The organism is Arthrobacter sp. UC242_113 (assembly GCF_044054585.1).
GTDB lineage: Bacteria > Actinomycetota > Actinomycetes > Actinomycetales > Micrococcaceae > Arthrobacter.
Genome location: NZ_CP171968.1, coordinates 4,410,196 through 4,521,483 on the forward strand (window position 1 = coordinate 4,410,196; position 111,288 = coordinate 4,521,483).

Here is a 111,288-nt window from a genome sequence, read left to right on the forward strand (position 1 = left end):
GTCAGCCCGGCGTCGATGATTGCCTTGTATTCCTCCCGCATGGCGTCGGCGCAGGCGTAGACCAGTTCCTCTTCGGTCTTGTAGTAGTCGTTGGCAACGCGTGCGCAGGAGCCCGGGGACAGTGACGCGACGAAGCCCTCGGTGAGGCCGGCTGCCTGCAGGCCGGTTTTCAGGTTGGTGACGTCCGACGCCACGAGATCCTGCCCGGTGTAGGTCAGCGGACCGGCGATCTTGGGCTGTGCCACGCTCTTGCGGTGGGCGAGGATCCCGGAGGAGGGGTCGTTGTAGGCGTCATTGAAATTCTGCCTGTCCCGGCGGTCCGGGAAGGAGGTCAGGACGATGTTGCCCGGCGTGGAACGGTGCACCTCGGCATCCGCCCAGCGGTCCACGTCGGTGGGCTCAAGGCCTCCGAGCCGCGCGAATGAGTAGTTCCACCAGGCGCCGTAGTCAACGCTGCTGGACATCGTGTGCCCGTATTCTCCGTCGTTGGGGATGTCGATGCCCAGGTCCTTTTGGCGCTGGACGATGTCCACCACCGAGGTTTCCAGCAGGTCCAGGAACTCGGGCGTGATTCCGTCGGCTTCCTTGGCGGCGTTGGCGGCGTTGGCGGCGATGAGCTCCGGGGTGCGGGGCAGGGATCCGGCGTGGGTGACACGGATGTGGTCGGTGTTCAGTGACAAGGCAGGGTTTTCCTTTCCATCGGCCGCCCGGGATGGTTCACTCTCACTTAAGTCTCCGGTTGGAGACGGTGGCAAATCGCAGACGGAATGTGTCGCCGGAATCTGCTGTCCGGGCGAAAGACCAAAAGCCATACTTTTGCCCCTCATCCGCTAAACTTGGGTGGTAAGAGCCCCGGAACTCTTGCGTCCCTTCCCCGGTCAGCGCCGCGGGTTCGGGCGGCGAATTCGGGGCATTCTCATGAACGGCGCCTACCTCCGGTTGAAGCACCTCGGTGATCCAGCCGGGCTAGGCCCGAACGAATGGGGGAGGATCCCATGCCAGCAATCGTGATCGTCGGAGCCCAGTGGGGCGACGAAGGAAAAGGTAAGGCCACCGACCTGCTTGGCGGCCGCGTCGACTACGTGGTGAAGCCGAACGGCGGAAACAACGCCGGGCACACCGTCGTCGTAGGCGGTGAGAAGTATGAGCTCAAGCTCCTTCCGGCCGGCATCCTCAGCCCCAACGCCGTCCCGATCATCGGCAACGGCTGCGTCGTTAACCTCGAGGCACTTTTCCAGGAGATTGAGGGCCTCGAAGCGCGCGGCGCGGACACCTCCAAGCTGCGGGTCTCCGCCAACGCCCACCTGGTGGCCCCGTACCACCAGGTGCTGGACAAGGTCACCGAACGCTTCCTCGGCAGCCGCGCCATCGGCACCACCGGCCGCGGCATCGGGCCAACGTACATGGACAAGGTTGCCCGCCTCGGGATCCGCGTCCAGGACGTGTTCGACGAGTCCATCCTGCGCCAGAAGGTCGAAGGGTCGCTGCGCCAGAAGAACGAACTCCTGGTCAAGGTATACAACCGCCGCAGCATCGAGGTGGATGAAGTGGTCAACTACTTCCTCTCCTTCGCCGACCGGCTACGCCCCCTGGTCATCGACAGCACCCTCGTGCTGAACACCGCCCTGGACGAGGGCAAGGTGGTGCTCATGGAGGGCGGCCAGGCCACGTTCCTCGACGTCGACCACGGCACCTACCCGTTCGTCACCTCCTCGAACCCGACGGCGGGCGGCGCCTCGGTGGGTTCGGGCATCGGCCCCACCCGCATCTCGCGGTCCATCGGCATCATCAAGGCGTACACCACCCGCGTCGGTGCGGGCCCGTTCCCCACGGAGCTGTTCGACGAGATGGGCATGTACCTGCAGAAGACCGGCGGCGAATTCGGCGTCAACACCGGACGCCCGCGCCGCTGCGGCTGGTACGACGCCGTCCTGGCCCGCCACGCCTCCCGCGTGAACGGCTTCACCGACTACTTCGTCACCAAGCTGGACGTCCTCACCGGAATCGAACAGATCCCGGTGTGCGTGGCCTACGACGTCGACGGCGTCCGGCACGACGAAATGCCCATGACCCAGACGGAATTCCACCACGCCAAGCCCATCTTCGAATACTTCGAAGGCTGGACCGAGGACATTACCGGCGCCCGGACGCTGGCTGACCTGCCCGAGAACGCCCGCAACTACGTGCTGGCCCTCGAGAAGCTGTCCGGCACGCGCTTCTCCGCGATCGGCGTCGGACCGGACCGCGACCAGACCATCGTGGTCAACGACCTGATCAACGACTGACGCCGGAAGCGTCCGGCAGCAACAGCTCAAACAAGCAGTTCCCGACGGCGGCGGGTCACCTTACGGTGGCCCGCCGCCGTCGTGCGTTCAGGGCAGAAAACATCACGTCAGAAAAAAGTTTCCGGGACCGCGTAACCTGCCGGCCCCCTGCTGCGATTACGTATATGTAAGCGCCGGGCAGGAGGCCGTCCCCCATCGGCCTCCGGCCCGGCCTTCAATCAACCAAAGGATTTTTTTCTGATGAAGAGTGTTAGCAAGACCACCAAGATTGCTGTCGCAGCCGCCATCGTCGCTGTTGGAGGTTTCTCCAGCATCGGACTGGCCAACGCTGCCCAGGTTTCCAGCTCGCAGCACGCAGAGGTGACCCCCGCTACGCCCGCCACTCCGGCTGTTCCTGCCACCCCCGAGGTTCCGGCAGTGCCCGCCGTCCCGGCCACCCCGGAAACCCCGGCGGTTCCCGCCGCCCCGGCCGCCAAGGCCAAGGCTGCCGGCGAAGCTGCTGACGCAGCCGACGCCGCAGTGGAAGCTAACAAGGACAACGCTGCCGCCAACGCCAACGCCAACGCCAACGCCAACGTCGCCGCCGGAGACAAGGCTGCAGGCGCCAACGTGAGCGCCGCCATCCCCGCCACCCCTGCTGTTCCCGGTGGCGCCGGCGTTCCGGCCGCCCCGGCCCTTCCCGCCACCCCGGCTGTGCCGAACGTTGCGGACCACGTGGCCAAGCCGGCCGCACCGTCCGTCGCTGCAGACGCTGACGTCAAGGCTGATGCTGCTGCAGATCTGCCCTCCGGCAAGTAGTTCACAGCACGCGAAACAGGGCGTTCCCCGAATAGGGGCGTGAGGTGTGCGGCGGCTAGGCTTACTACCGCCGCACACCTGCAGTAAAGGGAAGGACCGCTCCTTGGCAGCTCAGCTGACCGACGACGAATTGTCAGCAGCCCTGTCTGGCGACCCTTCCGGCTTCAGCGCCGTCTACAGTGTCATTTCCCCTGCCGTACTGGGTTATTTCCGGGCCCGCGGGGTGGACGACGCCGAAGCCCTCACACAGGACGTCTTCGTGGATGTCCTGCCCAAGCTCAGCAATGTCAGGGGCGGCCATTCCGGGCTGCGGACCTTCATTTTCTCCGTGGCGCACGCCCGGCTCGTGGACCATCACCGCAGGTCCGCGAGAACGCCGCAGCTTACCGAATTTGACCCGCTGCTGGATGAGCGCCGGTCGAGTTCCGCCGAGGACGAGGTGCTCGGTTCGCTGGGCGGAATCACCTCTTCACTTGCCATGCTCAACGACGACCAGCGGGAAGTGCTGGTCCTGCGAATCGTCGCGGACCTTTCGGTGGAACAGGTGGCCGGCATCATGGACAAGACCCCGGGGGCCATCAAACAGCTCCAGCGCCGTGGGCTCATCGCCCTGCGCGAACTCGTCAAGGAAAAGGACCACGCAGCATCATGAGTGTCACGCCGGCAGGCCGCGAAGAGGGAGAGATCCAGGCGATCCTCCTGGATTCCGGGCTCGAAGACGACGCCGATCTCCGCAGGTCCCTCGAAGAACTGCGCGGGCTCGCCCAGGACTCAGCACCGCAACCGCGCGCTGATCTCGCCGCCCTGCTCGCCCACGGGACATTCGCTCCAGACGTACCCGCTCAGGAATTGGCCATGCGGCGCGCCGCCGCCAACGTGGCGAGCCTTGAACTGCACCGCCGCAACCGGCAACGGCGGATGGGCTTTGTGGTGGGCGCCGCGGTGGTCGGTGCCATGGGGCTTGGGGCCGGCGCTGTCGCTGCCTCCAGCGAGGACTTCCGCAACAGCGTGGGCCACACTGTGGTCCGGATCTTCCAGCCCACCAGCGAGACGACCGCGCCGACGCCGGTGCCCACGTCGCCCGCCGACATTCCGGCGGCTCCGGCGCCGACTGTTGCGGCACCCAAGCCATCGGTTACCGGACCGGCTGCTTCGCCGTCGGAACCCGTGACGCCCGCCCAGACGGATCCGGCTCCCTCGAAGGGTTCATCGAACTCCTCGGCGGCAAACGGTTCCTCCCGCGACGCAGCGAAAAGCCAGGCCCCGACTCCGGGCCGGCCCAGCCAGCTGCCCACGGTCCCCGGAACCGGCGTGGCGCCCAAGCTTCCGGCCAAGCCGCTGCCGGCAGTGCCCACGCTGCCGGGCGGCGTGCCGACCGTTCCGGCCAAGCCGGTCCCCGGCACGCCCTAGAGGGAGGCGCCCCTAAGCTGGGCCGCCCCCATGCGGGGCCGCCGGAGCCCGGCCTTACAAAGTTTTTGAAAAAGTTTTGGAATCCGCGTAACCCTTTCGGGTTCCCTGTCGATTACCAAAGTGAGAGTGCCGGGCTGGAAGTTGTCCCCCATCAAATTCCAGCCCGGCATTTTTATGCCAGGACCTGGCGCTTCGAGGAGATCACTCCCGTATCGAACCCGGCCAGGTGGAGCCCGCCGTGGAAGCGGGCGTGCTCGATCTTCACGCACCGGTCCATCACCACGTTCAGTCCCGCGGCCTCGGCATCCTTCGCCACGCCCTCATGCCACGAGCCGAGCTGCAGCCACAGCGTTTTGGCGCCAGCGGCGACGGACTCGTCCAGGACGCCCGGCAGGTCGTCGTGCTTGCGGAACACGTCCACGATGTCCGGGCTCTCCGGCAGGTCCGCCAGTGAGGCGTAGGTCGGCTGGCCGAGGATCTCCTTGACCACGGGGTTCACGAAGTACACCTTGTACCGCGTCGAGGACTGCAGATAGGTGGCCACGAAATAGCTCGCCCGGGACGGCTTGTCCGAGGCACCCACGATGGCAATCGACTTCGCCTCACGCAGCAGGTTCAAACGCTCCGGCGCGGAGGGACCGGCCCAGGTTCTCTCAGTGGCGCTCATGCCCGTGCTCCAATCGTGCAGGAATCAGCAGGTTCTTCGAGGACGACGGCGTCCTCCGCCGTCGCGCTCTGCGCTTCGGTAAGCGCCTGGTCCAGATCCCAGAGGATGTCCTCGAGGTCCTCCAGGCCAACGGAGATGCGGACCAGGTCCTCCGGAACGCCGGCGGATTTCAGCTGCTCATCGCTGAGCTGCTGGTGGGTCGTCGAGCCGGGGTGAATCACCAGGGTGCGGGCGTCGCCCACGTTGGCCAGGTGCGAGGCCAGTTCAAGGGACTCAATGAACTTCTGGCCGGCTGCCCGGCCGCCCTTCACGCCGAAGGAGAACACGGAGCCCGGCCCGAGAGGCAAGTACTTCCGGGCCCGCTCGAAGTGCGGGTGGGAGGGGAGTCCGGAGAAGTTCACGTACGCCACGCGTTCGTCGGCCTCGAGCCATTCGGCCACGGCCTGGGCGTTTTTCAGGTGCTCGTCCAGGCGCTGGGGGAGGGTTTCCACGCCCTGCAGCAGCTGGAATGCGGACTGCGGGGAGAGGGCGGGCCCGATGTCGCGCAGCTGTTCACAGCGCAGCTTGGTGAGGAACCCGTATTCGCCGAAGTTGCCCCACCAGGAAACGTTGCCGTAGGAGGCCACGGGCTCGGTCATGGTGGGGAACTTGCCGTTGCCCCAGTTGAACCGGCCGCTCTCCACGATGACGCCGCCCAGGGTGGTGCCGTGGCCGCCGAGGAACTTCGTGGCGGAGTGGATCACGATGTCCGCGCCGTGCTCAATCGGCCGCACGAGGTACGGCGTGCTCAAGGTGGCGTCGACGACGAGGGGGATGCCGGCGTCGTGCGCCACCTTTGCCAGGGCCGCCAGGTCCTGGACCTCCGACGACGGGTTGGCCACCACCTCGACGAAGATCGCCTTGGTGTTCTCCCTTACGGCCGCCGCGTAGCCGGCGGGGTCGGTGCCGGGGACGAACGTGGTGTCCACGCCGAAACGGCGCAGGGTCACGTCAAGCTGGGTCACCGTGCCGCCATAGAGCTGGGACGCCGCCACGATGTGGTCGCCGGCCTGGGTGAGGGCGGCGAAAGTGATGAACTCCGCGGCCATGCCCGACGACGTCGCAACAGCGCCGATGCCGCCCTCCAGCGAGGCGATCCGTTCCTCGAACGCCGCCACCGTGGGGTTGCCGATGCGGGAGTAGATGTTGCCGTACTTCTGCAGCGCGAAAAGGTTGGCGGCATCCTGGGTGTCCTTGAATACAAAGGACGTGGTCTGGTAAATCGGAACGGCGCGGGCGCCGTGCTCGGCGTCGGGAGTGCCGCCGGCGTGCAGTGCGCGGGTGCGGAACCCGAATTTGCGGTCAGCCATCAGACAGTCACCAGCCCGGTAGTTGAGCCTGTCGAAACCGACGGAACCCCGGACAAGTCCAGCTCCGTGCCGTTCTTGAGGGCCAAGTCGGCCTCAAGTTCACGGACGATCGGCAGGACGTCGCGGCCGAACGCGGCGACTTCCTCCTGGAAGTGCAGGTAGCCGGTCAGGAACAGGTTCACGCCGATCTTCTTGTACTCAACGATGCGCTCGGCGATCTGCTCCGGGGTGCCGATCAGCTGGGTCTTGAAGCCGTCGTTGTACTGAACCAGGTCCTCGAACGTGGAGTCCGCCCACATGCCCTTGCCGTCCTTGGTGGACGCTCCGGCTTCCTGCACGGCGTCGCGGAAGCCCTGGACCGCCGGCTTGTGCGCCTTCTCCACGACTTCACGGAGGGTGTCGCGCGCTTCCTTCTCGGAGTCGCGGGCGATGACGAAGCCGTTGAGGCCGAACCGGGGTGCGGCCAGCGCGCCATCGGTGCCCCGCTTGGTCTCACCGGACGCAGCCACGACGCCGGCGATGTTCTCCTTGAAGCCATCAAGGTCCTTGCCGTTGGAGAAGTACCAGTCGGCGACGCGGCCCGCGGTGGCCTGGGCCGCCGTCGAGTTTCCGCCGAAAAAGATCTCCGGGTGCGCTCGTCCCGGAACCTCTACGGGGGCGGGGTTCAGGGTGAAGTCGGTGATGTTGTAGTACTTGCCGGCCTGGCTGTAGTCCTTCTCGGTCCACAGTCCGCGCAGCACCCTGATGAATTCCTCAGTGCGGACGTAGCGTTCGTCGTGCTCCAGCCATTCGAGGCCGAAGTTGGTGAACTCGTTCTTGAGCCAGCCGGAGACGATGTTGACGGCAGCGCGTCCGTTGGAGATGTGGTCCGCGGTGATGATGTACTTGGCCAGCACGCCGGGGTGCCACATGCCCGGGTGGACGGCGGCGATCACCTTGAGGCGTTCGGTGGCGGCGAGCAGGGCGAGGCTGAAGGACGTCGCTTCGTGCTGCTTGTCGGCGCCGTAGGATGCGGCATAGCGGGTCTGCGTCAGGGCGTACTCGAAGCCGGATTCCTCGGCGATGCGGGCCAGCTTCTTGTTGTAGTCGAAGTCCCAGCTGGTGCGCTGCTCGATGGTGGAGACCACCAGGCCGCCGGACACGTTCGGCACCCAGTAGGCGAACTTCAGCGGTTCGGAAAGACGGGCTACGTTGCTGATGTCGTTCATGATCGTTCCTTTACTTCTGCCCGGAGTTGGGGTTTCCGGGGACGGCGGTAGCGCGGCGGTGCAGCGCATCCTGGATACCGGCAATGGCCGGCTCGTTCTGGAGTGAGGTAGTGTCGCCCAGCGCGGTGCCCTCGAATAGCTGGGTCAGCAGGCGGCGCATGATTTTGCCGCTGCGGGTCTTGGGTACGTCAGGGACAACGACGACGTCGCGTGGCTTGGCGATCGGGCCGATCTCCTTCGCGACGTGGTTGCGGAGTTCATCGGCGGTTGCGCCCGCAGAAACACCGCCCTTCAGAACCACAAAGGCGACGACGGCGTGTCCCGTCTTGGGGTCCGCGACGGGACAGACGCCCGCTTCCACCACGTCCGGGTGGGTGACGAGGGCGGACTCGATCTCGATCGTGGAGAGCAGGTGGCCTGAGACGTTGAGCGTGTCGTCAACCCGCCCCAGGATCCAGATGTCGCCGTCGTCGTCGTACTTCGCGCCGTCGCCGGCAACGAACCAGCCCTGCTCCGCGTACTGGCTCCAGTAGGAGTCAAAGTAGCGGCGCGGGTTGCCCCAGACTGTCCGGGCGATGGCCGGGCCCGGCTGGTCCACGACAATGAAGCCCTGCACACCGGGGGCGGTGCGGTTTCCGGCCTCGTCCACCACGCGGGTGCTGACGCCCGGGAGCGGCCGGGCAGCGCAGCCCGGCTTGAACTGGGTGTCCGTGGGCGCAGGGGACATGATGGTGGCACCGGTTTCAGACTGCCACCAGGTATCCACCATGGGTGCGGTGCCTGCGCCGAGGTTGTTGCGGAGCCAGCGCCACGCCTCCGGGTTCACGGCCTCGCCCACGGTGCCCAGCAGGCGGATGGAGGAGAAGTCGTAGCTGTCCGGTACGCCGTCCGGGAACCAGCCCATGAGCGAGCGGACCAGGGTGGGCGCCGTGTAGTACTGCGTGACACCGTAGCGTTCGATGATCTCGAAGTGCCTGCCGGGATGCGGCGTGTTGGGCGTACCCTCGAAAATCACCTGCGTGACGCCGTTGGAGAGCGGGCCGTAAATCTCGTAGGTGTGCGCCGTGACCCAGGCGAGGTCGGCGGTGCACCAGTGCACGTCCTGGTCCCGGAGCGCCGGATCCGGGTTGCTGAACAGGTGCTCGAAGCTCCACGATGCCTGGGTCAGGTACCCGCCGGAGGTATGCACCAGGCCCTTGGGCTTACCCGTGGTGCCGGAGGTGTACATGATGAAGAGGGGAGTCTCGGCGTCGAACGCCTCCGGTTCGTGGATGTCGGAGGCGGGTTCGACGACGTCGTGCCACCAGACGTCGCGGCCTGCGGTCATGGGAACCGTTGCGAGATTTTCGGGGGCCGTGGTGCGGTTGATGACCAGGACGCGCTCAATGGCGTTGTCCCCGGCGACGGCGGCGTCTGCGTTGTCCTTGACCGGCACCGCAACGCCGCGGCGGAACTGGCCGTCCGTGGTCACCAGCAGCTTCGCGCCGGTGTCCTCGACGCGGAACCGCAGTGCCTCGGCGGAGAACCCGCCGAACACCAGGGAGTGGATGGCGCCGATCCGGGCCACGGCGAGGGTGATGATGACCGTTTCCGGAATCACGGGCAGGTAGATGACCACGCGGTCGCCCTTGGTGATGCCGAGGGACAGCAGCGCGTTGGCGGCCTTGGACACTTCACGCTGCAGTTCGGCGTAGGTGATGGCGCGGCGGTCGCCCGGTTCGCCCTCGAAGAACAGCGCTACTTTGTCCCCGCGGCCGGCTACGACGTGGCGGTCCACGCAGTTGTATGCGACGTTCAACCTGCCGCCGTCGAACCACTTGATCTCGGGTCCGCGGCCGGCTTCGACGTCGGCGGGCAGCCAGCTGTGCGCCGTGTGCCAGGGCTTGTGGGCGCCGTGGTTGTGGTTGCCAGGATCCTGCGTGCCCGGTTCCTGGCCGCCGGGGCGCTGGCCGCCAGGGCGCTCGGCCCAGTCCAGCCGGAGGGCCTGTTCCTCCCAGAAGGCCACGTTGCCGGCGTCGACAACTTTGTTCGGGCCGACAATGGGGGTGGTGCCGCTGTGACGCGCCGGCCCGTCGGTGGGGACGCCGTGCACTGCGCCGTCCGTAGGCTCGGTCGAGGACCATCCCGAAGAGCCGCTGGAGGAGCCGGGCGCGTCACGCAGCCCTGCTTCGTTCGCCGTCGCGTCCGAAGTGGTTTGTGGGGTTGCCTCGGACGGAATCCGGGCAAGGGTGGGCAGGGCAGAAGTATTCTCTGGGGTCATTGCAGCACTCCATCGGTCCTGGCAGTAGCACCCTAGTCCTCCGCCGGAACGGAAAAACAGTGACATGGGAATGGTCGTCTCACGTCACCGGGGTTGCTGCGGCTTCATCGATCCAGGTCTCTCGGCCGCTCGGGATGGTCACTACCTACTAGAGCCGAGTTGCAGGATTTCTCAAAATTGGCGCCCTCAGAGCTGTAATATTCGTTCATCACGGCCGCAGCAGCTGCCTGCCATCCATATATTCGGAAAAGACCGCTGATTAGCTCAGGAGTAGAGTTGATACATGGCTCACGAAAACGATCCGGCGGTTGTCGACCGACTCATGCGAACGAAGGGCACTTGGGCCATCGTCGGCCTGACCCGGAATGAGTGGCGCTCGGCGTACGACGTCTCGCTGTTTGTCCGCGACCGCATGGGCATGGAGATCATCCCGGTGAACCTGCCGGGCGACGAGGTGCACGGGGAGAAGGGCTACCGTTCCCTCTCCGAGATTCCGGCGGAAAAGCACCCGATCGACGTCGTGGACTGTTTCGTCAATTCGCAGAAGGTAGGGGCCGTGATCGACCAGGCCATCGCCGTCGGGGCCAAGGCAGTGTGGCTGCAGCTCGGCGTGTTCGACGATGCCGCCGTGGAGCGCGCGAAGGCCGCCGGGCTGGACGTCGTCGTGAATTCCTGCCCTGCCCGCGAAGGGTGGCGCGTGGGCATCTAGCCCGTGTAAGGCTCCGGTTCAGGGCCTCATCAGCCGGGGGTAGTGACGCTCGGTCACGTCCGGGTGGGCACGCATCCGGCCTTTGAGCATGTTCAGGCCGAACGAGGCGAGCAACGGGTTGGTGGGGTCGTCTGAGATGCCGCGCGCCTGGGCCTTGAGTTCCGCCGGGAGGGGCACCGGATCGATCACCGCGTCAAGGCGGGGCGACCAGAAGAACGGCACGGAGTAACGGTCCACCCCGGGCGGCGGAGCTTTGACCCGGTGGATGGTGGCGGCCAAATAACCCTCGGTGGCCACTTCGAGCATTTCGCCCAGGTTCACCACCAGCGCTTCGGGGATGGGTTCCACCGGTGCCCATTCGCTTGCGCCGGGAGGCAGTACTTCGAGGCCGCCCACGTCATCCTGGAGCAAGAGGGTCACAAATCCGTAGTCCGCATGGGAGCCCACGCCCTGGTCGCCGGCCGCTTCCACCACACCGCCGACATAATGGACCAGCTTGCCCATCCAAGCGGGGGTATCCCGGAAGGGCTCGTCGAAATAGTTCTCCGGCTGCTTGAGGGACACGGAAATGGCCCGCATGAGCTCCGCCCCCACCATGGACATGAGCTCGGCCCAGGCCATCGCCGCCTGCTTCAGCTCCGGCATGGACTCCTCGGGCCACAGGTTGTGGCCTTGCAAGAGCCAGTACGGCTGCTCGGGCGGATAGTCCTGCACGGGCTCCCGGTCGGGTGAGTAGTCAATCTGCTCGCGTGCATCCGCTCTTCCCTGCGTGACCTCTGTGCCCATCCTGGTGTAGCCGCGGAAATGCGGGGACAGCCGGTTGTCCAGCTGCATCCGTTCCTCGAGGGGCAGGTCGAAAAAGCGCCTGATCGTCGCCAGCAGCTCCTTGGCCTGGCCGGGCGCACCGCCGTAGCCGATGACCTGGAAGAAACCGACGCGGTGCGCCGCATCGCGGAGTTCTTCAATGAACTCCGGGTTGAACGAACCGTCCGCCCGGCGGGCGGAGCCGAGATCCAGTACAGGTATGGTCTCCCGGGCAGCTGCCATAGTCGCAGACTAGCACCGCCGGGAAAGGGTTTGTAGGCTCGCAGCATGGATCAAGCCGCCCTGAGAAAAATCTGCCTGTCGTTTCCGGGCGCCTTCGAGGACTTCCCGTTCGGGCCCGAAACGTCGGTATTCAAGGTCAGGGCGGCGGTGTCCGGTGGGGCGCGTCAGGAGGCCAAGATGTTCGCCGCCTCCGCCATGGATCCTGATGACTGGTCGGTGAGCCTCAAGTGCGAGCCTGCCCTGGCCGAACAGCTCCGTGCCGTGCATCCGGAGATTACCGGGGCGTGGCACATGAACAAGACGCACTGGAACGGCGTCCGGCTGGACGGTGCACTGCCGGACGACATGGTCCGGGACATGGTGGAGGACTCCTACGACCTCGTGGTTGCCTCACTGAGCCGGAAACAGCGGGAGCAGCTCGGCTGGGCCGGGCAGGTGCGCAATGGCTGAAAAGCGGCTGGCACGCGGTGCCCTCAACTACGCGGAGATCGGCGCCACCGAGCGCGGGGGGTCGCCGGCAGGCTACCGCCGGGTGGCGTCCCGCACCTATCTCGGAGAGGGCACGGACGTGTACCGCCGGGTGGCCCAGGGGATCTTGGCCTGGGAACTGCAGCGGCGGTCCGGGCTGCGCGTCCGGACCGAGTCCGACGTCGCCGTTCCCGGCACGCGTGTGGTGAGCGGATTCGGCGTCGGGCCCTTCCGCCTCAACGCGCCCTGTGAGGTGGTGTGGGTGCACCGTCCCGCGCCGGGCGGCGGACCGCAGACGGCCGGCTTCGGCTACGGCTCCCTGCCGGGTCACCCGGTGCGCGGTGAGGAGTCATTCGTGGCCGAAATCGACGCCCAGGGCAGGGTCTACCTCAGCATCACTGCATTCAGCCGGCCGTCCAACTGGTTCTATGCTGCCGGCGGCGCGCTGGCCCGCCGCGCACAGCGCCTCATGACTTCCCGATACATTGAAGGTGCACGCCGACTCGCCGCAGGTGAAAGCTGATCAGGAGAGGTACATGCTGGACCAAAAGAGCCTTGACCTTTTGTGGAACTTTGAGGATCCGAAGCTGTCCGAGCAGCGTTTCCGGGACGCGCTGGCCGACCCCCGGTACGACGCCGACGAACGGGCCGAACTCTCCACGCAGCTGGGGCGGGCCATCGGGCTTCAGGGCCGCTACGAAGAGGCCGATGCCCTGCTCGACGCAATTGACGGTGACGAGCCGACCGTGGGTGTCCGCGTCCTGCTGGAGCGCGGGAGGGTCCTGAACTCGAGCGGGCACGCGGCCATGGCGGTGCCCCTGTTCGAGCAGGCCGCCGAGCTCGGCGACCATCTTGGCGAGGAGTTCCTGGCCGTGGACGCACTGCACATGCTGGCCATCGCCGACTCCGCCCACGCGGAGCTCTGGACCCGCAGCGCCCTGGAGTACGCCTCGACGGTCCACGACGAGCGGACCAAGCGCTGGATGGTGGCGCTGCACAACAACCTGGGCTGGACCCTGCACGGAGCAGGCCGGCTCACCGAAGCCCTCGTGGAGTTCCAGCTGGCCGAGCAGTGGGCCGAACGCGTCGGAACCCCGGCCCAGCAGAAGTATGCCCGCGAGGCCATCGAGGAGTGCGAGCAGGCGCTGGCCTCCGGCTCTTCCGTGCAGAACGCACAAACCCAAGGAAAGGCATAAATCCCATGATATTCATCGTCGTCAAGTTCAAGGTCAAGCCAGACTGGTCCGATAAATGGCTCGGCCTCGTGGCTGACTTCACCGAGGCCACCCGCCAGGAGCCGGGCAACCTGTGGTTCGACTGGTCCCGCAGCGTGGACGACCCCAACGAGTTCGTCCTGGTCGAAGCGTTCATGGACGATGCCGCCGGGGACCATGTCAACAGCGCCCACTTCAAGAAGGCCATGGCGGACATGCCGCAGGCCCTCGCGGAGACCCCGCGCATCATCAGCCGCCAGCTCGACGGCGACGGGTGGGACGCGATGGGCGAACTCACCATCTAAACCCTGTCGGCTGCACCGTAACCGCCCTTTTGAGCCCTCAAAACGGCACTTACGGAACAATCGCTAGCATTAACGCCATGTGGATCGGCTGGATCGAATTCGACATCCTCCTCGGCGACGTGCATAGCCTTAAGGAGAAGCGGTCCGTGGTGCGCCCGCTGCTGGCCGAGGTCAAACGGCGCTACGAGGTCTCCGTGGCTGAAGTGGGGGACCACGACCAGTACCGGCGCACGAGGATCGGCGCCGGTCTGGTTGCCGCGGACCGGGCGCACCTCGTGGAGGTGCTCACCGCCGTCGAACGCTTTGTGGCCTACCGCCCCGAGCTGGAACTGCTAAGCGCCCGGCAGCGGGAGATCCACAGCGAGGACTAACGCCCACGTCTGAACACCATCGAGTGTTCCGTAACCGCCCTTTTGACGCGCCATAAGGGCGTCTGCGGAGCACTCGATTGGGGCTGTGGATAACTTCTGCGCGGCCGGAAGCCTTTCTGTTCTTATGTAGCCATGAAAACCGCACGCCCATTGCCGAACAAATTCCAGGACCGGCCGTTCACCGTTGGTGAGGCCGGCCGCGCCGGCATTACCTCGAAGCGGCTCCGGCACCGTTCGCTCATCGCGTTGGGCAGGGGTATCCGTGCAGCAAGCCCGACGGCGGAGCTCCCCTTGAGTATCCGGGTGCGGCCCTTCATCGAGGTCAATGAGCGATGCGCCGCATCGCACCTCACCGCGGCGGAGCTCCTCAACCTGCCGCGCCGACGGCGGAAAGAGGTATCCCAAATGTACGACGTCATTAGGCCCGAAGGAGCGGCCCACCTGAACCGGCCGCACGTCATCGTGCACCGGATGAAGCTCTACGACGACGAAGTCACGGTTCTCGACGGCATCCCCGTCACCACGCCGGAACGCACCTGGCTGGACATGGCCGAAATGCTGACCGTGGACGAACTCGTGGCCATGGGCGACAGTTGTGTCCGCGTCCCGCGTCCGGAACTGGAGGGCCGGGACCAGCCGCTGTGTACCCTGGCGGACCTCCAGCGCATGATCGATAGGCACAAGGGTAAACGGGGGCTCCGCAAGGCGAAGGAGGCCCTCAGGCTGATCCGGGTGGGCGCGGACTCACCGCAGGAGACCCAGCTCCGGCTGGCGATCGTGCGTTCGGGGCTTCCGGAGCCGGAGCTGAACGTGCCGATCCTGTCCGACGACGGCGGACGGCACCATGAGCCGGACCTGTCCTACAAGCAGTACCGCGTCGGCATTGAGTATGAGGGGGAGCACCACGGTGACGAGCTGCAGATTGAGCGGGACATCGCGCGTTCAGAGCGGTACTCAGCACTGGGCTGGACGGAAGTCCGCATCTCAAAACGTCACATGCTCAACGACGGCAAAGCGGCGGTAGCCAAAGTCCGCAGTGCGCTGGTTCAGGCCGGCTGGCGGCCCGGCCGTTAAACAACGAGTGCTCCGTAACTGCCCTTCTGAGGGTTCATAAGGGCAGTTACGGAGCAACCGACGCACGGGCCCACGCCGCCCGGGTTCCCTGGCCGAGCCTGCGAGGGTAGGGCGGCGGTGGGGACTAGCCGAAGTACTTCGGCAGCGTGGCCTCGTGGGCTTCGCGGAGGGCGTCGAGGGCCAGGGTGTCCACGCCGTTGATCTCCAGCTGTCCGCTGGCTGCGTCCACCACGCCGATGCGCAGGTGCTCGAAGCCGCGGGCGGTGCACATGTCCTTGAAGCGGACTTCCTCGGAGCGCGGAACGCTCACGACGGCGCGGCCCTGGGTCTCGGAGAACAGCGCGGTGAAGAGGTCCACGCCGTCGCGGTCCAGGACGTCCTGCAGTGCGATCCGGGCGCCCACGCCGTAGCGCAGCGACGCTTCCACGAGGGCCGCGGCAAGGCCGCCTTCGGAGAGGTCGTGCGCGGAGTCCACCATTCCGTCGCGGGACGCGTTGATCAGGATCTCGCCCAGCGCACGCTCGGCCTCGAGGTCGACCTTGGGCGGCAGGCCGCCGAGGTGGCCGCGCAGGTTGGACCATTCGGAGCCGTCCAGCTCGGCAGCCGTGGTGCCCAGCAGGTAGATGGCTGCGCCGTCTTCCCGCCAGCCCGACGGCGTGCGGCGGGCGACGTCGTCGAGCTTGCCCAGCACTGCCACCACGGGGGAGGGGTGGATCGGCGTGGTGCCGGTCTGGTTGTACAGGGAGACGTTGCCGCCGGTGACCGGGATGCCCAGCACCATGCAGGCGTCGGAAAGGCCGCGGATGGCTTCGGCCAGCTGCCACATGACGTCCGGGTCCTCGGGGGAACCGAAGTTCAGGCAGTCGCTGACAGCCATCGGCACGGCGCCGGACGTGGCCACGTTGCGGTAGGCCTCGGCCAGTGCCAGCTGGGCGCCGTGGTACGGGTCCAGGTAGGTGTAGCGGCCGTTGGCGTCGGTGGCCAAGGCAACGCCCAGGCCGGATTCCTCGTCCACGCGGACCACGCCGGCGTCGTCCGGGAACGCCAGGGCGGTGTTGCCGCCGACGTACCGGTCGTACTGGTTGGTGATCCAGGACTTGTCGCACATGTTCGGGGAGGCAACGAGCTCGGTGACAGCCGCGGCCAGTTCCGCCGGGGCGGAGGGACGGCCGGCGTCCTGGTCGGACCCGGTGAAGGAGTCGGCCTGGAGGGCGTCCTGCCACTCGGGGCGGGCGAACGGTCGGTCGTAGACCGGGCCGTCGTGGGCCACGGTGCGCGGGTCGACGTCGACAATGACTTCGCCTTCCCACGTGATGATCAGGCGGCCGCTGTCGGTCACCTCACCCAGCCAGGCGTACTCCACGGCCCACTTGTCCATGACGGCTTCGAAGGCCTCGACGTTCTCCGGCGTCACCACGGCCATCATGCGTTCCTGCGACTCGGACATCAGGATCTCGCCCGGGGTCAGCGTGGGGTCGCGCAACAGGACAGAGGTCAGCTCGACGTTCATGCCGCCGTCGCCGTTGGAGGCGAGCTCGGACGTGGCGCAGGAGATGCCAGCAGCGCCGAGGTCCTGGATGCCCTCAACCAGCGAACCCTTGAACAGTTCAAGGCAGCACTCGATCAGGACCTTTTCGGCGAACGGGTCGCCCACCTGGACCGCGGGCCGCTTGGACGGCTTGGTGTCGTCGAAGGACTCGGAGGCGAGCACCGAGGCGCCGCCGATGCCGTCGCCGCCGGTGCGTGCACCGAACAGGACCACCTTGTTGCCCTTGCCGGAGGCGTTGGCCAGCCGGATGTCCTCGTGGCGCATGACGCCCACGGCCAGGGCGTTGACCAGCGGGTTGCCCTGGTACACGGAGTCGAAGACCATCTCGCCGCCGATGTTCGGCAGGCCGAGGGAGTTGCCGTAGCCGCCGATGCCGGCGACCGCGCCGTGCATGACGCGGGCGGTGTCCGGGTGGTCGATGGCGCCAAAGCGCAGCGGATCCATCACCGCAACCGGGCGGGCGCCCATGGAGATGATGTCGCGGACGATGCCGCCGATGCCGGTGGCGGCACCCTGGTAAGGCTCAACGAACGACGGCGAGTTGTGCGACTCGATCTTGAACGTCACGGCCCAGCCGTCGCCCAGGTTGGTGACGCCGGCGTTCTCGCCGATGCCCACCAGCATGTCCTTCTTCATCTCGTCGGTCACCTTGTCGCCGAACTGGCGAAGGTGGTTCTTCGAGGACTTGTAGGAGCAGTGCTCGCTCCACATCACGGAGTACATGGCCAGCTCGGCGCCGGTGGGCCGGCGGCCCAGGACCTTGACGATCTCGTCGAACTCGTTCTGCTTCAGGCCGAGTTCGGCCCACGGCAGTTCGGTGTCCGGCGTCTTGGCCGCGTGCTCGACGGTGTCGATGTTGAACTTCTTGGTCTCGGTGATCGAGCTTGTTGAGATCTCGGTCATTAGTTCGCTCCCACAATCTTGTTCAGTACCGAGGTGAAGAGACCGAGGCCTTCGGTGTCGGACCCGCCGATACCGTCCAGCGACTCGGGGCCGAAGCCCACCTCCACGGCGTGCTCCGGGTGCGGCATGAGGCCCACCACGTTGCCGGCGGCGTTCGAGATGCCGGCAATGTCGCGGCGCGAGCCGTTCGGGTTGAAGCCCACGTAGCGGAACACCACGCGGCCCTCGGCCTCGAGGGCGTCGAGGGTCTTTTCGTCCGCAATGTACTGGCCGTCCTGGTTCTTCAGCGGCACCGTGATTTCCTGGCCCGCGGCGTAGTCCCCGGTCCAGTAGGTGCTGTTGTTCTCGACCCGCAGCACCTGGTCGCGGCAGATGAACTTCAGGTGGTCGTTCTTGATCATGGACCCGGGCAGCAGGTGCGACTCGGTCAGCAGCTGGAAGCCGTTGCAGATGCCGAGCACCGGCAGCTTGGCGTCTGAGTTGGCGGCGTCGATGATCTTGGACATCAGCGGGGCGAAGCGCGCGATGGCGCCGGCGCGCAGGTAGTCGCCGTAGGAGAATCCGCCCGGCAGGATGACGGCGTCGACGTCGCCCAGTTCGGAGTCTCCGTGCCAGAGCTCCACGGGCGTGCCGCCCGCAAGCCGGACCGCACGGGAAGCGTCCCGGTCATCCAGGGTTCCGGGGAAAGTGACGACGCCGATCCGCGCACCTGCGAGCCTGCGAGCACCAGGAGCGTCGGCGGCGACGGCGATTGCCTCGCCGATCAGGGGAAGTTCAGTCATCTCAGGCCTCGACGACCTCGACGTTCACGACGTCCTCGATCACCGGGTTGGACAGCAGGGTTTCGGCGGCATCGCGGGCCTGGGCCAGGATTTCCTCGGTCACCTCGCCGTCAACGGTCAGTTCGAAACGCTTGCCCTGGCGTACAGAGCTAAAGCTGGTGAAGCCCAGGCGGGGGAGTGCTCCCACGATGGCCTTCCCCTGCGGGTCCAGAATCTCGGGCTTGGGCATGACGTCGACAACGATCCGGGGCATCCGGTAACTCCTGTGCGTGTGCATTGGGTAAGGGCGCAGCGGAGTGGTGCCGTCTCACGCCATTCCTGAAATTGCCTGGCCGGTTCAAATGGCAGGGCATTCAAAGGGCATGGTGTGGACGGGCGCTCCGCGAGCTTGCATGCCTATTCTACCGGCCGCGGCGCACCACTCCGTATTCGGTGCGGCGGACGCCGCATCGAGGGAAGAACGACGCCGGCTCTGGTCCGCCGGGGGCACGCTCAGTAGGATTGCGGAATGGCTGAGAATTCGAAATCCGTCCTGTTGCCTGTGATGGCCGTCGCCGTGTTCGCCGGCCTCGGAAGGATGGTGTTCCAGAAGATCAAAGCCGACCGCGCGGCCCGCCAGAACCCTGCCGGGCAGACCCGCACCGGGTCGGGCAGTGCCGGCCAGGCCCGCGTTGGGCGCCGGGTTGGCCGAGGCGCTGCCGGGCGTGACCGGGTGGCCGGCCCGGTCGACGAGAAGACGCGCCAGTGGATCAGTGAGGTGGTCCGCACGCCCCGGCAGTAGCTCCCGGCGAGGCGGCAGAACAGACTTCAACTCCCAGCGGCGGGCGCCCTTTCCGGGCGCCCGCCGCTGCTTCTTGATGCCCGTGTCAAAAGCGTGACAAAAAAGTAAATTTTGATGATTGTGCCCTATGTCATATACGGCTCTCAGTAGGTACTGTGGTGATCGGTCGACGATTGCTGGGATCGACAGGACCTGTCATCTTCACGTGTCGTTGCCGCCTGCGCCCGGCAATGTTGCCGGGGCTGTTTCTTAGGAAAGGTTCCAACCACTCGTGAAATCAGCAGGAAAAAGCTTATTCCGAAGCCGGGCGGCCGGGAAAGCAGTGGCACTGGTTGTCGGCGTGCCTTTGCTTCTTTCGTCAGTCGGCGCGCTGCCGGCAACCGCGGCGCCGTCGCAGGTTGCGGCTACCGCCCAGCAAAAGAACGTCAACCCCAACGACTACTCGGCCGGCCGCTACATTGTGGTCCTGACCGAGAAGCCCGCAGCCACCTACGAGGGCGGCATTCCGGGCCTGCAGGCCACCAAGCCGCGGTCCGGGCACAAACTCGACGCCGACCGTGCAGAGGTGCGCAAGTACCAGGCCCACCTGGAGGCGAAGCAGGCCGCGCTGGCTGAGAAGGAAAACGTGCAGATCCGCCGCAACTACACGGCCGCACTCAATGGATTCACCGCCAGGCTTACCGCCGACCAGGCCGTGAACCTCGCCAAGAGCCCTGACGTCCTCGCGGTGGCACCCGACACCCAGCAGGCCCCGGACTACTCCACCACTGACTTCCTCAAGCTCAGCGGAACCTATGGCACGTGGAACAGGCAGTTCGGCGGCAAGGCCGGCGCCGGCAAGGGCGTTGTGGTGGGCGTCATCGACTCCGGCTACACGCCGGGCAGCCAGTTCTTCGCCGGCACTGAGGTTGCACAGCTCAAGGGCAATCCGCAGGTAGGAGTTCCCTACCGCACCGCCGGCGGCAACATCGCGATGCTGAAGGCAGACGGCAGCACCTTCGAGGGCGAGTGCCAGAAGGGTGAAGAGTTCAACGGAACGGCCTGCAATTCCAAGGTCCTCAGCGCCAGGTACTTCTCCGACGCCTTCGAGGATTCCGTGGCCAAGCAGGACCGGGCGCCGGAGGAACTCATCTCGCCGGTGGACGTGGGAAGCCACGGAACGCACACTGCAAGCACCGCGGCCGGTAACGCCGACGTGGAAACCTTCGTCGATGGCCGCAGCTTCGGCCTGACCGGCGGCATCGCACCGGCCGCCAAGCTTTCCACCTACAAGATCTGCTGGGAGGACAACGATCCCAACACCGGAGGCTGCTACACCTCGGCCGCCGTCGACGCCATCAACCAGGCCGTACTCGACGGCGTGGATGTCCTGAACTATTCAATCTCGGGCACCACCTCCACCACCACGGACCCCGTGTCCATGGCGTTCCTGTCCGCAGCCTCCGCCGGCATTTTCGTGGCCACCTCCGCGGGCAACTCCGGCCCCGAAGCCAGCACCGTGAACCACGGCGAACCGTGGGTTACAACAGTTGCGGCCAGCAGCTTCTCCCAGGAGCTGCAGGGCACCGTGGAGTTCTCCGACGGCAGCAAGTTCCGCGGTGCCAGCATCATGAACCGTGAAGTTGCCGGCGCAGGCGTTGTGCTCGCGGCCAATGCAGCATCCGGACAGGCCGCCGATCCTGCACTCTGCGCCCCCGGCTCCCTCGACCCTGCCAAGATCGCCGGCAAGGTGGTGGTCTGCGACCGCGGCGTCTATGACCGGGTAGCCAAGAGTGCTGAGGTTGCGCGGGGCGGCGGGGTGGGCATGATCCTCGTCAACCTGGCCGCATCATCACTCGACGCCGACAAGCACTCCGTCCCCACGGTGCACGTGAATCCGCCTGCCACGGAGACCATCAAGGCCAAGGTGACGGCCAACCCGGCCATCACGGTCTCCCTGGTCAACAAGGACACCACGGGACTGCCCGCCGAGGTGCAGCCGCAGATCGCCGGCTTCTCTTCCCGCGGACCGCTCCTCGCCACCGACTCTGACCTGCTGAAGCCCGACGTCGCCGCACCCGGTGTGGCTGTCCTTGCCGGTGTATCGCCGATCGGTGCCGGCGGCGACGATTTCGGGTTCATGTCCGGCACCTCCATGGCGTCGCCCCACGTGGCCGGTTTCGGTGCCCTCATCCTGGGCAAGAACCCCACCTGGTCCCCGGCCGTTGTGAAGTCGGCCATGATGACAACTGCCAGCGACGTCAAGCTCGCAGACGGCAGCAAGAACACGGACGTCCTCGCCACGGGCGCAGGGCAGGTCGATCCGGCCCGCGTCCTGGATCCCGGCCTCGTGTACGACGCCACCACCGACGATTACCTGCGGTTCATCCAGGGAACCGGCATGGACTTGGGCATGCCGGGGCTCGGCAGCACGCGGCCACGCGACATGAACGTCCCGTCCTTCTCGCTCGGAAACCTGGCCGGCAGGATCGAGGTCACCCGGACGGTGACTGCGCTGACACCCGGTGTGTACAGCGCAAAGGCCGGCGTGCCCGGAGTGAAGGTGACGGTGACGCCGTCGGTCCTGTCCTTTAGCGCGGCCGGCGAGAAGCGTACGTTCAAGGTGGCCTTTGAAAACCAGAGCGCCAAGCTGGGCGAATTCGCCGCGGGTTCGCTCACATGGCGGGGTGTCAACAAGACCGTGACCTCGCCGATTGCGGTGCGGCCGCAGTCGGTGGTTGCTCCCAAGAACATTGCCTTTACCTCCCAGGGGGCCAACGGTTCCGGGAACATCGGCATCGTCTCGGGCTCGAACTCGCGCACGAACGTGACGCTCGACGGCCTGTCGAAGGCGGACTCCTCCGCCATCGAGCTCGTACCCGGTCCCTTCCGGTACGAGGCCGACGCCTCGAACTTCATCAAGACGGTGGAAGTTCCGGCCGGCGTGCCCCTGGCCAAGCTGTCCGTGATCTCCGCGGATGAGAACGCCGACTTCGACATGGTGGTGGTCACGCCGGACGGCCAGGGAATTGTGGTCGCCACGGCCTCCGCGAGCGAGTCGGTTTCCATTCCGAACCCTGCTGCCGGTACGTACCGGATGTTCGTGAACCTCTACGACAGTCCCAACCAACAGGCAACCAAGGCCTCGGTGGATGCTGCGGTCCTGGGAGCAAATGAGGGCAACGCCACCGTGACTCCTGATCCTGTCCGCCTTGCGAACGGGCTCAGCGGGAAGCTCGCCCTCACCTGGAAAAACCTGGCACCCGGTTCCTACATCGGGCGGATCACTTTCGACGGGTCCAGCGCCCCGACGTTCGTGAGCGTCGTGGTGACGGAGGGCGGCGCCGTCGCGGTTGCACCGGCTTCGGAAGATCCGAAGAAAAAGAAGGAACGGGGGAAGGTCCAGAACCAGGACCTGACGCGGTCACCGGATAACTCCATCTAGGAAGGTCCCGGAACCGGGCTCCCGAGGGGGACCCACAGCGAAGGCCGGCGGGCGTGGCGCAAATTGCCAAGGTCCCGCCGGCCTTCGCCGTGCCATGCTTCTGTTCCGGCAACCGACCCGCGCGATTGGTTGGAGTTCTTGTCCAGATAATGGGCGCTAAACGCCTTGTAAGTCGCGATATGTGGACAAAAACTCTTCCTGAACCGCGGCCAAGGATGCACCGGCAGTTCAGATCGCGCAGGGGTTCAGATCGCGCAGGGTTCAGATGGCGCCCGTGGACCCGGGCACCCCGCCCAGCAGCGGGGACAGCGCCCGCCAGCGGGCAATTTCGCAGCCGTCCGTCATGGAAAACTGGGAGTTGACAGTGCGGCCGTTGAAGGTGCCGGTGACCACGGCCACCTGGGGGCCGCCGTACTGCTGGGTGCACAGCATGGGCGGGCCCGGTTCGGGGAAAAAGATCCGTTCACCGAAGCGTCCGACGGCGGCAATCGCCGCCGCTGGATCCGGCAGCGTTGATTCCACCAGTTCACCGGAACGGCTGACCAGGACAAAGACGTGCTCCGGGCCGCCCGGGGAGTGGGTGAGGGCGACGGTCAGTTCAAGGTCCGCGCCCCTAGGCAGGTCCACGTCCGGGCCTGCGCCAGGGAACGGCGGTGCGCCGCTCATCATTCAGTCTCCGTTCCAAGGCTGCCGAGGAGCGGCGCGAGGGCGGCCATGAGCCTGCCGCGCAGCTGCTGGGCTTCGGCCGAGAAGGCTCGCTGCTGCTCCACATAAGCAGCCTTGCCGTCGGGGGTCTCAATCGGAATGGCCGGGTAGCCCCAGTCCGTGAGGTCGTAGGGCGAGGCCTGCATGTCCATGGCCCGTACCCGCCAGGACAGCTCGAAGCAGTCCATGACGAGTTCGCTGGGCAGGGCAGGGGAGAGCTTGTACGCCCACTTGTAGAGGTCCATGTTGGCGTGCAGGCAGCCGGGCTGCTCCATGGTCCGCTGGTTCTCCCGGCTGGGGGAAAGCTCGTTCAGGGGCACGGCGTCTGGCGTGTAGAACCGGAACGCGTCGAAGTGCGAGCAGCGGATCCTGTTGTCCTCGACCACCCTGTCCGTGCCCGCGCCGCCCAGCCGCAGCTTAAGGTACTCGTGGCGCAGCTCGAACTTTTCCTGTCGGTAGACCATGGCCCACTCGTGCAGGCCGAAGCAGCCGAACTGCGCCGGCCGCGCGGCCGTCCCGGCCAGGATGATCCGGGCAAACAGGAGAGCCTCGCGCCGGTCGGCCAGGAACGACTGACGGTCGAACGCCACCGCCGTGCTGCCGGGCGGGAGGCCCGCACTGGCCAGCTCTCCGCCGTCGAGCGCTTTGTAATATTTCCAGTCCTTGCGGGCAGCCGCCTCCGTTCCGGAGAGGACCACACTGTCACCGGGATGCCAGCGCAGCAGCTGGCCTGGCTTTTGCGTGTAGTACGTGAAAAGGAAGTCCTCCACGGGATGCTTCCGCCCCGCGGAGCGGCGGGCAAGGTAGGGATCGGCGTAACGGCGCACCCTGCGCACGTGAGCGGCTTCGCGTTCCCTCCAGTCGGCAGGGGCGAGAACCTGGGCGGCGGGGATCGTCAATGCAGTGCCTGCCACGGTCCTAGAGGGCCCCGCCTGCAGCACCGAGGATGTCCTTGGCGGCGTTCCAGGCTCCGATCTGGCAGCCGTCCCGCAGGGCGAAGGAGGTCTCCACAGGCGTGCCATTGACTTCGCCCGTCACAGTGGCCACCTGCGGCCCGCCATACTGCTGCGTGCAGGAGATGCCCTTGGGCGGCGCGGCGGGGTTCACGATGGCTGCGTTGTCCTTCAATGAGGTGCAGGCTGCTGCGGCGTTGGGGTGCTGGCTCTCTGCCATGGCCGCCCCGCCCTTGCAGACCAGCGTGTAATTGGCGGCCTTGCCGTCCTTGGACGCCTTGACCGTGATGGACAGTTCGGCATCGCCGGCGCCGGGCCCGGACGGCAGGGGAGAAGCGGCAGGGGGTGCGGGCGCCGGGACGGTCGTTTCGGCGTCGGGCGGTGTGGAGCCTGGCGCCGGACTGCTGGGAGTGCCCGGGGTTTCAGTGGCCGGAGTCTCGGTGCCCGGCGAAGAAGCGCCCGGGGAAGAAGTCCCGGGCGACGAGGTCCCAGGGGAGCCGGTGGCGGTCCCGGGAGTGGCCGAAGGCTGGCCGGTTCCGGTGTTCGGGGTGCAGGCCGCGAGACCGCCCGTCGCTGCGAGGGCGAGCAGCACAGAAATCAGTTGCTTGCGCATGCCGGGTCTCCTCAAGTTTTTCCCATTCTACCGTCGGGGCCCCGGGCCGTCCGGTACAGCCGGATAACGGTACCCGGCAATTGCTAACGGAAGGGTATCGATTCTTGGGGGCGTCCGCGGTATCTTTCTGACATCAACGGGTGCGCGGCATAACCAAATAGTGATGACGCCCATGGGGGGGCAGAGCGTCCAGTTCGTGGGACCGAAGGTCTACAGGTCCTGAACCAAGGAAGGCATCCCCCATGATCCCTCAGCAATCCACTACCCGCCCCGGACACGGCAGCAGGTTGCCGGCCATATTCGCCGTAGCCCTTGCCATGGTCATTGGCCAGGGCCTCGCCGGACCAACGGCGGCGGCTCCCGCACCCGCATCAGCACAGCCGGCCGCTCTCCAGCCAACCGCTGCCCAGCTGGCGGCATCGCCGCTCAACGACGGCCACTACATCGTGATGCTCAAGGACAAGCCGCTGGCCACCTACTCCGGCGGGGTCCCGGGCATCCCGGGCACGGCGGTGCCGAAGGGTAAGAAGCTGAACCCCTCCGGCCCCAACTCCCGCAAGTACGATACTCACCTCAAAGCCAAGCAGCGGCAGGCGGCGGCATCCAAGGGCGTGACCATCAACAGGAGCTACACCCTGGCCCTCAACGGCTTCAGCGCTGTACTCTCCGCGGCACAGGCCAAGGCGCTCGCCGGTGACAGCAGCGTGCTGGCCGTGGTCCCGGACACCATGCGCAAGCCCGACTACTCGAGCACCGACTTCCTTGGACTTCCGGGCGGCGACGGCGTGTGGAACCAGCAGTTCGGCGGCAAGGATGAGGCGGGCAAGGGCGTCGTCGTGGGCGTGGTGGACACCGGCTACACGCCCGACAACCCGTTCTTCACCGGCGACACCGTCGATCCGCTGTCCGGCACCCCGGACGTGGGTGTGCCGTACCGCCTCCAGGGAAACGTGATCGCGATGCGCAAGGCCAACGGCGGAACCTTTGTAGGTGACTGCGTGGCCGGCGACGGTTTCGACGGCACGGAATGCAACAGCAAGGTCATCGGCGCCAGGTTCTATGACAAGGCCTACAAGGCGGCGGTCCCCCCGGAATTCAGGTCCCCGAACGAGAAGTTCTCGCCGCTGGACGTGAACGGCCACGGATCCCACACGGGCAGCACCGCAGCCGGAAACAGTGACGTCACCCAGACGGCGGGCGGCCGGGACTTCGGCAAGAGCTCAGGCGTTGCGCCGGCGGCCAAGATCGCCGTCTACAAGGTCTGCTGGGAAGGCGCCATTCCGGAGGCCACCGGGTGCGTTGAGTCGGACATTCTTAACGCCATCCAGGATGCCGTGCTCGACGGCGTGGACGTGCTGAACTTCTCCATCTCGGGAAACAACAACTCCACTGTCGACGCCGTTTCGCTCGCGTTCCTGAACGCCGCGGCCGCAGGGATCTTTGTGGCCGCCTCCGCCGGCAATTCCGGCCCGGTGGCCTCGACCGTCAACCATGCCGGACCCTGGATCACCAGCGTGGCAGCCTCGACGTTCGACAACACGCTGCGCGGAACCGTCGAACTGTCGGACGGCAGCAAGTTCGCTGGCGCAAGTGTCATGGGCAGCGAGGTGGACTCCAAACCGATCGTGCTGGCCGTCGACGTGAAAACAGCGGCCGCCCCGGCTGCAGATGCGGCGCTATGCGCACCGAACTCCCTGGACCCGGCCAAGGTTGCGGACAAGATCGTCGTTTGCGATCGCGGCGTTGTGGCACGCGTTGACAAGAGCGCCGAGGTCAAGCGCGCCGGCGGTGTAGGCATGGTCCTGGTCAACCTGACGCCCAGCTCCCTCGACGCCGATCTGCACAGTGTCCCCACGGTTCATATAGACGACCCGAAGATCAAGGACCTGGTGGCGGCAACTCCGGGCATGACGGCAAGCCTCAAGGCGACTGACACCACCGGAGCCGAACCCCCGGCCGTGCCACAGATTGCCGGATTCTCCTCACGCGGACCCACTTTGGCATCCAACGGAGACCTGCTCAAGCCTGACGTTGCGGCTCCTGGCGTGGCAGTGCTTGCCGCTGTTTCGCCCATAGGTTTCAAGGGCGAGAATTTCGGCTTCCTGTCCGGCACGTCGATGGCATCGCCGCACATCGCCGGCTCGGGAGCCCTGCTGCTCGGCAAGAACCCGAAGTGGTCCCCGGCCGCGGTGAAGTCAGCCATCATGACCACGGCCTATGACCTGGTCAACGCGGCAGGCGCCAAGGTCCATGACGTCTTCGCCCAGGGCGCTGGCCACGTCGATCCCGCCCGATTCGACTCCCCGGGCCTCGTCTACGACGCCGGCATCAGTGACTGGATGGGCTTCCTCCAGGGACAGGGGATTGCCCTTGGCGTCACCCCCATCGCGGCCAAGGACGTCAACCTACCTTCGGTGGCACTGGGCGCCATGTCCGGCAGCCAGACCGTCACGCGGCGGGTCACGGCGGTGACGGCAGGAACCTACCGGGCAGCAATCACCCTTCCCGGCATTACAGCCACCGTCAGTCCGGCAGAAGTAACGCTGGCAGAGGGTGAAAGCGCCACGGTCACCATCACGTTCACCACTGCTGGGGCGCCGCTGAACGCGTACTCCACCGGATCCCTGACGTGGACGTCAGGCGACAACACCGTCCGCTCACCGGTGGCGGTGCGTCCGGTGCCTTAGTGCAGTTGGACCCAAGAACGGACGACGCCGGGACTCACCGCTGGTGGTGAGTCCCGGCGTCGTGCGTGGACAGGTGGAAAAAGCAAAAGGGAAATCAGCCGGGGGCGGAGCCCGTGGCGGCAATCAGGTCCATCATGGAGCTATGCATGCCCTCCACCTGGTCCCGGCTGAGGCCCAGCTTGGCCATCATGGTGCCGGGAACTGCCGTGGCCTGCTGGCGGAGGGCCGCCCCTTGCGGAGTCAGGTCCACTGCCAGGGCACGCTCGTTCCCCTCCGCGCGCCTGCGCGTGATGAGGCCGGCCGCTTCCAGGCGCCGCAGAAGAGGCGATATGGTTGCGGGCTCGTGCAGGAGGGCCTGGCTGATGTCGCGGACCGTGCGCGGGCTGGACTCCCAAAGGCACAGCATGACCAAGTACTGGGGGTGGGTGAGCCCCAGCCTGTCCAGCACGGGCTTGTAGGCGCCTACGACGCTGCGCGCGGCGACGGTCAGGGCGAAGCACAGTTGCCGATCCAGAAGAAGGTCATCCTGCCCCGAAGCAGGCATTGCGGCTGTTCCGGCAGTACCGGCGGCCGGGGATTTCGGGCGGGTGGCCATGAGCATCCCTTTCGATCGTTAGTGCACTAATCATTAGGGTATCCTTGATACTGGCAGTAGTCGTGGAATGGAGTGGACACCGTGGCAAAAGAGAACGGCGCGCAGCGGTTCATGCGGGCAACCGGCAAGCTCAGGGCGGTCTTTGGACCCGCCAACAGGAGTTCGCTGGTGCACGACATGACCGAGGAGAACCGCAAGCTGCTCGCCCAGCGCGAGGCGGAGACGCAGCAGTGGGAAACGGTCCACCGGCCGGACGGCAGCACGTATGTAGTGCCCCGCAACCCCGACGACAAGTCCCTGCGCTAGCCGCCGGGCCGGGCCGAGTGTCCCGGCCATAGCCAGCAGCCAGGCTGTACCTGCCGGGTTCTTTTTCGGGGTCCCGGCGTAAAATAAGGGCACTGGCAGTCGAAGGGCAGACGCTCTCCGCCTTCAAGCAGGGAAGGGGGTGGGACTTGTGGCACACGTGCTCAGTGGCTTTATGAACCTGACAGACAGGCTCCGGTTCGTATTCGGCCCTGCCGCCGTCGGCGACTCAGCCACGCCGGTGGTTCACCTGCATGACGATTATGAGCATGCTTCCGAAAACGATCTGGCCCAGTTCGAAGTCGAGACCGACTCCGAGGGGCACCACTATGCTGTCCGCAGGGGCGACCTGGATAAGTGACAACGCCTTCAATGAAGTGAAGAAGTCCCGGTGCGCGTGAGCGCACCGGGACTTCTGTCTGCACTGACTCGCAGTGCCTGACCGGGACCTTTAGCGGCCGGTGCCCCCGTAGACGGTGGCAACGGCTTCGCTGTCCAGGTCGAATGCCTTGTGGATGGCGCGGACTGCGTCATCGAGCAGGTCGGCATGGGTCACCACGGAAATGCGGATCTCCGAAGTGGAGATCATGTTGATGTTGATGCCCGCAGCAGAGAGGGCCTTGAAGAACGTGGCCGAAACGCCCGGGTGGGAGCGCATGCCGGCACCGATCAGCGACAGCTTTCCGATCTGCTCGTTGTACTCGATGCTTTCGAACCCGATCTCGGCCTGTGCTGCACGGAGGGCGGCAAGGGCGTCGGCGCCCTCGACGATGGGCAGCGTGAAGGAGATGTCCGTCCTGCCGGTGCCGTGCGTGGAGACGTTCTGGACGATCATGTCGATGTTCGAGTGCGCGTCCGCGATGACCTGGAAGATCGCGGCTGCCTTGCCGGGGATGTCCGGAACACCTACGACGGTGACCTTTGCTTCCGAGCGGTCGTGTGCAACACCGGAGATGATTGGCTGCTCCAAGGCAACTCCCTCTTGAGTCGTGATCTTGTCATCGGCGCCGGGCAGGACCCAAGTGCCTTCGTTCTGGCTGAATGAGGAACGGACATGCAGTGGCACGCCGAACCGCCGGGCGTATTCGACGCACCGGAGGTGGAGGATCTTGGCCCCGGACGCTGCCAGTTCCAGCATCTCCTCGCTTGAGATACGGTCGATCTTCTGGGCGGACGGCACCACGCGGGGGTCCGCCGTGTAGATGCCGTCAACGTCGGTGTAGATCTCACAGACGTCGGCCTCGAGGGCGGCGGCGAGGGCCACCGCCGTCGTGTCCGAACCGCCGCGGCCGAGAGTAGTGATCTCGTTCGTGGAGCGGCTCATGCCCTGGAACCCGGCGACGATGGCAATGTGCCCCTTGTCCAGGGCGGTGCGGATGCGGTGCGGGTCGACGTCAATGATCCGGGCCTTGCCGTGGATCCCGTCCGTGATCATGCCGGCCTGGGAACCCGTAAAGGACTGCGCGGACGCGCCGAACTTGTTGATCGCCATGGCCAGCAGGGCCATGGAGATGCGCTCACCGGCGGAGAGGAGCATGTCCATCTCCCGTGCCGGGGCTGAGTCGGTGACCTGGCTGGCAAGGTCAAGGAGTTCATCGGTGGTGTCACCCATCGCGGAGACGACGACGACGACTTCGTTGCCGGCCTTCTGGGCGTCGACCACTCGCCTGGCCACGCGCTTGATGCCGTCAGCGTCAGCCACCGACGAGCCGCCGAACTTCTGCACAATGAGCTGCGTGGTGGCAGCAGCATCTGCGGGCAGCTCCTGCGGCCGCGGTTCGGTTTTCACATCGGTACTGGGCATACTCATGCGTGCACCCTCACTGGATCAATTGGAGTTCTGGAGGCCAGGCGGCCTAACGGCACGGCGGCATACTCAGTTTATCGCCGTGGCCCGCCCGCTGTGGAATTGTGACCGTTGCGGTCAGCTGAGGGCGTTCCGGCGGCCCTCGAAGGCCCTGCCCAGCGTGACTTCGTCGGCGTATTCGAGGTCACCGCCTACTGGCAGCCCGGAAGCGAGCCGCGTTACTGCGATGCCAATCGACTGCAGCATGCGCGCCAGATAGGTGGCCGTGGCCTCGCCCTCCAGGTTCGGGTCGGTGGCAATGATGATCTCCTGGACGGCGCCGTCGCTTAGCCGGTTGAGGAGTTCGCGGATCCGGAGCTGTTCCGGGCCGACGCCGGCGATTGGATTAATGGCACCGCCGAGCACGTGGTAGCGGCCCCGGAATGAGCGGGTGCGCTCCACGGCCAGCACGTCCTTGGACTCCTCCACGACGCAGATGACGGAGGGGTCACGGCGCGGGTCGCGGCAAATGTTGCACAGTTCCTGCTCGGTCACGTTGCCGCAGGCGGCGCAAAACTTGACCCGTTCCTTGACGGTGGTGATAGCCTCCACCAGCTTCTTCATGTCCTGGGGGTCTGCCTCCAGGATGTGGAACGCCAGGCGCTGCGCGGACTTCGGTCCCACGCCGGGAAGACGTCCGAGCTCGTCGATCAGCTCCTGAACTGCACCCTCGTACACTTTTTCCTCGATTGCTTGGTTGAAAGATGGCCGGTGCCGCCAGACGGGGCACCGGTACGTTACAGGGCGAGCTGCCCGGCCCTCGGGTCCTCGCTCCGGGCCGGAGCTCCTTCAGGGCCGGGTTCCGCGGCTTAGTACCGGGGCACCAGGGGGCTGCCGTCCAGCGACCGTTCTTCGATGAGCTTTCCGCCCAGAATACGCTCGACGGCGGCACGGCCAAAGACGCCCGACTCCTCGATGGTTTCGTCGTCCGCACTGGGGATGTCCTGCACGTACGGCGCCGGTTCCTCGGTGCTCCGCGTGGGCGCCTTGGCCCGGCCCGCCTCGGCCTCCGGGCTGTTGGAGAGCCTCTGGTAGAGGCTCAGCTTGCCCCGTGCGGGAGTCTCGGTTGCAGGCTCCGGCACCGGTGCAGCGGTGCGGACAGCGGCAACTGAGGGGCCGGCCTGTACTGCTGGTCCGGCCTTCACTGCGGGCCCTGTCTGCACCGCCGGTCCTGCCTGAACTGCCGGGCCTGCCTGAACTGCCGGGCCGGAGGTGAATACGGGAACGCGGACCGGCGTGGTGGCAGCGGTAACGGAGGGGGCGCGGACACCCTGGTTCGCGGTGGGTGCTCCGTACTCGTGGCTGACAGGCGCCGGGGCGGATGCCATGGCGTAGGCAGGCTCGAACTCGGGGGCACCGCGTTCGGCTGTTTCCGGCGCGCTCTCAGGCGCGGCGATTTCAGCAGGGCCACTCGCACCCGGGGCCCTGGGATCCAAGCCACGCACACCCGGGGCGCCTTCACCTGAGGCGCCCTTACCCAAGGACCCGGACAGCTGGCCCCCCGCGGCGTCCCCGCCAGCACGCGGCAGCTGGGCGGCGGCGGGTGGGTACACCGGTGCGGCGGAGCCCGTCGAATCCTCGTCGTGGTCGATGTCAGCCGCGGCCGGGTTTTTGCCCACGTTGCTTTCGGAACCGAGAGCCCATACGCCAGGCGTCTGCTCGACAGCACGGGACCACGGATCAGACGAGGTGTCTGGAGCAGGTTGGCGCTCTGCCTGCGCCGGGGCTGCAGTTTTTGCGCGGGTTTGCGCAGCCGGGAGTGCGGACTCGGCAGGCTTGTTTACCGCCGGTGCCTTTATCTCCGGCGCCGACGATGGCGCGGGGCTGCCCTGCCACTGACGCGACGGCTCCCAGTCCATGGGAGGCTCTTCGTCCAGCGGCGGTGCGTCCTCGTCCAGTGGAGGGCCCCAGTCGTCATCCGGATAGGAGTAGTCGCCGGCCTGCTGAGGTCCGCGTGCCGCCTCTTGCTGTACGGCAACAGGCAGCGCGGCAACGGAGGCCTGGGCGGGATCAGGCTGCGGGGCGGACGCCTGGGTGGGAACCGACTGCTGGGCGGACGGTTGCGTGGCAACTGGCTGCGGGGCGGGCTGCTGGGGGAGTGCGGACGGTTCATGACCGGATGCTCCCGCAGCGCTGCCGGCGCCGGCGGGGGCGGTGGGCGCCGAGTGTGCAGGATTGCTGGATGCGCCAGTAGCGCTTCCCACGCCGGCGGGGGCGGCGGTGTCCGACGGGGATGCCGTGATGGTCGGTCCTGACCACTGCGGCGCGGACACCGCAGAGGCGTCCGGCGAAGACGCAGGGGCATGCCCGGCCGCGGGTACGGTGGGCGAACCCGGCGAGGCCGGAGCCGAGCCAGTTGCCGCAGGGCGGGCGGTGGCGGGCTCCGTCTCTCCGGAGCCCCTTGGGGCAGGGGCCAGGCCCCAGTCAGCGTCGGTGGTGGTAGCCGGAACGTCCCGGCTAGTAGGCGCTTTTGGGTTTGGGTCAGAGCTCGCTGAACTGCCGGCGCCTGCCACCGCGGTGATCTGGCAGTCGATGCCGATCGTTTTGTGGATGGCCTGGCGCAGATTCTCGGAATGGTCGGCCCGGCCGAATGCACCGGCCAGGCCGGATGTGGTGAAGACGAGCGTCAGGACCTGGCCGTCGAACTGGCCAACCTGGGCGTTGGGCTCCACGAGCGCCCAAGTGCTCCGCTTGATCTTCGTCAACGTCTGCAGGACCTCGGGCCAGGCGCGGCGGAGTACCTCGACGTCGGCATGCGCCCCGGCGGGGGCCGTGCCCGCAGGGGCAGCGGCTGCGCTGGAAGAGGGCTGGGTGTGGGGCTGTGGCGCGGGAGCCGTCGGGGCCGTCTGCGCAGCGACCGGCTCGGGGCCGTGGGCTTGTTGGCGCGGGGCCTCGTGACGCTGGCCCTGTTCAGGCTGCGGGGCGGAGGCCTGTGAGGCAGCGGCACGCTGGGCGACGGAGCCCTGGCTATCGTGCGCGTCCGGGCCGGGGCGGCGGTCGCGCGCGGCGGCGTCATCCATGGGCCAGTCACCAGTGGTGATGCGCGGTGCGGCCAGGGATTCCCGTCCGGGCACGCCGAGGGCGCCGGGTGCGTCCTGCGCCGCTGGTGAGGCCTGGATGCTGGGTGGGCCCGCCTGCGGCGCGCTCGTCGCCGGAGCCGCCTCGGCCGGAGCGGCAGGAACCGACGCCGAAGCTGCCGGCGAATGCGAGGCCGGAGTGTTCTGGGCCGGAGCGGCAGACGGAACAGACGCAGGGGGTGCCAAAGACGCAGGCGGTGCCACCGAAGCCTCTGCAGGCGCCGGCACGGCCGCCACAGCCTGAGCCGCAACTGCGGCGGGAGCACCGGCGTCGGACCCTCCGTAGTTCAGGCGCCGCTCCACACGGTCGATCCTCGCAGCGATACCGCGTTCGGTCTGCTCGGAACTGGGCAGCAGGATGCGGGCGCAGAGCAGTTCCAGGTGCAGGCGCGGCGAGGTGGCACCCGTCATCTCCGTGAGCGCGGTGTTGGTGACATCGGCCGCGCGAGACAGCTCAGCCGCGCCGAGATTGTGTGCCTGGCTCTGCATCCGGGCGATCTGGTCGGCCGGCATGCCTCGGAGGATGGCCTGGGCGCTTTCCGGCATGGCCTGCACGATGATGAGGTCGCGAAAGCGCTCCAGGAGGTCCTCCACGAAGCGGCGGGGATCGTGGCCCGTCTGAATGACGCGGTCCACGGCGCGGAAGACCGTGGCGGCATCTGAAGCGGCGATTGCTTCGACGACGTCGTCCAGAAGCGAGGCGTGCGTGTAGCCGAGAAGTGCCACGGCGAGCTCGTAATCGAGGCCATTGGGTCCGGCGCCTGCCATGAGCTGGTCCAACACGGACAGCGAGTCCCGGACGGACCCGGCCCCGGCGCGGATCACCAGCGACAGGACTCCTGGGGCCACCGGGACGTTTTCCTGGTGGCAGAGCTGCTCGAGGTACGCCATGAGCGGTTCAGGCGGCACCAGCCGGAACGGGTAGTGGTGCGTGCGCGAGCGGATGGTCCCGATGACCTTGTCCGGCTCGGTAGTGGCGAAGATGAACTTAATATGTTCCGGCGGCTCTTCAACGATCTTCAGCAGGGCGTTGAAGCCCGCCGAGGTAACCATGTGCGCCTCGTCAATGATGAAGATCTTGTAGCGGTCCCGCACCGGAGCGTAGGTGGCTCGTTCGCGGAGGTCGCGGGCGTCGTCCACGCCGCCGTGGCTGGCAGCGTCGATCTCGATGACATCGAGGGAGCCGGCTCCGCCGCGGGCAAGTTCGACGCAGCTGGGGCAGACGCCGCACGGGGTGTCCGTGGGGCCCTTCGCACAGTTGAGGCAGCGGGCCAGGATGCGCGCAGACGTGGTCTTGCCGCAGCCGCGCGGCCCGGAGAAAAGGTAGGCGTGGTTTACGCGGTTCTTGCGCAGCGCCGTCATCAGCGGCTCCGTGACGTGTTCCTGCCCGATAACGTCCGCGAACGAGTCCGGGCGGTACCTGCGGTACAGGGCAGTTGTAACAGTCACAGGGAAAACCTACCTATAGGGACTGACATTAAGATAAGAGACCCCTCATGCACCCGCCAGAGCCCATCTACCCTTGCTACCTTCCGGTCCTGGGGGAGTTCAACAGGATGACGCCACATGAGGGGCCGTCAGATACTTTACCCGAACTTTGGGCGTGGCCCGAATCGGCTCCGATGGGGCAGCGGCGGGCACACCGCCGTCGTCTTAGCGGTGCCCGTTCACTGGCCAGCTCAGGAACGCCGGCTCCTCGTAAGGGTGGGCTCGCCGCAATCCCTGCACGACGGCGTCCAGCACGTCCTCTTCCACGATGCACTCGATCCGGACCTCCGAAACTTGCTCCGGCTTACCCGGGGCGCCGATGTAAGGCCGGGCTCCGGGTAAGGGGGTAAAACGTCCCGTACCCGGCGACGTGAAGGAGCAGTGCGAGTAGTCGCCCAGGCGGCCGGCGCCGGCATCTCCGATGGCGGTGAGCACCGCCTCGACGTGGGAATCGGGAACGTAAATCACGAGCGCATGCAGCTGGGACATGCCACCATTTTCGGCCGATTGGGAGATGCCGGAAAGTTCAGGTATTCTAGTATCTGCTTTTGGTTCAAGAGCAGCTGGAGAATTCGCCTAGCGGCCTATGGCGCACGCCTGGAACGCGTGTTGGGTTAACGCCCTCGGGGGTTCAAATCCCCCATTCTCCGCCACTGGGAAACCCGGTTCTGACATCGTCAGGACCGGGTTTTCTGCTTCCCGCCCCGATTGCGGAGGGAGTCACGTCACGCCCAGCCTCCGGAGCCGCTCGCGGGCGGCCAGCTGGCTTGGGCTGGCCGGACCCAGTGCAAGGCGTACGACGGCGAGGGTCGCCCGGGCGGCCAGGCTCACCGGCAGCGGTAGGGGACCGATCCGGGCAGTCCGCAGTCCTAACAGCCGGCGGTAGTCGGGGTCCAAGCTCAGGACGGCGGCCTCGAACAGCACTCGGTACCCAGGTTTCAGCAGGGGGTGCAGCGGCGGATTCCTGATGAACGCGACTGTCTCCGAAACCCGTTCATCACAGCGGAGAGTGCCTTCGGCAGACCATTCCGCGAGCTCCCGGACGAGGGCGGCCTTACTCTCCGGCGGGGACTCCACTCCCATGAGCCTGCCCGCCTGCGCCCATTCACGCACGTAGGCGTCCGGGCCGCCCGGAATGGGGCCGTCCCACAGCTCATGAGTGCGGAGAAACGAGTCCGTGAACGTGATGTGCACCCAGCGGAGCAGCTCAGGATCGTTGGCTGAGTACTTCTGGACGGTGCCGTCGCCATCGACATACTTGCCGTTAACGGAGTCATGCAGCCGGACCACCCTCGCGGTTGCCGCCCGGGCTTCAGCCGTGGACCCGTAGGTAAGGGCGTGGATCCACGCAGTGGTCCGGGCCAGCCGGCCCAACGAATCCGCACGGAAATTTGAATGGTCGTGCACCCCGGCGAGCACTGCGGGGTGAAGTGTCTGCATCAAAAGGGACCGGATGCCGCCGACGATGGTCGGCACGCCGCCATGGACGGCCCAGACCGCAGAGCCAGGGAGGAAATACCCGGGGTCGTCGCCCTGGGCAAACTTCCGAGACCAGTCCGGCAGGGCATCCGGGCTGCCGGTGAGCGTGCGCTTCAGTTCCGCCTGCCATTCCCTCAGGAAAGTCCGCATATTTCATTCTCGCGCGCCGAGGCGGGTCGGTTAAGTGGAGGAGTCGCCTCATTTTCCGTCAACCCCGCGGCCAGTACCAAGGCAGCACGCGTTAAAAGCCTATGGATTCGTGCCGGCTGACCCCCCAGTTTTAGGGGTTTCGCCGCTCTGGAGCCTGTGGCCACAATGGAGGACACGCTCGTCGAGATACGCGTTTGGCGGGTACTGATCCAGGAGAATTCTGTGGCAAATCATGGGGGGACACAAGCACGCACCGAGGGTGATCGGCCCGGGCCGGATCGCCTTGCGGAGCCTGTCCGCGGCGGTGGTTGTCGGCTTCTCCGTCTTTGCCTTCGGATTCCAGGGACCTGCCACTTCCATCCAGCAGCCCGTGGGTGCTGCCGTCCCAATTGCACCTCCCTCGGGAGTCGTCGGGCCGGAGCTCCTCGATCCCGACACCGCACCGCCCGGCTACCCGGTCAGCGGGTCCGGCATCGCTGCGCCGGCGAAGGCCCCCACCGGACACACCGTGTCCAAGTCCAAAGTCAAGGCAACCAAGACAAGCGCCGCCAAATCTCCGGGTGTGGCCTCCACCGCCCTGAAGCGGCCCGGAGCCGGCTTCCTCATGGCGCCCTTGGAACACCTCACACCAACTTCCCCGTTCGGCCTGCGGCACAGCCCGATCACCGGCGAAGCAGGCGAATTCCACTGGGGCCAGGACTACGCTGCCGCCTGCGGCACCCGTGTCTACGCAGCCGACGCCGGCGTGGTCCGGGCCGCCGGATGGCACCCCTGGGGCGGCGGCAACAGGGTGGAGATTGACCACGGCAACGGCCTGATCACCACGTACAACCACCTGCAGGGCATCGCCGTCGAAAAGGGCGACCAGGTTCGGGTAGGCGAGATCATCGCGGAGGTGGGCACCACCGGGTCCTCCACTGGCTGCCACCTGCACTTCGAGGTCATCAAGAACGGACAGCACGAGGATCCCCTGAAATGGACCCTGCTGCCCATCCGGCAGACCGACCAACTGACACCCGCTGTATTTACCAGCTTCGCGGGCGGTGCTGCCAGCACGTACGGGTGGGCCATCCCCAACATCCCGGGCAACAGCGGGCCGGGCAACACCGACGACGGCCTGACACCGGTCACCGCGGCTGCGCTCGCCAACCCGCACACCGGCCAGGCATCAGCGACGCGGCCCACCCTGCTCTCGTCATCGTCCGGTTTCCTGACTTCCGGTGCGCCGACTTCCGGTTCGTCGGCCTCCAGCCCGGCAACAGATCCGGCAGTTACCGCAAGTCCCATACCGCCGGCGCCGAAGCCTCCCGCGACGACCAAGCCCAAGCCGTCGCCGACGCCGACTCCCACACCGACGCCTACGCCCACACCGACGCCTGCTCCTGCGACGCCGACCCCTACTCCCACGGCGCCGACTCCGACACCCACGACGCCAACCACGCCGCCTGCTGACCTTGCTCCGGTTGAGCCGACTCCCACCGAGCCTGCTGTCCCGGCAGACCCGACTCCCACGGAGCCGGCGGTCCCGGCAGACCCTGCGCCGCCCACGAGTTCCGGACCTGCCCCGACGGAAGTTGCCCCCGTCGAGCCCGCTCCGGTCCCCGCGCCGCCGGCCCCCGAAATCGTGGTTCCGCCCGCACCGGCTCCGGTAGCGCCCGCGCCGGCTCCGGTAGCGCCCGCGCCGGTTCCGCCCGCACCGGCTCCGGTAGCGCCCGCGCCGGCTCCAGTTGCGCCCGCGCCGGCTCCAGTTGCGCCCGCTCCGGCTCCAGTTCCCGCGCCGGCTCCAGTTCCGACGTCGGAACCGGCAACCGCGACTTCGCCAAGTGCCGTGCCAACTGGGGATGCTGCCGTGGCAGCGGCGAAGGCCGCAGCAGAAGCTGTTCCGACGGCGGAGCCCACAACGGCGCCGTAGACGGTGAGGGGAAGCCGCCGTCGGGCTGTTCGCTCCCCAGGTGAGACCAACTGGTCAGGAGGTCAGGGAATGCAACGGAGGCCAAAGCCGTTGTCATTAGTGACAGCCATGCACCCGGCGAGAGAGCACGATGTGACTTCCCTCCAAATTCCGCCGACAACCGACGGAACCCGCCCGGGTTTCGGATGCCCAACCGGCGATGCGGTGCCGGCGGCGGGTGCGTCCGCCGACTGCGGCTGTACGGGCTGTACCGGAACTGCCAGGGGATCGGCCTGCCCAGCGCGGGCACACGCCGTCGTCGTTTTTTCAAGCGCCCCCAGACACGGTGCGCCGGGTACCTTCCGGAAGAGCATTCCGCCCGGAAATACCCGGGGAGTTTCCCCTTCTTCTCTGTAGCAAAACTGCCGGGCGCCTAGCCCAGTCTCCGCCAGGTACAGACGGAATGCGGCGAATCGAAGATTGCACGGCATATCAATGAAGCGGTCATCGGATGATGGCCGTGCAAGAAATGAAAGCGAGGAAGGTAGCCCGAAAGCGGCGGCGGTGTTGTAATTTTTCAACATGCCAACTCCCGTTTCCCCCTAGTTCGCTTTTTATCTGGTTGGATGGAAGGTACTGAGAGGGACACAGGAGGCGCCCCGCTTCCTAACTACCGCGAAGGCAGCAATGGAGCTCATCGAGGCCGAGCACCCCCGGCCACGCCATTTTCTACTCCACCTGAGTGACACCCACCTGCTGGGCGGTCCGGACCCCCTATACGGCGCAGTTGACAGCGAAGCCCGCCTGATCCAGCTTTTCGACGAGGTTCAGGCATCCGGTGCGCGCCCGGAAGCCGTGATTTTCACCGGCGACCTGGCGGACAAGGGCGACCCAGAGGCCTATGCCAAGCTCCGCGCAGTCGTGGAGCCCGCGTGCCGGGATCTCGGCGCCCAGGTCATCTGGGCCATGGGCAACCACGACAACCGCGCCAACTTCCGCGAGGGCCTCTTCGGCCAGCGCGGCAACGACGATCCCGTCGACCACAGCTACTACGTCAATGGGCTCCGGGTGATCACCATGGACACGTCCGTGCCCGGCTATCACCACGGCGAACTCAGCGAGAACCAACTGGACTGGCTCGCCGGGCAGCTGGAGACCCCGGCGCCGGACGGCACGATCCTGGCCCTGCACCATCCTCCGGTTCCATCGGTGCTGGACCTGTCCGTGCTCGTGGAACTCCGTGACCAGGCGTCCCTGGCGGCCGTGGTCCGGAACTCGGATGTCCGCAGCATCCTGGCCGGACACCTGCACTACTCCACGACGGCGAGCTTCGCCGGCATCCCGGTGTCCGTCGCCTCAGCCACGTGTTACACCCAGGACCTGAATGTTCCGGTGGGCGGCACACGCGGCCGCGACGGCGGCCAGGCCTTCAACCTGGTGCACGTTTATGAGCACACGGTGGTGCATTCAGTGGTGCCGCTGGGCGCCACTCCCACGGTGGGCGAGTATGTCAGCCCGGAGGAGACGGAACGCCGTCTGGCGGCAGCCGGAATCCGCATCCCCGAAGGGGCCAAACGTCCCGTCCTCACGCGGAAGTAGCGGCCAAGGTCTGCTCGCACAGATGAGCCCCCGCCGGATCTGACTGGTCAGTTCTGGCGGGGGCTTCCTGCTGTACAGCTTGCTTTCCCGGTGCTACTTTTCCCAGGGCGCCTTGATGGGGTAGTACCTCTCCAGGAACTCCGTGACCAGCTCCGCACGTTCGTCGGCCGGCACCTCCGGAAAACTGCCGTCATTGAGGCAGAAGAAGTCCATGTTGCGCTTGGTCAGCAGCTTGGGCAGGTAATTCAGTCCCGACCGCAGCGTGGTGTCCACGTACCGCACCTTGGCGGCCGTCTGGGTCACCGCCCGGCCGGTCAGTAGCGCGTAGTAGTGGTAGAAGGAATTCGTGACAGAGATGTTGTCCGCGGCGCGGAAGGTGCTGGCGGCGGTCTTCGCGAACTCCGCCGGGAACTCCTGCTCCATCTGGGCTACGAGGCTCCGGCGCATCGGCGCTGCCGAGTGCTCCAGGTGGCGGGTGGTGATCCGGCCGAAGCGGTTCCAGAGCAGCTTCCGGTTGACCCGGGCCGCGTTCTCGAAGCCGCTGCGCTCGGCGTCGTTTTCGCCGAGGCCGATGCGGGTCTCAGCCTCGATGAACTTGGTGATCCCGCCCGGAGTGAAGAACATGTCCGGGCCCACCGGCCGCCCGAAGAACATGTCGTCGTTGGAGTAGAGGAAGTGCTCGGAGAGGCCCTCGATGTGGTGCAGCTGGCACTCCACGGCCTGCGAGTTGTGGGTGGGCAGCACCGACGGGTCAGCGAAGAACTCCTCGCTCCGGACGATAGTCACCGACGGGTGGTCGTTCAGCCATTCCGGCGCGGGGGAGTCCGTGGCGATGAAAATGCGGCGGACCCACGGCGCAAACATGTACACCGACCGGAGCGCGTATTTGAGCTCATTGATCTGCCGGTAACGCGCCTCGTGGTCGTCGCCCTCACCCAAAACGGCCCCCGCCATCCGGGCCCGCCGGGCGGCGATGTACTCCGGGGAGCTGCCGTCCACCCAGGAGAAGACCATGTCGATGTCGAAGCTGATGTCGCTCGCGTGGTCAGCGAACATGTTCTCGATGGTGGGCCAGGTGTGGCCATAGCGCTCAACCGTTCCGCGGACGGCCTCGTGGGCCATCATGGTGCGGCGGGTAAGCGAGTTCTCGATCGGCAGGATCACTTCGTTGCCCAGGAAGCTCCACAGCTCCACCTGGACGCCGGCGGATGCACCAAATTCGAAGCCGCCCTCGGGCTCCACCCGCGGGCGGTACAGACGGAAGATGCGGGCCTGGCGGTTGACGGAGAGCTCGCCGTCGGCCACCAGGACGGACGTCTTCTTTTTCGCATCCACGGTCATGGAGTAGAACGGTTCGTGCCGGCACGCCTCAACGAGGGCGGATCGCAGCTTCTTCCGGTTCTTCCAGTCAAGGGCGATCACGGGACGGTCGTTGTTGCCCCTGACCAGCAGGTAATCCAGCCCGGCCCCGTCCAGCACATTCCGAAGGAAGAGCAGGTCCTCCACCATGGCCTGGTAAGGCGTCCGGGTGTCGTTGATCAGCGCATACCGGCCTGATCGGCGGACGACGTCGGGGCGGTGTTTGAGGCGCGCCACAGCCGCCGGCGACGTTGCTTCCGCGAGTGCGGGCACGTCGTCTTCGGCCGCCTGGCCGCCGTAATAGATGTCGTCCTGAACCGTTACGTCCGTGATGGCGTTTCTCCCATGCAGCTAGGGGGTGTAATGAAGTCTTACTTGCATGATAGTCCTGCCGGGAAAACATGCCGGGCAGGCGGCCAAGGCCTGCCCTCGGGCCGCGGCCCAGCCCGCTGGGCCGCGGCAGCGGGCCTAGCCGAGGAGCGCCTGCCGCCAGCTGGAGAGGAACGCCGCCCCGGCGTCGTCATGAATGACCGTTTCCTGCAGGCCCAGGTCGGCGGCTGTGAGGACGTCGTAGGGCTTGGCCGGGACGCCGTCCGCAGGCCTGACGTCGACGTGCTTCACGGCGTGGTCGTTGTGGTGCAGCCAGTCGGCCATCGCGTAGTCGGTGCGGGAATCGCCCACAGTCCGCCACGCTTGAGGCGTGATGCCTTGGGCCGCCAGCAGCTCCACGGCGCGGCTCGCTCCGAGGTCCTTGCCCAGCCGCACCGATTCAATGTCCGTGGAGATGATGGTGGGGTCCACGCGGTAGTCGATCTCGTCGTCGGAGTTGGGTGCATGGTGGTCCAGCCGCACGACGCCCAGCCCGTGGCGTCCCATCAGCTCCATCGCCTCCGCATCAAACAGCTTTTGCTCGGCGAGGTATTCACTGTTGGGCACCTCAATGTGCTGCTCCACCGACACCATGGCCCGCTTGGTTTCGTCGAAGAACATGTGGGCCGAGTAGTCCTCAGCCACCATGCGCCGCACATCGTCGCCGTATGCCGCCGGCACGGCGAGCTCGTGGTCCACGTGAATGGGTCCGGGACCGGCCGCGGTGTAGCTGAACCACACCGCGCCTTTTTCGCAGATGGCGTGGATCAGCGTTCCGGCCGGCATTCCGGCGGCGATCATGGGCTCCATGACCTGGTCGCGAATGAAGGCGTCCGAGCGCCCGGTGTTGAAGATGACCGGTACTCCGGCGTTCGCGAGAGCTACCAAATCGGCAATGATTTCCGGTTTCACGTCCCTGGTCACCGGGCTGGCGACCGGGCCATCAACGTCCAGGAGCAGGGCCAGGGCGGGTGTCGACGGCGTGTGGGCGCCGAACCCCGGGGCAGCATTCGCGGTAGGTGCAGTCATGGCTCCATTCTGTCAGCCGACACCGGCCGATCCGCCCGTACCGTGGCAGGCGGACAGCATGTGACAGATAGTTACTGTTTGGCTACAACCTCCGGCGGCGCGCTGATGCCACATTCCCTTGGACCGGCCAGTTGCTTAAGCTTGCAGGGTGATATTCAAAGCTGTGGGCGAGGGACGCCCTTACCCCGACCATGGTTTCAGTACCCCCAAAGACTGGGCGGCGCTTCCGCCCCGTCCCGTGCGGCTGGATGAACTTGTGACCACCAAGCGGACCCTGGATCTTGAAGCGCTCCTTGCCGAGGACTCCACTTTTTTTGGGGACCTGTTTCCCCACGTGGTGCAGTACCAGGGCACCCTCTATCTGGAGGACGGCCTGCACCGGGCGGTAAGGACTGCACTGCACCAGCGCACCGCCATACATGCAAGGGTGCTTGTGATCGATGGCTAGAAAACCCAAAGACGTGACCGTCCTCCACGGTCACCGCGTGATTAGTGGCCCCGAGCTCAGGGCCACGTTCGTCGAGGACGACGAGAACGCGGAGAACCCCGGCCGCCTTCGCCGCAGGATCCTGCACGGTGTGGTGCTCGTGCTGTTGCTTGGCCTCATTGTCGCCGGGATCATGGGGGCGATGGGTGTGATGAGCGGGCAGATCAAGTTTCCGTCCGCTATCCAGGCGCAGGAGAGCTCTTCCGCCTGCCCGGCAACAACCTTCGACTACACGCCCCCCGCCAAAGTGAAGGTGAACGTCCTCAACGCCACGAGCCGCAACGGTCTGGCCAAGGCGGCAGCCAACGAGTTCAAGGCCAGGAAGTTTGTTCTCGGCAAGGTGGCCAACACTGAAACCGGCTACCGCGGCGTGGCGGCCATCGTCTCAGGTGCGGCGGGACAGGGGGCGGCCTTTACCGTCCAACGGAATCTGCCTGGCTCGGACTACTTCCAGGACGGCCGTAAGGACGCCACCGTGGACGTGATCCTGACTGGCGACTACCGCGGCCTGGTCAAGCCGCAGCTTGTTGACCAGACCCCGGGCCAGCTCAGCTGCCCGCGGGAAAGCCGACGCGTCGCCGACGAATCGCAGTGGCCAGTCATGCCCACCCAGGGCGCCAAGCCCTGAGCCTTGGCAGACTGAGTTTCTGGCCGGCTGAGCCTTAGCCAGCCGCAGCGGCGGGCGGCTGCAGGCGCAGGGGGCGGCCGCCGTCGTCGAACCTTGCCCCGGCGCCCAACTGGATGAAGCGGACGGTCCGGGAGATCCTGTCCTCCAGGTCCGCGGAGGCGTCACCGCCCCGGGCGGCGCTGGAGGAGAGCGTGCCGTGGATCAGCTGCGCCTGCTGGAGGGGATCGGCCAGCGGGAAGTAGCCCTGATCCATGCCGTCGCGAAGAATGTCCTGCAGCATGTCGCTGAGCCCGCCCACATGGTCGGCCAGCTTGGCGAACGACGCCGGCGAGAGGACGGCGCCCATGGCCGGACCCGGCGGCAGATGGCGGCGGCTGAGATCCTCCACCTGGGCCCCCACATACAGCGCCAGCCGGTCCACCGGATTGTCCAGCCTGGCGAGCGACTCCCGCAGCCCGGTCATGAACCGTTCCGTCTCCACGAGTGCGTAGGCAATCAGGAGCTCTTCGATGTCTGCGTAGTAGTTGTAGACAGCCGTGCGGCCGATCTCTGCGTGCCGGGCGACGTCGGTCATGGTGAGCCCGGGCAGCCCGTGGGAGAAGAGAAGCTCACCGAAGGCGTTCAGGATGCGGCGCTGGGTCTCGGCGCGCTGCGCAGCGTTGCTGGGGGCCGAAATCCGGGGCATAGGGACACTTTACCGCCATCTGTCACCAAACCGCTGCCGAGTTTTGTCCAGGTAATGGCCGCTAAACGCCCTTCCGGAGACGATACCTGGACAAAACTCGGTCATTTAGACTTGGCCGGTCAGACGGGGCAGGTTAGACGGCGCAGCCGTCCGGGCCGCATGCCTCGGCGTCTTTAGCCTGCGCGCCTTCTTGGTTGGCGCCCGCTTTGTCGCCGACCATCACCAGCGGGTGCGACTCCTGCCAGGCCTGTTCCAGGGCCATGGTGAAGCTCGCCGCGGGCTGGGCTCCGGACAGTCCGTACTTGCGGTCAATCACGAAGAACGGCACGCCGCTGATGCCCAGGGCGCGGGCTTCGGCGAAGTCGTGGCGGACGTCGTCGGCGTACTTGTCGGTGCTGAACAGCTGGGCAACCTCTCCGGTGTCGAGCCCGAGATCCGCGCCAACCGACGCAAGGTAGTCGGGGCTGCCGATGTCCTTGCCGTGTTCGAAGTGGTCGCTGAGCAGCCGCTCCTTGGCCACGTCCTGTTTGCCGTGCGCGGCGGCCAGGTGGATGAGCCGGTGGGCCGTGAAGCTGTTGGCAACGACGACGGCGTCGAACCGGTAGTTGAGGCCCTCGCCTTTGGCCTGGGCTGCTACGTGGTCGAACATCTGGGTGACCTGGTCGGGGGCCATGCCCTTGCGCTTGCTGAGGTAGTCCAGTTCCGAGCCGTCATAGTGCTCGGGCACGCTGGGGTCCAGCTGGTAGCTGCGCCACTGCACCTCCACCTGGTCGCGGTGCGGGAACTCGGCGAGGGCGGCCTCAAACCGGCGCTTGCCGATGTAGCACCAGGGGCAGGCAATGTCAGACCAGATCTCAATCTTCATGCCTGCGACAACTCCCGGTCTTCCCCAGCATTCCTGCCCGGACAGTTGCTTTGGTCACTTCGGCTGATTGCCCGCTCCAGGGCCCGGCCTCGCGCAGACCTTGTTTGGCGGCGGGCCGGGCCATATTGTTTGGACTAACTCCCGGCGGTCTGGCCGTACATTCGTGGGAGGCAAAGTGCGTATTGGACTCATATCGGCACCGTGGATCCCGGTACCGCCGCCCGGTTACGGCGGCACCGAGCGGGTAGTGGACAGCCTTGCACGCGGGTTCGCCGCAGCCGGGCATGACGTCCTGCTGGCAGCCCCTTCCGACAGCACCTGCCCGGTTCCCCTGGCCCCGCGGATGCGTCCCTCGGAACCGGCCGACTTGGGACTTGCATTGTCGGAGCTGAGCCACGTCATCAGAGCCTACGACGGCATGGCAGGCATGGACATCATCCACGACCACACGATGAGCGGACCGCTGTATGCGCACCGTCCGGCCGGGATCCCGGTGGTCACCACCATCCACATCCGCCTGGCACCGCAGGCCGTGGACCTGTACACCGCCATCGGAAAGACCACCGGCATCATTGCGATCTCCCGTGACCAGGTGAGCCGCTCGCCGGAGGTCCCGGTGACGAAGGTGATCCACCACGGCATGGATGTGGCGTCTGTTCCGGTGGGCCAGGGGGACGGCGGTTATCTGTGCTTCGTCGGGCGGCTGTCCCCGGACAAGGGCATCCTCGAAGCAATCCAGATCGCGCGCGCCGCGGTCATCCCCCTGCGGATCAGTGCCCGGATCCAGGGACCCGAGGAACAGAGCTATTTCGACGACGTCGTCAGGCCGGCGCTGGGGTCCGACGTGGAGTTCACGGGGCCGCTGTCCGACGCCGAGAAATACGAACTCGTCGGTGGCGCGCTCGCCTTCCTGAACCCGATCCAGTGGCCCGAACCGTTCGGGCTCGTGATGATCGAGGCGCTTGCCACGGGAACGCCCGTTGTGGGGACCCCTGCGGGTGCTGCTCCGGAAATCGTGGACCACGGCGTCACCGGTTACCTGGGCAGCGTCGGCCAGCTTGCTGGGTTCGCCGCCGAAGCCGCGGGCCTCAGCCGGGAAGCCTGCCGCGCCTCGGTGGAACAGCGCTTCAGCTCGGCCCGGATGGTGGCCGACCACTTGGCGCTCTATGAACAGATCCTCGGCGGACAGGTCGCGGGGGAGCGGCACGGCACCCCCAGCTAGCAGGCGGCGACGACCAGTGCCGCGAACCTCATGCTGCCGCAGTTGGCTGATCAGGGGCGCGACGCTTCAAGCGCGGGCGCTCCCTTCCGAGGTGCCGGCGTCGGCTTCGTAGCTGAGGCCGATCTGGCGGCGGATCTCGTCCATTGCGGTCATAACGGCTACGCTCTCGCTCGGCGGAAGGATGGTGCCCGCGGTGACGCCCTCCCGGACCAGACGTTCCATCTCGGCCGCCTGGTACTGCATGCCCCTGCCGCCCACCGGTTGCTCGAACCGCTCCAGGACGTTTCCGTGGGTGTCGAACACCGTGAAGGGTGTCGGGTTGTACCAAGTGGACTCGATGTCGATCCACCCTTCTGTCCCGATGACCACAGCCCGGTTGTTGCCGGCCGTGTCCAGTGCACAGTCCAAGATGGCCTGCTGGCCGTCTGCGTACTCGAAGATCGCCGCCGTCTGGCGGTCCACACCCGTTGGTGTCATGGAGGCACTGGCCCGGATGCTCTCCGGTGCGCCTAGGACGTCAAAGGCGAACGAGATCGGGTAGACGCCGAGGTCCAGCAACGCACCGCCGCCCAGGGCAGGATCGTTCAGTCTGTGGGCGGGGTCCTTCGGGAGGTTCTGGTTGTGGCTGGCCACCACCTTCCGGACCTCGCCCAGCGTGCCTTCCTGAATAACCTCACGGAGGCGGACCATGTGCGGGAGGAAGCGGCTCCACATGGCCTCCAGGGCAACCAGACCCTTGGACTCGGCAAGGGCAACAAGCTCCTGTGCTTCGCGGGCGTTGATGGTGAACGCCTTCTCCACCAGAACATGCTTTCCGGCATTGAGGGCGAGCAGCGCGTTCGCATGATGGAAAGGGTGTGGCGTGGCAATGTAAACGATGTCCACGTCCGGGTCGGCGACCAGTGCTTCGTAGCTGCCGTGGGCGGTGGGGATGCTGTAGTTGTCGCCGAACGCCTTGCTGGATTGCAGCGCACGTGAGCCGACGGCCTGGACGGTGAATCCGTTCTCAATAAGGTCCTGTGTTTGCAGGCCGGCGATGAAGCCGGTGCCGAGGATTCCCCAGCGGAGTTGTCCGTCGGAAGTGCCTTGGGGGTGGTTGGTCACGTTAGTCCTTTTTCGTGGTGGGGCGGGTGAACGGGTACGCCACGTAGGCGAGGCGGGCGCCCAGCTGTTGACGTTCAGTGTTCCCCGCCCGCCAAGCAGGGGCCAGGTGTGCAGGGGTGTGGTCCAGTCACCTGCGTTGACAAGCACGACGTCGACCGGCAGGTCCGCGGGTGCCAACTCCTAAGCGGAATCGGATCAGTCCTTGCTGCTGAAGGCGGCGTCGAAGGACGTTTGCGAGGCGGGGAAGTCGAACTTTTTGAGGGCGGCGAGGGCTTCGGGGGCGCCGTGGAGGCGGTCCATGCCGGCGTCTTCCCATTCGATGCTGATGGGGCCGGTGTAGCCGATGGCGGTGAGGGCGCGGAAGGAGGATTCCCAGGGGACGTCGCCGCGTCCTGCGGAGACGAAGTCCCATCCGCGGCGGGGGTCGCCCCAGGGCAGGTGGGATCCCATGACGGTGTTCCGGCCGGTGAAGCGGAGCTTGGTGTCCTTGCAGTCGACGTGGTAGATCCGGTCCTTGAAGTCCCAGATGAAGGAGACGGGGTCGATGCCCTGCCACATGAAGTGGGAGGGGTCCCAGTTCAGGCCGAACGCTTCGCGGTGCCCGATCGCTTCGAGGGTGCGGACGGTGGTCCAGTAGTCGTAGGCGATCTCGGAGGGGTGGACTTCGTGGGCGAAGCGGACGCCGCATTCGTCGAAGACGTCCAGGATGGGGTTCCAGCGGTCGGCGAAGTCCTGGTAGCCGGCCTCGATGACCTTTTCCGGGACGGGCGGGAACATCGCAACGTATTGCCAGATGGAGGAGCCGGTGAAGCCGACGACGGTGTCCACGCCGAGGGCTTTGGCGAGCCGGGCGGCGTGTTTCATTTCCTCGGCGGCGCGGGTGCGGACGCCTTCGGGGTCGCCGTCGCCCCAGACCTTCGACCCGACGATCCCTTCGTGGCGGAAGTCGATCGGGTCATCGCACACGGCCTGGCCCTTAAGGTGGTTGGAGATGGCCCAGACCTTCAGGTTGTACTTCTCCAGGATGGCGAGTTTGGAGTCGACGTAGCCGGGTTCGTCCCAGCGCCAGGCGTCCAGGTGGTCGCCGGAGACAGCGATTTCCAGGCCGTCATAGCCCCAGCCGGACGCGAGGCGCGCGACTTCCTCGAAGGGGAGGTCGGCCCACTGGCCGGTGAACAGGGTGTACGGGCGGGGCATGGTCAGGCTCCTTCGGCGGCGGCGGTGGTGTTGGCGGGCTGGACAAGCTGCATGGTGGCGCTTTTCGCGGCCGCTGACTCCTCGATGGCGGCCAGGACGCGCTGGACGGCGAGACCCTCCTCGAACGACGGCGACGGCGAACCGCCACCGGCGACCGCGGCCAGGAAGTCGCGGATCTGGTGAGTAAACGTGTGTTCCCAGCCGATGATGTGGCCCTGCGGCCACCACGCTTCAAGATAGGGGTGTTCGGGCTCATTGACCAGGATCCGGCGGAAGCCCTGCTCCCGCACCGGGACGGTGGCGTCCAGGAAACTGAGTTCGTTCAGGTTCTCCAGGTCAAAGAGCAGGGAGCCCTTATCTCCGTAGATCTCCAGCCTCAAGGAGTTCTTCTGCCCCGTGGCCACGCGGGAGACTTCGACGGAGGCGATGGCCCCGGAGGTGAGGGTCAGCGTGGCCCAGACGGCGTCGTCGACCGTTACCTCCTCCGGCCCGTGGTTACCCGGCCGCTGGGTAGTGAAGGTGTGCAGCCGGCCGGAGACCTCAGTAACGGCGTCACCGAGGAGGGACAGCACCTGGTCGATGGCGTGCGAGGCGATGTCTCCCAGCGCTCCGGACCCGGCGGTTTCCTTGCGCAGCCGCCACGTCATGGGCGATTCCGGGTCGGAAAGCCAGTCCTGCAAATATGCCGCACGGACGTGGCGCACCGTCCCCAGCCGGCCCTCCGCGATCAGGTCCCTGGCCAGGGCCAGGGCGGGCACTCGGCGGTAGTTGAACCCGACCATGGACTGCACCCCACGTGTGCGTGCCGCCTGGGCCGCAGAGGTCATGGCCTCGGCCTCTGCCAGGGTGTTGGCCAGTGGCTTCTCCACGAGCACGTGCTTCCCGGCTTCGAGGGCCGCGATGGCGATCTCGGCGTGCATCCAGCCGGGGGCGCAAATGTCCACGATGTCGATGTCGTCCCGGGCGATCACGGACCGCCAATCCGTGGCGGACTCGGCCCAGCCATACTTTGCTGCCGCGGCGGCGACCTGGCCCGCATCCCGGCCCACGAGCACTTTCTGCTCGAACGCCGGGACGTCGAAGAAGGACGCGACGTTCCGCCAGGCGTTCGAGTGGGCCTTGCCCATGAACGCGTAGCCGATCATAGCCACACCCAAAGGGCCGTTGGCTCCGGGCGGTGTGCCCGGGGATTCGGAGGAAGTCATTGCTGTTCCTAAAGGGTGGAGGCGGTGGGGTTCCAGTCCTCGGGGAGGGCTGGGGACGCGGGGGCAGAGCTTTCGACGTTGACGAAGGTGCCGGATTCCACGGACTCTGAGATCGAGACCATCGTGTCCAGTACGTGGTAGGCCAGGTTGCCCGTGGCGCGGTGGGGAACCCCGGCCCGGATGGAGCGTGCCATGTCCAGCACGCCCATGCCGCGGCCGTTGGACGGTCCCGTGGCGGGGATAACTGTCCAGTCCTCGTCGCCGGCGCGCCAGAGCCGCACATCGCCGTCGAAGTAGTTGGGGTCCGGGAGGGAAATGGTGGCCTCGGTGCCAGTGATCTCCACGAAGCCCATCCGCTGCCGCGGTGACTCGAACGAGAAGACGCTGTGCGAGGACTGTCCGCCTTCGAACTCAGCCATTGCGCTGACGTGGGTGGGGACGTCCACGGTGAACTCTTCGCCGAGCTTGGGGCCGGACCCGATGACACGGACCTCCTTGGCTTTGGAACCGATGGCTGCGACCCTCCGGACGGAGCCGAAGGTCTGGACCAGGGCAGTGAGGTAGTAGGGGCCCATGTCGAACAGGGGCCCGGCGCCGTACTGGAAGAGGAAGGCCGGGTTCGGGTGCCAGGATTCCGGGCCGGGGGTCTGGAATGTCGTCATGGCGGTCAGCGGCGTGCCGATGTCGCCGCGTTCGATGAGCCGGCGCGCTGTCTGTAGGCCCGCACCGAGGAACGTGTCCGGCGCGGTGCCGAGGCGGATGCCTGCGGCGTCGGCCGTCTTCAGCAGCCCCAGCCCTGACTCGCGGTCCAGTGAAAACGGCTTCTCGGTCCAGACGTGCTTGCCGGCGTTGACGGCGGCGGTGGCCACCTCAACGTGGGCGGCCGGGATGGTCAGGTTGACGATGATTTCGACGTCGGGATGGTTCAGGGCCGCGTCAACGCCGCCCCACTCGGGAACGCCGTACTCCTTGGCCCGGGCCTCCGCAGCTTCCTCGAAGAGGTCGGCGATGACATGGACTTTCAAATCGGGAAAGGCCGTCAGGTTGTCCAGGTACTGCTTGCTGATGTTTCCGGCGCCGATGACGCCTACGCCCACCGGCCCCCGGAGGGAAGACGGGGTGAACGCGCCGCTCATGCCTGTGCCCCTTCGGTGGACTTGGCGGATGCGGAGTTCAGGAAGGCCAGGGACTGGGTGATGCCGTCAAAGATGTCGCCGGAGTAGTCGTCGAACTCCACGACGCCCACTTCCAGGGACTTGGCTGCCCCGACGACATCCCACACCGGGATCTTGCCCTGGCCGGCAGGCTGCTGGGCCTTGGTGTCGGTGTTCAGCGGGCCGTCCTTGATGTGGATGAACTTCACCCGGTCACCGAGCTTGGTCAGGATGTCCACGGGGTCCTGGCCGCCGACGGCTACCCAGTAGGTGTCCACCTCCAGGACCAGTTCGGGGTCCAGCAGCCCCTCGAAGTACTCAAGCGCGGTTTGGCCCTCGATGGTGGACTCCAGCTCCCAGGCGTGGTTGTGGTAGCCCACGCGGATGCCATACTCGGCACCCTTCTTGGCAGCGGCGTTGAGCTTGGCCGCGGTGGCCTGGATGGTCTCAGCGTCCTGCCAGTGCTCGGCCGTAATGTACGGTTCGATGACCGTGCTGATGCCCAATTCCTTAGCGGCGGCGAAGATTTCGTCCTGATCCTGGCTGAGCAGCGGGGCGTGGCCGGAGGGCGCTGTCAGACCGTTCTCCCTCAGCGCGGCGCCCAGCTCCTTGGCGGTGGCCACGAAGTTGTACGGCTCCACCTGCGTGAAACCGATCGCCGCGACCTTCTTGATGGTGTCGGTCAGGTCCTCCTGGATGGCGTTGCGGAGGGTATACAGCTGCAGTGAGTAAGACATGTCATTCCTTTGCGGCAGTTGGTTTGTTCTCGAAAGAGGGGCTTGCGGTTCAGGACGGCTACCGGCTGGCCAGAGTTCCGCTGATGCCGCCGACGCTGAAGTATTGGTGGTGGCTCGACAAGTCCATACCTCTTCGTAATCGCCGGAAAGCTCTGTCCGCCGCGACCGGTGACACTCGGATGCGGCTCACCGCTCAACCTAGAACCACTTCTGACGAACGTCAAGCAAAAGTCAGAGAGTTATCGACCTTCTTTGTGTCTTGTGACACTCAGAAGCATTCGTGCTATCACTGAACCCATGAGTCCACGAACGGGCAATAGCCAGACTGCGGAGCCGGTTGCCGCCGAGGGTGCGGGCAGCCTGTCCCGCGCTGGCGACCTGTTCCAGCTGCTCCGCGACGGCAGGGCCCGGACCCGGGCCGAGCTGGCGCTGACCACCGGACTTGCGCGCTCCACGGTGGCTTCCCGCATTGATGCACTAATTGCCTCTGGGCTGGTGGGCCCCGCCGGTGAGGCGACATCGAGCGGCGGCAGGCCGCCGTCGCGCTTTGCCTTCAGGCCTGCCGCCCGGGCAGTGCTGGCTGTCGACGTCGGTGCCACCCACGTGATCATCGCGGTCACCGACCTGGGGGGAAGCATTCTCAGCGAACGGCGTCTGGTCCAGGATGTGGCCGCGGGGCCAGAGGCAGTGCTGGACCGGCTCGTGACCGAGGCGACGTCGCTGCTGGCGGAGACGGGGCGGACTCCGGAGGACCTTGCCGGCGTCGGAATCGGCCTGCCGGGACCCGTGGAGCATGCCACCGGCATGCCGGTGAAACCGCCCATCATGCCGGGCTGGGACGGGTACGACGTAGTCAGTTACGTCCAGCGCTCGTTCCCGGTGCCGGTGCTGGTGGACAACGACGTCAATATCATGGCGCTGGGTGAACGCACAGCCCATTGGCCGGAGCACGACAACTTCCTGTTTATCAAGGTGGCCACGGGCATCGGGGCCGGCATCATCAGCAACGGTGAACTGCAGCGCGGTGCCAATGGCACCGCCGGCGACCTGGGCCACGTCCGGGTGCCCAGGGGCGACGACGTCCTGTGCCGGTGCGGCAACTACGGCTGCCTTGAGGCGCTTGCGTCAGGCCCTGCGGTGGCGCGGACGCTGGCGGCGCAGGGCGTTCACGCAGAGAGCGGGGCCGACGTCCTTCGCTTGGTGGCCGAGGGCAACCTGCAGGCCATCCAGGCCCTGCGGCAGGCCGGGCGGGATGTGGGCGACGTGCTCGCCACCGTGGTGAATCTCCTGAATCCCTCCGTCATCGTCGTGGGCGGAAGCCTTGGCCAGGCGGGCGAGCACCTTATGGCGGGCGTGCGCGAAGTGGTCTACCGCAGGTCGCTGCCGCTTGCCACCACGCACCTGCGCATCGGCCTGTCCATGGCGGGCAGCCAGGCTGCCGTGCTGGGCGCAAGCCAAATGGTGACCCAGCACGTCCTTTCCCCGACGGTCATCGAAGCAACACTGCAGGCCACGGGCTAGCCACCGGCAATGGGCTAGCCGCAGGAAGACCGACTTTCACACCCACGCGAAACGGAGCCTTGAACATTGAGCAACCAGAAGAACCCACCCCTGAAAGTCGGCGTGGTCGGCATCGGCTGGGCCGGCCAGCAGCACATCGATGCCTACAAGAAGATCGACGGTGTGGAACTCGTCGCGGTCGCCGCGATGGAAGAGGACCTGCTGAGGAAAATCAAGGACGAGCACAGCGTCCCCCATACGTTCACCCGCTGGGAGGACCTGATTGAACTCGACGGGCTCGACGCCGTCAGCGTGGCAGTACCGACCTTCCTGCACGCCCCGATTGCCGTCGCCGCCCTGGAGCGCGGGCTGCACGTCCTGAGCGAGAAGCCCCTGGCGCGCAACGGCCAGGAAGGGCTCCAGATGGTGGAGGCCGCCCGGAAGGCCGGCCGTGTCCTGGACGTGGCCTTCAACCACCGCCGCCGCGGCGACATCCAAAAGCTGAAAGGCATCATCGACGACGGCGAACTCGGCCGTCCGTACTACGCCAAGGCTTCGTGGCTGCGCCGGCAGGGCATCCCGATGCTGGGTAGCTGGTTCACCAACCCTGCCCTGGCCGGCGGCGGCCCACTGGCCGACATCGGCGTCCATGTCCTGGACTATGCCCTGCACCTGCTGGGCGAACCCCGGGTCCTCTCCGTCTCGGCGTCGACACATTCCGAGCTGGGACCCCGCGGACTGGGCGGCAACGTCCGCTATACCGCCATGAAGTCCTCGCACAAGTTCGAGGTGGAGGACTTCGCCTCGGCGTTTATCCGTCTGGAAGGTGGCGGCACGCTGATCCTCGAGGCCGGTTGGGCCGCCTACCGGGACGAGGAGGACCTGATGGACTTCACCGTCTACGGCACCGACGGCGGAGCGGAACTCCGCGCTGTCGGGGCATCCAACGTCCCCGTCGCGGATGTCCGGATCTTCAAGGAAAAGGACGGCGAGAACGCCGACTACGTGGTGGTGGCAGAGCCGGGCCGGGCGCACCAGGCCGTGGTGGAGGACTTCGTGGAGGCCGTCCGCGGCGGCGAGACCGTGTGGGGAGCCCACGACGGCTCGCTTGCCCTGACCCGTGCCTTGGTGCTCGACGCCTGCTACCAGTCCGCCCTCGAACAGCGTGAAGTGAGGCTCTGACATGACCGAAAAACTCAACATCCTGGTCTGGAACGAAGGCGTCCATGAGGCGAACAACCAGCCGGAAACGATGGCCGAGATGTACCCCACCGGCATCCACGGCGCTGTTGCGGACGGACTGAAGGGTTTCTACCCGGACTCCGATATCACCACCGCTACGCTGGCTGACCCGGAACATGGCCTGTCCGAGGAGACACTGGCCGCAACGGACGTGCTCCTGTGGTGGGGGCACGTGGCCCACGGCGACGTCAGCGACGAGGTGGTGGAGCGGGTGCAGCGGCACGTCCTGGGCGGCATGGGCCTGATCGTGCTGCACTCGGGGCACTTCGCCAAGATTTTCACGAAACTGCTGGGCACCACGTGCTCGCTGAAGTGGCGGAATGAGGGCGAGCGGGAACTCGTGTGGACCGTGAAGCCGTCGCACCCCATTGCCGCCGGCGTGGAAAGCCCCATCGTGATCCCGAAGCAGGAGATGTACGGCGAGCTGTTCGACATTCCCGAACCGGACGACCTCATCTTCATCAGCTCCTTCGAAGGCGGCGAGGTGTTCCGCTCGGGCGTGACGTTCACCCGCGGGAAGGGCCGAATCTTCTACTTCAGCCCGGGCGACCAGGAGTACCCCGTGTACCACCAGCCGCAGATCCGGCAGGTGATCGCCAACGGCGTGGGCTGGGTGGCGCAGCCGGGCCGCTTCCGCGAGGAGCCTGGTGTCAGCAACGCCCCGCGGGACTGGTTCCTGAACACCCCCTAAGCGCGAACGGACGCTTGTTGCGGCGGCGCTCCCGCCGCCCTGTCCGGCAGTAGGGGCGCCGCGTGATAGCAATGAGGGTGATGAAACCCCATGCCCGCTTCCAGCACCCTGCCCTCCGCGCCCTATGAGGGACACGATCGGAACGAAGGTTCCCCGCAGCTGGATCCTGCTCGCCTGCATCGGCCTCATCGCCCTCAACATGCGGGGCCCCTTCGTGGCGGTGGCGCCGGTGCTGGGCCCGATGCAACAGGAGTTGGGGTTCACACCCGTTGAGCTGGGCCTGCTGACGGGGATTCCGGTGCTGTGCTTCTCGCTCGCAGCGCCCCTTGCCTCGCTCGCCGGGCGCCGGCTTGGTGCGGAACTGGCCATCACCCTCACGCTCGCGGGCGTGCTCGCCGGCGTGGCGGTCCGTTCGGCGGGCGGCGGGGCGATGGTGATGGCGGGTACCGTCATCCTGGGCCTGGCCATCACCGTGGGTAACATCGCGGTGCCGCTCATCATCCGGCGGGACTTCTCGCCGCGGCGCCAGGGGACTGCCATGGGCATCTACACCGCTGCCCTGAACGTGGGTTCGTTCGTAACTTCCGTGGTCACGGCGCCGCTGGCCGAGCTGGCCGGCTGGCGGGCGGCCATTGCAGGCTCGGCGGCCTTCGCCATCGCGGCCGTCGGATTCTGGATTTTCGCGACCGGGCGCCGGGCCTTCCTCCCGGCAGCCGACGACGGTACGGGCGGCCCGCCCGCTGCCGGCCGGCCGGCGTCGCGCTGGATCACGGTGGGTTTGACGGTCGGGTTCGCCGGCCAGGCCATTTCCTACTACGGGGTGACCGCCTGGCTGCCCACCCTGCTGTCCGATGAACTCGGCATGACGCCCGCAGCGGCGGGAGCAGGCTCTTCACTGTTCCAAATCATGGCCATCGCGGGCGGCCTGGGTGTGCCGCTTGCGGCCCGGTTCATGAGTACGACGGCGGTTGCCGTCACCCTGGGTGCCATGTGGCTGACCGTTCCGCTGGGGCTGTTGTTCGTTCCCCAGCTGTGGTGGCTGTGCTCTTCTCTCGGGGGAGTGGCGCAGGGCGGCGGCATCACCCTCATCTTCATCGCGATCATCAAGCTCGCACGGGACCAGGCGTCCGCGGGCCGGATCTCGGCGATCGTCCAGGGTGTGGGTTACGGCGTCGCGGCGCTGTCTCCGACTGTGGTGGGCTACGTCCACAGCTCCTCGGGGACCTGGTCCATGCCGCTGCTGGTGATCCTCGGATCCGTGCTGGCATTCGTCATTTCAACCACGCTGTCCGTACGGAAGGTGCCCCGCCAGCGCTAGGCGCGGTCCCGCCGTCTTACTTCCCCTTAACCTCATAGCGCGAACTGGCAGCTAACGCCCTCAAACCTGGGTTTTGGGGTCATTAGCTGCCAGTTCGCGCTATGTGGGTGGTTCCGCTGCCGGGCCGCCTCCCCGGCCTTCGGGGGTGCCTGTTGCGAAGGGCGTGGCGGCCCGGCGGGCGGAAATCTGTGCCTTGTTCTGCCGGCGTGGACTAGGCGGCGACGAGCTCGTCCTCAATGGCCTCGGCCGTGGCGTCGATGCCCTCGCGGGCCTCGTGCAGGTACCGGGCGTAGGCGGGAACCGTGAGGAAGCTGGGGAACTTGTCGCTCAGCGTGACCTCCTCGAAGATGTCGCGGGCATCGGTGAAGCGGTCGCCGTCGAAGCGCTCCAGCCGGGCGAACTCCTCGTCCAGCATCTCCTCGACCCATTCCCGGCTGATGATCTCGCCGTGGTCCGTGATGGCGCGGGAGTAGATCCACTGCCACAGCTGCGAGCGGGAGATCTCCGCGGTGGCGGCGTCCTCCATCAGGTTGTGGATGGCGACTGCGCCGTTGCCGCGCAGCCAGGATTCGATGTAGCGGATGCCTACCTCGATGTTGTTCCGGATGCCCTGTTCGGTGATGGTGCCCTGGGTGGCGGCCACGTTGATCAGGGCGCGGTCGTCCGGGGTGACGTCTTCGCGCAGGCGGTCCAGTTGGTTGGGGCGGTCGCCGAGGGTGCCGTCGAACACCTCGCGGCACACGGGAACCAGGTCCGGGTGTGCCACCCAGGAGCCGTCGAAGCCGTCGGCTGCTTCGCGGGTCTTGTCCGCACGGACCTTCTCGATGGCGTTGGCGTTCGCTTCGGGATCCTTGCGGTTGGGAACGGCGGCGGCCATGCCCCCAATAGCCATGGCGCCACGCTTGTGGCACGCGCGCACGAGCTGTTCGGTGTAGGCCCGCATGAACGGGGCGGTCATGGTCACCTGGCCGCGGTCCGGCAGGACGAAGCGCGGGCCGCGGGTGCGGAAGTTTTTGATCAGGGAGAAGATGTAGTCCCAGCGGCCGGCGTTCAGGCCTGCGGCGTGGTCGCGGAGTTCGTACAGGATTTCTTCCATCTCGAATGCGGCGGTGATGGTTTCGATCAGCACCGTGGCGCGGATGGTGCCCTGCGGGATGCCGAGCAGGTCCTGGGCGAGGATGAAGATGTCGTTCCAGAGCCGGGCCTCGAGGTGGTTTTCGATCTTCGGCAGGTAGAAGTACGGGCCCTTGCCCTGGGCCAGCAGGCGGCGGGCATTGTGGAAGAAGTACAGGCCGAAGTCCACAATGCCGCCGGCGATCGGTTCGCCGTTGATGAGCATGTGCTTCTCGGGCAGGTGCCAGCCGCGGGGGCGGACCACGATCGTGGGCAGGTCCTCGGCCGCCCTGAGCTTGTATTCCTTGCCTTCCGGCGAGGTGAAATCGATCCGGCGCTCCAGCGCGTCCGTGAGGTTCAGCTGGCCCTGGATGACGTTGCGCCACGAAGGCGTGGAGGCGTCTTCCATGTCCGCCAGCCAGACCTTGGCACCGGAGTTCAGGGCGTTGATGGTCATCTTCTTGTCCACCGGGCCGGTGATCTCCACGCGCCGGTCCTCCAGACCGGGTGCCGGAGGAGCCACCCGCCAGTGCGGGTCGTTGCGGACGGACTCGGTCTCCCGCAGGAAACGCGGATCCTGGCCCCGGGCGATGTCGTCACGCCGTGCCCGCCGGGCCCGGAGCAGTTCCTCGCGCCGCCCCGCCGTCGCCTTGTGCAGCTTAGCGATGAAGCCCAAAGCATCCGGAGTGAGAACCTCGCCCTGCCGGCATATGGGCTGAGCAGTCAGTGTGATGCCGTTGATGGTGAAGTTGTCGGTGAAGCTGTTCATTTCAAATCTCTCCTCAGAAGAAGCAAGTTGACGGCGGTGTGGCGGCTGGTGCGGGAGGGCCGAAAAAGGCAATCCTCCGCGTGCTATTCCCCATGCCCGGCAAGGGCCTCGCAGAGCTCAGCCGAGCCGGGGCATGGAGCCCCTTTTACGCACGCTTCCGGATCACCTTTTCGGCCCGAGGCATGGGCACCTGGGTGCCGGCCGCCGTCGTGCCTTCCGGTGAGCGATTTTGACAGCTCACCTTTGGCGATGAAGGGCCCACGGCCGCCGGGTTCCCTCGCGAGCTTGCGAGCGGAGGGGGGCGGCCGGGGACTAGTGGAACTGGCCTTCTTCTGTGGATCCCACGAGGGCCAATGTGGATGCGTTCGGGTTGAGCGCAGTGGAGATGTCGTCGAAGTAGCCGGTGCCGACTTCGCGCTGGTGCTTGGTTGCGGTGTAGCCGCGGGACTCGGAGGCGAATTCCTTTTCCTGGAGTTCGACGTAGGCGCTCATGCCTTCGCGGGCGTAGCCGTGGGCGAGATCGAACATCGAGTAGTTCAGGGCGTGGAATCCGGCCAGGGTGATGAACTGGAACGTGAAGCCCATGGCGCCGAGTTCGCGCTGGAACTTGGCGATGGTGGCGTCGTCCAGGTGCTTGCGCCAGTTGAACGAGGGCGAGCAGTTGTAGGAAAGCATCTGGTCCGGGAACTCGGCCTTGACGGCTTCGGCGAACTTGCGGGCCAGTTCCAGGTCCGGGGTGCCGGTTTCCATCCAGATGAGATCGGAGTAGGGGGCGTAGGCCTTGGCGCGGGCGATGCAGGGTTCGATGCCGTTGCGGACCTTGTAGAAGCCCTCCGGGGTGCGTTCGCCGGTGATGAATTCCTGGTCGCGTTCGTCGACGTCGGAGGTGATCAGGGTTGCCGCTTCGGCGTCGGTGCGGGCGATGACGACCGTGGGGGTGCCGGCGACGTCGGCGGCCAGGCGGGCCGCGTTCAGGGTGCGGATGTGCTGCTGGGTGGGGATCAGGACCTTGCCGCCGAGGTGGCCGCACTTCTTTTCCGAGGCGAGCTGGTCTTCCCAGTGCACGCCGGAGGCGCCGGCCTGGATCATGGATTTCATGAGTTCGTAGGCGTTCAGCGGTCCGCCGAAGCCGGCCTCGGCGTCGGCAACGATCGGGACCAGCCAGTCCTCAACGGTCTGGACACCTTCGGAGAACTCGATCTGGTCCGCACGGAGCAGGGCGTTGTTGATCCGGCGGACCACTGTGGGAACCGAGTTGGCCGGGTACAGGGACTGGTCCGGGTAGGTGTGGCCGGAGTTGTTGGCGTCGGCAGCGACCTGCCAGCCGGAGAGGTAGATGGCGCGCAGGCCGGCCTTGACTTGCTGCACGGCCTGGTTGCCGGTCAGGGCGCCCAGGGCGTTGGTGTACTTGCCGGTCTTGTGCTCCTCGGTGAGCTGCTTCCACAGCTTTTCGGAGCCGCGGCGGGCCAGGGTGTGCTCCTCGGAGACACGGCCGCGGAGGCGGACGACGTCCGTTGCCTTGTAGTCACGGGTCACACCTTCCCAGCGCGGGTTGGCAGCCCACTCGAGCTCCAGTGCGGCGGCCTGCTGTTCAGGCGTCTGCTGGGTGGGCTCAAATGCTGCAGTCATCTTCGTCTCCTTGTTAGCTCCCGGGCCATTCCGGGTGATAGTTTCCGGCCCGACCTTCGCTGCGCCTTTGCAGCTCCGGCCGGCTTTTCCGGTGGTGTTTCTTTCCGTGACACCTACTTTTCTGCACTTTCCAACACCTTTCTAGGGGAAAAGTGTGGAAAGAAATGCACTTCTTCACGTATTCTTCAGAAATGTCACCTTCAAGCTGGAACAGGGAAGTTTTGCAGCCGTCGTCACCGCAGCCGACGGCGGAGCTGGACGTTATCTCGCTCGGTCGCCGTGTCCGCCATCTGCGCAAGCAGGCGGGCCTGACGCTGGATGGCCTAAGTGCCGCCGTCGGCACCGCACCGAGCCAGCTGAGCCTGATTGAGAACGGCAAGCGGGAACCCAAACTCGGCCTGCTGCAGCACCTGGCAACGGCGCTCAATGTCAGCATCGACCAGTTGCTTGGAGCCGAACCGCCCAGCCGCCGGGCGGGCCTGGAAATTGAGCTCGAGCGCTACCAGCGGGGCCCCCTCTACGAGTCGCTGAACCTGCCCAAAATCCGCATCAGTTCGCGGTTGCCGATGGATGTCCTGGAGGCGCAGGTGGGGCTGCTGCACGAGCTCGAACGCAAGATGAACGAGCAGGTGGCGACGCCGGAGGAGGCCCGCCGCGCGAACGGCGAGCTGCGTGCCATGATGCGTGAGCGCGGCAACTATTTCCCGGAGTATGAGGCGGAGGCTCAGAAGGTCCTCAAGGGAGTCGGCTACACCACTGGTCCGCTCAGCCAGCACGTCATTGCCGACATCGCTGAGAACCTCGGTTTCACCCTCCACCACGTGGGCGACTTGCCGCATTCCACCCGTTCGGTGACGGATTTGAAGAACCGCAAAATTTATCTGACGCAGAGCGAGCGGCAGGACCACGACCCCCGCTCGGTGCTCCTGCAGGCCTTGGGCCACTACGTCCTGGGCCATGAAACGCCCCGCAACTACGGCGATTTCCTGGCCCAGCGGGTGGCGACCAACTATTTTGCGGCGGCGCTCCTGCTGCCTGAGCAGGCAACCGTGGAATTTTTGCAAAAAGCGAAGGCCGCGAAGGAGATCGCGGTGGAGGACATCCGGGACGCATTCGCCGTGTCCTACGAGACCGCGGCCCACCGTTTCACCAATCTGGCCACCAAGCACCTGGGCATCACCACGCATTTCCAGAAGACCCACCAGAGCGGGATCATCTACAAGGCGTATGAGAACGACGGCGTGAACTTTCCGCAGGACCACACGGGTGCGATCGAGGGGCAGCCGTCCTGCAAGGCCTGGACCTCCCGCGCCGTATTCGATGTGCCGGACAAGTTCAGCGCCTATAGCCAGTACACGGACACAACGTCGGGCACGTACTGGTGCACCGCCCGCACGGACCGGTCGGCCAGCGGGCAGTTCTCGCTGAGCATCGGGGTCCCCTACCAGCACGTGAAGTGGTTCCGCGGCCGGGAGACGACGGCCCGGGCAACGTCCAACTGCCCCGACCCCAACTGCTGCAAACGGCCGCCGGCCGCGTTGACGTCAGAGTGGGCGGGCAATGCGTGGCCTTCTGCCCGGGCCCACTCCCACCTCCTCGCAGCCATGCCCCCGGGTGCCTTCCCCGGCGTGGACGAGACCGAGGTGTACACGTTCCTGCAGGCCCACTCGGGGAGTTAGGCCGAACGCTCCTGCAGGTCCTGCCGGCTGCCCGGTTCCGGTTTCTGGTCGCCCTGATGTGACGCGGTGGCAGACACGTATGCGGAAAACGGGAAGGAACAGCCCACCGCCAGAACGCGGCCGAACGCCACCCTGAACCCCGCGCCAAGGTCGGCGGACTATATTGGCCCTTGTCAGCCCACCACCTGATTGCGGGAGCGTGCACCCATGGCCAAGGAACTTGCCACCCAGCTCATCGAACAACTCCAGGCCGCCGGCGTCCAACGGATCTACGGAATCGTCGGGGACAGCCTCAACCCGATAGTCGACGCCGTCCGCCAGACAGGCGGTTCGCAGCAGGGCGGCATTGACTGGATCCATGTCAGGCACGAGGAAGCTGCAGCCTTCGCCGCCGCAGCCGAAGCCCAGCTGACAGGAAAACTTGCTGTGTGCGCCGGTTCGTGCGGCCCGGGCAACCTGCACCTGATCAACGGCCTCTACGACGCGAACCGCTCCGGCGCCCCGGTTCTGGCCATCGCCTCGCACATCCCCAGCAAGCAGATCGGCAGCGGCTTCTTCCAGGAAACCCATCCGGACCGGATCTTCAACGAATGCTCCGTCTACTCGGAGCTCATCAGCACGGCGGAACAGGCGCCCCGGGTGATGCACAGCGCCATCCAGCACGCCGTCGCCTTGGGCGGCGTCGCCGTCGTGACCCTTCCCGGTGACATCGCCGGGCTGGAGGCCACCGGCCAGACGCCGCTGCCGGCAAAGTTCCGGCCCGCAACCCTGACGCCTGACGCCGAAAGCGTCAGGGAGCTCGCCGATGCCATCAATGCGGCCGGCAAGGTTGCCATCTTCGCCGGGGCGGGCACGCAGGGCGCCCATGACGAGGTGATGGCGCTCGCGGAACTGATCGGCGCGCCGGTCGGGCACACCCTGCGGGGCAAGGACTTTCTGCAGTACGACAACCCGTACGACATCGGCATGACCGGGCTGCTGGGCTACGGCGCCGCGGCGGAAGGGATCGAGGACGCGGACCTGCTCCTCCTGCTGGGCACCGACTTCCCCTACGACCAGTTCCTGCCGGGGACCCGCACCGCCCAGGTGGACCGCGCCGCCCACAGGCTGGGCCGGCGGACCGACGTCGACATCGCCGTCCACGGCGACCTGCTGCCCACCCTCAACGCGCTGATGCCCCTGCTGGCGCCCAAGAAGAGCCGCCGTTTCCTCAACCAGATGCTCAAGAAGCACGACCGGCTCATGAACAAGGCTGTGGGGGCCTACACCCGCAAGGTGGAAAAGAAGCAGCCGATCCATCCCGAATATGCGGCGTCCCTGCTGGACCAGGTGGCAGCTGAGGACGCCGTTTTCACCGCGGACACGGGCATGTGCAACGTGTGGACCGCCCGCTACATCAACCCGCTGGGCACACGCCGGCTGATCGGCTCGTACCTGCACGGCTCGATGGCGAACGCGCTGCCGCACGCGATCGGCGCGCAGGTGGCGTACCCGGGGCGCCAGGTCATTTCGGTGTCGGGCGACGGCGGGCTGTCCATGCTGCTCGGTGAGCTCATCACCGTTGCCGCCCACCGGCTGCCGGTCAACGTAGTGGTCTTCAACAACTCCACCCTGGGCATGGTCAAGCTGGAGATGCTGGTGGACGGCCTGCCGGACTTCGGTGTGGACGTGCCCGACGCCGATTACGCCGCCGTGGCCAGCGCCCTCGGCTTCCACGCAGTGCGCGTCACGGATCCGGGCCGGATTGAGGACGCGTACCGTGAGGCCTTCGCCCATCCGGGGCCGTCGCTGGTGGAGCTCATCACGGATCCGAAGGCACTGTCGATCCCGCCGAAAATCACCGGCTCGCAGGTCCTCGGGTTCGCCACCGCCATGTCCAAGGTGGTCCTCAACCGTGGCGCCGGCGAGGCCGTGAGCATGGCGCGCAGCAACCTCCGGAACATTCCGCGGCGGTAGTAGCGGCTCACCGGTACGTGCGCCGGGCGGACGGCGCCGAGGGCGGACGGTGCCCAAGACGGCCGGCGGGCCCTCCCGCCGTCGTCCGGTCCCGGCGTCGTACACGTTCGACGGCGGCCGGCACCGACGGTGGTTACCGCGCCCGGCGTTCGGCGGCCAGAAAGGCCGCCGTCCTTTCGATGAGATCGTAGGGGAGCGGCTTGCCGAGGGGGAACTTGAGCGTGCCCTTGGCGGCCCGAAAGGGCGCTATCTCAGCCTGGAAGGCATCGTCGCCGGCCGGCACCGGATAGACCGAAATGTGGTGCGCCCACCCCGCGAAATAGACCACATGCTTGCCGTCGAGGGTGACCGTGGGGATGCCATAGCTGATCGTTTCGCCGGAACCCGGCACGGCAGCGCGGCACCGGCGCCGAACCTCCTGGAGGACGTCCTGCACGTCGGCGGGAAACTGCACGATGTAGTCATCAACGCTCTCGAAAGGCTGGGCCATGCTGTGCTCCTCCACGATCCGCCGGGATGCCTCGAGGATACGCCTGCGCAGGAACGAGAGCGCGTTGCCGAAAACGTTGCGGAAACTGATAGAGCGCCGGACGGGTGAGACCAAACCGACGGCAAACCGTGACCGGCCGGGCATCGTTACTGTCGGACCCCACTGGTTGACTGACCACATACGGTGTTCTGCGGATGATCCGAGGACTGCAATGAACAGGATTCGAATGGCGACGATGATGGCGGCCTCGGCCGCGGTGGCGCTTGCGGCGGCGTGTTCGGCGCCGGCACCGGGACTGGTGAAGGCCGACGGCGTGGAGCGGGTTTCAGTGGATGGAACGGCCTACGCCGCTGAATTCCGTGCTTTCCGGGACTCCGCCCTTGGGCTCGGCCAGGCACTGCTGGCCGACGGCGGGGACGGTGCAGGCGGGAACGTGGTGTCCTCGCCCGGAAGCCTGCTGGTTGCCCTTGCGATGCTTCGCGCCGGTGCAGCCGGGGAAGCCGCTGCCGAGCTGGACAGTGTTGTGGGGTTCCCTGCGGAGAAGCGCGATGAGGCCATGAACGCGCTGCTCGCGTCCCTGGCGACGTTCGACGGCGACCCCGGCGCCGTGGACGAGGACAACCCGCCGCGGCAGCCTGTCATGCATGCCGCCAACGGATTGTTCGTGGACAAGGACGTGCCAACCGGCGAGGCATTCCTCGGCACGCTGGCGAGGCACTACGGGACGGGAGTGTATCCGGTCGATTTCAGTGATGAGGGCGCCACCAAGCCCGCAATCGACGCCTGGGTGGACAGCAACACGGGCGGCCGGGTCAAGCAGGCGCCGGCGAAGTATAATCCCCGGAACACCTTCAGCCTGCTCAACGCCCTGTACTTTGCGGCAGCCTGGCAGACCCCGTTTGACCCGAGTGACACCTCGGACATGCCCTTCACCACGGGCGGGGAAGAGGAAATCGACGTCCCCGCCATGCATAACCTGCTGGAGATGAAGTATGCGGAAGGCACTCGCTGGCGGGCCGTGGACCTGCCGTATGCCGAGGGTTTCGTGATGCGCCTGGTCCTGCCGGAAGCCACCGACTCCGATGCCTCATTCAGGGCGCCTGAACTCACGGAAATCGCGGATGCCATGGACACCGCACCTCTGGAGACGGTGCAGATCCAGCTGCCCCGCTGGGACCACAAATGCAGTTTCGACCTGCGCCAGGTCCTGGAAGCCGCCGGACTGCATAAGACGCTCACCACCACTGAGGACTTCAACGCGATCCAGGCGAGAATGACCATCACGCAGGCGGCGCAGGCGGCAAACATCACGGTGGCCGAGAAAGGAACCGTGGCTGCCGCGGTAACCCAGATCAACGGCATGGTCACCGGCGCGCCGCCCCAGCCCGAGCACACCATCGATTTCGACAGGCCGTTCCACTACCAGATCGTGCACGTCGAAACCGGGCTGCCGCTGTTCATGGGAACAGTGGCCGACCCCCGCTCCTGACCCGCCCCTGGCTCCTGACCCACCCAGACTTAGCGCGGGCCGCCCTGCCAGAGAGCTTCGAACGGGGCGCCCGAGGCCACGCGGTTGCGGATGCCGGCGGTGACGAAGTTCTTGGCCGTGCGCGCTGCCTCCAGCGGCGAAGCGCCCTTCGCCAGCTCGGCCGTCACTGCCGCTGCGAGCGAGCAGCCGGCGCCGGAGACGGCAACCTCTCCCACCTTCGGGGCGGTGAGGACCTCGAGGGTTTCGCCGTCATAGAAGATGTCGACGGCGTCGGGCCCGGACAGGCGCACGCCGCCCTTGGCCAGCACCGCGGCTCCGCTCAGCTCCTGGATCCGGACTGCCGCGGCCTTGAGGGAGTCGACGTCGGTAATCTCCAGGCCGGACAGCGACTCCGCCTCGAAGTGGTTGGGCGTGACAAACGTGGCGAGCGGCAGGATCTGGGCCTTGAGTGCCTGGTCAGTGTCCAGCGCGTGGCCCGGCTCCTGGCCCTTGCAGATCAGCACCGGGTCCAGGACAACATTGCTGAACGCACCCGCGGCCAGTGCGGAGGCCACGGTCGAAATCGTGGCCGGGCTGCCCAGCATGCCGATCTTCACCGTGTCCAGCACGGAAGGTGCGCCGGAAGCGGGACCGTAGGCCGCCGTCGTCGCCTCCAGCTGGTGCGCGATGACTTCCTGGTCCACGGGCACGAAGCGGTGGTTCCAGTCATTCTTCGGGTCGAACGAGACGATGCACGTGAGGTTGGCGATGCCGAAAACGCCCAGTTCCTGGAAGGTCTTCAGGTCGGCCTGGGCCCCGGCACCGCCCGTCGCCTCCGAGCCGGCGATGGTCAGGACAACGGCGGGAGCCGTCCCGGCGGCCGGGTTCGCCCCGGAAAGGTTTTCAGAAGCAACAGAAGTCATCATTCCATCCTGCCATGCCCCGGGAGCCTGCATGCCCTGGGAGCAGCGCCATGGCCCGAAGCCGGCCGCAGCTGGGGGCCCTGCCTAACCATGCAGCGTGCGGTAGGCCTCCGCCGCAGCGGGATGCAGGGGCAGATCCGCCGTGTTGATCAGGGTGTCCGGGCTCAGGAACTGAACGCCGAGGCTGGACCGGGGAACGAGCTCGTCGGCATGATCGACCAGCAGCCTGACAGTGTTCCTCACGATGCCGCCGTCAAGGTCGCCACGGCACAGCAGGAGGTTCGCCACGCCCACGGTCCAGACGGACCCGGCTCCCGGGTAGCCGCTTCCGGGAATCAGGACACGGTCGTAGAAAGCACCGAAGCGGTCGCGAAGGGGCCGGACCAGGCTGGACAGGTCGAGCAACCGAAGCCCCGGCTCGTCGTTCGCCTTCGTGATGGCGGCTGTCGGAACACCGCCCGACCAGAACAGCGCGTCCACGGCTTTCCTTCGGAGCGCGGCCAGCCCGTCGTTGAGACCCAGATTGACTTCCGTAACGGCCCTGGCCGAGCCCGCCAGCCCCGACACTTCCAGGATCCTGCGGGCCGTCAGCGATGTTCCCGACCCCGCCTCACCAATCCCGATTCTCCTGCCCGTGAGGTGGCGGTAGTTCCCGATTCCGCTGTCCCGCCGCACCAGGCAGTGGACATAGTTTTCGTAGACCTTTCCGACGGCGACCATCACCCCGGCGGGCTGGTCCACAGTTTGCTCCGGACCGGTCTCCGGCGCGGCCGGGTAATGCACACCTGCCTGCTGCGCTGCGGCGTCGAGGAGTGCGACGGCGAACGTTGCCTCGCCAGCGACTAGTCGCTTTATGTTGTCAAGACTGCCGCCGGTGGTCAGGGCTTCTGCGCGTTGGGCGATTCCGTGGCGCTGGAGCGACTCGGCAAGGAGTGCGGCGAACTCGAGGTAGAAGCCGCCGGCTTCGCCGCCGGCCACGGTGACCCTGGCCGGGCCGGGTGACGCAGTGCATGCGGCCATGCCCGGGAGGCCAGCGGCCCCGAGGACCAGGCCCAGTCCGGACTTCAGGACTCCGCGCCGGCCCACTGGGTCCTGCGTTGCCGGTCTCATGGTCGCCGTCGGTCCTGGACAGCAGCGCCCGCCGCAGGAGTCGCTCCGGCGCCGCCGTCCATTTCTGGTGCCCGAGCGGTAGTTGCTGCCCGGGCGGCGGGAAATTCCAAGATTGCACGGAGACCGTGCGGATCGCGTCCCCGAAGCGTCAGGCGTCCCCCGTTCGCACCTGCCAGCCGGTCCACAATGGTCATTCCCAGTCCCGTGCCCCGGATGTTGCCGTGGCTCGGGGAGCGCCAAAACCGCGTGGCTGCAGCGCCGAGCTCTTCGGGCGGCAGCCCAGGGCCGTCGTCGGACACTTCTACCACCACTGAGGCGCCCAGCGGGCGGGCCTCCACCGTAATGGTGGCCCCGGGGGCGTACTTGATGGCATTGGTGATCAGTTCACCCACCATCTGGGCGAGCTCGGCGGCGCTGCAGCGAAGCTCCAGTGGCGGTTCCGGAGGAGCAGCCAAAACGATGCGCGAGCCGACGGATTCGCCGGCGGGGCGTGCCCGGTCCACTTCCTCCTGCAGCACGGGGTACGGATCGATGGGCTGCACGGTGCCGCGCGCACCCGGTCTCAAAGTTTCGTTGGCCGCACCCTCGGAAGCCCGGTGCTCGGCGGTGGCCAACTTCAGGACGTCGTCCAGGATCTCCTCCACGCGCTCGAGTTCCTTCACGACCCCCGCTGCTTTGGCCCGTTCAGCGTCGGTCCGGAGTTCCAGCTGCAGCAGGTCGATCCGCAGCCGCAGCGCGCCGATGGGGTTGCGGAGCTGGTGGGAGGTGTCGGCAATGAGCCGACGCTGGGACTCGGTGCTGCTGCTCACTGTCTCGGCCATTTTGGTGAAGGAACGGCTCAGTTCCTTGAGTTCGGGTGGCCCGGCTTCGGGAAGCCGCGCGGCCCTGCCGGTGGCCTCCAGTTCCGCTACCGCCGAGTTCAACCGCAGCACCGGCCGGATCACCCATCCTGTGGCGCGGAGCGCCCCCAGGAGCAGGACCGCCGAAAGTCCGGCCGCGCCCAGGCCCACCAGCAGCCAGCGTTCGCGAAGCTTCTGCCGTGCCGGCCCGAGGTCCACTTCGAGGACGGCTTCACCCAGCACCTGGCTTGCGCTGCCGAACGAGCGCGAAATAAGTGCTCTGCCCGAGCCGAACGGCTGCAACGGCTCAAGCGTTGTGTCATTGAGGTTCAAGCTGGCCCGGGAGATCGCATCCCGCACGTCGGGGCGGTCCGGGGTAAGCCCTCCGGACTGCACCGTGGAGGCCTCCTGCAGTCGAACGATGATGCCCTCGCCGTAAAGGCTGGAGTATCGATCCATCTCGCGCCGGAGCTGCGTCGTGTCGCCGCTTTGCGAGGCGTCGTACGCAACCTGGGCAAACCGGTTGAGTCCCGAGACGCGATTGATCTGGACTTCCTGGGTCAGCTCCCGGCCAGCCGAGGTGAGGATGGCGGTGGAGATCGCCAGCACCATCACCAGGGCGAACAGGCTCAGGATGCCCAGGACCCGGCGCTTCACGTTTGATCCGCTTCGACCCGGTATCCCACGCCCCGGACGTTGATGATGAAGCCCGGCATCTGCAGCTTGGACCTCAGCCCGGTGAGGTGCACATCCAGGGCCCGGGACGAGGCCAGGAAAGCATCACCCCACAGGGCATCGAGGATCTGTTCGCGGGTCACCACGGAGCCGGCGTTCCGGGCCAGCAGGGCCAGGAGATCGAATTCCGTTGCCGTCAGTGAGAGGACCCGGGATCCTATGGCAGCCACCCGCCGGTCGAGGTCGACGTCGAGTTCGCCCAGGACAATGCTGTGGGACCTCTCCGGGCCGCCGCGGCCCGCCCGTCGTGTCACCGCTTCAATCCGAGCGAGGAGTTCCACCAGCTTTACCGGCTTGACCAGGTAGTCGTCAGCGCCGGAGCGGAGGCCCAAGACCACGCTTCGCTCGTCGTCGCGTGCAGTGAGGATGAGGATGGGGCAGCCCGTAACCTGGCGAAGCTTCCGCAGGAGCTCGAGGCCGTCCATGTCCGGAAGCCCGAGGTCCAGAAGGATGACTTCGTGTTCGCGGTGGACCAGCAATGCGTCCGCACCGCGGGACACACGATGTGGTTTGTGGCCTGCGGATACGACGGCCGCCTCGAGGGCCGACGCCATCGCGTCGTCGTCCTCGACGATGAGCACGCGCATTGCCTGTTTCCTCTGCCTTCGTTGCTGTTGGCGGACATCGGAGTCCGTTTGGACATTACTCCTTGTCCGCGGATTTCGCCTTGTTGCTGCCTTGGCAGGATGACGGGAGTGCCTTCGATGCCGTTGGGTGAAGTGCAAAGACGACCCGCCGCCGTCGGCAGTTTCCAATTCCTAAGGAAGTGTTAGGAAATGCCTCTCCACGTTGGATGTGCCAAGGATCACGCATAAGTTGGCAGGTGTCCTCTTGCAGTATCTGCCGGCAAGGCGACCGGTTCGGGGCACTCGGCTGAGGACCCCCAACGCCGCACAGACTCAGGGAAGCCCGGAGCAGGATTCCGGCAGGACACCCATTTCGCACCTCGGACGCCGACGGTGGCACCGACCAGGAAGGTTCATTGATGAGCACCCAGCACGCCGCGCCCCACAGCGCGGCACCCAGCGAAGCAGCACAAACCCGCCGGGCGGTCGGCAACATCCTCAAAGGCTCCGCCGGCAACCTCGTGGAGTGGTACGACCTCTACGTCTACACAGTCTTCGCGGCGTACTTCCAGGCACACTTCTTCAATTCCAAGGACGAGCTCCAGGCCGGACTGGAAGCCATGGCGGTCTTCTCGACGTCGTTCCTCATGCGCCCCATCGGCAGTTGGTTCTTCGGACGCTACGCCGACCGCAACGGGCGGAAGGCGGCCCTGACCCTCAGCGTGACCCTGATGTCCGCGGGGTCCTTCGCGATTGCGGTCCTCCCGACGAAGGACGTCATCGGGATCTGGGCCTTGGTCCTGCTGATCCTCATCCGCGTGCTGCAGGGCTTCTCCGTGGGCGGCGAATACGGCACCAGCGCCACGTACATGTCCGAGGCCGCCACCTCCAAGCGCCGCGGCTTCTTCTCCAGCTTCCAGTACGTGACCCTGGTTGGCGGCCAGATGCTGGCCCTGCTGGTTCTTGTGATCCTGCAGAACTCCCTGGGCGACGGACTGCTGAAGGAATGGGGCTGGCGCATCCCGTTCGCCATCGGCGGCGTTGCGGCGCTGGTGGTCCTGTGGCTGCGGCGCTCCATGGAGGAGACGGTTTCGGCGGAACAGGTCCAGGCGGCCAAGGCTCCTGCCGCAGCCGGACAGGCCCAGCCCGGCACCCTCAGGCTCCTGTTCACCCAGCACTGGAAGCCGCTGCTGATCTGCATCGGCGTGACCCTGGGCGGCACCGTTGCCTTCTACACCTACACCAACTTCATCCTGAAGTTCATGAACGATACGTCCGGCATCGCCAAGACGGACACGTCCGTGATCAACTTCTGGGCGCTGTTCATCTTCATGCTGCTCCAGCCCGTGTACGGCATCATTTCCGACAAGGTGGGCCGCAAGCCGCTGCTTCTCTGGTTCGGCATCACCGGCGTGCTCTTCACCTGGCCGTTGCTCTCCACCCTGGCCGGCACCAAGGATCCGTTCACGGCGTTCCTGCTGATGATGGGCGGCCTGCTGATCGTGGGCGGCTACACGTCCATCAACGCCCTCGTGAAGGCCGAGCTCTTCCCGGCATCCATCCGCGCGCTTGGCGTGGGCCTGGGCTATGCCATTGCCAACTCGCTGTTCGGTGGCACTGTCCCGCTGATCGGCGCGGCGCTGCAGAAATCGGACCAGGTGGACCTCTTCTTCACCTACGTCACCGTCGCGATCGGTGTGTCCCTTCTGGTCTACATCTTCGCGCTGAAGAACAAGAAGACCACGCACCTGGACCGCGAACAGGGCCATGCCTGGTCCGGCACGGCTGCATCCAGCGCCGTGCGCAAGGATGACGACGAGGACTTCGTCAACGCCTGACCTCCGCTGGCGGTCAACACAACAACGCGACGGCGGGTGGCCGGCTACGGGACTTCGGTTCCGGAAGCCGGCCGCCCGCCGTCGTTCTTGGGGTTTTTCCGTACGTCAGTGGGACCCTCCAGCCCGGCCTTCAACGTGCCTGCAATGGTGGGACACAGGAGCTGGCATTGGTGGGAGAATGGAGGGCGGTTTCGGCGGCCAGCCGGCGGGACCCGTCCAGTGCTAATACAGCCGGCTGCCAAACCCTTTCCTCGGGAGGCAGGCAGCCGAGCGAACCACTACGAATGGAACTCCCATGACCACCGCCCAGTCCTCCGTGCCGAAGGCAGCGCTGAAATTCGCCTCGGTCGGCTCCCCCTACTTCGGAATCATGCTCGCCGTCATGGCCGTGGTGCTGATTCTGTCCAACATCGGTGCCTCCAAGGGCGTGGCATTCGGCCCAATCGTCACGGACGGCGGCTTTTTCCTGTTCCCGCTGGCGTACATCCTGGGCGACGTCATCAGTGAGGTCTACGGCTTCAAGGTGGCCCGGAAAGCCATTGTCACCACGTTTGCCCTGTCCGTCTTCGCCTCGCTTTGCTACTGGGTGATCATTGCGCTGCCCGGCTTCGACGACGAGTTCGGCACCGCCAAGCAGTCCGCCCTCGAAGGCGCCATCGGCCCGGTTCCGCAGATCGTGCTGGCCTCGCTTCTGGCGTTCTTCGCCGGGCAGACCATCAACTCCTGGATCCTGGTCAGGATGAAGGCGCGCAGCGGGGAGAAGTCACTGTGGGCGCGCATCATGGGCTCGTCGGTGGCAGGCGAATTCGTGGACACCCTGATCTTCTGCAGCATCGCGGCCTCGGTCATCGGCATCAGTGACTTCGGCATGTTTGTGAACTATGTGCTGGTGGGTTTCCTCTACAAGACCCTCGTGGAGTTCCTCTTTGTTCCCGTGACAACCCTGGCCATCGGCTGGGTCAAGAAGCGCGAACCGAGCTACGCCTAGTCCGGCCCTGCGCCGCCGCATCGATAGCTTCTGCGCCGAAACCGCCGGAAAGGTGCGGGCTAGCCGGAACGTTTCGGCGTCTTCGCGGGCCTCCGGCCAGTTCGGCGCGGCGCCGCAGATCGGAAGCGGGCCAGTAGCGCAGGGGGCGGCCCGGTGGCTCAGGCGGCTGGTCGGCCTGCTAGGGCCTGGAGCACGCGATACTTAAACCGTGACTCGTTGAACAGATCCTTCCATGTGATCCGAAGGAACTTCCAGCCCTCCTCCGTCAGGGCATTCTCCCGCTGCCGCTCCTGGTAAAGGACTTCGTCGGTGGGTTTGAAATCGAAGTACTTGACCTTGCCGTCGACCTCCAAGGCCACTTTCTCCTTCTTCCAGGCGAAGTCGAGGCGATGCCGGCCAAGCGCGCTCGCAACCTCAACCTGCGGCGTGGGCGGGGTGATCCTGAGCCGGAGGATCAGTTCCCGGGTGAGTGTTTCGCCGGGCGACTCTGAACGGGGGTCCGCGTTCTCCAGCGCACGGCGGAACGTACGGACACCGCGCCTGCCGTCCAGCGCATCCGCCATTTTCTGCAGCAGGTTGCGGTCAGCGCCCAGCCGGAGCGCGTGGTCCATAACGATCAATGACTGCCGGTATGCCAGCATTATGGCGCAATCGGCGGCGGTCCGTTCCAAAGAAGTCACGCGGAGTCCGTCCAGTGTCACTATCTCGTCGTCGGAGAAGGGCCGGGTATGGCACCTAACGTCTCTGCCGTGGCGCTCACTCGACGGATTCATCCGCTGCAGAAGGTGGATCAGGTCATCTACTTTCCAGAGATAGAGACGGTGCAGGCGTGCTGCGGAGGTGTGGCTGTATGCAAACTGGCCGGTCGACGTTGTTCGTGTTCCGTGCGCGTGTGCGTAGATGAGCTGCCGGCTGCGGACGCCTGCGGATTGGGCGTTCCACACGCTGGCGCGTAAATAGCAGCCGTACCGTAGCCGAACCAGGGATCCCGACTTCAGCAGGGATTTGATGGACCGCGAGCCATAGCCAAGATCCGTCAGCTCGTCGGTGCGCCATAGGTTGCCGGTTGGGGGGAGGTCAGGGGAGTTGTTTGAACGCATGGCCCTAGCTTCGGGGGTCGCGCCAACACAGGCGAGATGCCGCTGTCATTATGTGGAAAACGCGAAACCGCCGGAAAGCTGCGGGGCCGCCGTTCCGTTTCGGCGGCCCCGCACGTTTCCGGCGAGTTCGGCGGCGCGCCACGGGCCCTAGGAGTAGTAGCGTCCCAGGGTCTCGGCCTTGAACTCGAAGAAGTCGCCGGAGTCGATGGCGAGCCGGGCGTCGTCCACCATCTTCACTACGAAGCGCTCGTTGTGGATGGAGATGAGCGTGGCGGAGAGCATCTCCTTGGCCTTGAACAGGTGGTGGATGTACGCGCGCGAATAGTTCAGGCATGCGTAGCAGTCGCAGCCGTCCTGCAGCGGGCCGAAGTCGCGCTTGTACTTGGCGCCGGACAGGTTGAAGCGGCCGTCGGGCGTGTAGAACGCCGAGTTGCGGGCAACGCGGGTGGGGGAGACGCAGTCGAAGGTGTCGGCGCCGTTCTCGATGGCCGTGAAGATGTCGTCCGGCTCGGAGATGCCGAGCAGATGCCGTGGCTTGTTTTCCGGCAGTTCCTCGTTGCACCAGCGCACGATGGTGCCCAGGTTCTCCTTCTCGAGGGCACCGCCGATCCCGTAGCCGTCGAAGGCCATGGCACCGAGGTCGCGGCAGGCCTTGCGGCGCAGGTCCTCGTACTGGGCGCCTTGGATTACGCCGAACAGCGCCTGGTACGGCTTGCCCAGGCGTTCGTCAGTGAGCCGGAAGTGCTCCTCGATGCACCGCAAAGCCCAGCGCCGGGTGCGCTCCAGCGATTCCTCCTGGTAGCCCCGCGAGTTCTGCAGCGTGGTGAGCTCGTCGAAGGCGAACATGATGTCTGCGCCGATCTGATGCTGGACCTGCATGGAGATCTCGGGCGAGAAGCGGTGGCGGTCCCCGTTGAGGTGGCTCTTGAACCACACGCCGTCCTCGTCCACATGGGCCAGCCGCTCCTTGCCCGGCGCCACAGCGTCGTCGGGGACGGCGGTATCCGCCACCGGCACCGTCTTCATGTCGATGACCTTCTTGAACCCCGAGCCAAGGCTCATCACCTGGAAGCCGCCGGAATCCGTGAAGGTGGGACCGCGCCAGTTCATGAAGGCGCCCAGGCCGCCGGCTTCGTCCAGGATTTCGGGGCCGGGCTGCAGGTACAGGTGGTAGGCGTTGGCCAGCAGGGCCTGGGCGCCGAGTTCGGCCATGGACTCGGGAAGCACGGATTTCACTGTGGCTTTGGTGCCGACGGCGATGAAGGCCGGCGTCTGGATCTCCCCGTGCGGGGTGGTGATGGTGCCGGTCCGGCCCAGGAACCCGCCTCCGTTGGCGCTCTCCTGTTCCGGGGCGGGGCTGCATGTTTCAGTGAGCCGCTTGCCCACCCGGAAGGAGAACTCCGACTGGCGGGCGGCCGGCACCGGTGCAGAGGGGGAAAGCGGTGCAGGCGGAAGGGACGGTTCAGGATTGGCTGGCACTGTTCAAGTGTCCCAGCTAGCAGCCGGGGACTCTTACTGGAGGGGTTCTGATGTGGGGTAGTTCTCAGAGCGCCAGTCGTCCCACAGCGAGCGGATGGTCTCCATGCTGTTCGCGCCGAGATCGTACAGCGAGAGGATCACCAGCGATCCGCCGTCGGGCCTTTTCTCGGGAATCACGGGCTGGTCGGCCACGATCAGCAGGCCCTCACCGTGCTCGGCGTAACTGTGTACGGTGAGCCCCACCTGGTGGTTGGTCTTGTGCCAGACCCTGCCCGAGACTTCCTCGCCGGTGCCCAGGGTCAGGGAATACTCTTCGCCGGGCGCGGGGATGTCCTTGAGCCCGAGTTTCTCGATGGCGGACCCGCCGCTGCCGGGGACGGAGAAATAGCAGGTCCGGCGCTTGCCGTGGGGATGGCGCTCCAGCGCAAACCTCAGCTGCTGCAGGAAGATGAGCCATCCTTGGGTGATGTCCTCGTCCCACGCGGCCCATTCCGAGTTGTGGTCCACGCCTGCGCGGGTGACACTGACCTCTGTCCCGGTGGGCACGGGTTTCAGCGTGAAGACGTCGCCGCCGTCGACCGTCAGTGCGGTGTGGTCCGGGCCCTCGACCACATTTTTGCCGAAGTAGATTTCATTGATTTCCGCCGCCAATTCATCAGCTTCCCAGCCATGCCACTGCGCGATTTTCGAGGGTTCGCGCAGCATCGTCCAAACCTGCGGCGCGTCCGAATTGATCACAACGCTGAGATTGTTCGTCATGGCCTGAATCTACAACTTGGGGTGCAACCCGGGCTAGAGGAAATGCGGGTCGAAAACGGGTTCAGTCGTCCCCGGGCAGGCCCGGAGCTGCTTAGGCCCGCACGGACTCCAGCTCGTTCGCAATCCGCCGCTCCAGTTCTGATCCGCTGATGGTCTGCGATCCGCCGTGGGCGCGCAGGAACAGCAGCGATTCCAGGCGCAGCAGCCGCCACTCGCGCTCCGCCTCATGGTTGGAGTTGTCGATGGAGCGGAAGATCTCTTTGTCGTACAGGTTCGGCTCGTTGAGTGAGCGCTGGCGCACCCTGGCCTGCATCCGCGCCTTGAACGGGTCCGTCTCCTGGTTGTCCGGTGCCCGGAGCAGCTTCTCATACACGGCGGCGCGGTCCTTCTGCCCCGTCTGGCGGCACACGTAGCTGGACAGCGCGAGCGACGCCTCCACCGACCCCCAGCGGCCCGGGTTGCCGTCGAAGGGCAGCACGTTCAGCAGGTCGGCGACCGCCAGCGCGGCTTCGGCGTCCTTGAGCATGACGAACAGCTCATGCGCGAGGTCGCTCAGGTCCTTCAGGCAACTGCCGGACTTGGTGTTGATGCCCTTGACCAGCTTGTCGGCCAGCAGTTGCACCCCGCTGGAGTCCGGATGGGCCTCCGCCACGGCTTCCACCACGGATTCAGGCGTTCCGGAGGGCTCCGGGATGAGGGCAAGATCGTCGGCGCTGGGGCCGATCACCACCGGAGTGGTGGACGGCAGTGGGGGCACGACGACGGCGGCAGGCGCCGTGCGCGCAGGCTCGCCGGCTGCTTGGTTCCCCGCTACGGAGTCCCCGACTACGGAAAGGGGAGTGCCGGCGTCGGATGCTTGGGCGCTCGCCGTTTGGGCGGCACCGTCCGCCGTTGCAGCGCCGTCTGCGGTGGCGGCACGATCGACGACGGCAGCGGTCTTTGCAGCGTCATTCACGGCGTCTTCCGGGGCGGGGAAGCCGTCATCCGCGGGTTCAGGGATCCGCACGGACGAGCCGGCAGCGATGCGCAGCGTGCCGCCGCCGGTGAGGGTCGCAAGGATAATGGCGGGGCTGCCGAAATCATCGGTTTCGACTTCCACGCTGTGGATTTCCGCGGACCGCTCGCCATCCGGCAGGAGCAGGTGGTCGCCCGCCCGCAGAGAGCCCGCCTGCTGTTCACGGAAGGTCTTGGCAGCTGCAGGGTGGTTCATCGGGAGTCCTTAAGTTCTCTTGCGGTCCGCCCAACAGTCTACAAAGGCGAGGGTGCGAAGTCGGGGAGGCGCGGGCGCCCGGGCGTCAGCTGCCGACGCCGGCGTAGGCCAGGGCCTGCTTCACCAGGGCGCCGCGGCCGCCGGCAAACTCGAGCTGCACGCCGTCGCTGAGCACTTCCTGGGGTGTCATCCAGGTCAGCTCCAGTGCGTCCTGGCGGGGGTCGCATTCGCCGGTGACGGGGATGATGTAGGCGAGTGACACGGCGTGCTGGCGGTCGTCGGTGAAGCCGGTGTGGGACGGTGCGGGGAAGTATTCGGCCACGGTGAAGGGCACCGGGCTGATGGGGAGCTGGGGGAATGCCAGCGGGCCGAGGTCCTTTTCCATGTGCCGCAGCAGGGCGGCGCGGATGGTCTCGCGGTAGAGCACCCGGCCGGAGACGAGAGACCGGACCATGGTGCCGTCCTCGTCCGCCTGCAGGAGCGTGCCCACCTCATTCACGAACCCGAGTGGATCCAGCCGGACCGGCACCGCCTCCACGTAGACCATCGGAAGCCTGCCTCGGGCTTCGAAGAGATCTTCGTCCGAGAGCCAGCCGGGGTTGGGGTCAGGGGTGCGCACGTTCATGAGTCATTTTTACCCCATTGCCACAGGTCCGGCCGCCGAGGCGTGAGATTCCACCGCTTAGAGGCGGCCAAAGCGACGAGATCTCACCCCTCGATTTGCCGCCCTACGACGGGCGCCGGGCCGAGGGGAGCGGGGGGCTACGACGGGCGCCGGGCCGAGATCCAGAGCGGTGCCCGCTGGGCTGCCGCGCCGCCGTTGTCCGGGTGCGGCACATGCAGGGTGCGTCCGAAGGCCTCCTCGGTCAGCGTAACGTCGTGTCCCGCGGCAGAGAGTCGGTCCTGCAGGGCGCTAAGGTCCCCGGTGTACTCGAACCCCAGCCCCGCGTGCGCCGCGCCGGTACCGGGCCGGGCCATCAGGACACCGCCGTTCTTGGCCGTGAAGTCGGCGGTTTCGTCGTCGTCCGGGACCGGCCGGAAACGCGCGCCGATGTCCCGCAGTGCCTGGGCGGCGGCGGTCACATCCTCGCTGAACCAGACCTCTACCACGGCGAGTGCCGGATCCGCATCCGCGCAGTTGGCCCCGTGGGCGGCCTTGTCCGCGAAGAAGCTGAAGCCGTCCGCACCCGTGATCCGGCAGGAGTCGCCGCGGTCCGCCCGGACGAGCTCGGCGGAGGAGGTGTCCGCTTCCGCGCCGGACTGGTTGGTCCGCCGGGCAAACTCCTCAAGGTCACCGACCTCCACGCCAAAGTGCGTGACGCCGTCCTCCGCCGTGCCCGGCTCGGCCTGGTGCAGCGCCAGCCGGCCCGCCCCGGCGTCGTACTCCCGCCAGGAGCCCTCATCGGTGGACTTGATCATCCCCAGGTCGGTGAGGAGCCGCTCCCAGGGTTCAACCCGGGACGTAAAGTGGATGGGACGGACACGAAGCATGCTCTCTCCTCGAACTCGTAACACCAGGATCTTCGAAAACGGCGCCGACATGGCCATGATGCCACGTCTTGAATCGCGAAACACCGGGTTAACCAGCGGGTGCCGGGTTGAATCGAGGGGCACTGCGGGCAGAATAGGCGCATGGCTGTGGAACTCGAGGAACTGCTGATGCCCGACGCCGCCGCGTGGCGGACGTGGCTGGAATCCCACCACAGCGACAGCCCCGGCGTCTGGCTGGTCCTGCACAAAAAGGGCGGCAACGTCACCGAACTCGACTACGATGCCGCCCTGGACGAGGCGCTTTGCTTCGGCTGGATCGACGGCCAGGTAAAGAAGCGCGACGGCGACAGCTACCTTCAGCGCATGACCCGCCGGGGTGCGAAGAGCCCCTGGTCGGAACGGAACGTCGGCCACGTGGCCCGGCTCGAGGCGGAAGGGAAGATGACAGGTCCGGGCCGTGCCGCCGTCGACGCCGCCAAAGCCGACGGCCGCTGGGAGGCCGCCTATGCGGGACCGGCGACGGCGGAGGTTCCGGCGGATCTGGCTGCCGCGATCGCCGCCGTGCCCGAGGCGCAGGCCATGTTCGATGTGCTGACCTCGGTGAACCGGTACGCGCTGATCTACCGGACCAATTCGGTCAAGCAGGCCTCCACCCGGGCGCGCAAGATCGCCGGGTTTGTCGAGATGCTGGCCCGCGGCGAGACGCCGTATCCGCAGAAGAAGCGCCCGGCGCAGAATCCCGCTGGTTGAGCCTGGTGCTTCGTTCCGCTGGTTGAGCCTGTCGAAACCCCGCAACCGGATCGAAAAGGCCGTCCGCGATAAAATTGGTGCCAACTCCCAACACGAACGGCGAACATGCAGCGGTATTCCCTACTCACGCTGGGCCCGCGCGGGCGGTGGATTGCGGCGGCAGTGGTCCTGGCTCTGGTGCTGGCCGCGGCTGCGGTGATCGGTCTGGCCGGGCGTTCCGGCGACACTGGAACGCCCGGCGGCCCCGGATCCCAAAGCAGCGGCCCCCAAAGCGGCGGCGCCCAGGGTGAAGCCCCGAAGTCGTTCAGCAGGCCTGAGGGCGCGCAGTTCCGGCCCTCCTACCACCTCACTCCCGCCAAGGAGTGGATGAACGATCCGCAGCGGCCGTTCCTGCTGGACGGGGTGTGGCACTACTACTACCTCTACAACGCGGACCACCCCGAGGGTAACGGCACCGAATGGTTCCACGTCACCAGCACCGACCTGGTGCACTGGAAGGACGAGGGCATTGCCATTGAGAAGTTCAAGAACGGCCTCGGGGACATTGAGACCGGCAGCGCCGTGGTGGACCAGGACAACACCGCCGGCTTCGGCAAGGGCGCGGTCGTCGCCGTCATGACCCAGCAGGACAAGGGCGTGCAGCGGCAGTCCCTGTTCTACTCCACGGACAAGGGCTACACGTTTAAGGCCGCCGACGGGAACCCGGTCATGGAGAACCCCGGCGCGAAGCACTGGCGCGATCCCAAGATCATCCGTGACGAGGCCCGCGGACAGTGGGTCATGGCGTTGGCCGAGGGGGAGAAGATCGGCATGTACTCCTCAAAGGACCTCAAGGACTGGCGCTACATATCCGGCTTCGAGCGCAAGGGCCTGGGGATCCTCGAATGCCCGGACCTCTTCCAGCTGGACCCCGACGGCGACCCCGCCAAGCGCACCTGGGTCCTCGCCGCAAGCGCGAACGGCACCGCGGAAGGCCGGACCGCCGGCGTGGCCTACTGGACCGGGACCTTTGACGGAACCGCGTTCACCCCGGTAGATGACAAACACCAGTGGCTCGACGCCGGCGCCGACTTTTATGCCGCCGTCACCTGGGACGATCCCCGGCTGCCGGAAAACGAACGGATGGCGTCGCGCCACGCGATCGGCTGGATGAACAACTGGACCTACGCCCGTCAGCTGCCCACCACCGACTGGCAGGGCGGCGCCGACTCCATCGTGCGGGACATCCGGCTGAAGACCGTGCAGGGCCGGCCCACGCTCGTGTCCACGCCCACTCCGGCGCTGTCCGCGCTGGACGGCGAAGCCAAGACCGCCGGCAGCAGGGCGCTGACTCCGGAGGGCGCCGGCGAGCTTCCCGTGCCCGCAGGGGGCGCCTACCGGCTGGACGTGACCCTCGAACGTGCATCGGGCGACGACGGCACGGAGGGCCTGCTGAAGCTTGGCAGCGGCGGGGCGGACTATGCCACGGTGGGCTACAACTTCGAGGAAGGCACGGCATGGGTGAGCCGGGCTGCAGTGGTGCCCGGCGCGGAGGCACTGGGCCCGCTCTTCACCGACCGGAGGAGCGCCCAAAGCCCGCCCCGGAACGGCAGCTCGCAGGGCAGGGGCAGCGTGGACCTGACCATCTTCGTGGACTATTCCTCGGTGGAGGTCTTCGTGAACGGCGGGGAGCAGACCCTGACGTCGGTGGTGCTGCCTAAGCCCGGGCAGCCGGCGGTCAGCGCCGCCACCGCCGGCGGGAAGCTGACGCTGAAATCGTTCAAGTACACCCCGCTGGCCACCGTGCTGACGGCACGCTAAACGAGCCGCCCGGAAGCAATTAGGCGCGGCGGCGCGCCACACCGAGCGGCGCGCCAGGCGGCGCCGGCCGAGCCTCAGCGAAACGTCAGGCGGACTCGAGCGGGAACGCCACGGCTTCGCCCACCACGCGCAGGCAGAGTTCCGTGCCGGGCTGCGCGATGGACGCGTTCCAGTGCCGGATGGTGATGACTTCGCCGCCGCCGGGGTAGCGGTGGTCGGGCATGGCACCGGCCAGCTTGGGCGGCACGGCGAGCTTGAGCCGCACGGTGGTCTCGGGTCCGAAATAGTCGGTGTCCACAACCACGCCGCGGATGGGCCCGTCTTCGGCAATGCGAATCTGCTCCGGACGCAGCATGAGCTGGACGCGGCCCTGTGCGGGCGGCCGCCGGACCGGGATCCCGCCCAGCGAGCAGGTGGCCAGCGACCCCTCCATCCACGCGTCGAGGATGACCGCATCGCCCAGGAACTCGGCCGTGGCTCGGTCCGCCGGCCGGGTGTACACCACGAACGGGTTGCCGATCTGTGCCAGCTTGCCGCCCCGCATCACCGCCACCTGGTCCGCGAAGGACAGCGCCTCGGCCTGGTCGTGGGTGACCAGGATGGTGGTCACCCCGGCCTCGCTGAGGACCTTGGCCACCGCCCGCCGCGTGGCGACCCGCAGCCCGGCGTCAAGGGCGGAGAACGGCTCGTCCAGCAGCATGAGTTCGGGTTCCCGGGCCAGCGCACGGGCCAGGGCGACGCGCTGCTGCTGGCCGCCGGAGAGCTGGTGCGGCCGGCGCTTGGCCATGGCCGTGTCCAGCGACACCATTTCGAGGAGTTCGTTGACCCGGGCGTTAACCGCGCGTCGGCCGCCGTCGAGCTTTGCCGCGCTGAGCCCGAACGCGATGTTCTGCCCCACGGTCAGGTGCGGGAACAGGGCGCCGTCCTGGGCCACATAGCCGACGTGGCGCTTGTGCGCCGGCTTCCACACGCCGTCGCCCGCCACCGGGGAACCGTTCAGCGAGATGCTGCCGGTGCCCGGGTGTTCAAAGCCCGCGATCAGCCGGAGCAGGGTGGTCTTGCCGGAACCCGACGGGCCCACAATCGCGGTGGTTCCGCCCTTGGCCACGGACAGGTTCACGCCCTTGAGGACGGCCTGCGAGCCGAAGTTCTTGGTGACGGAGTCGATCTCCAGGTGGCTGTTGGTGCTTGGCGCCACGGACCGTGAGATCCGCGGTTCCGGAAGCCTGGACGGGGATTGTTCGGTCACTGTCCCGCTACTTTCTTGGACTGCTGGAAGAGCAAATAGGTCATGGGCGCCGAGATGACGATCATGAGCAGGGCGTACGGCGCGGCGCCGGCGTAGTCGATTTCGCTGCTCTTGCTCCAGAACTCGGTGGCCAGGGTCCTCGTCCCGTTGGGGGAGAGCAGCAGTGTGGCGGTCAGTTCGTTGGCGATGCCGAGGAAGACCAGAGCCGCACCGCCGGCCGCAGCGGGGGCGGTGAGCCGGAGCGTCACACGGATGAAGGACAGCAGCGGAGGCGTTCCCAGGGCCTGGGCCGCCTCATCCAGCTCCTTGGGTGCCTGGGCCAGGCCGGCACGGATGTTGACCAGCGCGCGCGGCAGGAACAGGAGGATGTAGGCGGCCACCAGGACGCCGGCGGTCTGGTAGACGTTCGGAACCAGCCGGATGCTGACGGTGACGAAGGCCAGGGCCACCACGATGCCCGGCATGGAGCTGGTGACGTAGTTGGACAGTTCGAGGGCCTTGCTGAACCAGCTGGCATGCCGAACGGCCAGGTACGCCATGGGGAAGGCAACCACGGTGGTGGCTCCGGCGCCGGCCAGCCCGTACAGCAGGGTCTGCCACAGCGCCGGAACGAATTCGTCAGCCGCCCAGATGTCAGCGCCGCCGGCAATGATCCAGCGCAGCACGAACAGCAGCGGCAGCCCGAAGGCAAGCAGGGTCAGGCCGAGCAGGGCCAGCTGGGCCGGTACCTGGTAGGCGTGCAGCGGCAGGCGCAGGGCCTTCGCCTGTGCGCCGGAGCCCACGCGGGCGTACCGTGCGGTGCCGCGGCTGCGCACCTCCACCAGGAGCAGGAGGAGGCAGAAGAACACCAGCACGCTGGCCAGCATGGTGCCTGCGGCGCCGTTGAACGTGGACTGGTACTGCACCATGATGGCCGTGGTGAACGTGTCGAAGCGGATCATCGCGAAGGCGCCGTACTCTGCCAGCAGGTGCAGGGCCACCAGCAGCGAGCCGCCGGTCATCGCGATCCGGAGCTGCGGCAGGACCACACGGAAAAACGCCCGCCAGGCCCCCAGCCCGAGGGACGCAGCCGACTGCTCTACGGCGGGATCCAGCCGGCTCAGCGTCGCGGCGGCGGGAATGTAGACCAGCGGGAAGTAGGAGAGCGTGGCAATCAGGACCCCGGAAAACAGCCCGTGCAGGGACGGCACAGCGGAAACCCACGCGTAGCTGTTGACGAAGGCAGGGATGGCCAGCGGCGCCGCGAGCAGCACGGCCCACACCTTCTGCCCGCGCAGCGTGGTGCGTTCCACGAGCCACGCGCCGCCCACGCCCAGGATGAGGCACAGCGGCACCGTGAGCACGATCAGGAGCACGGTGTTGAGCAGCAGCTCGCCGACGCGCGGGCGCACGATCAGTTCAATGGCGGTGTCCCAGCCCGTGGCCGCGGTCATCACCGCGACGTAGCCGAGGGGGACGAGGGCGAACAAGGCGATCAGCACCGCCATGACGCCTACCGCGGAAACGCCGAAAGGCGGGCGGGGGCGCTTGCCCCGGCCCGCCGCCGTCGTGCTTCCGGATGTCTCCGGTGCCGATACTTGCGTGGTCACAGAATTAGAGCAGTCCTGCCTTGGTCATCAGCTCCGTGACCTTCTCGGAATTCAGCTTGGCGGGGTCCACGGTGGGAGCCTGAAGTTCCTTGATGGGAACCAGCTTCTCGCTGGCCGGGACGCCCGAAGCGATGGCGTACTCGAAGGACGTGCCCTTCTGCAGGACTTCCTGGCCCTTCTTGCCGGTGATGAACTTCAGGAAGGCCTGGGCGTTCTCGGCGTTCTTCGAGGACTTCAGCACGCCGCCGCCGGAGACGGACAGGAACGCGCCCGGGTCCTGGTTCTTGAAGTAGTACGGCGTGACGTTCTTGGAGTTCTCGCCCGTCTTCGCCTGGTCGCCGTAGTAGTAGTAGTGGTAGATCAGCGCGGCATCAACCTCGCCGGCGTTCACTGCCTTCATGGCGGTGCTGTTGCCCTTGTAGGCGGTGAAGTTTTCCTTCATGCCCTTCAGCCACGCTTCGGCAGCGGCCTCGCCCTTGAGCTCAACAAGGGCGGAGACGATGGCCTGGAAGTCGGCGCCGCTCGGGGAGGCTGCCCACTTGCCCTTCCACTCCGGCTTGGCCAGGTCCAGCATGGACTTCGGCAGCTTGTCCTCGGAGATCTTGTTCTTGTCGTAGACCAGGACGGTGGAGCGGGCGGCGATGCCGGTCCACTTGTTGGTGCTGGGGCGGAACTCGGCCGGGACCTGGGCAACCGTGTCCTTGTCAACGTCGGCGAACAGGCCGGCGTTCTCCACCTGCGCCATTGCGGGGGAGTTCTCCGTGAGGAAGACGTCCGCCGGTGAGGCTGCGCCTTCCTGGACGATCTGGTTGGACATCTCGGTGTCGTCACCCTGGCGGAGCGTCACCTTGATGCCGGTTTCCGCGGTAAACGCGTCCGCCCATTCCTTGGTGAGGCTTTCGTGCTGGGCGTTGTAGACCGTGATCTCGCCCTTGGAGGCGTCAGCCGAGGACGAGGCAGCTGGGGAGGTGCCGGAGCCGCAGGCCGAGAGGCCAAGGGCTGCGGTGGCGGCGATCGCGATGCCGGCCAGCGCGTTAATGCGGATCTTCATCGGGGTGCTTCTTTCTGCAAAAGTCTCGTGGGCCAGGCCCGCGTGAGCTGGGGAAGTTAGGTGAAGCTCACTCGAAAAACTGTAGGTTAGCCAAACCTAAGCACCAAGCGACAAAGGCCTTAAGTGATGAGGATCACATCAATTACGACACTGTTGCGTGTCCTAATTGGTCCCTGACTTGGAGTCCGCTGCTGCTGACGCGGCCGCCACTGACGCCACTGCCTCCAGGGCCATCCAGGCCTGAAGCTGGGTGGAAAGTTCAACGGCGGCGCCCGGCGGGTAAGTATCGCTCGCCGGCCGCCGGGGTTCGAAGGAGAACACCGGTTCGCCGGCGCGCCCGTGTCGGCCCAGCGGTTCGCCTGCGGCGATCAGCCGGCGGCCGGCCCAGAGGGCCCCGGCAGTGCCGGTGACCAGTCCGGCCGCGGTGGTCCGCACGTCCTGCGGCAGCCGTTCGTCGTTGGCGGCCAGCGCCAGGTAGCGGGTGAGGATGCCGGTGAACAGCCCGCCGTCGCCGGTGCCGTCGCAGCGGAGGAGCAGGCTGGGCGTGGGGTCGCTGGCCGGGTCTGCGCTGTTGCCGGTCTTCCTTCCGCCGGCATCCGGCAGGGTGAGGTGCTCCGCCACTGCGCGCACCACGGTGGACGCGCGTCCCAGATTGTCGGGGCCGCCCAGCTCCAGCAGGGCGCCGAGGACGGGCCCCTGGTTGTAGGTGTAAATCGCCTCCTCCAGCACCGTCTCCCCGGTGCTGCGGATCCGGATGCCGTCCAGGTAGAGCCCGCGGGCGGGGTCGAACAGCCGCGCATCCAGCCAGTCGAGCAGCGCCTGCGCCTTGGCGGTGTTGCCCGTGCGTGCATAGTAGAGCGCCACCGGTGCCGTGGCCGGCGTGTTCTTAAAGTCCCGCTTGGTGCTCCAGAACGTGCCGCCGCCCAGGTCGTGAGTGGAGGCCGAGTCGAACTGCAAAGTCAGGCTCTTGCGGATCCTCTCCTGCCGCCGGGGGCTGGGACGCCGGCTCTCCTCGGCCAGCCGCTCCAGGCGGAGGGTGGACAGGGCCAGCCAGGCCATGTCGTCGTAGTAGTGGTTGACGAACGTCAGGAAATTTCGCAGCCGGATGCCGGTGACCAGCCGCGAGGCGAGCTGGCCGGCGCTGGGGCGGGCGGCGCCGTCGAACTTTTCCGGCGGCCGCACCGCCTTCCCGAGTTCGCGAAAGCCCGCGTCCACGAGGCAGTCCAGGTAATGCGCCTGCCACCAGTAGTGCCAGGGGCGGCGGAGGTTCTCGATGTGGCCGGAGGGGCGGGCTGTGGCTGCGATGTGCGTCCCGGGCAGGAAGAACAGACGCTGGCCGAACAGGTGCGTTACCGACCGCGCCGCCTCGTCGGCCCGCTCTGCCCAGGCCGTTGCGGGGTCGGGGATGGCATCCGGGGCGGCGTCAGCATCTGGCTGGATCATTCGGCCAGCCTAGCGAACCGACGCCGGCGACCCGTCAGCGGGGCGGCGCGGTCGCCGAAAACGGGGCGGCGCGGGGTGCATCCGCCGCCCGTTTCAGTTAACATTCACTAACTAACGTTCGCGGCCGGGATCCGGATCCGCATCGACCTGTTCCGCATCAAGGAGGATGTATGGAAATCGAGGGTTCCGTCGCGCTCATCACGGGAGGTGCATCCGGTCTGGGCGCCGCCACGGCCCGGCGGCTGTTCGATGCCGGCGCCTCTGTGGTTCTCGCCGACCTCGCCACCTCGGCCGGTGCCGCGTACGCCGGCGAGCTGAATGCGGCCGGCCCGCAGAACCTTGGGGGCACTGCTTCAGGCCGTGAGGTGGCAGTCCCCAAAGCGGTCTTCGTTCCCGCGGACGTGACCAGCGAGGAAGAGGTGCAGGCCGCTGTGGACGCCGCCGTCGGGCTGGGACCGCTGCGGATAGTGGTGAACTGCGCCGGCATCGCCACGCCGGGCAAGGTCCTGGGGCGCGACGGCGTGCTGCCGCTGGAAACCTTCCAGCGCGTCATCCAGATCAACCTGGTTGGGACCTTCAATGTGGTCCGGCTGGCCGCCGCAGCAATGGCCACCACCGAGCCTGCTGTCACCGAGCTCGGCGGAGAGGAACGCGGCGTGCTCATCAACACCGCCTCGGTAGCCGCGTTCGACGGGCAGATCGGCCAGCCTGCCTACGCTGCATCCAAGGGCGGCGTGGCAGCCATGACCCTGCCGCTGGCCCGCGAACTTGCCCGCTCCCTCATCCGCGTGGTGACCATCGCGCCCGGCATCTTCGAGACCCCGATGATGGCCGGGCTGCCGCAGGAGGCACAGGAGTCACTGGGCCGGCAGGTGCCCCACCCGTCCCGCCTGGGCCGGCCCGCCGAGTACGCCAACCTCGCCGCGCACATCGTCGAGAACGCGATGCTGAACGGCGAAACCATCCGCCTCGACGGCGCCATCCGGATGGGGCCGAAGTGACCGGCACCGAAGTGGGCGGGGCAGCCCTGGGCGCCGCCAAGCTTGACGGGGCCGCCCGGGCGATATCCGCCGTCGACACCCTGCCCACGGCTGATTTTTTCGGCTACGAATCCCTGCTCAGCGCCTCCGAGCAGCGGAAGCTGGGCGAACTGCGGGAGTTCCTGGGCGCGGAAATCGCGCCGTTCGCCGGGGACTGGTGGAACAAGGCCGAGTTTCCGGCGCACATCCTCCCAAAGCTGGCCGCCCTGGAGCTCAGCACGCCCGCCCAGCGCGGCTACAGCCATCTGTTCGCGGGGCTGGTGATTGCGGAGATGACGCGCGTGGACACGTCGATCGCCACGTTTTTCCTGGTCCACCACGACCTCTTCGTCGAGTCGCTCTACCGGTTCGGCTCCGAGGACCAGCGCAGCCGGTACCTCGAGGATGCCTCGAACCTGAGAACCACGGGTGCGTTTGCCCTGACCGAGCCGGACCACGGCTCGGACGTCGCCGGCGGCATGGAGACGCGGGCGCGCCGCATATCGAGCATTACCGGAGAGGCCGACGGCGGCGGGGACTGCTGGGTGCTGAACGGCGCCAAGCGGTGGATCGGCAACGGGACGTTCTGCGACTACATGCTGGTGTGGGCGCGGGACGAGGCCGACGGCGCGGTCCGCGGCTTCATCGTGGACGCCGGCCTGCCCGGAGTGAGCCGCAGCCGGATCGAGAACAAGATCGCGCTGCGCACCGTGCAGAACGCAGACATCGTATTCGAGGACGTGCGCGTTGCCGAGGCAGACCGCTTTGCGGGCATCAGGACTTTCGAGGACACCAACGAACTGCTCCGCGGCTCACGCATCATGGTCGCGTGGCAGGCCCTGGGGCAGCAGCTGGCGGCGTTCGACGTCGCCCGTCAGTACGCCGTCGAACGCCAGCAGTTCGGCCGTCCGCTGGCGAGGTTCCAGCTCATCCAGCAGCAGCTGGTGACCATGCTGGGCAACGCCGTGGCGAGCATGGGCATGATGGCCCGGATCGCGCAGCTGCAGGAGCAGGGCGTCGGCATGGCGCAGGTGGCGCTGGCCAAGTCCTACACGTCGGCGAGGATGCGCGAAACAGTGGCGATGGGCCGGTCAATCTTGGGCGGGAACGGCATCGTCACGGACTACCGGATGGCCAAGATCTTCGCCGACGCCGAGGCCATCTACACCTACGAGGGCTCGTACGAGATCAACACGCTGATCGTGGGCCGCGCTGTCACCGGGGTCTCCGCGATCGCCTGACGGTCCTCCGGCCCCAGAGCGAAGCGCGAACTGGCAGCTAATGACCCCAAATCTCCGTTTTGAGGGCGTTACCTGCCAGTTCGCGCGTGGGTGCGGGGGCCTCAGGAGGCGGGCTGCTTTTCCCCGGCTTCGATCCGCGCGTCCAGGCTGTTGTTCCGCACCGGCATGGGGCACGTGCCGTAGGGCGTGAAGGCGCTGGGGTAGTTGATGGCGCGGTTGAAGTCCAGCACCACGGAGCCGTCCGGCCGCGGGCGCGCGGTGGACACCTTCCGCCATTCGTCCGTCGTGTCGCCGTTTGTCTCGTCGTGGAACGTGACTGTCAGGGCGCCGAGCTTCTCCGCCTCGGCATGGAGCCGGTACTCGTGGTCTTTGCCGGGCAGCCGGAACACCAGTTCGCCGACGCTGCGGTGCACCCCGTCCACCAGCGGATTGGCCGTGGAAATGGGCACGTCCACAGGCTCCGGGTAGGCCTCGAACCTGGCCTCCACCGCAAGGTCGGGCCGGTAATCGAAGGTGGGCACGCCGTCGAACCCGGTGAACACCGGCGAGGCGGAATCCCGGGTGCGGACCGCATACCTGTCCGCGCGCATCGCCAGTTCCACCACAACCTGCCGGCCGTCCGCGCCGCCGAACTGCACCCACATCAACGACTCCTCATTGGCGAGCCGCGCACTGAGCGTCCCGTCCACCGGCTCCCCGGTCTCCACGAGCGTCAGCCCGTCGGACGCCGCGGCGGTGAGCGTCGCCGTCGTGCCATCCGCTGACCACAGTCCGGGAACGAGGTCGACGGCGGCGGGCTGGCTTTCCAGCCACTGGAACGATGTGAGCGTGAGCCAGCCGTGTTCGGCCGCGAGTGCGGTGTTGCGGCCTTTGCGGAAGCGGCGCCAGCGCTCCAGCTGGGGGTCTGCTGCGGTGCTCATGTGTCCTCCAACGGTGTATGCCTCTGGCCAGCTTAGGGGGCAACGCCGGGCCGCGGCAGGCGTAGCCTTGGGATATGGCCCTGGACGTTGTTCTGACGGTGCTCGTTTGCGTTGCCATTGTGCTGGCGCTGACCCTCGCGGGGATGGCTGTGCAGAAGCGGGGCGTCGATCCGAAAGGTGCCGCGGGGACGCTGGGCAGTGCCCTGGCAGGCTTCGATCCGGCCACCGGCACCCCGGCGCATTCGGAGGCGCTGGCGGTCCGCGAGGAACAGAAACGAAAGCGGCATGAAGCGCCCAGCGCGGGTCCCGGACCTGAATTGAACGGTCCGTATTCGGGCCGGATCCGGTTGCCCGCGGCCCCTTTACAGGCACCGGCCGTGCCAGTTCAAGGGCCCGACAGCATCTGAGACATATTCCCGCGCTCCGGCCGGCTGCGGGTAACATCCCATAGGAACAGTAACCGGGCTCACAGTATCCAGCGCAGTGTACGAGCCAAAGTCGAACACTCGAAAGATAGTTTCCATGGCTGACACTGCAATGAATTCAGAAACAGATCTCGCCGCCGAACTCCGCGCCGACGTACGCCGGGTCTCCACCCTGCTGGGCGAATCACTGGTCCGCCAGCACGGCCCCGAACTCCTCGACCTGGTGGAGCAGGTGCGCCTGCTCACCAAGGAATCCAAGGAGGCCGCCCGGGGCGGCGCGGAGGCCACCGGCCCCTGGAGCGCGCACGACGTCGTTGCCCAGGTCCGCGAGCTGCTCGCCTCCCTGCCGCTAGAGCAGGCGACCGACCTGGTCCGCGCCTTCGCCTTCTACTTCCACCTCGCCAACGCCGCCGAACAGGTCCACCGCGTCCGCGGGCTGCGCACCCGGCAGGAGAAGGACGGCTGGCTGGCCAAAGCCGTCGAGGACATCGCGGGGCAGGCCGGCCCGGCGGTGCTGCAGGAAGTGGTCAACGAGCTGGATGTGCGCCCAATCTTCACCGCGCACCCCACCGAGGCTTCCCGCCGCTCCGTGCTGGACAAGATCCGAAAGCTCTCGGACGTGCTGGCCCAGCCCACCGAGGAGGGCACCAGCGCCCGGCGCCGGCAGGACCGGCAATTGTCCGAAATGATCGACCAGATGTGGCAGACGGACGAACTGCGCCAGGTGCGGCCCACTCCCGTGGACGAGGCCCGCAACGCCATCTACTACCTCGACAGCATCCTGACGGACGCGCTGCCGGAGATGCTGACGGATTTCTCGGAACTCCTCAGCGAGCACGGCGTCGCGCTGCCGGCCCAGAACGCACCGATCCGGTTCGGCTCCTGGATCGGCGGTGACCGCGACGGTAACCCCAACGTCACGGCAGCCGTCACGCACGAGATCCTGCAGCTGCAGAACCAGCATGCGGTCAGGATCAGCATTGCCATGATCGACGAACTCATCTCCGTCCTGTCCAACTCCACGGCCCTCGCCGGTGCCGACCAGGCGCTCCTCGATTCGATCGACGCCGACCTCGCGAAGCTGCCCGGCCTGGACCGCCGCATTCTGGAACTCAATGCCCAGGAGCCCTACCGGCTGAAGCTGACCTGCATCAAGGCCAAGCTCATCAACACCGGCAAGCGGGTGGCCGCGGGGTCCAAGCACCAGCCGGGGCGTGACTACACCTCCACCGAGGAGCTCATCGCCGAACTCGAACTGCTGGAACTGTCCCTGCGCAACCACTCGGCGTCCCTTGCCGCGGACGGGGCGCTGGCACGTGTCCGCCGCGCCATCGCCTCCTTCGGCCTCCACCTGGCCACCCTCGACATCCGCGAGCACGCCGACCACCACCACGACGCCGTCGGCCAGCTCATGGACCGCCTCGGCGGTCCCGGCATCCGCTATGCAGAACTGACCCGCGACGAGCGCCTCGAGGTCCTGAGCGCCGAGCTCGCCTCCCGCCGTCCGCTCTCCGGCCACCCGATCAAGCTCGACGGCGCCGCTGACGGCACGTACGACGTCTTCCGTGAGATCCGCCGCGCCCTGCGCACGTACGGCCCGGACGTCATCGAAACCTACATCATCTCCATGACCCGCGGCGCTGACGACGTCCTGGCCGCGGCCGTCCTGGCGCGCGAGGCCGGCCTGGTCAGCATCTTCGGCGACGCCCCGTACGCCAAGATCGGTTTTGCGCCGCTGCTGGAGACCGTCGAGGAGCTGCGTGCCTCGGCGGAGATCGTGGACCAGCTGCTGTCCGACCCGTCCTACCGCGAGCTGGTCCGGCTGCGCGGGGACGTCCAGGAAGTCATGCTCGGATACTCGGACTCCAACAAGGAATCCGGCGTGATGACCAGCCAGTGGGAAATCCACAAGACCCAGAGGAAGCTGCGCGACATCGCCTCCAAGCACGGCGTCCGCGTGCGCCTGTTCCACGGCCGCGGCGGTTCCGTGGGCCGCGGCGGCGGACCCACCTACGACGCCATCATGGCGCAGCCGAACGGCGTCCTCGAGGGTGAAATCAAGTTCACCGAACAGGGCGAGGTCATCTCGGACAAGTACTCCCTGCCGGAACTTGCCCGCGAAAACCTGGAGCTGTCCCTCGCTGCAGTGCTGCAGGGATCTGCGCTGCACCGCACGCCGCGCACGTCGGACGACCAGCGCGAGCGGTTCGGGCATGTCATGGAGACAATCTCCGACGCCGCGTTCGCCCGCTACCGCAGCCTCATCGACCACCCCGACCTGCCGGCGTACTTCCTGGCCTCGACGCCGGTGGAGCAGCTCGGTTCGCTGAACATCGGTTCCCGCCCGTCCAAGCGCCCGGATTCCGGTGCCGGGCTGGGCGGCCTGCGTGCCATCCCGTGGGTGTTCGGCTGGACCCAGTCACGGCAGATTGTTCCCGGCTGGTTCGGCGTCGGCTCCGGGCTGAAGGCGGCACGGGAAGCCGGAAACTCTGCCCAGCTCGTGGAGATGATGCACGGCTGGCACTTCTTCCGCTCCGTGCTGTCCAACGTGGAGATGACCCTCGCCAAGACGGACATGGAGATCGCCGGATACTACGTGGACACCCTGGTCCCGGCGGAGCTGCACCACCTCTTCCGCGCCATCCGCGAGGAGTACGAACTCACTGTCTCCGAGATCCAGAACCTCACCGGCGAGAACCTGCTGCTGGACGCCCAGCCCACGCTCAAGCGGTCCCTGGAAATCCGTGACCAGTACCTCGACCCGATCAGCTACCTCCAGGTGGAACTGCTCCGCCGCGTGCGGGCAGAAGGTGCCAGCATTTCCGCAGGCGAGATCGACGAGCGTCTGCAGCGGGCCATGCTCATCACCGTCAACGGCGTGGCAGCAGGCCTCCGCAACACAGGGTAACCCGAACTGCCCCAGACGCTTCCTCACTTTTCGTCGGTTCGTTCCAAACGCGTCCTCACTTTTCGTCGGTTCGTTCCAAACGCGTCCTCACCGCAGCGGGAGGGTTTGGCGTGACGCGACAGGATGTGAGGACGCGTCAGGCGTGAGGCGACGGGATGTGAGGAAGCGTCAGGCCTGAGGCGACGGGATGTGAGGAAGCGTCAGGCGGGAGGCGACGGGATGTGAGGACGCGTCAGGCGCCGTAGTGCACCACGATGGTCCGGCGGGGCGTCGTGCTGGGGACACCGTCGCCGTCGTCAGAATAGGCCACCGTGCTCACGCGCACGCCGTACAGGGCTGACAGTTCGGCGTCCGTCAGGAGTTCCGCCGCGTGTCCGGTCCGCACACCCGAGCGGCCCAGCAGGACCACGCGGTCGGCAAGGTGCAGGGCGTGGTCGGGATGGTGGGTGCTCAGGAGCAGGGCCATGCCGTCGGCCATCAGTTCCCGCAGCAGTGTCAGGACACGTGCCTGGTTCTTGAGGTCCAGGCCGGTGGCGGGCTCGTCGAGCACCAGGATGGGTGAGCCGGCGGCGATGGCCCGGGCGATCAGTATCAGCTGCTGTTCGCCTCCGCTGAGGGTGGGGAAACGCCGGTCCCGCAGCCCTGCCGCGCCCACCCGCTCCATCGCCTTCAGGGCCGCGTCGTGGTCGGATGCCCCGGGTGTCCGGAACACCCCAACGTGCCGCGCCCGCCCCATCAGGACCATGTCCAGCGCCCGGTAGGCGAAGGCGCTGCCGTGGGCCTGCGGGACGTAGCCGGCGCTCTCACTGCGCCGGACCGTTCCTTCCTGCGGGTCCAGCAACCCGGCGGCACAGCGGACCAGCGTGGTCTTGCCGCTGCCGTTGGGGCCCAACACGGCGGTGGCGGTCCCCGGCGGCACCCGGAAGCTGACGCCGCGGAACACCCAGTCGCGGGGCGAGTAGCCGAAGCCCACGCCGTCGAGTTCAAGCACTGTCCCAGACCTTCTCCCGGTTCCGGCGCAGGAGCAGGAAGAACACGGGCGCGCCGATCAGGGCCGTGAGGACGCCGAGCGGGATCTCCCCGGCGGTGGCGGTGCGGGCGATGGTGTCCACCAGAACGATGTAGGCGCCGCCGAGCAGGAAGGAGACGGGCAGGAGGACACGGTGGTCAGGCCCCACCCACATCCGTGCAAGGTGCGGGATCACCAGGCCCACCCAGCTCACGGCGCCGCTGACGGCCACCGCGCCGGCCACGATCAGTGCCACCGCCACGAGCACCACCCAGCGGAGCGGGCGCGGGCGCACACCCAGGGCGGCGGCGTCCTCGTCGCCGAGCGACAGCACGTTGATCCGCCAGCGCAGGGCCACCAAGGCGGCGGCCCCGCCAAGGACAGGGATCAGGGCCACCGCCACTTTGGCAAAGGTTGCTGTGGATACGCTGCCCAGCAGCCAAAAGACGATGGCGGGCAGCGTGGTGTTGGGATCGGCAATGTAGGTCACCAAAGCCACCAGGGCGGAGAAGAAGGACCCGGTGACCACGCCGCCGAGCACGATCATGAGCATCGGCGTCCCGGCGCGGCCCGAGGTGATCAGGAACAGGGTCCCGAGTGCCAGCAGCCCGCACACGAAGGAGCCGCCCACCAGGAGCAGCGGACCCAGTCCGAGCAGCAGCGCCAGGGCTCCGCCGAAGGATGCGCCGGCAGACACGCCGATGATCTCGGGGCTGACCAGGGGGTTGCGGAAAATGGCCTGCAGGGCTGCGCCGCCAATCGCCAGGCCGCCGCCCACCAGCAACGCGAGCAGGACCCGGGGCAGCCGGACCAGCAGGACCACATTCTGTTCGGTGCCGCTGGTTTGAACCGGGACCGGCGCAAGTTGGCCGCCGAGGATCTGGACCACGTGGTCCAGCGGCACGCCGTACCGCCCCACCGCCAGTGCCAGCACCGCCACCGCGGCAAGGAAGCAGGCACTTAAGGCGACGGGAACGACGACGGCGGCTTCCCGCCGTCGTTCTCCCGACTCCCGTTTCCCCAGCGTGTGCGCCCGTGCCTGCCGTTCTACAGCGCCGCCCGGGCCGGCAGCCGGGCCCGCCCGTGGCAGTGGCGGCTGCGCCGGCCCCAGGCCGCCGGGCCGCCGCCTGCCCAGCCGCGGGGAGCCTGCCTCATCAAGCATTGAACTGCCGGTAGCTGGCGGACTGCCCGTTCTCCGCGGTCCGGAGAATCTTGTCCAGCTCACCCTGCGTAAGTTCGTGGTTGTACAGGAACCTGAAGTATTCGGAAGCCTTGCTCCGCACCGCCGACCTCTGCTGGGGGAAGGCGATATCGCCCAGCCAGTGCCACATCAGGGCCGACTCCTGCCCGGGCGGATCCCAGCGGTAGCCGCCCAGCGGTACCCTGTACACGCGCTTCGAGCGGACTGCGGCCACGTTCTGCCACACGGGGTCCGAGTAGATGTCCTGCGGCATGGCGGCGTCGAAGTTGCCCAGCAGGATGACCTCAGGGTCCCAGCGCAGGACCTGCTCTACGTCCACGCCTACCATCCCGGAACCGGTCAGCGGGTCCTTGCCGGTTGGCGGATTGGAGCCTCCCACCAGCTTGATGTAGAAGTCGTTGTAGGTGTTGGCGCCGGCGACCTTGAGCCCACCCGTGAAGCGGTTGAAGTACAGGATGCTCGGGCCCTTGGACGCGCGCCCGGCCGCCAGGGACTTGACCTCGGCAAGCTCCCGGTCGCTCCGGGTCTTGAGCTCGGTGGCACGTTCGGGCTTGCCGAGCATGGCCGCGAACATGGCGACCCACGCGTCCACGTCCTCCTGCGTGCCGGAGTTCTTCAGCCCCAGAACCTGAAGCCCCGCCTTCTCCAGGGGCTCGATGAGCTGCGCGTCCGACCATTGGACCACCACGTCCGGGTTGAGGGCCCGGATGCTCTCAACGTTGGCGGTGAAGTCCTGCGTGGCGATGTCGTGCGGGAGGTCCAGGGTGGCGGGAAACATGGAGCCCATGATGCCGTCGTGCATGGCCACCCAGGAGGCGTTGTGCATGGCCGCGAGATGGTCGGCGCTGCGGTCGACGGCGACCAGCAGGGACGCCGACGGCATCGGGATGGTCACCACCCGGGCCACCGGCCGGTCAAAGGTCAGAGTCCGGCCGCGCTGGTCCGTGATGCTGATGCTGTTGGTGCTGCCCGCAGGGGACGACGGCGGCGCGGTGCCGGATGCGCCGCATCCGGCCAGCAAGGCGGCGGAGCCGCCCGCAACAAACACCTGTAGGGCGGCGCGGCGGTTTAGGTCTGCAGCTGTCATCATTGACTCCCTGCGCGTGGGTCTTCACAGCATCCGCTTCAGGGGCAGAGCTGTCAACGCTTTGTCCTGCGTTCGGCGAGGGGCGGGTCTCGCTGCCCGGACCTGGCCGCACGCCGCCGGTCCCTTGTCGGCGCCATGTTCCCTTGTCCGGGTCAGGGGCCCGGTGCTACTTTCAGAGGACGCTCGCAGAAGGTGGCCACGGGATGGTTATCGATGGTGCCCAGTTGTTCGTCCGCTATGCCTATCCGCCCAATTCACGGGGCAGCTGCGGCCCGCCGGACAGCGACGCCCTGCTCCACTACGGGCAATCCGGCGTCACGGACCAGGGGCTCCGCGAACTGGCCAAGGGTTTTGCCGGCGCCTGGCCCTACCTCGAACTGATCGCCGGATCGCACGGCATCACGGACCCGCTGGACGCCCGCGTGGTGGAGGCCTACTGGGTGGGCAACAGCCTCCTGGATACCGTCGGCATCACCAACCTCGGCAACTCCATGGAGGACAGGTTCCGGGCGCGCACTGGGCGGCAGTTCCCGCATCTGGTGGAAGGCGTCCTGGCGGGCGGGGTCCCGCACCACAGCTTCCACGTGTTCGAAATCTACCCGTGGCTCGGCCTGCTCCGCGACGAACGCCGGCACGCCACCGCGCTGAACGTGCTGGACAGGTGCCGGATCCGCTGGGGGCAGGTGCTCGCGATCTCCGGGGACGACGCCGTCGTGCGGTCCCGGCCGCTGGTCTGGGACGGCACGGCGCTGGACGTCGGCGAACCCGTGGTGGAATCGGCCAAGTTTGCCGTTAACGGGACCGGTTTCGTGGCCGGGCTGGCCTTGGGTGACGTCGTCTCGTTGCACTGGGACTGGGTGTGCGACCGCCTCTCCACCCACCAGCTGCAGCAGCTCAAGCACTTTACGGCGCGGCACCTCCGGATTGCCAACAGCGGCGTCGAACACCGCGGCGCAGCCATAGCGCTCGAACACTAGCGCCGGCCACCAGCGCCGGCCAGCAGCGCCGGCCACCAACCTGCGAACAGCAAAAGCGGCCGGCTACGGTGACTGCGGCTTACGGTGACTGCGGCGCCGCGCTGTCGGGATGCTCGGGGGTCTTGACGGCCGTCGCGTCGCGGGCGGACGACTCGCCGGTTGGCCGGCCGGCGGGCGAATCCTCAGTTCCCGTGTGCTCGCGTCCCGGTTCGGTGCCCTCCTCCTTGATGACGTCCTCGCCCCTGCGGGTGGTGCTGACGCCGACGTCAGCCGGAGCGGGTGCCGCGTCTTCAGGGGTTTCGTCCGCTCCGGGCTGGGCCGGTTCCTTTAGCGGTGGTTCGCTGCCGAAGGCCCGGGCTGTCCCCGGTGCGGTGCCCTCTGCGGCGCCCTTTGCGGCGGTTTGCTCGGTTTCCTCGGCCGCGCGCGTTTCCTCGCCGGCGGGGTCAGGCTGGTTCGTGGGCGACATGCTGCTCTCCTTGTGGTTGTTGTGCCGGCTGGGATCCGGGGCCGGTGTCCGCCGGGCGGCCCATTAGCTCCAGTCCGTCCATGGCCTGTTCCGCGCCCGCGGCGTCCACGCGTTCCAGCGCGAAGCCCATGTGGATCAGGACCCAGGTGCCGGGTTCCAGGGGCCCCTCATCCAGCAGCCCGATGTTGATTTTCCGCTGCACTCCGGCCACATCGACGAGTGCGAGCTGGCCGCCGTACCCCTCGAGGAGTTCAACGACCCTGCCGGGTATTCCGAGGCACATGTACAGGCACCGCCCTACTTTGACGTGGAAAACAGGTTTGGAGTGGAAGAGTGCGGGCCGAGCAGGGACCCGACGGCGGCGACGGCCTTGGGCACCGCAGCGGCCACCGCCGGCGAGAGGCCGATCCCTTCGGACAGGTCCGCGGGGACACAGCCCACCACGTACGTGGCCGGCAGGCTGCCACCCATGGACCGAAGCCGGCCCAGCACTGCCGCCGGGTCCATGCCGTGGGGATCCAGCATGGCCCTGCCGTCCAGGTCCGCCGCGCTGACCCGGAGCACGCGGATGCTGCCCGGAGCCGAGTTCCCGTCCGCAGGCACAGTGTCCACGAGGACCAGGGTGTCCACGCCGGCGAGGAGATCGTAGGCGAGATGCATGCCCGCGGATGCCGTAGTCCACCACGCGGACGCCGGGGGCGAGCGGCTGCGGATGGCCGGCGAGGTGCCGTGCCACCTCGGGGCCGAAGCCGTCGTCGTGCAGGAACAGGTTCCCGACGCCTGCCACGAGGACGCCGGCGGTCACATCCGCCGCACTTTCATGTACCGCCGGATGTCCGGAACTGAGCGGATTCCGACGTAGATGCCCCAGAGGGCCATCGCTGCCAGCACGGAAACAGTGGCCATTCCTATTGCCTTCATTGCGGGTTTTCCTTTCCCTCCAGCGGCTCCAGTTCGTCGGGTGCGTAGTAGAAGGACCGGCCGTAGCCCTCGTGGAGATCGGCCGCCGGATCCTGCTCGAGGACGAGCCCGACGTGGGTGCTGCCGTCGACGTCGAAGTGCACGCTGGTGACCCGCCCGGTCTGTCCGCCGAAGAACAGGTCCTGGGCGTCGGCGCGCCGGCTCGGGTGCACACGCACCCGGCTGCCGCGCGCCACTGAGACGCCGTTGATCACGACGGCGTCCTGGTCCGGCCGGACACGGGCCTCCGCCTCCGGATTCCACCAGGGAACGTCCTGCCCGGCCGTGTTCCACGATTCGGCCGGGGCGAACTCGTCGGGATCCGCGGCGAACGCGTGCGGGTTCCGCAGGGCGCCATGCAGCTGCTGGAGGTCCTCCGGCGACATCGCCTCGCAGCGGTCGATGACGGCGGCGGCCCGCGGGTCCGTCGCCCGCGCCTCGGCCTTTTCCTCGTCGGTCAGCGTCAGCACCCGCAGGGTGAGGATCTCGTCGATCTCCGTGGAGTCGAACAGCGCCACCGAACTTTCCGGGGCCACGGCAGGGTGGTCGTAGAGAATGATGGGTGAGACCAGCAGCACGTCGGTCTGGCCTTCGGGGCCGGCCAGCACCGGCCAACAGCGGTGCTGGGAACACCGCCCTGCTGCCTGCTCTGCCCACGCCGGCGGGTCCAGCAGCGAGACGAAGTCCCCGTCCCGCACGCCGAGCAGCACGTGGGCCCCGATGAAGGAGGCCGCGGTGGCGTCCTGCCGGTTCCCGGCCGGCAGGGGATGAGCCGAAAGTGGATTAGCCGTGTTGGCCGCGGTGACGCTGAGCCGCAGCAGCGCGCCGGACTCTTCGGCGGCATTAAGCCGCAGTTCGCCGCGGAGAGCACGACGGCGGCGCACCAGCCGGCCGGCCGGCCTCCCGGCGTCGTCCTTGAGTTCCTCGACGTCGAGTCCCTCGGGGACCTCCACGGGCAGGACCTGTCCGGCCCGGAGCTGGGCCACGGAGAACGGCCCGAACGCCGTTTCCTGTTCAACGGCCTCGTCCCAGCTCAGCCAGTTCGCACCGCCCACGGTGAGGCTGTCTACGGGAGTGAACCCGCCGCCGTCGTCCGCTTTTTCTGCCGTGCGCGTCTGCAGCTGCAGGAAGCGGAAATGGATTTCAAGCCCGGCCTCGGCGCCGGGGGCAAGCAGGCAGTCGGCGGACAGGGACGGTTCCTCCCCGCTGCCGTCCTCCGCGGCGCCCGGCGGACCCAGGATCCCGAACTGCCAGCGGACCCGGTTCTTCTGGGCGGAGGCGCGGTAGGGGTAGAGCAGGTAGCCCTCGTAGAGGACTGCGTCGGCGACGGCCCGGGCAAGGGCCAGGCTGGTGTTCATGGCCGTTCCCCTGACACATCGGCCGCAGCCTGGGCCAGGAGTTGCTCCACCGTGGCTTCCCACGACGTGAGGCCCGCGGCGGACTTGTACCGGGTGAGTGCTGCCAGGACGTCGCGGTCCAAGCGGATCCATCCGGCGTTGGGGAAGTACTGGTCCATCAGGCTCCGCCAGGCGGCGACCGGCAGCTTATACGACGCTTCGCGGTCCCACGGCACCTGTTCCACGGTGAACCCGGTCTGCCCTTTAGTGAACACGGTGCCGGAAAACAGCAGCTCCAGCGGTATCTCGCCGTCGCGCAGGGCATGCAGGTATTTGGCGGCGGCCACATCGAAATCAAACGTGCAGGGCAGCGGGAGGTCCGCCTCGGTGCTGCCCGTGAAACCCTGCACCATGGTGCTGCACTGCATCCAGACGAACGACTTGAGCGTGGTGGGCCAGCGGCCGCGGCCGCCGAAGAGGTCCAGCAGGCCCGCCTCCTCCTCGGGCGCGTAGCCGCGGCGCTGCGGCAGGATCCTGACCTGGCAGCGCAGCGCCACGGCGTGCACCGTGGCCCCGGTGCTTTCCGTGAGCTGCAACCTGGCCGTCAGCTGCGGGGCGGCGGCGTAGGGTTCGGGCCGGATCTCCAGCACGGCGAAGGAAAGCTCAGTCACCGGGGGCCTCCCGTACCGGACGTATTGATGCCGGACGCCGTGCTGCCCGGTGCTGTGCGGCCCGGTGCTGTGGGGCCCGATGCCGCGCTCGCGGATGCCGGGCTGGCGGAATCTGCCGGAGCCGGAACGCTGCGCCGGGAGATCCGGTCGAAGAAGGCGGCGAGCTCATCGCGCGCCTCTTGGCCGCCGTCGAACCCCCGCCAGAGGCGGCGCAGCCGGCCAACAAGCTCGTAGCAGGCGTCCACGGGAACGAGGTGGCAGTCCGCGGCGGCCCTGCCCGGACCCGGGCCGCGGATCAGCAGCGCCTCGGTGTCCGGCGCCGCGAGGCCGAGGGCCGGGTTGTGGGCCAGCACGCCGTCCCAGGCGGCGAGAGGCAGTTCCGATTCCGTGGCCCCGGCCGGACCCGGGTAGAACGCCACCGTGCGGCCGAGTTGGGAACTGCGGAAGAAGAACGCCAGACCCACCGGAATTTCCAGTTCGTCCCACTGCCCAGGGCCGAGATCGAAGCCGGGGAAGGAGAGGTATCGGTCCGGCACCGAGCGGTAGCGCAGATGGGCCGTCGCATCGGTGAAGAGGAGGTAGCAGGGCCGGCAGGTGCACATCATCGCGTGGCTCCCCAAGTCCACCACGTGCTGGTGTGCATCGGAAATCGGTTCGCCGCACATCTCGCAGCATTCCCCGGCGGCGGGAGCAGGCCGGTTCGCCGAAATTCGCCGCAATAAGGCCACCGGCAAGGCGCCGTTGGCCTGGCCGCTTTCCGAGCCGCGCCCTGTACCTCCTCCGTTCTCCATGTCCATCTCAGCGGTCCTGTCCGCCGGCTGCCTGCAGTTCCGGGGCCATGCCGGGCGTCGGCGTCGGCGTGGGCTCGGCCGCCTCAGCCGCAGGTGCCGACTGCACGGACACCGCAGGCGGCACGGACACGGCGGGCACGGGCACCGCTGCGGACACGGGCACCGCCGCAGACACTGGGGCCGGCTCCGCCGGTTCCGGTCCAGGTGCAGCGGGGACGGGTTCCAGCCCGGCCGGTGTCACCAGCGGGATTGCCTGCACCGGCGTCACGGCTGCCGGGGTTGCCGGCGGTACCGGGGCAATGGCAACCGGCAGCGGCCCGGACTGCACGGACACCGTCGGGACCGCCACGGACATCACTCCGTTCCGGACCAGCAGCGGAAGCGGTTCCAGGTGCAGGTCCTTGTCCTCGAGGCAGGTGCCCGCCCGCCGCACGTCAAAGTGGCCGCGGCAGGTGGGGCAAGTGAGCAGGCCTCCGCCAGCCGGTGCCGCGAGGGCGCGCTGCAGCACGGCGCCGGCCATCGAACCTGTGCAGCGCGGGCAGTAGTCGCGGTACGCGTAGATGTCCTGCCCGGTCCGGCAGGCCAGCACCGCGTAGCCCCCGACCAGGAAGCCCGCCACCTCGCCGGGTTCGAGCCCGGCGATCTCCGGAACCGGTTCCCACGTGCCGCCGGACATGTCGTGCCAGGATTCTGCTGGCATGCCGCCGGCCGGATTGTTCACCCGGACCAGCAACGAGTCCACCGGAATCAGCGCCGGGGCGCCCGGCTGCTTTTCAGCTTCGACAACGTCGATGGCCGTCACCTCGGGGGCGGCGTTCTGGATGGCCTCCTCGACGGCGTACTTGAGGGTGACGGACGACGACGGGCACCCCTGGCAGGTGCCGAGCAGCTTGAGCCGCACCACGCCGTCGGGACTGATGCCTTCGAGCTCCACGTCGCCGCCGTGGGAGCCAAGGTAGGGCCGGACACTGTCCAGCGCCGCGGCCACCCGTGCCTCCAGCGAATGGGGGTGCAGCCCGTGGATCACCAGGAGGCCGGCCACCAGGCTGTCAGCGGTCAGCGCTTCAAGCGTGACGTCGTCGAGCTTTCCATGGGACTGCAGGATCTCCATGATCCGCTGCAGTCCCGCACCGTAAAGGTCTGTCACCTGCCGGACCAGGTCCTCGGCACGGCCGCGGGCCACCGCCCCGCCGGCGCCGAGGGCGTCAAGGAGTGTGCCGATTTGGTCGCCGTTCTGTAGTGGCGGCCGGTCCCCGGCGAGCATGGCCTACTCGCCGGTCAGGGTTTGGGTGGGGGAATGGAGCATGTCCAGCGTCTGCCCGTTGCCCAGGTACATGTGGACACCGCACGGAAGGCAGGGATCGAAGCTGCGGACGGTGCGCATGATGTCGATGCCCTTGAAGTGCTCCCGGTCGTTCTCCTCAAAGATCGGCTGCCCCTGGACCGCGTCCTCGTAGGGGCCGGAAACGCCGTTGGAGTCGGTGGGGCTGGCATTCCACGGGGTGGGCGGGTAGGGGTGGTAGTTGGCGATCTTGCCGTCGCGGATCACCATGTGGTGGGACAGGACGCCGCGGACCGCCTCGGTGAAGCCGCAGCCGATGCCTTCATCCGGGACCTCGAAGGTTTCCCACGTCTTGGTGCGTCCGGCCCGGATCTCCTCGAGGGCCTTTTCCGCGAAGTGCAGCGCAGCAGCCGCGGCGTAGGCCTGGAAGTAGGTGCGGGCGCGGTTGCGTTCGAGCGTGTTGCTCCACTGCGGGATGTTCCACTCGAATGTGACGGGCCCCTTCAGTGCGGTCTTGGGCAGGTTGAGCTGGACGCTCCTGCCGGTGGCCTTGACGTAACCGATGTCCACGAGCCCGGCGAGGGCCGTGGCCCAGAGCCGTGCGAGCGGGCCGCCGCCGGTGTCCAGGGCGAGGTTGTCCTGGCCGTCGAACCAGCGCGGGGACATGACCCAGCTGTACTTGTCTGCAAGGTCGCGCTTCTGCGGCCGCGGGTTGGTGTGCTGGTTCCACGGATGCCTGCGGTCCACCGGGTTGCCCAGCGGATCGTGGGTGACGAACATTTCCTGGTCTTCCCAGTCCTCGTAGTACGAGGAGCCGAGCATGATCCGCAGGCCCAGGTTGATGCGCACCAGGTCGGTGGTGACCAGTTTGCCGTCCACCACCACGCCCGGGGTGACGAACATCTTCCGGCCCCACTCGGTCATGTCCTTGTATTCGAAGTTGCAGTAGTCCGGGTCCTGCAGCGACCCCCAGCAGCCCAGCAGCGTCCGCCGGAGCCCCACCTGCTCATAGCCCGGCAGTGCCTCGTAGAAGAAATCGAACAGGTCGTCGTGCATCGGGACGACCTTCTTCATGAACTCGACGTAGCGCATGAGCCGGGTGAGGTAATCCGTCATCAGCTGGATTGTCGCCACCGTCCCCACACCACCCGGATAAAGCGTGGAGGGGTGCACGTGGCGGCCCTCCATCAGGCAGAACATCTCACGGGTGGCCCGGCTGACCTGCAGGGCCTCGCGGTAGAACTCGCCGGTGAAGGGGTTCAGCGAGCGCATGATGTCGGCGATGGTCCGGTAGCCGTGGTCGGCCTCATGGGGCGCCCGGGTGTTTTCAGCCTTGGCGAGGACACCGGGGTTGGTCTCGGAGACCATCTTTTCGCAGTAGTCCACACCGACGAGGTTTTCCTGGAAGATGTTGTGGTCGAACATGTACTCGGCGGCTTCGCCCAGGTTGACGATCCATTCGCCGAGGTTCGGGGGCTTGACGCCGTAAGCCATGTTTTGCGTATAGCAGGAACAGGTGGCGTGGTTGTCGCCGCAGATCCCGCAGATGCGGCTGGTGATGAAGTGGGCGTCCCTTGGGTCCTTGCCTTTCATGAAGAGGGAGTAGCCACGGAAGATCGAGGAGGTGCTCTTGCATTCCACGACCTGGTTGTTCTCGAAGTCGATCTTTGTGTAGATGCCGAGGCTGCCGACGATCCTGGTGATGGGATCCCAGTTCATTTCCACCAGGTTGTTGTTACCCGTTCCGCTTCCGGAACCCATGGGAATTGTGGACGTCATTGTCTTTGCCTGTCTGGAATTGGGTGGGTTACCAGGTGCGCCGGGCCCCGGTGAGGAGCTCGGGTCCGGGCCGGCGCCACTTGGGCTCCTGGTCCAGGGTGTGCGTCGTGATGCCCCGCAGGGTCCGGATGGCGGAGCCGTAGGGCCGGATGGTGCTGGTGGAAAGCTTGCCGCCGGGAGGCTCATCCATGAAGGGCATGAACTTGTCCGGGAAGCCGGGCATGGTGCAGCCGATGCAGATGCCGCCGACGTTGGGGCAGCCGCCGATGCCGTTCATCCAGCCGCGCTTGGGCACGTTGCACTTCACCACGGGGCCCCAGCAGCCGAGCTTGACGATGCACTTGGGGGACCCGTACTCGGTGGCGAAGTCGCCTTGCTCGTAGTAGCCGGCCCGGTCGCAGCCTTCATGGACCGTCTTGCCGAACAGCCACGTGGGTCGCAGTGCCTCATCCAGCGGAATCATCGGTGCCTGGCCGGTGGCCTGATAGAGCAGGTACGTCATGGTTTCGGAGAGGTTGTCAGGCTGGATCGGGCATCCGGGAACGCAGACGATGGGGATGCCGGCCTTGGACTTCCAGTCGTAGCCGAGGTAGTCCGGCACGCCCATGGCGCCGGTCGGGTTGCCGGCCATGGCGTGGATGCCGCCGTAGGTTGCGCAGGTTCCGGCGGCGATGATCGCGGTGGCCTTGGGTGCCAGGCGGTCCAGCCACTCGCTGGTGGTGATGGGCTGGCCGGTCTCGAGGTCGTTGCCGAACCCGCACCAGTAGCCGCCGGGGTCATGGAGTTTCTCGTTGGGAATGGATCCCTCGACCACCAGCACGAACGGTTCAAGTTCCCCCCGGTCCGCCTTGCGGAACCATTCCAGGAAATCGTCGGCCCCTTCCTGCGGGCCGCATTCGAAGTCGATCAGTGGCCAGTGCATGGCGATCTTCGGCAGGCCGGGCAGCGCCCCGAGGGCGATTTCTTCGACGCTCGGCTGGCTGGCCGCGGTCAGGGCGACCGAGTCGCCGTCACAACTGAGCCCTGCGTTGATCCACAGCACGTGGATGAGGGCTTCTTCGGCCTTGAGGGAAGTTTCCGTAGGCATCGTTGCCTCTTTCAGTGCCCCTGCCGGGGTTCAGTGTGCTTTTGTCAGGGCGCCGGTCAGGGGTTCTGACCCGGCTGCCCCGGAGGTTGGCGCCGCCGCTTGGGAGGTGGCGCCGTCGAGCCAGCCGTACCAGGCGGCGAGGCCTTCGCCGGTCGCGGCGGACAGCGTGAGGTATTCGGCCCGCCGATTGATCTGCCGGATGCGGCGCAGGCATTCTTCGACGTCGAAGTCGACGTAGGGGAGCAGGTCCGACTTGTTGACGATCACGAGGTCGGCTGCCATGAACATGTGCGGGTATTTCTGGGGTTTGTCATCACCTTCCGTTACCGAGACGATCACCACCTTGGCCGTTTCGCCGAGGTCAAAAAGCGCGGGGCAGACGAGGTTGCCCACATTTTCAATGAAGACCGTGGAGCCGGGCTCCGGGGCCAGCGCATCGAGGCCGTGCCGCAGCATGTCGGCATCGAGATGGCAGCCGGCTCCGGTATTGATCTGGATGACGGGGCGCCCGGTGGCGCGGATGCGGTCTGCGTCGAGGGACGTCTCCTGGTCCCCTTCGATGACACCCGCGTCCAGGCGCCCGCCGAGTTCGGTCAGCGTGCGGACCAGGAGAGTGGTCTTGCCTGCGCCCGGTGAACTCATGACGTTGAAGGCGCGCACCCCGCGGCCGGCAAGCCAGCCGCGGTTCGTGGCGGCCAGCAGGTCGTTCTTGGCCAGCAGGTTCTGCTCGAGCACGATGGTTTCTGTGCCCGGCGCCGCATGGTGGTGCCCGTGCTCGTGGGTGTACGTGCGGCCGTGCTCATCGGTATGGCTGTGCGGGTGCCCCTGCCCAGGTGTTTGCAGTTCCCCTGCGAGGTTTGAAATGCGCGTGCCGGCCTCGTCGCCGCAACCGCATGTTGTACACATGCCCTATGCCACCTCCACGGACATCAGCATCAGCTCGCCGCCGCTGAGGACTTCGACGTCCGCGCTTCCGCAAGGGCAAAGCAGAATGAGATCGCTCAGGTTGAATTCGTCCTGGCAGCTGCGGCACCGTCCGCGGCCCCGCGGTTCGTCGATGTGCAGCCGTGCGCCAGCCAGCGGAGTGCCGGCCGCCGCCACGTCAAAACAAAAACGCACGGCATCAGCCAGTACGCCGGAAAGGGGACCGATCCTGAGGTTGACCGCCGTCACCGTCCGTTCACCTGTGCGGTCCAGAACGGCGTCGACAAGGCCCTGCGTGATGGAGAGTTCGTGCATAATCGCGCCCCTTTTTGCCAAGATAGGCTCGCTCCAGAGAAAACGCAACCGTCCGAATTTCCGCCCGCCGTTCCCCGGTCCGAACGGACAGATAAAAGGCCCTGCGGGGCCCGCGTTGTGGGGCGTTAACTGTCCGTTCGCGCTGTGTCCGTCGCGCCCGGCGCTAGGGTGAGAGGATGCCGTCCTTCCAGACCAGACTCAAGATCACCGGGCTGAAGCCGGGCAACCGTCCCGAGACCGTGATGGACACCGCTGTGGAGTCGCTCAGGTCGCGGCACCATGTGGAGTCGCACCAGCTGGAACTGGCCGGCGGCGTGCCGCAGCTGAACCTGCGGTTCCTCGTGGAACCCACGGAATACAGCAGTGAGAACAGCGCGGCGCGGGAGTCGGCAGCCGTGATGCGCGACGCCGTCGAACGCGTTGCGCTGACAGGCTCGCTTTCGGTGCTCCGCCGCAGCCGCGGCCGCTGGGCGCCCGTTTAAGCCTCAGGCGCCCGGAGCGGGGGGCCCGACCTTAATTGCCCGGACCGGGGGCACCGCCCGGCTCGTCCACGGGGGAGCGGTCGCCGCGCCGGCGCGTGACGATCAGACCCACGACGGCGCCAATCACCAGGCCAACGGCCACACCGATCAGCGAACTCGCCCAAAACGGCAGCCCCGTTGCGGAGCCCGTGAAGAAGCCGAGGCCCACGAGCCACGTCGCCCACAGCACCGCCCCCAGCCCGGCGCACAGGCTGAAGCCCCGGGTTGAGACGTCGGCGATGCCTGCGGCGGCCGACGTCGCCAGCCGCCCTCCTGGGATGAACCGGGCCCCGATGATGGTGCCGTAAGCGGAGGACCGGCCGGCCTTGGCGATGGCCTCGTGGATGCCGCGGTGGATCTTCCGGCCCCAGGCCCAGCGGTCCAGGATATGGCTCAGCCGGCGTTTGAACAGCTGGAACACCACCATGTCGCCAAGCCACGAGGCGGTGGCGGACAGGATACCGACCAGGAACAGGTTTGCCCGGCCGTCGGCGGACAGGGCACCGCCCGTGATCAGGACCATCTCGGACGGGATCGGCGGAAAAATGGCGTCGCCCAGGACGGCCGGAATGATCCAGAAGTAGATCGCCGTGCTCCACGTGTCCGGATTGCCGAAGTCCATTTGCACAACGTACCGCACCCAGAGCGGGAACGCGCCGGGCCGAAAGCCACGGCAGGACTCCGGCACCTGGTGGAAGTCATGCGCGCGGGCGGACCCCTACACGTGGCCGGTTGGCAATGCCACACTGGCTGCATGCGGATAGAGATCGTAGAGGGTGACATCACCGGACGGCCGGTGGACGCAGTGGTAAATGCCGCCAACTCTTCGCTGCTGGGCGGCGGGGGCGTGGACGGGGCAATCCACCGGGCAGCTGGACCGGAACTGCTGGCGGCCTGTCGCGGGCTGCGGGCAACCACGCTCCAGGACGGTCTGCCGGTGGGCGCTGCCGTGGCCACCCCAGGGTTCGGGCTGCCGGCGCGCTGGGTCATCCACACCGTCGGGCCCAACCGTCACGCCGGGCAGACCAACCCCGCGTTGCTCGCGTCCTGTTTTACCGAGAGCCTGCGGGTTGCGGAGGGCCTGGGTGTCCGGTCGCTGGCTTTTCCCGCGGTCGGCGCGGGGGTCTACGGCTGGGACGCCCGACAGGTGGCGCAGGTGGCGTTTGACGCCGTCAGGTCTTACGCCGCGCGCTCTGCCGAAGGCGGCGAACACGGCGTGGAGTTGGTGGAGTTTGTGCTCTTTGGTCCGGAAACTGCGGCGGTCTTCCGGAATGTCCTTGAAGGTGCTGCCTAGCGGATTGGTTCGGCTGGCGGACGTCGGCCTTGCTAGCGGACTTCGCTCAGCTGGAGGCGGCTGCGGTACTCGACGGGTTCGTTCGTGACGGGGTCCACGAACCGGATGCCGCGCGCCAGCAGCTGGAGCGGCTTGGTGTAGTCGTCGGGCGCCTTGTCCAGCAGGTCGGGGTAGAACGAATCGTGCAGGATGCCCAGCCCCAGAGAAGCCATGTGCACCCGGAGCTGGTGGGTTTTCCCGGAGTGCGGCTCCAGCCGGTAGAGGCCGCGGCGTCCTGCTCCTGCGGATGCGTGGCTGCCGGCGCCGTCGAACGTCCGCAGCAGGTCGATGCGGGTCTCCGCGTTCGGCTCGCCGTCGATGACCTCCGCCAGAAGGTAGCTGCGGGACTTCGTCATGCGGTTGCGGACCACCACCGGGAAGTCGACGGCGGGATGCCCGGCGGCCGGAACAGCCGCGGACACGCACTCGTACTCCTTCTGGACCTGGCGCTTCTCGAAGAGAACCTGGTACTTCCCGCGGGTCCCGGGGTTGGTGGAGAGCAGGAGGATGCCTGCCGTCATGCGGTCCAGGCGGTGCATCGGGATCAGGTCCGGAAGGTCCAGCTGGTTGCGGAGCCGGACTAGCGCCGATTCCTGGATGTACGTGCCACCCGGGGTGGTGGGCAGAAAGTGCGGTTTGTCCACTACCAGGATGTGCTCGTCCTGGTGCAGGATGTTCAGCTCCACAGGTAGCCGGGTTTCCGGCGGGAGCGTGCGGTAGTACCAGATGAAGGTGTGGTCCTCGAGCCTGGTGCCGCGGTGCAGCGGGATGCCGCCCTCGCCCACGATCTCGCCGGCGTCGAACCGGTCCTCGATGCCCTGGGGGTCGATGTGCCCCCACCGGTGCATCATGTAGTCCATTGCGGTGTCCCAGGGGCCCTCGTCCGGGAGGCGCAGGCGGGTCGCGTTCACGCCGTCGCGCACGGGAAGGGGGGATTGCATCACCCGTCCATTCTACTTTGCGCCTTCCGGCCCGCTCGGCCAGCCGGGTAGGGGCCGTCGCCGCCGTTCGCCGCAGCTGGCCGAATTCGCCGGAGCGGTGCGGGCTAGCCGTAGCGTTCCGGCGTCCACGCACGGTTCCGGCGAACTCGGCAACGGACGAGAAAAAAGTTCTTGACAATTAAATTTGTCGGTGAGGATACTTGAACCATGTTGGACATCGAAGTGATCGAGGACCCGGCCGCGGCGGAGGCTTCGCTGGATCCCATCCGGACCCGCATCCTCCAGGAGCTGACGGAGCCCGGCTCGGCCACGCAGCTCGCCGCGAAGGTGGGGCTGCCGCGGCAGAAGGTGAACTACCACCTCAAGGCACTCGAGCGTCACGGCCTCGTGGAGCTGGTGGAGGAACGCCGCAAGGGCAACGTCACCGAGCGCGTTCTGCGGGCCACCGCCGCCTCCTACCTCATCTCCCCGGTGGCCCTGCAGTCGGTGGCGCCGGACCCGCACCGTTTCACGGACCGGTTCTCGGCCTTCTGGCTGCTGGCGCTCGCCGGCCGCATGGTCCAGGAAATGGGGAAGCTCATCGCCGGTGCTGCGGCTGCGCGGCAGAAACTGGCCACCTTCGCTATCGACGGCGAGATCACCTTCCGCAGTGCGGCGGACCGGGCCGCCTTCGCCGAGGATCTGGGCGTGGCGGTAACCCGGCTCGTGGACAAGTACCACCACGCCGGCGCCGGCGGACGGAAGCACAGACTCGTCGTCGCGCTTCACCCGGCACTCAAGCCGGCAGCCCAGGACCCAACCAGAACCATCCCAGCCAAGGAGCAGGACAATGACTGACGACCGGAAATTCGAGATTGTTTTTGACACCGAGCTGCCCGGCTCGCCGGAACGGGTCTGGGAAGCCGTCACCAAGGGCACGCCGGGCTGGATGTTCCCAACCGACCAGTGGCCGGACGTGAAAACCGTCGAGGAGTATCCGCACCACCTGGTCTCGCGGATGGAGGGGCCGGACGGCTGGTTCAACCAGCTCGAGCACGTACTGGAGCCGGTCGACGGCGGCCGGGCCAGGCTTCACTACGTCCACAGCGGCATCTTCGCGGACGACTGGGACCAGCAGTACGACGGCGCCAGCAAGCACACGGAGTTCTACCTCCACACCCTTGGGCAGTACCTGAAGCACTTCGACGGCCAGCCGGTGGTTTTCACGGATATCCAGGCTCCGGCGGCTTCGCAGGCGCCTGACGGCTTTGCGCAGCTCAAGAAGGCGCTCGGCCTGGACGGTGAATCG

At 67.0% G+C, this 111,288-nt stretch carries 103 protein-coding genes, 1 tRNA gene and 1 other RNA gene (2 of these 105 cut by a window edge); 42 read left to right on the forward strand and 63 right to left on the reverse strand.

What is annotated here, in order from left to right:
- Positions 1–680, reverse strand: the 5' portion of a protein-coding gene (locus tag ACHMXB_RS20145) for a cobalamin-independent methionine synthase II family protein (RefSeq protein WP_395401312.1). Its footprint begins 541 nt before the window's first position; 680 of the gene's 1,221 nt are visible here — the first part of the coding sequence; the start codon lies at positions 678–680; its stop codon lies off the left edge, out of view.
- A 315-nt stretch (positions 681–995) separates the two neighbouring features.
- Between ACHMXB_RS20145 and ACHMXB_RS20150 the strand changes: the two genes are divergently transcribed.
- The 4 genes from ACHMXB_RS20150 to ACHMXB_RS20165 all read left to right on the forward strand — a co-directional run bounded on the left by ACHMXB_RS20150 (position 996) and on the right by ACHMXB_RS20165 (position 4,493).
- Entirely contained in the window at positions 996–2,285 is a 1,290-nt protein-coding gene (locus tag ACHMXB_RS20150; RefSeq protein ID WP_395401314.1) for an adenylosuccinate synthase, read from the forward strand.
- A gap of 240 nt (positions 2,286–2,525) precedes the next feature.
- The gene (locus ACHMXB_RS20155; protein ID WP_395401316.1) at positions 2,526–3,083 is read left to right on the forward strand and encodes a hypothetical protein; all 558 of its coding nucleotides are present in this window, start codon (positions 2,526–2,528) and stop codon (positions 3,081–3,083) included.
- Positions 3,084–3,186: 103 nt separating this feature from the next.
- A complete protein-coding gene (locus tag ACHMXB_RS20160) occupies positions 3,187–3,735 on the forward strand; it encodes an RNA polymerase sigma factor (protein ID WP_395401318.1) in 549 nt (182 codons plus the stop codon).
- On the forward strand, positions 3,732–4,493 hold the full coding sequence (locus tag ACHMXB_RS20165; RefSeq protein ID WP_395401320.1) for a hypothetical protein: 762 nt from the start codon (positions 3,732–3,734) through the stop codon (positions 4,491–4,493). Before ACHMXB_RS20160 ends, ACHMXB_RS20165 begins: the two co-directional genes overlap by 4 nt.
- 172 nt (positions 4,494–4,665) lie before the next feature.
- Here ACHMXB_RS20165 and ACHMXB_RS20170 read toward each other — a convergent pair whose 3' ends face one another.
- Genes ACHMXB_RS20170 through acs form a run of 4 tightly spaced genes read right to left on the reverse strand, consistent with a single transcriptional unit; the run spans position 4,666 to position 9,977 of the window.
- The gene (locus tag ACHMXB_RS20170) at positions 4,666–5,160 is read right to left on the reverse strand and encodes a CoA-binding protein (protein ID WP_395401322.1); all 495 of its coding nucleotides are present in this window, start codon (positions 5,158–5,160) and stop codon (positions 4,666–4,668) included.
- Positions 5,157–6,509: an O-acetylhomoserine aminocarboxypropyltransferase/cysteine synthase family protein gene (locus tag ACHMXB_RS20175; RefSeq protein WP_395401324.1), complete on the reverse strand. Its 1,353-nt coding sequence runs from the start codon at positions 6,507–6,509 to the stop codon at positions 5,157–5,159. The genes ACHMXB_RS20170 and ACHMXB_RS20175 overlap by 4 nt, the downstream gene beginning before the upstream one ends.
- Positions 6,509–7,717 (reverse strand): dimethylsulfone monooxygenase SfnG, encoded by a 1,209-nt coding sequence (gene sfnG / locus ACHMXB_RS20180; protein ID WP_395401326.1) that lies wholly within the window; start codon positions 7,715–7,717, stop codon positions 6,509–6,511. The genes ACHMXB_RS20175 and sfnG overlap by 1 nt, the downstream gene beginning before the upstream one ends.
- Before the next feature lie 10 nt (positions 7,718–7,727).
- Positions 7,728–9,977: an acetate--CoA ligase gene (acs, locus tag ACHMXB_RS20185; protein ID WP_395401328.1), complete on the reverse strand. Its 2,250-nt coding sequence runs from the start codon at positions 9,975–9,977 to the stop codon at positions 7,728–7,730.
- A 283-nt stretch (positions 9,978–10,260) separates the two neighbouring features.
- Between acs and ACHMXB_RS20190 the strand changes: the two genes are divergently transcribed.
- The gene (locus ACHMXB_RS20190) at positions 10,261–10,686 is read left to right on the forward strand and encodes a CoA-binding protein (RefSeq protein WP_395401330.1); all 426 of its coding nucleotides are present in this window, start codon (positions 10,261–10,263) and stop codon (positions 10,684–10,686) included.
- An 18-nt stretch (positions 10,687–10,704) separates the two neighbouring features.
- On the opposite strand, the gene ACHMXB_RS20195 is transcribed toward ACHMXB_RS20190, so the two are convergent.
- Positions 10,705–11,733: an isopenicillin N synthase family dioxygenase gene (locus tag ACHMXB_RS20195; RefSeq protein ID WP_395401332.1), complete on the reverse strand. Its 1,029-nt coding sequence runs from the start codon at positions 11,731–11,733 to the stop codon at positions 10,705–10,707.
- 45 nt (positions 11,734–11,778) lie between these two features.
- Between ACHMXB_RS20195 and ACHMXB_RS20200 the strand changes: the two genes are divergently transcribed.
- The 6 genes from ACHMXB_RS20200 to ACHMXB_RS20225 all read left to right on the forward strand — a co-directional run bounded on the left by ACHMXB_RS20200 (position 11,779) and on the right by ACHMXB_RS20225 (position 15,165).
- Positions 11,779–12,183, forward strand: a complete 405-nt coding sequence (locus ACHMXB_RS20200; RefSeq protein ID WP_190604409.1) for an MmcQ/YjbR family DNA-binding protein — start codon at positions 11,779–11,781, stop codon at positions 12,181–12,183.
- Entirely contained in the window at positions 12,176–12,724 is a 549-nt protein-coding gene (locus tag ACHMXB_RS20205; protein WP_395401334.1) for a DUF1990 family protein, read from the forward strand. Before ACHMXB_RS20200 ends, ACHMXB_RS20205 begins: the two co-directional genes overlap by 8 nt.
- 13 nt (positions 12,725–12,737) lie before the next feature.
- On the forward strand, positions 12,738–13,397 hold the full coding sequence (locus tag ACHMXB_RS20210; protein WP_395401336.1) for a hypothetical protein: 660 nt from the start codon (positions 12,738–12,740) through the stop codon (positions 13,395–13,397).
- A 5-nt stretch (positions 13,398–13,402) separates the two neighbouring features.
- Positions 13,403–13,720, forward strand: a complete 318-nt coding sequence (locus ACHMXB_RS20215; RefSeq protein ID WP_395401338.1) for a putative quinol monooxygenase — start codon at positions 13,403–13,405, stop codon at positions 13,718–13,720.
- A gap of 77 nt (positions 13,721–13,797) precedes the next feature.
- The gene (locus ACHMXB_RS20220; RefSeq protein WP_076798976.1) at positions 13,798–14,091 is read left to right on the forward strand and encodes a DUF503 domain-containing protein; all 294 of its coding nucleotides are present in this window, start codon (positions 13,798–13,800) and stop codon (positions 14,089–14,091) included.
- A gap of 132 nt (positions 14,092–14,223) precedes the next feature.
- Positions 14,224–15,165: a hypothetical protein gene (locus ACHMXB_RS20225; protein ID WP_395401340.1), complete on the forward strand. Its 942-nt coding sequence runs from the start codon at positions 14,224–14,226 to the stop codon at positions 15,163–15,165.
- Between the two features lie 124 nt (positions 15,166–15,289).
- Here the strand turns inward: ACHMXB_RS20225 and purL are convergent, their stop codons facing one another.
- The 3 genes from purL to purS are packed head-to-tail and all read right to left on the reverse strand — an operon-like array spanning position 15,290 to position 18,652.
- Complete coding sequence (purL, locus tag ACHMXB_RS20230) at positions 15,290–17,617, reverse strand: phosphoribosylformylglycinamidine synthase subunit PurL (protein ID WP_395401342.1); 2,328 nt, start codon at positions 17,615–17,617, stop codon at positions 15,290–15,292.
- Positions 17,617–18,399: a phosphoribosylformylglycinamidine synthase subunit PurQ gene (gene purQ / locus ACHMXB_RS20235; RefSeq protein ID WP_395401344.1), complete on the reverse strand. Its 783-nt coding sequence runs from the start codon at positions 18,397–18,399 to the stop codon at positions 17,617–17,619. Before purQ ends, purL begins: the two co-directional genes overlap by 1 nt.
- A gap of 1 nt (position 18,400) precedes the next feature.
- Positions 18,401–18,652, reverse strand: coding sequence for a phosphoribosylformylglycinamidine synthase subunit PurS (purS, locus tag ACHMXB_RS20240; protein WP_015935902.1), 252 nt, complete (start codon positions 18,650–18,652; stop codon positions 18,401–18,403).
- Positions 18,653–18,907: 255 nt separating this feature from the next.
- Between purS and ACHMXB_RS20245 the strand changes: the two genes are divergently transcribed.
- Both ACHMXB_RS20245 and ACHMXB_RS20250 read left to right on the forward strand, forming a co-directional pair.
- Entirely contained in the window at positions 18,908–19,180 is a 273-nt protein-coding gene (locus ACHMXB_RS20245; RefSeq protein ID WP_395401347.1) for a hypothetical protein, read from the forward strand.
- 328 nt (positions 19,181–19,508) lie between these two features.
- Complete coding sequence (locus ACHMXB_RS20250) at positions 19,509–22,604, forward strand: S8 family serine peptidase (RefSeq protein ID WP_395405373.1); 3,096 nt, start codon at positions 19,509–19,511, stop codon at positions 22,602–22,604.
- A 261-nt stretch (positions 22,605–22,865) separates the two neighbouring features.
- On the opposite strand, the gene ACHMXB_RS20255 is transcribed toward ACHMXB_RS20250, so the two are convergent.
- Genes ACHMXB_RS20255 through ACHMXB_RS20265 form a run of 3 tightly spaced genes read right to left on the reverse strand, consistent with a single transcriptional unit; the run spans position 22,866 to position 24,875 of the window.
- Positions 22,866–23,270 (reverse strand): serine protease inhibitor, encoded by a 405-nt coding sequence (locus ACHMXB_RS20255; RefSeq protein WP_395405375.1) that lies wholly within the window; start codon positions 23,268–23,270, stop codon positions 22,866–22,868.
- Entirely contained in the window at positions 23,270–24,223 is a 954-nt protein-coding gene (locus ACHMXB_RS20260; protein ID WP_395401349.1) for a 3-methyladenine DNA glycosylase, read from the reverse strand. The genes ACHMXB_RS20255 and ACHMXB_RS20260 overlap by 1 nt, the downstream gene beginning before the upstream one ends.
- Before the next feature lie 4 nt (positions 24,224–24,227).
- Positions 24,228–24,875, reverse strand: coding sequence for a serine protease inhibitor (locus tag ACHMXB_RS20265; protein WP_395401351.1), 648 nt, complete (start codon positions 24,873–24,875; stop codon positions 24,228–24,230).
- Positions 24,876–25,117: 242 nt separating this feature from the next.
- Here ACHMXB_RS20265 and ACHMXB_RS20270 point away from each other — a divergent pair, with 242 nt between their 5' ends.
- Positions 25,118–27,562: a S8 family serine peptidase gene (locus ACHMXB_RS20270; protein ID WP_395401353.1), complete on the forward strand. Its 2,445-nt coding sequence runs from the start codon at positions 25,118–25,120 to the stop codon at positions 27,560–27,562.
- 94 nt (positions 27,563–27,656) lie between these two features.
- On the opposite strand, the gene ACHMXB_RS20275 is transcribed toward ACHMXB_RS20270, so the two are convergent.
- A complete protein-coding gene (locus ACHMXB_RS20275) occupies positions 27,657–28,106 on the reverse strand; it encodes a MarR family winged helix-turn-helix transcriptional regulator (protein ID WP_395405377.1) in 450 nt (149 codons plus the stop codon).
- A gap of 162 nt (positions 28,107–28,268) precedes the next feature.
- On the opposite strand from ACHMXB_RS20275, the gene ACHMXB_RS20280 reads away from it, so the two are divergent.
- The gene (locus ACHMXB_RS20280) at positions 28,269–28,463 is read left to right on the forward strand and encodes a hypothetical protein (protein ID WP_395405379.1); all 195 of its coding nucleotides are present in this window, start codon (positions 28,269–28,271) and stop codon (positions 28,461–28,463) included.
- A 172-nt stretch (positions 28,464–28,635) separates the two neighbouring features.
- Complete coding sequence (locus ACHMXB_RS20285) at positions 28,636–28,821, forward strand: hypothetical protein (protein WP_395401355.1); 186 nt, start codon at positions 28,636–28,638, stop codon at positions 28,819–28,821.
- Between the two features lie 90 nt (positions 28,822–28,911).
- Here ACHMXB_RS20285 and ACHMXB_RS20290 read toward each other — a convergent pair whose 3' ends face one another.
- The 5 genes from ACHMXB_RS20290 to ACHMXB_RS20310 all read right to left on the reverse strand — a co-directional run bounded on the left by ACHMXB_RS20290 (position 28,912) and on the right by ACHMXB_RS20310 (position 35,360).
- Positions 28,912–30,270, reverse strand: coding sequence for an aspartate kinase (locus tag ACHMXB_RS20290; RefSeq protein ID WP_111902425.1), 1,359 nt, complete (start codon positions 30,268–30,270; stop codon positions 28,912–28,914).
- Between the two features lie 114 nt (positions 30,271–30,384).
- Positions 30,385–30,984, reverse strand: coding sequence for a recombination mediator RecR (gene recR / locus ACHMXB_RS20295; RefSeq protein ID WP_395401357.1), 600 nt, complete (start codon positions 30,982–30,984; stop codon positions 30,385–30,387).
- Positions 30,985–31,115: 131 nt separating this feature from the next.
- Entirely contained in the window at positions 31,116–34,832 is a 3,717-nt protein-coding gene (locus tag ACHMXB_RS20300) for a DNA polymerase III subunit gamma and tau (RefSeq protein WP_395401359.1), read from the reverse strand.
- A gap of 33 nt (positions 34,833–34,865) precedes the next feature.
- An RNA gene (ffs, locus tag ACHMXB_RS20305) (signal recognition particle sRNA small type) lies at positions 34,866–34,962 on the reverse strand.
- A 74-nt stretch (positions 34,963–35,036) separates the two neighbouring features.
- Positions 35,037–35,360 (reverse strand): hypothetical protein, encoded by a 324-nt coding sequence (locus tag ACHMXB_RS20310; protein ID WP_395401361.1) that lies wholly within the window; start codon positions 35,358–35,360, stop codon positions 35,037–35,039.
- Between the two features lie 76 nt (positions 35,361–35,436).
- Between ACHMXB_RS20310 and ACHMXB_RS20315 the strand changes: the two genes are divergently transcribed.
- A tRNA-Ser gene (locus ACHMXB_RS20315) sits at positions 35,437–35,524 on the forward strand.
- A gap of 67 nt (positions 35,525–35,591) precedes the next feature.
- On the opposite strand, the gene ACHMXB_RS20320 is transcribed toward ACHMXB_RS20315, so the two are convergent.
- Positions 35,592–36,500, reverse strand: a complete 909-nt coding sequence (locus tag ACHMXB_RS20320; RefSeq protein WP_395401363.1) for an oxygenase MpaB family protein — start codon at positions 36,498–36,500, stop codon at positions 35,592–35,594.
- A gap of 232 nt (positions 36,501–36,732) precedes the next feature.
- On the opposite strand from ACHMXB_RS20320, the gene ACHMXB_RS20325 reads away from it, so the two are divergent.
- Positions 36,733–38,412 (forward strand): M23 family metallopeptidase, encoded by a 1,680-nt coding sequence (locus ACHMXB_RS20325; RefSeq protein ID WP_395401365.1) that lies wholly within the window; start codon positions 36,733–36,735, stop codon positions 38,410–38,412.
- 666 nt (positions 38,413–39,078) lie between these two features.
- Positions 39,079–39,990, forward strand: coding sequence for a phosphodiesterase (locus ACHMXB_RS20330; protein ID WP_395401367.1), 912 nt, complete (start codon positions 39,079–39,081; stop codon positions 39,988–39,990).
- 93 nt (positions 39,991–40,083) lie between these two features.
- On the opposite strand, the gene ACHMXB_RS20335 is transcribed toward ACHMXB_RS20330, so the two are convergent.
- Both ACHMXB_RS20335 and ACHMXB_RS20340 read right to left on the reverse strand, forming a co-directional pair.
- Positions 40,084–41,622 carry a stealth conserved region 3 domain-containing protein gene (locus ACHMXB_RS20335; RefSeq protein ID WP_395401369.1) on the reverse strand — a complete coding sequence of 513 codons (1,539 nt, stop codon included), beginning with the start codon at positions 41,620–41,622 and terminating at the stop codon, positions 40,084–40,086.
- A 195-nt stretch (positions 41,623–41,817) separates the two neighbouring features.
- On the reverse strand, positions 41,818–42,747 hold the full coding sequence (locus ACHMXB_RS20340; protein WP_395401371.1) for a hypothetical protein: 930 nt from the start codon (positions 42,745–42,747) through the stop codon (positions 41,818–41,820).
- A gap of 148 nt (positions 42,748–42,895) precedes the next feature.
- Here ACHMXB_RS20340 and ACHMXB_RS20345 point away from each other — a divergent pair, with 148 nt between their 5' ends.
- Both ACHMXB_RS20345 and ACHMXB_RS20350 read left to right on the forward strand, forming a co-directional pair.
- Positions 42,896–43,195 (forward strand): type II toxin-antitoxin system VapB family antitoxin, encoded by a 300-nt coding sequence (locus ACHMXB_RS20345; protein ID WP_043417724.1) that lies wholly within the window; start codon positions 42,896–42,898, stop codon positions 43,193–43,195.
- Complete coding sequence (locus ACHMXB_RS20350) at positions 43,188–43,862, forward strand: LytR C-terminal domain-containing protein (protein ID WP_395401373.1); 675 nt, start codon at positions 43,188–43,190, stop codon at positions 43,860–43,862. The genes ACHMXB_RS20345 and ACHMXB_RS20350 overlap by 8 nt, the downstream gene beginning before the upstream one ends.
- Positions 43,863–43,896: 34 nt before the next feature.
- Here ACHMXB_RS20350 and ACHMXB_RS20355 read toward each other — a convergent pair whose 3' ends face one another.
- Together ACHMXB_RS20355 and ACHMXB_RS20360 are read right to left on the reverse strand one after the other, a co-directional pair.
- Positions 43,897–44,547: a TetR/AcrR family transcriptional regulator gene (locus tag ACHMXB_RS20355; RefSeq protein WP_395401375.1), complete on the reverse strand. Its 651-nt coding sequence runs from the start codon at positions 44,545–44,547 to the stop codon at positions 43,897–43,899.
- A 133-nt stretch (positions 44,548–44,680) separates the two neighbouring features.
- Positions 44,681–45,412, reverse strand: a complete 732-nt coding sequence (locus tag ACHMXB_RS20360) for a DsbA family protein (RefSeq protein ID WP_395401377.1) — start codon at positions 45,410–45,412, stop codon at positions 44,681–44,683.
- 175 nt (positions 45,413–45,587) lie between these two features.
- Here ACHMXB_RS20360 and ACHMXB_RS20365 point away from each other — a divergent pair, with 175 nt between their 5' ends.
- Positions 45,588–46,634 (forward strand): glycosyltransferase family 4 protein, encoded by a 1,047-nt coding sequence (locus ACHMXB_RS20365; protein WP_395401379.1) that lies wholly within the window; start codon positions 45,588–45,590, stop codon positions 46,632–46,634.
- A gap of 66 nt (positions 46,635–46,700) precedes the next feature.
- Here the strand turns inward: ACHMXB_RS20365 and ACHMXB_RS20370 are convergent, their stop codons facing one another.
- From ACHMXB_RS20370 to ACHMXB_RS20390, 5 genes are all read right to left on the reverse strand, one after another.
- Complete coding sequence (locus tag ACHMXB_RS20370; protein WP_395401381.1) at positions 46,701–47,738, reverse strand: Gfo/Idh/MocA family protein; 1,038 nt, start codon at positions 47,736–47,738, stop codon at positions 46,701–46,703.
- 195 nt (positions 47,739–47,933) lie between these two features.
- The gene (locus tag ACHMXB_RS20375) at positions 47,934–48,935 is read right to left on the reverse strand and encodes a sugar phosphate isomerase/epimerase family protein (protein WP_395401383.1); all 1,002 of its coding nucleotides are present in this window, start codon (positions 48,933–48,935) and stop codon (positions 47,934–47,936) included.
- Positions 48,936–48,937: 2 nt separating this feature from the next.
- Positions 48,938–50,140 carry a Gfo/Idh/MocA family protein gene (locus ACHMXB_RS20380; protein WP_395401385.1) on the reverse strand — a complete coding sequence of 401 codons (1,203 nt, stop codon included), beginning with the start codon at positions 50,138–50,140 and terminating at the stop codon, positions 48,938–48,940.
- A gap of 8 nt (positions 50,141–50,148) precedes the next feature.
- A complete protein-coding gene (locus ACHMXB_RS20385) occupies positions 50,149–51,276 on the reverse strand; it encodes a Gfo/Idh/MocA family protein (RefSeq protein WP_395401387.1) in 1,128 nt (375 codons plus the stop codon).
- Positions 51,273–52,031, reverse strand: a complete 759-nt coding sequence (locus ACHMXB_RS20390; protein ID WP_395401389.1) for a sugar phosphate isomerase/epimerase family protein — start codon at positions 52,029–52,031, stop codon at positions 51,273–51,275. Before ACHMXB_RS20390 ends, ACHMXB_RS20385 begins: the two co-directional genes overlap by 4 nt.
- A gap of 297 nt (positions 52,032–52,328) precedes the next feature.
- Between ACHMXB_RS20390 and ACHMXB_RS20395 the strand changes: the two genes are divergently transcribed.
- The 4 genes from ACHMXB_RS20395 to ACHMXB_RS20410 all read left to right on the forward strand — a co-directional run bounded on the left by ACHMXB_RS20395 (position 52,329) and on the right by ACHMXB_RS20410 (position 56,782).
- The gene (locus tag ACHMXB_RS20395) at positions 52,329–53,552 is read left to right on the forward strand and encodes an ROK family transcriptional regulator (protein WP_395401391.1); all 1,224 of its coding nucleotides are present in this window, start codon (positions 52,329–52,331) and stop codon (positions 53,550–53,552) included.
- A gap of 66 nt (positions 53,553–53,618) precedes the next feature.
- On the forward strand, positions 53,619–54,713 hold the full coding sequence (locus ACHMXB_RS20400) for a Gfo/Idh/MocA family protein (RefSeq protein ID WP_395401393.1): 1,095 nt from the start codon (positions 53,619–53,621) through the stop codon (positions 54,711–54,713).
- A 1-nt stretch (position 54,714) separates the two neighbouring features.
- Positions 54,715–55,464: a ThuA domain-containing protein gene (locus ACHMXB_RS20405; RefSeq protein WP_395401395.1), complete on the forward strand. Its 750-nt coding sequence runs from the start codon at positions 54,715–54,717 to the stop codon at positions 55,462–55,464.
- Between the two features lie 124 nt (positions 55,465–55,588).
- Positions 55,589–56,782: a CynX/NimT family MFS transporter gene (locus ACHMXB_RS20410; RefSeq protein ID WP_395401397.1), complete on the forward strand. Its 1,194-nt coding sequence runs from the start codon at positions 55,589–55,591 to the stop codon at positions 56,780–56,782.
- 211 nt (positions 56,783–56,993) lie between these two features.
- On the opposite strand, the gene aceB is transcribed toward ACHMXB_RS20410, so the two are convergent.
- Together aceB and aceA are read right to left on the reverse strand one after the other, a co-directional pair.
- Positions 56,994–58,664, reverse strand: coding sequence for a malate synthase A (gene aceB, locus ACHMXB_RS20415; protein WP_395401399.1), 1,671 nt, complete (start codon positions 58,662–58,664; stop codon positions 56,994–56,996).
- Between the two features lie 312 nt (positions 58,665–58,976).
- Positions 58,977–60,293, reverse strand: a complete 1,317-nt coding sequence (gene aceA, locus ACHMXB_RS20420; RefSeq protein ID WP_395401401.1) for an isocitrate lyase — start codon at positions 60,291–60,293, stop codon at positions 58,977–58,979.
- Positions 60,294–60,457: 164 nt separating this feature from the next.
- Between aceA and ACHMXB_RS20425 the strand changes: the two genes are divergently transcribed.
- Positions 60,458–61,972 (forward strand): helix-turn-helix domain-containing protein, encoded by a 1,515-nt coding sequence (locus ACHMXB_RS20425; protein WP_395401403.1) that lies wholly within the window; start codon positions 60,458–60,460, stop codon positions 61,970–61,972.
- A 207-nt stretch (positions 61,973–62,179) separates the two neighbouring features.
- Positions 62,180–63,928 carry a pyruvate dehydrogenase gene (locus tag ACHMXB_RS20430; RefSeq protein ID WP_395401405.1) on the forward strand — a complete coding sequence of 583 codons (1,749 nt, stop codon included), beginning with the start codon at positions 62,180–62,182 and terminating at the stop codon, positions 63,926–63,928.
- Between the two features lie 133 nt (positions 63,929–64,061).
- Here the strand turns inward: ACHMXB_RS20430 and ACHMXB_RS20435 are convergent, their stop codons facing one another.
- Positions 64,062–64,418: an iron chaperone gene (locus tag ACHMXB_RS20435; protein ID WP_395401407.1), complete on the reverse strand. Its 357-nt coding sequence runs from the start codon at positions 64,416–64,418 to the stop codon at positions 64,062–64,064.
- Between the two features lie 211 nt (positions 64,419–64,629).
- Here ACHMXB_RS20435 and ACHMXB_RS20440 point away from each other — a divergent pair, with 211 nt between their 5' ends.
- Positions 64,630–65,907 carry a serpin family protein gene (locus tag ACHMXB_RS20440; protein ID WP_395401409.1) on the forward strand — a complete coding sequence of 426 codons (1,278 nt, stop codon included), beginning with the start codon at positions 64,630–64,632 and terminating at the stop codon, positions 65,905–65,907.
- A gap of 29 nt (positions 65,908–65,936) precedes the next feature.
- Here ACHMXB_RS20440 and ACHMXB_RS20445 read toward each other — a convergent pair whose 3' ends face one another.
- From ACHMXB_RS20445 to ACHMXB_RS20460, 4 genes are all read right to left on the reverse strand, one after another.
- Positions 65,937–66,809 (reverse strand): hydroxymethylpyrimidine/phosphomethylpyrimidine kinase, encoded by an 873-nt coding sequence (locus tag ACHMXB_RS20445; RefSeq protein WP_395401411.1) that lies wholly within the window; start codon positions 66,807–66,809, stop codon positions 65,937–65,939.
- Positions 66,810–66,893: 84 nt separating this feature from the next.
- A complete protein-coding gene (locus ACHMXB_RS20450) occupies positions 66,894–67,919 on the reverse strand; it encodes a TAXI family TRAP transporter solute-binding subunit (RefSeq protein WP_395401413.1) in 1,026 nt (341 codons plus the stop codon).
- On the reverse strand, positions 67,916–69,415 hold the full coding sequence (locus ACHMXB_RS20455; RefSeq protein ID WP_395401415.1) for an ATP-binding protein: 1,500 nt from the start codon (positions 69,413–69,415) through the stop codon (positions 67,916–67,918). The genes ACHMXB_RS20450 and ACHMXB_RS20455 overlap by 4 nt, the downstream gene beginning before the upstream one ends.
- Entirely contained in the window at positions 69,412–70,080 is a 669-nt protein-coding gene (locus ACHMXB_RS20460) for a response regulator transcription factor (RefSeq protein ID WP_395401417.1), read from the reverse strand. Before ACHMXB_RS20460 ends, ACHMXB_RS20455 begins: the two co-directional genes overlap by 4 nt.
- Positions 70,081–70,478: 398 nt before the next feature.
- Between ACHMXB_RS20460 and ACHMXB_RS20465 the strand changes: the two genes are divergently transcribed.
- Positions 70,479–71,897 (forward strand): MFS transporter, encoded by a 1,419-nt coding sequence (locus tag ACHMXB_RS20465; RefSeq protein WP_395401419.1) that lies wholly within the window; start codon positions 70,479–70,481, stop codon positions 71,895–71,897.
- A gap of 295 nt (positions 71,898–72,192) precedes the next feature.
- Positions 72,193–72,885 (forward strand): queuosine precursor transporter, encoded by a 693-nt coding sequence (locus tag ACHMXB_RS20470; RefSeq protein WP_395401421.1) that lies wholly within the window; start codon positions 72,193–72,195, stop codon positions 72,883–72,885.
- A 158-nt stretch (positions 72,886–73,043) separates the two neighbouring features.
- On the opposite strand, the gene ACHMXB_RS20475 is transcribed toward ACHMXB_RS20470, so the two are convergent.
- From ACHMXB_RS20475 to ACHMXB_RS20500, 6 genes are all read right to left on the reverse strand, one after another.
- Positions 73,044–73,985, reverse strand: coding sequence for a hypothetical protein (locus ACHMXB_RS20475; protein WP_395401423.1), 942 nt, complete (start codon positions 73,983–73,985; stop codon positions 73,044–73,046).
- A 147-nt stretch (positions 73,986–74,132) separates the two neighbouring features.
- Positions 74,133–75,464: a tRNA guanosine(34) transglycosylase Tgt gene (tgt, locus tag ACHMXB_RS20480; RefSeq protein WP_395401425.1), complete on the reverse strand. Its 1,332-nt coding sequence runs from the start codon at positions 75,462–75,464 to the stop codon at positions 74,133–74,135.
- Between the two features lie 33 nt (positions 75,465–75,497).
- Positions 75,498–76,223, reverse strand: coding sequence for an SRPBCC domain-containing protein (locus ACHMXB_RS20485; RefSeq protein ID WP_395401427.1), 726 nt, complete (start codon positions 76,221–76,223; stop codon positions 75,498–75,500).
- A gap of 91 nt (positions 76,224–76,314) precedes the next feature.
- The gene (locus tag ACHMXB_RS20490; protein ID WP_395401429.1) at positions 76,315–77,433 is read right to left on the reverse strand and encodes a DUF6707 family protein; all 1,119 of its coding nucleotides are present in this window, start codon (positions 77,431–77,433) and stop codon (positions 76,315–76,317) included.
- A gap of 85 nt (positions 77,434–77,518) precedes the next feature.
- Entirely contained in the window at positions 77,519–78,058 is a 540-nt protein-coding gene (locus tag ACHMXB_RS20495; RefSeq protein WP_111902459.1) for an NUDIX hydrolase family protein, read from the reverse strand.
- Positions 78,059–78,195: 137 nt separating this feature from the next.
- Positions 78,196–78,924: a VOC family protein gene (locus ACHMXB_RS20500; RefSeq protein ID WP_395401431.1), complete on the reverse strand. Its 729-nt coding sequence runs from the start codon at positions 78,922–78,924 to the stop codon at positions 78,196–78,198.
- Between the two features lie 141 nt (positions 78,925–79,065).
- Here ACHMXB_RS20500 and ACHMXB_RS20505 point away from each other — a divergent pair, with 141 nt between their 5' ends.
- Both ACHMXB_RS20505 and ACHMXB_RS20510 read left to right on the forward strand, forming a co-directional pair.
- On the forward strand, positions 79,066–79,674 hold the full coding sequence (locus ACHMXB_RS20505) for a YdeI family protein (RefSeq protein ID WP_395401433.1): 609 nt from the start codon (positions 79,066–79,068) through the stop codon (positions 79,672–79,674).
- 105 nt (positions 79,675–79,779) lie between these two features.
- On the forward strand, positions 79,780–81,474 hold the full coding sequence (locus ACHMXB_RS20510) for a glycoside hydrolase family 32 protein (RefSeq protein ID WP_395401435.1): 1,695 nt from the start codon (positions 79,780–79,782) through the stop codon (positions 81,472–81,474).
- An 85-nt stretch (positions 81,475–81,559) separates the two neighbouring features.
- Here ACHMXB_RS20510 and ACHMXB_RS20515 read toward each other — a convergent pair whose 3' ends face one another.
- The 4 genes from ACHMXB_RS20515 to ACHMXB_RS20530 form a co-directional block, all read right to left on the reverse strand.
- Positions 81,560–82,723, reverse strand: coding sequence for an ABC transporter ATP-binding protein (locus ACHMXB_RS20515; protein ID WP_395401437.1), 1,164 nt, complete (start codon positions 82,721–82,723; stop codon positions 81,560–81,562).
- The gene (locus ACHMXB_RS20520; RefSeq protein ID WP_395401439.1) at positions 82,720–84,312 is read right to left on the reverse strand and encodes an ABC transporter permease; all 1,593 of its coding nucleotides are present in this window, start codon (positions 84,310–84,312) and stop codon (positions 82,720–82,722) included. Before ACHMXB_RS20520 ends, ACHMXB_RS20515 begins: the two co-directional genes overlap by 4 nt.
- A 4-nt stretch (positions 84,313–84,316) precedes the next feature.
- Complete coding sequence (locus tag ACHMXB_RS20525) at positions 84,317–85,363, reverse strand: iron ABC transporter substrate-binding protein (RefSeq protein WP_190604515.1); 1,047 nt, start codon at positions 85,361–85,363, stop codon at positions 84,317–84,319.
- 162 nt (positions 85,364–85,525) lie between these two features.
- The gene (locus tag ACHMXB_RS20530; RefSeq protein ID WP_395401442.1) at positions 85,526–86,806 is read right to left on the reverse strand and encodes a glycoside hydrolase family 76 protein; all 1,281 of its coding nucleotides are present in this window, start codon (positions 86,804–86,806) and stop codon (positions 85,526–85,528) included.
- 170 nt (positions 86,807–86,976) lie between these two features.
- On the opposite strand from ACHMXB_RS20530, the gene ACHMXB_RS20535 reads away from it, so the two are divergent.
- Both ACHMXB_RS20535 and ACHMXB_RS20540 read left to right on the forward strand, forming a co-directional pair.
- Entirely contained in the window at positions 86,977–87,807 is an 831-nt protein-coding gene (locus ACHMXB_RS20535) for an SDR family NAD(P)-dependent oxidoreductase (RefSeq protein ID WP_395401444.1), read from the forward strand.
- A 62-nt stretch (positions 87,808–87,869) separates the two neighbouring features.
- Positions 87,870–89,066: an acyl-CoA dehydrogenase family protein gene (locus ACHMXB_RS20540; protein ID WP_395405381.1), complete on the forward strand. Its 1,197-nt coding sequence runs from the start codon at positions 87,870–87,872 to the stop codon at positions 89,064–89,066.
- Between the two features lie 101 nt (positions 89,067–89,167).
- Here ACHMXB_RS20540 and ACHMXB_RS20545 read toward each other — a convergent pair whose 3' ends face one another.
- Positions 89,168–89,986: a DUF1684 domain-containing protein gene (locus ACHMXB_RS20545; RefSeq protein ID WP_395401446.1), complete on the reverse strand. Its 819-nt coding sequence runs from the start codon at positions 89,984–89,986 to the stop codon at positions 89,168–89,170.
- A gap of 74 nt (positions 89,987–90,060) precedes the next feature.
- Here ACHMXB_RS20545 and ACHMXB_RS20550 point away from each other — a divergent pair, with 74 nt between their 5' ends.
- Entirely contained in the window at positions 90,061–90,393 is a 333-nt protein-coding gene (locus tag ACHMXB_RS20550; protein WP_395401448.1) for a hypothetical protein, read from the forward strand.
- A 115-nt stretch (positions 90,394–90,508) separates the two neighbouring features.
- Positions 90,509–93,319 (forward strand): phosphoenolpyruvate carboxylase, encoded by a 2,811-nt coding sequence (gene ppc / locus ACHMXB_RS20555; protein WP_395401450.1) that lies wholly within the window; start codon positions 90,509–90,511, stop codon positions 93,317–93,319.
- Positions 93,320–93,551: 232 nt separating this feature from the next.
- Here ppc and ACHMXB_RS20560 read toward each other — a convergent pair whose 3' ends face one another.
- From ACHMXB_RS20560 to ACHMXB_RS20570, 3 genes are read right to left on the reverse strand one after another with little or no spacing between them, the layout of a single operon-like run.
- Positions 93,552–94,310, reverse strand: coding sequence for an ABC transporter ATP-binding protein (locus ACHMXB_RS20560; protein ID WP_395401452.1), 759 nt, complete (start codon positions 94,308–94,310; stop codon positions 93,552–93,554).
- Positions 94,303–95,490 carry a FecCD family ABC transporter permease gene (locus ACHMXB_RS20565; RefSeq protein ID WP_395401454.1) on the reverse strand — a complete coding sequence of 396 codons (1,188 nt, stop codon included), beginning with the start codon at positions 95,488–95,490 and terminating at the stop codon, positions 94,303–94,305. Before ACHMXB_RS20565 ends, ACHMXB_RS20560 begins: the two co-directional genes overlap by 8 nt.
- A complete protein-coding gene (locus ACHMXB_RS20570) occupies positions 95,483–96,619 on the reverse strand; it encodes an ABC transporter substrate-binding protein (RefSeq protein WP_395401456.1) in 1,137 nt (378 codons plus the stop codon). The genes ACHMXB_RS20565 and ACHMXB_RS20570 overlap by 8 nt, the downstream gene beginning before the upstream one ends.
- Positions 96,620–96,819: 200 nt before the next feature.
- Between ACHMXB_RS20570 and ACHMXB_RS20575 the strand changes: the two genes are divergently transcribed.
- Positions 96,820–97,593 carry a DUF6390 family protein gene (locus tag ACHMXB_RS20575; protein ID WP_395401458.1) on the forward strand — a complete coding sequence of 258 codons (774 nt, stop codon included), beginning with the start codon at positions 96,820–96,822 and terminating at the stop codon, positions 97,591–97,593.
- A 79-nt stretch (positions 97,594–97,672) separates the two neighbouring features.
- Here ACHMXB_RS20575 and ACHMXB_RS20580 read toward each other — a convergent pair whose 3' ends face one another.
- From ACHMXB_RS20580 to ACHMXB_RS20635, 12 genes are all read right to left on the reverse strand, one after another.
- Complete coding sequence (locus tag ACHMXB_RS20580) at positions 97,673–98,059, reverse strand: hypothetical protein (RefSeq protein ID WP_395401460.1); 387 nt, start codon at positions 98,057–98,059, stop codon at positions 97,673–97,675.
- Entirely contained in the window at positions 98,037–98,342 is a 306-nt protein-coding gene (locus tag ACHMXB_RS20585; protein WP_395401461.1) for a HypC/HybG/HupF family hydrogenase formation chaperone, read from the reverse strand. Before ACHMXB_RS20585 ends, ACHMXB_RS20580 begins: the two co-directional genes overlap by 23 nt.
- A 14-nt stretch (positions 98,343–98,356) precedes the next feature.
- The gene (locus ACHMXB_RS20590) at positions 98,357–98,719 is read right to left on the reverse strand and encodes a hydrogenase maturation protease (protein ID WP_395401463.1); all 363 of its coding nucleotides are present in this window, start codon (positions 98,717–98,719) and stop codon (positions 98,357–98,359) included.
- A gap of 141 nt (positions 98,720–98,860) precedes the next feature.
- On the reverse strand, positions 98,861–98,980 hold the full coding sequence (locus tag ACHMXB_RS20595) for a DUF6893 family small protein (protein ID WP_395401465.1): 120 nt from the start codon (positions 98,978–98,980) through the stop codon (positions 98,861–98,863).
- Positions 98,977–100,377: a hypothetical protein gene (locus tag ACHMXB_RS20600; protein WP_395401467.1), complete on the reverse strand. Its 1,401-nt coding sequence runs from the start codon at positions 100,375–100,377 to the stop codon at positions 98,977–98,979. Before ACHMXB_RS20600 ends, ACHMXB_RS20595 begins: the two co-directional genes overlap by 4 nt.
- A complete protein-coding gene (locus ACHMXB_RS20605) occupies positions 100,374–101,027 on the reverse strand; it encodes a DUF6084 family protein (protein WP_395401469.1) in 654 nt (217 codons plus the stop codon). Before ACHMXB_RS20605 ends, ACHMXB_RS20600 begins: the two co-directional genes overlap by 4 nt.
- Positions 101,024–101,692: a DUF5947 family protein gene (locus tag ACHMXB_RS20610; protein WP_395401471.1), complete on the reverse strand. Its 669-nt coding sequence runs from the start codon at positions 101,690–101,692 to the stop codon at positions 101,024–101,026. Before ACHMXB_RS20610 ends, ACHMXB_RS20605 begins: the two co-directional genes overlap by 4 nt.
- A 133-nt stretch (positions 101,693–101,825) precedes the next feature.
- Entirely contained in the window at positions 101,826–103,082 is a 1,257-nt protein-coding gene (locus ACHMXB_RS20615; protein WP_395401473.1) for a NifU family protein, read from the reverse strand.
- 3 nt (positions 103,083–103,085) lie between these two features.
- Entirely contained in the window at positions 103,086–104,879 is a 1,794-nt protein-coding gene (locus tag ACHMXB_RS20620) for a nickel-dependent hydrogenase large subunit (RefSeq protein ID WP_395401475.1), read from the reverse strand.
- A 28-nt stretch (positions 104,880–104,907) separates the two neighbouring features.
- Positions 104,908–105,966: a hydrogenase expression protein HypE gene (locus ACHMXB_RS20625; protein WP_395401477.1), complete on the reverse strand. Its 1,059-nt coding sequence runs from the start codon at positions 105,964–105,966 to the stop codon at positions 104,908–104,910.
- Between the two features lie 30 nt (positions 105,967–105,996).
- On the reverse strand, positions 105,997–106,872 hold the full coding sequence (gene hypB, locus ACHMXB_RS20630) for a hydrogenase nickel incorporation protein HypB (RefSeq protein ID WP_395401479.1): 876 nt from the start codon (positions 106,870–106,872) through the stop codon (positions 105,997–105,999).
- Positions 106,873–106,875: 3 nt separating this feature from the next.
- Entirely contained in the window at positions 106,876–107,205 is a 330-nt protein-coding gene (locus ACHMXB_RS20635; RefSeq protein ID WP_395401481.1) for a hydrogenase maturation nickel metallochaperone HypA, read from the reverse strand.
- Between the two features lie 176 nt (positions 107,206–107,381).
- Here ACHMXB_RS20635 and ACHMXB_RS20640 point away from each other — a divergent pair, with 176 nt between their 5' ends.
- Entirely contained in the window at positions 107,382–107,687 is a 306-nt protein-coding gene (locus ACHMXB_RS20640) for a hypothetical protein (RefSeq protein WP_395401483.1), read from the forward strand.
- A gap of 31 nt (positions 107,688–107,718) precedes the next feature.
- On the opposite strand, the gene ACHMXB_RS20645 is transcribed toward ACHMXB_RS20640, so the two are convergent.
- Positions 107,719–108,348: a DedA family protein gene (locus ACHMXB_RS20645; protein ID WP_395401485.1), complete on the reverse strand. Its 630-nt coding sequence runs from the start codon at positions 108,346–108,348 to the stop codon at positions 107,719–107,721.
- A 132-nt stretch (positions 108,349–108,480) separates the two neighbouring features.
- Between ACHMXB_RS20645 and ACHMXB_RS20650 the strand changes: the two genes are divergently transcribed.
- The gene (locus tag ACHMXB_RS20650) at positions 108,481–109,020 is read left to right on the forward strand and encodes an O-acetyl-ADP-ribose deacetylase (protein WP_395401487.1); all 540 of its coding nucleotides are present in this window, start codon (positions 108,481–108,483) and stop codon (positions 109,018–109,020) included.
- Between the two features lie 32 nt (positions 109,021–109,052).
- Here the strand turns inward: ACHMXB_RS20650 and ACHMXB_RS20655 are convergent, their stop codons facing one another.
- Complete coding sequence (locus ACHMXB_RS20655) at positions 109,053–110,000, reverse strand: RluA family pseudouridine synthase (protein WP_395405383.1); 948 nt, start codon at positions 109,998–110,000, stop codon at positions 109,053–109,055.
- 207 nt (positions 110,001–110,207) lie between these two features.
- On the opposite strand from ACHMXB_RS20655, the gene ACHMXB_RS20660 reads away from it, so the two are divergent.
- Positions 110,208–110,837 carry a helix-turn-helix domain-containing protein gene (locus ACHMXB_RS20660; RefSeq protein WP_395401489.1) on the forward strand — a complete coding sequence of 210 codons (630 nt, stop codon included), beginning with the start codon at positions 110,208–110,210 and terminating at the stop codon, positions 110,835–110,837.
- Positions 110,830–111,288 carry the 5' portion of an SRPBCC domain-containing protein gene (locus tag ACHMXB_RS20665; protein ID WP_395401491.1) on the forward strand. It continues 234 nt past the right edge of the window, so only the first 459 of its 693 coding nucleotides appear in the window; its start codon is at positions 110,830–110,832; the stop codon falls past the right edge of the window. The genes ACHMXB_RS20660 and ACHMXB_RS20665 overlap by 8 nt, the downstream gene beginning before the upstream one ends.

Excerpts from the sequence above, each read along its gene's own strand:
- ACHMXB_RS20150 (WP_395401314.1), top strand. The coding sequence starts at position 996 with ATGCCAGCAATCGTGATCGTCGGAGCCCAGTGGGGCGACGAAGGAAAA.
- ACHMXB_RS20155 (WP_395401316.1), top strand. The coding sequence starts at position 2,526 with ATGAAGAGTGTTAGCAAGACCACCAAGATTGCTGTCGCAGCCGCCATC.
- ACHMXB_RS20165 (WP_395401320.1), top strand. The coding sequence starts at position 3,732 with ATGAGTGTCACGCCGGCAGGCCGCGAAGAGGGAGAGATCCAGGCGATC.
- ACHMXB_RS20170 (WP_395401322.1), bottom strand. The coding sequence starts at position 5,160 with ATGAGCGCCACTGAGAGAACCTGGGCCGGTCCCTCCGCGCCGGAGCGT.
- ACHMXB_RS20175 (WP_395401324.1), bottom strand. The coding sequence starts at position 6,509 with ATGGCTGACCGCAAATTCGGGTTCCGCACCCGCGCACTGCACGCCGGC.
- sfnG (WP_395401326.1), bottom strand. The coding sequence starts at position 7,717 with ATGAACGACATCAGCAACGTAGCCCGTCTTTCCGAACCGCTGAAGTTC.
- acs (WP_395401328.1), bottom strand. The coding sequence starts at position 9,977 with ATGACCCCAGAGAATACTTCTGCCCTGCCCACCCTTGCCCGGATTCCG.
- ACHMXB_RS20190 (WP_395401330.1), top strand. The coding sequence starts at position 10,261 with ATGGCTCACGAAAACGATCCGGCGGTTGTCGACCGACTCATGCGAACG.
- ACHMXB_RS20195 (WP_395401332.1), bottom strand. The coding sequence starts at position 11,733 with ATGGCAGCTGCCCGGGAGACCATACCTGTACTGGATCTCGGCTCCGCC.
- ACHMXB_RS20200 (WP_190604409.1), top strand. The coding sequence starts at position 11,779 with ATGGATCAAGCCGCCCTGAGAAAAATCTGCCTGTCGTTTCCGGGCGCC.
- ACHMXB_RS20205 (WP_395401334.1), top strand. The coding sequence starts at position 12,176 with ATGGCTGAAAAGCGGCTGGCACGCGGTGCCCTCAACTACGCGGAGATC.
- ACHMXB_RS20210 (WP_395401336.1), top strand. The coding sequence starts at position 12,738 with ATGCTGGACCAAAAGAGCCTTGACCTTTTGTGGAACTTTGAGGATCCG.
- ACHMXB_RS20215 (WP_395401338.1), top strand. The coding sequence starts at position 13,403 with ATGATATTCATCGTCGTCAAGTTCAAGGTCAAGCCAGACTGGTCCGAT.
- ACHMXB_RS20220 (WP_076798976.1), top strand. The coding sequence starts at position 13,798 with ATGTGGATCGGCTGGATCGAATTCGACATCCTCCTCGGCGACGTGCAT.
- ACHMXB_RS20225 (WP_395401340.1), top strand. The coding sequence starts at position 14,224 with ATGAAAACCGCACGCCCATTGCCGAACAAATTCCAGGACCGGCCGTTC.
- purL (WP_395401342.1), bottom strand. The coding sequence starts at position 17,617 with ATGACCGAGATCTCAACAAGCTCGATCACCGAGACCAAGAAGTTCAAC.
- purQ (WP_395401344.1), bottom strand. The coding sequence starts at position 18,399 with ATGACTGAACTTCCCCTGATCGGCGAGGCAATCGCCGTCGCCGCCGAC.
- purS (WP_015935902.1), bottom strand. The coding sequence starts at position 18,652 with ATGCCCCGGATCGTTGTCGACGTCATGCCCAAGCCCGAGATTCTGGAC.
- ACHMXB_RS20245 (WP_395401347.1), top strand. The coding sequence starts at position 18,908 with ATGGCTGAGAATTCGAAATCCGTCCTGTTGCCTGTGATGGCCGTCGCC.
- ACHMXB_RS20255 (WP_395405375.1), bottom strand. The coding sequence starts at position 23,270 with ATGAGCGGCGCACCGCCGTTCCCTGGCGCAGGCCCGGACGTGGACCTG.
- ACHMXB_RS20265 (WP_395401351.1), bottom strand. The coding sequence starts at position 24,875 with ATGCGCAAGCAACTGATTTCTGTGCTGCTCGCCCTCGCAGCGACGGGC.
- ACHMXB_RS20270 (WP_395401353.1), top strand. The coding sequence starts at position 25,118 with ATGATCCCTCAGCAATCCACTACCCGCCCCGGACACGGCAGCAGGTTG.
- ACHMXB_RS20275 (WP_395405377.1), bottom strand. The coding sequence starts at position 28,106 with ATGCCTGCTTCGGGGCAGGATGACCTTCTTCTGGATCGGCAACTGTGC.
- ACHMXB_RS20280 (WP_395405379.1), top strand. The coding sequence starts at position 28,269 with ATGCGGGCAACCGGCAAGCTCAGGGCGGTCTTTGGACCCGCCAACAGG.
- ACHMXB_RS20285 (WP_395401355.1), top strand. The coding sequence starts at position 28,636 with ATGAACCTGACAGACAGGCTCCGGTTCGTATTCGGCCCTGCCGCCGTC.
- ACHMXB_RS20290 (WP_111902425.1), bottom strand. The coding sequence starts at position 30,270 with ATGAGTATGCCCAGTACCGATGTGAAAACCGAACCGCGGCCGCAGGAG.
- ACHMXB_RS20310 (WP_395401361.1), bottom strand. The coding sequence starts at position 35,360 with ATGTCCCAGCTGCATGCGCTCGTGATTTACGTTCCCGATTCCCACGTC.
- ACHMXB_RS20320 (WP_395401363.1), bottom strand. The coding sequence starts at position 36,500 with ATGCGGACTTTCCTGAGGGAATGGCAGGCGGAACTGAAGCGCACGCTC.
- ACHMXB_RS20325 (WP_395401365.1), top strand. The coding sequence starts at position 36,733 with ATGGGGGGACACAAGCACGCACCGAGGGTGATCGGCCCGGGCCGGATC.
- ACHMXB_RS20330 (WP_395401367.1), top strand. The coding sequence starts at position 39,079 with ATGGAGCTCATCGAGGCCGAGCACCCCCGGCCACGCCATTTTCTACTC.
- ACHMXB_RS20340 (WP_395401371.1), bottom strand. The coding sequence starts at position 42,747 with ATGACTGCACCTACCGCGAATGCTGCCCCGGGGTTCGGCGCCCACACG.
- ACHMXB_RS20350 (WP_395401373.1), top strand. The coding sequence starts at position 43,188 with ATGGCTAGAAAACCCAAAGACGTGACCGTCCTCCACGGTCACCGCGTG.
- ACHMXB_RS20355 (WP_395401375.1), bottom strand. The coding sequence starts at position 44,547 with ATGCCCCGGATTTCGGCCCCCAGCAACGCTGCGCAGCGCGCCGAGACC.
- ACHMXB_RS20360 (WP_395401377.1), bottom strand. The coding sequence starts at position 45,412 with ATGAAGATTGAGATCTGGTCTGACATTGCCTGCCCCTGGTGCTACATC.
- ACHMXB_RS20375 (WP_395401383.1), bottom strand. The coding sequence starts at position 48,935 with ATGCCCCGCCCGTACACCCTGTTCACCGGCCAGTGGGCCGACCTCCCC.
- ACHMXB_RS20380 (WP_395401385.1), bottom strand. The coding sequence starts at position 50,140 with ATGACTTCCTCCGAATCCCCGGGCACACCGCCCGGAGCCAACGGCCCT.
- ACHMXB_RS20385 (WP_395401387.1), bottom strand. The coding sequence starts at position 51,276 with ATGAGCGGCGCGTTCACCCCGTCTTCCCTCCGGGGGCCGGTGGGCGTA.
- ACHMXB_RS20390 (WP_395401389.1), bottom strand. The coding sequence starts at position 52,031 with ATGTCTTACTCACTGCAGCTGTATACCCTCCGCAACGCCATCCAGGAG.
- ACHMXB_RS20395 (WP_395401391.1), top strand. The coding sequence starts at position 52,329 with ATGAGTCCACGAACGGGCAATAGCCAGACTGCGGAGCCGGTTGCCGCC.
- ACHMXB_RS20405 (WP_395401395.1), top strand. The coding sequence starts at position 54,715 with ATGACCGAAAAACTCAACATCCTGGTCTGGAACGAAGGCGTCCATGAG.
- ACHMXB_RS20410 (WP_395401397.1), top strand. The coding sequence starts at position 55,589 with ATGAGGGACACGATCGGAACGAAGGTTCCCCGCAGCTGGATCCTGCTC.
- aceB (WP_395401399.1), bottom strand. The coding sequence starts at position 58,664 with ATGAACAGCTTCACCGACAACTTCACCATCAACGGCATCACACTGACT.
- aceA (WP_395401401.1), bottom strand. The coding sequence starts at position 60,293 with ATGACTGCAGCATTTGAGCCCACCCAGCAGACGCCTGAACAGCAGGCC.
- ACHMXB_RS20425 (WP_395401403.1), top strand. The coding sequence starts at position 60,458 with ATGCACTTCTTCACGTATTCTTCAGAAATGTCACCTTCAAGCTGGAAC.
- ACHMXB_RS20430 (WP_395401405.1), top strand. The coding sequence starts at position 62,180 with ATGGCCAAGGAACTTGCCACCCAGCTCATCGAACAACTCCAGGCCGCC.
- ACHMXB_RS20435 (WP_395401407.1), bottom strand. The coding sequence starts at position 64,418 with ATGGCCCAGCCTTTCGAGAGCGTTGATGACTACATCGTGCAGTTTCCC.
- ACHMXB_RS20440 (WP_395401409.1), top strand. The coding sequence starts at position 64,630 with ATGAACAGGATTCGAATGGCGACGATGATGGCGGCCTCGGCCGCGGTG.
- ACHMXB_RS20445 (WP_395401411.1), bottom strand. The coding sequence starts at position 66,809 with ATGACTTCTGTTGCTTCTGAAAACCTTTCCGGGGCGAACCCGGCCGCC.
- ACHMXB_RS20450 (WP_395401413.1), bottom strand. The coding sequence starts at position 67,919 with ATGAGACCGGCAACGCAGGACCCAGTGGGCCGGCGCGGAGTCCTGAAG.
- ACHMXB_RS20460 (WP_395401417.1), bottom strand. The coding sequence starts at position 70,080 with ATGCGCGTGCTCATCGTCGAGGACGACGACGCGATGGCGTCGGCCCTC.
- ACHMXB_RS20465 (WP_395401419.1), top strand. The coding sequence starts at position 70,479 with ATGAGCACCCAGCACGCCGCGCCCCACAGCGCGGCACCCAGCGAAGCA.
- ACHMXB_RS20470 (WP_395401421.1), top strand. The coding sequence starts at position 72,193 with ATGACCACCGCCCAGTCCTCCGTGCCGAAGGCAGCGCTGAAATTCGCC.
- ACHMXB_RS20475 (WP_395401423.1), bottom strand. The coding sequence starts at position 73,985 with ATGCGTTCAAACAACTCCCCTGACCTCCCCCCAACCGGCAACCTATGG.
- ACHMXB_RS20485 (WP_395401427.1), bottom strand. The coding sequence starts at position 76,223 with ATGACGAACAATCTCAGCGTTGTGATCAATTCGGACGCGCCGCAGGTT.
- ACHMXB_RS20490 (WP_395401429.1), bottom strand. The coding sequence starts at position 77,433 with ATGAACCACCCTGCAGCTGCCAAGACCTTCCGTGAACAGCAGGCGGGC.
- ACHMXB_RS20495 (WP_111902459.1), bottom strand. The coding sequence starts at position 78,058 with ATGAACGTGCGCACCCCTGACCCCAACCCCGGCTGGCTCTCGGACGAA.
- ACHMXB_RS20500 (WP_395401431.1), bottom strand. The coding sequence starts at position 78,924 with ATGCTTCGTGTCCGTCCCATCCACTTTACGTCCCGGGTTGAACCCTGG.
- ACHMXB_RS20505 (WP_395401433.1), top strand. The coding sequence starts at position 79,066 with ATGGCTGTGGAACTCGAGGAACTGCTGATGCCCGACGCCGCCGCGTGG.
- ACHMXB_RS20510 (WP_395401435.1), top strand. The coding sequence starts at position 79,780 with ATGCAGCGGTATTCCCTACTCACGCTGGGCCCGCGCGGGCGGTGGATT.
- ACHMXB_RS20525 (WP_190604515.1), bottom strand. The coding sequence starts at position 85,363 with ATGAAGATCCGCATTAACGCGCTGGCCGGCATCGCGATCGCCGCCACC.
- ACHMXB_RS20530 (WP_395401442.1), bottom strand. The coding sequence starts at position 86,806 with ATGATCCAGCCAGATGCTGACGCCGCCCCGGATGCCATCCCCGACCCC.
- ACHMXB_RS20535 (WP_395401444.1), top strand. The coding sequence starts at position 86,977 with ATGGAAATCGAGGGTTCCGTCGCGCTCATCACGGGAGGTGCATCCGGT.
- ACHMXB_RS20545 (WP_395401446.1), bottom strand. The coding sequence starts at position 89,986 with ATGAGCACCGCAGCAGACCCCCAGCTGGAGCGCTGGCGCCGCTTCCGC.
- ACHMXB_RS20550 (WP_395401448.1), top strand. The coding sequence starts at position 90,061 with ATGGCCCTGGACGTTGTTCTGACGGTGCTCGTTTGCGTTGCCATTGTG.
- ppc (WP_395401450.1), top strand. The coding sequence starts at position 90,509 with ATGGCTGACACTGCAATGAATTCAGAAACAGATCTCGCCGCCGAACTC.
- ACHMXB_RS20565 (WP_395401454.1), bottom strand. The coding sequence starts at position 95,490 with ATGCTTGATGAGGCAGGCTCCCCGCGGCTGGGCAGGCGGCGGCCCGGC.
- ACHMXB_RS20570 (WP_395401456.1), bottom strand. The coding sequence starts at position 96,619 with ATGATGACAGCTGCAGACCTAAACCGCCGCGCCGCCCTACAGGTGTTT.
- ACHMXB_RS20575 (WP_395401458.1), top strand. The coding sequence starts at position 96,820 with ATGGTTATCGATGGTGCCCAGTTGTTCGTCCGCTATGCCTATCCGCCC.
- ACHMXB_RS20580 (WP_395401460.1), bottom strand. The coding sequence starts at position 98,059 with ATGTCGCCCACGAACCAGCCTGACCCCGCCGGCGAGGAAACGCGCGCG.
- ACHMXB_RS20585 (WP_395401461.1), bottom strand. The coding sequence starts at position 98,342 with ATGTGCCTCGGAATACCCGGCAGGGTCGTTGAACTCCTCGAGGGGTAC.
- ACHMXB_RS20590 (WP_395401463.1), bottom strand. The coding sequence starts at position 98,719 with ATGCATCTCGCCTACGATCTCCTCGCCGGCGTGGACACCCTGGTCCTC.
- ACHMXB_RS20595 (WP_395401465.1), bottom strand. The coding sequence starts at position 98,980 with ATGAAGGCAATAGGAATGGCCACTGTTTCCGTGCTGGCAGCGATGGCC.
- ACHMXB_RS20600 (WP_395401467.1), bottom strand. The coding sequence starts at position 100,377 with ATGAACACCAGCCTGGCCCTTGCCCGGGCCGTCGCCGACGCAGTCCTC.
- ACHMXB_RS20610 (WP_395401471.1), bottom strand. The coding sequence starts at position 101,692 with ATGTGCGGCGAACCGATTTCCGATGCACACCAGCACGTGGTGGACTTG.
- ACHMXB_RS20615 (WP_395401473.1), bottom strand. The coding sequence starts at position 103,082 with ATGCTCGCCGGGGACCGGCCGCCACTACAGAACGGCGACCAAATCGGC.
- ACHMXB_RS20620 (WP_395401475.1), bottom strand. The coding sequence starts at position 104,879 with ATGACGTCCACAATTCCCATGGGTTCCGGAAGCGGAACGGGTAACAAC.
- ACHMXB_RS20625 (WP_395401477.1), bottom strand. The coding sequence starts at position 105,966 with ATGCCTACGGAAACTTCCCTCAAGGCCGAAGAAGCCCTCATCCACGTG.
- hypB (WP_395401479.1), bottom strand. The coding sequence starts at position 106,872 with ATGTGTACAACATGCGGTTGCGGCGACGAGGCCGGCACGCGCATTTCA.
- ACHMXB_RS20635 (WP_395401481.1), bottom strand. The coding sequence starts at position 107,205 with ATGCACGAACTCTCCATCACGCAGGGCCTTGTCGACGCCGTTCTGGAC.
- ACHMXB_RS20640 (WP_395401483.1), top strand. The coding sequence starts at position 107,382 with ATGCCGTCCTTCCAGACCAGACTCAAGATCACCGGGCTGAAGCCGGGC.
- ACHMXB_RS20645 (WP_395401485.1), bottom strand. The coding sequence starts at position 108,348 with ATGGACTTCGGCAATCCGGACACGTGGAGCACGGCGATCTACTTCTGG.
- ACHMXB_RS20650 (WP_395401487.1), top strand. The coding sequence starts at position 108,481 with ATGCGGATAGAGATCGTAGAGGGTGACATCACCGGACGGCCGGTGGAC.
- ACHMXB_RS20655 (WP_395405383.1), bottom strand. The coding sequence starts at position 110,000 with ATGCAATCCCCCCTTCCCGTGCGCGACGGCGTGAACGCGACCCGCCTG.
- ACHMXB_RS20660 (WP_395401489.1), top strand. The coding sequence starts at position 110,208 with ATGTTGGACATCGAAGTGATCGAGGACCCGGCCGCGGCGGAGGCTTCG.